Below are 115,343 nucleotides of genomic sequence, written 5' to 3'. Positions count from 1 at the left end.
CGTCATCCTCGAGTGGGGGCGGCGGGTCCAGCGGTGGCGGTGGTGGCGGAGGCGGCGGCGGAGGAGGAGGTGGCTCGTGGTGACCTATCTGTTGGTTCTGGTACTGGTGCTCTTGGTACTGATCCTGATCGGCTTCGTGCTGGGCTACAACAAGATTCGCACGGCCGACGTCCGGGTGTCTGAGGCGCTTTCCGGTATCGACGTGGAACTGACCCGTCGCGCCTCGCTCATCCCGAGCCTGGTGCACACAGTTGCGAACTTCGCCGGACACGAGAAGGGCATCCTTGATCACGTCACGAACGCGCGAGCGGCGTTGACGTCGGCCACCGGCGGGAAGTCCGTCGCGGAGCGCAGCGTCGCCGCGAAGGATCTCGACACGGCCGTGGGGCAGGTGCTCGCGTTGGGGCAGAGCTATCCGCAGCTGAACTCCTCGAACAACTTCCTCAACCTTCAGGACAACCTCGCCGACACCGAGAACAAGCTGGCGTTCGCCCGGCAGTACTACAACGACGCGGTCGCCACGCTCAACCGCCTCGTCAGCACCATTCCGTGGATGTTCGTCGCGCCGCTGGCCAGGGTGCCGGAGCGCGAGTACTACCAGATTCCAGGCTGAGGTCTATTTCGTGCGCATTGTCTTCGCAGGCACCCCCGAGCCGGCACTGCCGTCCCTGCAGCGGCTGATCGACTCGCCCCACCATGACGTGGTGGCCGTACTGACCCGGCCCGACGCCGCGTCGGGCCGGCGCGGCAAGCCGGCGCCGTCACCGGTCGCCTCGCTGGCCCTCGAGCAGGGCATCCCCGTGCTGAGGCCCGCCAAGCCCAACGATGACGAATTCATCGCGGAGCTGGCCGAACTCGCGCCCGACTGCGCTGCGGTGGTGGCCTACGGCGCACTGCTGCGTGACGGCCTGCTCGCAGTTCCCCGCCTCGGCTGGATCAACCTGCACTTCTCGCTACTGCCCGCATGGCGTGGCGCTGCGCCGGTACAGGCGGCCATCGCCGCCGGCGACACCGTCACCGGCGCGACGACGTTCCAGATCGAGCCCAGTCTCGACTCCGGCCCCGTGTTCGGTGTCGTCACCGAGACGATCCGCCCGACCGACACCGCAGGCGATCTGCTCGGGCGGCTGTCGATATCGGGCGCCATGCTGCTTGAGACCACACTCGACGGGGTGGCCGACGGCTCGCTGACTGCCGTGCCGCAGCCGACCGAGGGTGTGACGCTGGCCCCGAAGATCACCGTCGAGGAGGCGCGGGTGCGGTGGGACCTTCCCGCGCACGTCGTCGACCGGCGAATCCGCGCGGTCACACCCAACCCCGGCGCCTGGACGATGGTCGGCGACCTGCGGGTCAAGCTCGGTCCCGTCACCGTCACGGATTCGGAACCGTTGCCCCCCGGCAGTATTCGCGCCGGACGTGACGGCGTGCTCGTCGGCACGGCGTCCACACCGGTGGCCCTGACCCTCATCCAACCGCCCGGGAAGAAGGCGATGGCGGCGACGGACTGGGCTCGCGGAGCCCGCCTCGACGAGACGGCGGTGGCATCGTGAATCGACCGCAGAATCGACCCCAGAATCGGCGTGCACCGCGCCGCAAACCCCTCGACCCGGCCCGGCGCGCGGCATTCGACGTGCTCCGCGCGGTCTCCGAGCGCGACGCCTACGCCAACCTCGCGCTGCCCGCGTTGCTGCGGGAGCGCGGCATCACGGGACGCGACGCCGCGTTCGCGACCGAGCTGACCTACGGTGCGTGCCGCAGCCAGGGCCTGCTCGACGCGGTGATCAGCAGCGCGGCCGGCCGGCCCACCGACCAGATCGACCCCGTCCTGCTGGATCTGTTGCGACTCGGCGTCTACCAACTGCTGCGCACCCGCGTCGAGCCGCATGCCGCAGTGGACACCACCGTCGAGCAGGCGGCTATCGAATTCGACTCGGCGCGAGCGGGTTTCGTCAACGGCGTGCTGCGCAACATCGGCGCACGTGATGAGGCGTCCTGGGTTGCCGAGCTGGCGCCGTCTGCCGCGAGCGATCCGGTGGGGCATCTGGCATTCACTCATTCGCATCCGCGCTGGATCGCCCAGTCCTTCGCCGATGCGCTCGGCGCGGACGCCGGCGAACTGGGAGCGCTGCTGGCCAGCGACGACGAACGACCACAGGTGCACCTGGCCGCACGGCCCGGGGTGTTGACCGCGGCCGAGTTGGCCGCGCAGGTGGACGGCACCCTCGGTCGCTACTCGCCGTACGCGGTTTACCTGTCCGGCGGTGACCCCGGCCAACTGGCATCGATACGCGACGGCTCCGCGCAGGTGCAGGACGAGGGCAGCCAGCTGGTCGCGCGAGCGCTGACACTGGCGCCCGTCGACGGTGACGGGGGCCGCTGGCTTGACCTGTGCGCTGGTCCGGGCGGCAAGACATCGCTGCTGGCCGCCATCGCCGCCGACACCGGTGCCCGGGTCACGGCGATCGAGCCCGCACCGCACCGCGCGGATCTGGTCGAGCAGAACGTCCGAGGGCTCGACGTCGAGGTGTTGCGCGTCGACGGCCGCGAGAGCGGGCTGCCCGCCGCGTCCTTCGACCGTGTGCTGGTCGATGCACCGTGCACCGGGCTCGGAGCACTGCGACGTCGACCCGAGGCGCGGTGGCGCAGACAGCCCGGCGATGTGCCCGCGCTGGCGAAGCTGCAGCGCGAACTGCTGGCCGCGGCGATCGCACTGGTGCGGCCGGGCGGGGTGGTGCTGTACGCGACGTGCTCGCCGCACCTGGCCGAGACAGTCGGGGTGGTCACCGACGCGGTGCGCCGTCATCGCGTTGAGCCGATCGACACCCGGCCGCTGTTCGACCCCGGCCTCGACACCGTGCCTGATCTCGGGCCCGGACCGCATGTGCAGCTGTGGCCCCACCGGCACGGGACGGATGCAATGTTCGCCGCGGCCCTGCAAGTAGTCTGACGGCCATGGCTGGACCGATGATTGCACCGTCGATACTGGCTGCCGACTTCGCTCGGCTGGCTGAGGAGACCGCAGCGGTGAAGGGCGCCGACTGGTTACACGTCGACGTCATGGACAACCACTTCGTACCCAATCTGACCCTCGGCATGCCGGTGGTCGAGAGCCTGCTGCGGGTCACCGACATTCCGATGGACTGCCATCTGATGATCGAGGACCCCGCCCGATGGGCACCGCCGTACGCCGAGGCGGGCGCATACAACGTGACATTTCACGCCGAGGCGACTGACGATCCGCGCGCCGTGGCCCGCGACATCCGAGCTGCGGGCGCGAAGGCGGGTCTGGCCGTCAAACCAGGTACGCCGATCGACCCCTACCTGGAGATCCTGCGTGACTTCGACACGCTTCTGGTGATGTCGGTCGAACCCGGTTTCGGTGGACAGAAGTTCATCCCCGAGGTGCTGCCCAAGGTGAGCATCGTTCGGCGGCTCGTCGACGCCGGTGAACTGAGGATCCTGGTGGAGATCGACGGCGGTATTAACGCCGACACGATCGAGGCGGCTGCGGAAGCCGGGGTGGACTGCTTCGTCGCGGGCTCGGCGGTCTACAGCGCGTCAGACCCGGCCGCGGCAGTGGAGGCGCTGAGGCGGCAGGCTGCCGCGGTGTCCCCGCACCTGTCGTGATCACGCCCGAGGCCGCCATGCGGTTGGCCATCGAGCTGTCCGATCAGGTCAAGGGCACCACCTATCCGAACCCGCCCGTCGGCGCGGTCATCCTGGACCGCCACGGTGACGTCGCAGGCGTTGGAGCGACGGCGCCGCAGGGTGGCCCGCACGCCGAGGTACTCGCGTTGCGGCGGGCGGGGGAGCGGGCCGCGGGCGGCACCGCGGTCGTGACGCTGGAGCCGTGCAATCATCACGGTCGTACCCCGCCGTGCGTGGATGCCCTTCTCGCCGCCGGTGTCTCGGCCGTCGTGTACGCCGTGGCCGATCCGAACCCGCTGGCCGCCGGCGGTTCTGCGAGGCTGACCGGCAGCGGTGTCGACACCATGTCGGGCGTGCTGGCCGACGATGTGATCGGCGGCCCGCTGCGCGAGTGGTTGCACAAGCAGCGGACCGGCCGCCCCCACGTCACGTGGAAGTACGCGACGAGCGTGGACGGGCGCAGTGCCGCGGCAGATGGCAGCAGCCAGTGGATCACCAGCGAGGCCGCACGCGCTGACGTACACCGGCGGCGAGCGGTGGTCGATGCCATCGTCGTCGGCACGGGCACCGTGCTGTTCGACGACCCCACGTTGACGGCGCGACTTCCCGACGGCAGCCTGGCCGAACGTCAGCCGCTCCGCGTTGTCGTCGGTGAACGCGAAATATCCTCGGATGCAAGAGTTTTGAACGATGACTCGCGGACGATGGTGATCCGCACCCGTGACCCACACGAGGTGATTCGGGCGCTGTCGGACCGCACCGATGTGCTGCTCGAGGGTGGCCCGACCTTGGCAGGCGGATTTCTGCGGGCCGGCGTGATCGACAGGATCCTGGCCTATGTCGCGCCCATCCTGCTGGGTGGACCGATCGTCGCCGTCGATGACATCGGGGTGCCGAGCATCACCCACGCCCAGCGGTGGCGCTTCGACGGGACCGAACGGATAGGCCCCGACCTTCGCCTCAGCCTGGTGCCCGGCTGATCCGCTTGGGTGAGATCTAGAATTCCTCTCCGCGTGAATGTGACTGGCATCACTCATATTCAGCGTCCGTTGGGTGACTCGTTACCGGTTCGAGACGTCGAGCGCGGGATGGAGGCCGGTCTGGGCGGGCGGGCGCCCGTAGAATCGAAGACATGTTCGGGCCGTTGGAGCCCGTCACGCGTATCGCGCCTTACCAACGATGTTCGCGCGCAGGTAAGCACGAACAAAGGACAGGAACATGACTGCCCTGCAGGACTGGCTCGGTATTCGCCCAGTCGATCAGAGCACCATCAAGGAAATGGTCTGCCGGCCGCTGCGCGCGGTGCTGAGTAGCCCGAGCACCGCCAAGCGCAACGAGTTCAGATTGCAAACACCCGGTATCGAGCGCTGCTGAGAAGGCCGACCGGGCCTACCGGTTGGCCTCGATGACCTCGGCTGGATCGGGATCGGCGTCGGGAGCATCTGCGACCTCGTGCCTGCCGCTGATGAACAGCCCCAACAGCGCGCCCACGATGCACACGATCGCCGTGATGCCGAAGATCTCACCGTACTGAAGTGCGTACGCCTCGACGGATGCCTTCGCAACGCGCGTGACTCCGGCAACCAACTGGCCGCCAGGTGTGTCGGCCGACGGCGCAGGCTGCGCTGCCAGTCGCTCCGCCAGGTGCTGATTGAACCGATAGATCCCCCACGCGGACAGTGCTGCCACACCGACCAGCATTCCCGTCATGCGAGCGACCACCACTGCCGACGACGCGATGCCGTGCTGTATCGACGGAACCACGCGCAGTGCCGCCGAGGTGAGTGGGCCGATCACCAGGCCGAGACCGATGCCGGCCAGGGCGAGATCGGTGTCCATCGCGGGCAGCGTGAAGAAGCCGAGATCGTGACGCGCGGCCAGGAGATCGACGGGCCAGTGTGAGATGAGCCAGTACGCGTACGCCGCGATGAGTAGTCCGACGAACGCGACGATGCGGTCACCGACCCTGGTGGCGACCCATCCGCCTACAAGGGCGCCGATGGGCAGTGCGACCAAAAAGCGCATCAGCAGGAAGGCGGCCTGGTTCTGGTCGAGTCCGAGCACCGCCTGGCCGAAGAGCTCGACGTTGACGAGCGTCACCATCAGTGCGGCGCCTGCGGCGAATGAGGCGCCGAGGGCGCACAGGAACGGCCGGAAGTGCACGCCCGCCGGGTCGATGAGCTTGGTCTTGGCGAACTTCTCCCACGTGAAGAACGCGACTGTGGCAACCGCCGCCCCGCACAGCAGTATCCAACCGCCCTCGGGAAGCACGTGTTCGCCGTCCGGGGCGGGGTTGTAGAGACCGAACACGACGAGCACCAGGACCAGCGCCAGCAGAAGTCCGCCGACGACGTCGACCTTCTCGGCCGGGCCCTCGCGCTTCTGCCGCGACGGGATGCTGAAGTGGATCATCACCATGGCGACGATGGCCATGGGGACGTTGATCCAGAAGACGTCGCGCCAACTGTTGAGCGCCCACACCACTGCGATGCCGTACAGCGGGCCGAGCACGCTGCCGAGTTCCTGCGCGGCACCGATACCGCCGAGGACGGCGGCGCGTTTGCGCTCCGACCACAGGTCGGCCGCCAGCGCGAGCGTGACGGGCAGCAGCGCACCGCTGGCGATGCCCTGCACGATGCGGCCGATCACCAGGACCGTCAGATCGCCCGACATCGCGGTGATGATGGATCCGACGGCGAAGCCGACGAGGCTCACCTGCAGCAGTAGTTTTCGTCCGAACCTGTCCGACGCACGTCCCAGAAGTGGCATCGCCGCGATGTAGCCCACCAGATAGCCGGTGATGATCGGCGCGACCTGCTGGATCTGGTTTATCGGGATCTGAATGTCGATCATGATGTCGCGGATGATCGTGATCACGACATAGGTGTCGAGTGCGCCGAGCAGCACGGCGAGGCCGCCCGCACTGATTGCGATCCGACGGCTGTTGGCCGAACCTGTTGAGGTCTGCGACATCTGGTGTGTCCTTACACCGCGGGCTTGGTGACGGTGACGGGCTTACCCCAGTCGGACATCGTCATCTGGACGGTGTTGCCGGGGGTCGGCTCCAGTTTGGCCTGGATGAGCTGATGGTCACCCTCCTCCTCGATCCAGGCGGTGGCGGGCGCGGGGCCGGTGGCGCCGATCTGCGGAGCGATCTTGTTGACGGCGTCGGCACTGACGGTTCCGGTGACCTTCACGGTGTCCACGCCATTGACGTTCTCCCGTCCGTCGGCCTTGGGGTCGGAGAAGTTGGCGACGATGTTGGCCAGCCCGGTGTCGGGCTTAAGGATCGCCGCCACGTCGTAGATGTCGACGGCGGGACCGAAGTCCTGCCAGCTGCCCGGCGTGATGGCGCCCCACAGCGTGTCGTCAAGCACGACGAACTCGACACCCTCGAGCTTCTGGCCGAGGAAGATGATGTCGGCCTTGCCGGAGGCCGCGACCGCCGGAGTCAGGGTCAGATCACCGGTCAGCGAGGCGATGGGCAGTGCCTTGATCTCGCCATCGACCGACAGCTGCAAGTGGACACTCTTCTGGGCCAGTGTGGTCTTCGTCGAGTCCGCCACCAGTGTTGCCGCGTCGGGCAGTGGTTCGGTGGACTCCTTGCTGGACGAGGAGCATCCGGCGACCAGCACGGTGGCGGTCAGGATTGCTGTGAAGGCTGATACGAGGACGGCAAGCCGGGGGCGCGTCTGCATGATTTGCATCGTAGAGGGTGCCGCGGGGTACACCGCGGGTCCGGTGTACCGGAATCGGTCGACTCATGGTTTCTGACCTTGACATTCCCGCGCAAAAGGTTCATCGGGGTGCCGCCGTTTCGCTGGCCACGGCTGCGGGCGGCCTGACCGCGGGCGCGCTCGGACGGCGGCGTGGACGGCGTCGTAGCCTTGTTCGGTGTTCACCGGAATTGTTGAAGAGCTTGGTGAGATCGTCGGCAAGGAGGATCTCGTGGATGCCGCGCGATTCGTCATCCGCGGTCCACTCGTCACCACGGACGCCGGCCACGGTGACTCGATTGCCGTGAACGGCGTGTGTCTCACCGTGGTGGACGTCCTGTCCGACGGTGCGTTCACCGCCGACGTGATGGCCGAGACCCTCAACCGGTCCAGCCTGCGCGGCGTTGACGTGGGTAGCCGGGTCAACCTGGAACGCGCCGCGGCGGTCAACAGCCGACTCGGCGGACACATCGTCCAGGGCCACGTCGATGGCACCGGCCACGTGATCGCCCGCACACCGTCACAGAACTGGGAGGTGGTGCGCGTCGCATTGCCCCAGGAACTGGCTCGCTACGTCGTCGAGAAGGGGTCGATCACGGTCGACGGTGTGTCGCTCACGGTGTCCGCGCTTGGCGTTGACAATTCCGGGGACGACGCATCGGGGGACTGGTTCGAGGTGTCGCTCATCCCGACCACTCTGGAGTTGACGACCCTGGGCCGCGCCGCCGTCGGCACCCCGGTCAACCTCGAGGTGGACGTGATCGCCAAGTACGTCGAGCGGCTGCTCGGTCAACGATAGCGGCTCTACCAGCGGGTATGCCCCATCGTCCCACTGTCCACTGGGTAGCCGCTAGGGACGCGTACCTCCCTGCGGCTGTCCGGGAATCCACACCAGAAGATCCTGAACACCATCGTTGTAGACGACGCTGTTCGGCACAGGGCCGACGACGTCGAAGAAGATCGTGCCGGGCACCGAGCCGCCGATGACGCGGTAGATCGCCCCGTCCTCCGCGCGGGCGTTGAAGAACGGCATGAACGGATTCCCGCCACCCTCGACGGTCACATTTGCTTCATACAACTGGCCGTTGTGCGGTACCGGGGCGGAACTCGGATTCAGCCCGTGAACGGTGTAGGTGACCTGCGGAGCACCGTTGGGACCGATCAGTGTCTCCGGCTGACCGAACGGTTTGATGTTGCTGGCCGCCGACGCAGGACCAAGCGTGCTGGCAGCGACGCCGACCGCGACTGCGACGATGCCAATCGATGCCGCTAGTTTGTTGAGCTTCACCTTGACTCCCCTCATGTGACAGCGCTGTGTACAGAGCGAAATTCCCCTCCGAATCGCTGGTGAAACGCGAAATCGCAGCACCGCAACCCGCGCTGTTGCCGGAGCTGTTCTTGTACCCCTGTAGGGCAGGGTTCGCGCCAATCGACGTTGTTCTTGTCCCCCTGCCCAACCCCGGCACCGACAAGATCCCGCACAGCGGCCGTGCCATGGACGACCATGGCCGTCACCCGGTTTCATCCGCGGGTTGAACACCGCGGCGGTTACACATATTTGCGAACCGCCTGCCCCGCTGGTCGGGAGCGGGCAATAACGCGCGCTTCAGCGTGGTTCATACTGAAGTCGATTGATTGGTCCTAGGCGAGTTCGAGCGCTGACCCGCGATACACGTGGTCGTGCGCCCCGAAATCGCCTACCTGGAGTAGGTGGCAAACAGATGACGAGGCTTGATTCCGTCGAGCGGGCGATAGCCGATATCGCCGCGGGTAAGGCCGTCGTCGTCATCGACGACGAAGACCGCGAGAACGAGGGCGACCTCATCTTCGCCGCCGAGAAGGCCACGCCCGAGTTGGTGGCGTTCATGGTGCGCTACACCTCGGGCTACCTGTGCGTACCGCTGGATGGCGATGTCTGCGACCGGCTGGGCCTGCTGCCGATGTATGCGATCAACCAGGACAAGCACGGCACCGCCTACACCGTCACGGTCGACGCGAAGGCAGGCGTGGGAACCGGCATCTCGGCGTCCGACCGCGCCACGACGATGCGTCTGCTTGCCGATCCCACGGCCGTCGCCGGCGACTTCACCAAGCCCGGCCACGTCGTGCCGCTGCGCGCCAAGGACGGAGGCGTGCTGCGCAGGCCCGGTCACACCGAGGCCGCCGTCGACCTGGCGCGACTGGCCGGTCTGCAGCCTGCGGGCGCGATCTGCGAGATCGTCAGCCAGAAGGACGAGGGCTCGATGGCCCAGACCGACGAGCTGCGCGTCTTCGCCGACGACCACGACCTCGCACTGATCTCCATCGCCGATCTCATCGAGTGGCGACGCAAGCACGAACGTCACATCGAGCGGATCGCCGAGGCGCGCATCCCCACCCGGTACGGCGAGTTTCGTGCCGTCGGCTACACCAGCATCTACGACGATGTCGAACACGTCGCGCTGGTCCGCGGCGATCTCTCCGGCACCGAGGCCGACGGACACGACGTGTTGGTCCGGGTGCACTCCGAGTGCCTCACCGGCGATGTGTTCGGTTCGCGCCGCTGTGACTGCGGGCCCCAGCTGGACGCCGCGATGGCCATGGTCGCGCGTGAGGGCCGCGGCGTTGTGCTCTACATGCGGGGGCACGAGGGCCGGGGGATCGGCCTGATGCACAAGCTGCAGGCCTACCAGCTGCAGGACGCTGGCGATGACACCGTCGATGCGAACCTCAAGCTTGGCCTGCCCGCCGATGCGCGCGACTACGGCATCGGTGCGCAGATCCTGGCCGACCTCGGCGTCAAGTCGATGCGCCTGCTCACCAACAACCCGGCCAAGCGGGTCGGGCTGGACGGTTATGGGCTGCACATCATCGAGCGGGTGCCGTTGCCCGTGCGCGCGAACTCCGAGAACATCCGCTACCTGATGACCAAGCGCGATCGGATGGGTCACGACCTGGCCGGGCTGGATGACTACGAAGAGGCGGTCAAGATGGACGGCTACGACGAGGCTGTCTATCTGCTGGGTGATCGGCTTCCGCCGACCGCCGACGAGCCCGGTGGCGCGTCGTGAGTGGCGCGGGCGTTCCGGACTTCCCTGTCATCGACGCCTCGGGTATCCGCCTCGCGATCGTGGCGAGCACGTGGCACGACCGCATCTGCGACGCGCTGCTCGACGGTGCGCTGCGCACCGCGAAGGACTGCGGCGTCGACTCGCCCACCGTGGTCCGCGTGCTCGGGGCAATCGAGATTCCGGTGGTGGCACAGGCATTGGCTGCGCAGTACGACGCCGTGGTGGCGTTGGGCGTGGTGATTCGCGGCGGGACCCCACACTTCGACTACGTGTGCGACGCCGTCACCCAGGGTCTCACCAGGGTGTCGCTGGATGAGTCCACCCCGGTGGCCAACGGCGTGCTGACGGTCAACGACGAACAGCAGGCTCTCGACCGCGCCGGCCTGCCGGGGTCTGCGGAGGACAAGGGCGCGCAGGCCGCCGCGGCCGCCCTGGCAACGGCGCTGACGCTGCGCGATATCGCGCGCTCATGACCACATCGGCGGAGTGGGATCTGGAGGTTCGGCCACACCTCACGCCGTACTTCGCCTACGGCGCGGCGTTTCTCATCGCGGCCGCCCACATCGCGGTCGGCTTCCTGCTCAAGGTCGGGTCCAGCGGCGTGATCTTCCAGACCTCCGACCAGGTGGGCATCGGCACCCTTGGCGTGATCATCGCCTGCGTTGTGCTGCTGTTCGCGCGCCCGCGGCTTCGGGTCGGACCATCGGGGATCGCGGTGCGAAACCTATTGGCATACCGCCTGATCCCGTGGTCCGACGTCGTCGACGTGTCGTTCTCCGACGGCGCCCGGTGGGCCCGGGTTGACCTACCCGATGACGAGTACATACCCGCCATGGCCATTCAGGCGGTCGACAAGCAACGCGCCGTCGACTCGATGGACCGGGTCCGCGAACTCATGCTGCGCTATCGCAGCGACGTCAGCTGACGACCAGACGCATCGTGACCTCGCCGTCACGCCTGCGGGCGGCGGCGGGATCCACAACGAACCCGAGGCTCTCATAGACGCTGCGGGCGGCATTGTTGCCGGTGTTGACGCGCAGCGTGACGGCGTTCACCCGCTCGTCGCGGGCCCACGTCACCGCCGCCTCCAACAGTTGGTGTGCCAGACCGCGGTGTCGCACGGCGGGCTCGAGCCACAGCGAGTACAGATACACCGAATCCAGCGTCTCGCGCTGAGCGCCGATCAACCCCACCATCCGGTCGTCGACAAGCAGCGCAAACTGGGCGTGCTCGCGCAGCCTGCGTCGCCATTGCGCGGCCGTGAACGTGACTTCGTGCCGGTACTGGGAATCGTCGCCGCCCAGCGTGTCCTCGAGCGCGCGCAACCGCAGTATCGCGAACGCGCGCCACTGCGATTCGCCCACCCTGACGACCTTCGGTGCGCTCATGCGGTACCTGATTGCTCCTCGCGCAAGCGCTCGTCGGTGTTGGAATGCTCCTCGCGCAAGCGCTCGTCGGTGTTGGAATGCTCCTCGCGCAAGCGCTCGTCGGTGATTACCGGGTCCATTCGTCGCGTGCGATAGAATGCCCTGATAGTGACCGATTTTCGCATGGCAGCGCCGTCGCCGACGTTGGACGTTTCGCCCACGGACGATGTGCCCACGCCGACACACGGATTACAGGGAATCGATACTCCGCTTCTCCCTGTGACGCAAGTCATCACACGCCCCGGGGGCAACCCGACAATCACCCTGCCCATCCGCACCGGTGTCGCGCCCGACGTCGAGGACCTCTGGCACTACCTGGCCGAACCCGCGGAGTTCTTCGGCATCCAGATGCCCGACCGGTCAGACCTTCGCGATGCGGTGGCCGATTTCCAGGGCGCGATGTCTGCCGCGGCGCCACACGCCGTCGCCGCGGTCGCGGTCACGGTTCTCGAGGTCGACGATCGGACCCGCGTCGTCGTGACCGGCGACGTGATCCGACCGGTGCACCCCGAGGCCGTCCGCATAGCGGGCACCGACGCGCCCCTGCCGACAGCCCGGCCCGGCGACCCGCACTGGCGGCGGATGGCGGCCCGCACCACCAGCAAGGGCGAGGCCGACCAGGTCCAGCGGTGGCTCGCCGGCCAGGGCTATGCCGACACTGTCGCGATCCGAACGGGTTGCCGAGGGGTTCCGTTCCTCGGTGCGCTGGTGTTCGAGACCGCCGGTGGACTCCGGGGTGCCGACAATCCCGAACCCGTCTCCATACTCGATCAGATGGTGGCGTGCGGGCTGATCAACGCCGTTGAGCGGGTGGATGAGTGTCCCGCCGGCGCCGCCCGCGCGTGGTGGATCTCACCGCACTTCGAGACGCACCCGGTGCGCGGCATCGACGGAACCGACTACCCGGTGGACACTTCGGTGAACCCGCCGTTCACGAGGCAGCCATGACCGAGCCCTTCGCACCCGAGCAGTACCGGGTCTTCAGCATCGACGGATATGAACTCGTCGACGGCCGATTCGCCGCGCACTACGCGCTGCGCGGCACGGATCCCGCCGCCGATGTGACCTTCACCGAGACCGTCGACTTCGGGTCGGACCTGGCGCGTGTGCCCGACGACCGCCTGTTGCGTCTGCTGGCCCTGACCTGCTCGCCGAGCTACTACAAGGCCGCCGCGCCACCGCGCATCGAGATCGCCTTCCCGACATTCGATTTCGAGAAGGACTACCTGCGCGAGCTGATCGCCGGCGGTCTCGGCGAGTTCGCGTACCGTGCCGCACTGCCCGCCGCCCTGACCCCCGAGGTGACGGGCCCGACGGCGGCTCTCGACGGTGCAGCCGTACCCGAGGAGTTCGACGAGAACCGTCCACCACTGGTACCGGTGGGTGGCGGTAAGGACTCGGTGGTGACCATCGAGGCGCTCAAGCGCCACGGATTCGATCCAGTGCTGTTCAGCGTCAACAAGTTCGACCCCATCGATCGGTGCATCGCGATCAGCGGCCTTACGAGCACGCGGGTCAGTCGATCGATTGACCGCGGCCTGATCGAGGTCAACGCGAGGGGCGCGCACAACGGCCACGTGCCGGTGACCGCGATCAACAGCGTCATCGGGCTGATCGTCGCCGATGCCCGCGGCCTGGGACCGGTGGTCTTCTCCAACGAGCGGTCGTCCAACGTCGGCAACGTGTCGTGGATGGGCCGCGACGTCAACCACCAGTGGTCCAAGAGCATCACCTACGAGACCCTGCTGCGGAACACGTTGGCGCAGCACGGCATGAACCCCGGTCGATACTTCTCGCTGCTGCGCGGTCTCTCGGAGTCCGAGATCGCCGACCGGTTCCGCGCGTGTCCCGAGTACTTCGACGCGTTCATCAGTTGCAACCGGCCGTTCGCGATCGACGCGGGACGCCGGGGCGCGACGTGGTGCGGGCACTGCCCGAAGTGTCTCTTCGTGTTCCTGCTCATGGCGCCGAGGCTCGGGCGTAGCCGCCTCGAGGGGATCTTCGGCCAGAACCTGTTCGCGGTCGGCGACAATCAGCCGGGCATCGAGGACATCGTCGGGTTGGGTGTGCACAAGCCCTTCGAGTGCGTCGGTGAGTACTACGAGGCGGCGGAGGCGCTGCTCGCGGTCCTCGACGACAGGGAATGGCACGGTCTTCTGATCGTCGAGTCGCTGCGTGCGCGCCGCGACGAGCTGGTGACGGTCGCGGCCACAGACGATCAGACCGGCCCCGCGATCCACTACGTGCCCGCACGGTACGCGGTGAGCCTGGAGGAGCTGGATGGCCTGGATAGCCGGGATGACCGTGCCCCAGCCTGATCTCGCGGGTCGGGTCGTCGGCATCTGGGGATTCGGCCGCGAGGGTATCTCCATGGCGCGCACCGCCGCTGCAGCCGGTGCCGCGCGCATCGACGCGGTCGACGATGTCGGTCGCCGACCGTTCGAGACACCTGACGGCATCGAGGGCCTCACGGTGTTCCGTGGCCCGGAGCACCTCGGCCGACTGAGCGAATGCGACATCGTCTTCGTCAGCCCCGGGGTGCCGTGGCACCAACCCTTCTTCGCCGAACTCAGGCAGTCCGGTATCCGGATCTCCAGTGCGGCAGACTGGTTCGTGTCCCGGTGGGGTGCGCAGACGATCGGCGTGACGGGCACCAAGGGTAAGTCGACCACCGCGTCGTTCATCGGTCACCTCCTCGGCTCGATGGGCGTCAAGGCCGTGGTGGCGGGCAACATCGGCACCCCGCTGTCAGATCTGTCACCTGATGACGGTGTGGTGGTGGTCGCCGAGCTGTCGAGCCAGCAGGCGGCGCTGCTCACCGCATCGCCCGCGGTGGCGGTCATCACCAACCTGTACGAGGACCACCTGGACTGGCACGGAAGTACCGATTCGTACTACGCGGCGAAGGCCAATGTCTTTCGGTTCGGGTCTCGTTCGCTGGTGTGCACCCCAGAGGTGGTGACGAGGCTGGCGGGCATCGGCATCACCGACCTGCCGCCGTCGCTGCGGCTGATCGACCCCGCGACCGTGGCCTCGGGAGCGTCGGGGTCGGTGATGGGCTTCGCGCACAACGCCGTCAACGGCGCGCTGGCTGCGGCTGCGATCACGGAGATGACGGGTGCGCCTGTGCCGCAGGCCGATTTCGACGCCGCGGCGGGTACCTTCGGCGGCCTGCCGCACCGACTGCAGACGGTTCGCTCCACCGGCGCGATCTCGTGGATCGACGACACCCTGGCGACCACAGGCGAGAGCGTGGTCGCGGCACTGCGGGCCATGCGGCCAGAGGCCAACGTCGCGCTGATCGTCGGCGGCATGGACCGGCAACTCGACTACGACCAGGTCGATGACTACCTGTGCAGTGGTGCGCGCCGGGTGACGCTGATCCAGGCGCCCACCAACGGCGTCGCGATCGGCCGCGGGTTCGCCCAGGCACATCCGGGCCTGACCCGTGTCGTCGGCGACCTCGAGGAGGCGGTGCGCACGGCGGCCGCAGTGCCCGACGTCGATGTCGTCCTGCTGTCGCCGGGTGCCGCGAGCTACGACCTGTACGCCAACTACGAGGCCAAGGCCGCGGCGTACTGCGGTTTCATCGACGCTCTGGCCGGCCCGACCACTAGCCCTTCGGGCGAGACCACTAGCCCTTCGGGCGACGTCGCCCCGTCGAACTAACCTGGAACCCGTGCCTGATCCATCGACGTACCGGCCCGCGCCCGGGTCCATCCCGGTCCAACCGGGCGTCTACCGGTTCCGGGACACGCACGGCCGGGTGATCTATGTCGGCAAGGCCAAGAGCCTGCGCAGCCGGCTGACGTCCTACTTCGCCGACATCTCCGGCCTCGCTCCCCGCACCAGGCAGATGGTGACCACCGCGGGCAGCGTCGAGTGGACCGTCGTCAGCACCGAGGTCGAGGCGCTTCAGCTCGAGTACAACTGGATCAAGGAGTTCGACCCGCGGTTCAACATCCGATACCGCGACGACAAGACCTACCCGGTGCTGGCCGTGACCCTCAACGAGGAGTATCCGCGGCTGTTCGTCTACCGCGGACCGCGCCGCAAGGGTGTCCGGTACTTCGGGCCCTACTCACACGCCTGGGCCATCAGGGAGACCCTCGACCTTCTCACCCGGGTGTTCCCGGCACGCACCTGTTCGGCCGGAGTGTTTAAGCGGCACAACCAGATCGGCAGGCCCTGCCTGCTGGGCTACATCGACAAGTGCTCGGCGCCCTGCGTCGGGCGGGTAAGCGCCGAGCAGCATCGGGCCATCGTCACCGACTTCTGCGATTTCCTGTCGGGCAAGACTGACCGGTTGGTTCGTGACTTGGAGCGGCAGATGAGTGCCGCCGCCGAGGAACTGGACTTCGAGCGAGCCGCCAGGCTGCGCGACAACATCGGAGCCCTTCGGCGCGCGCTGGAGAAGCAGACCGTCGTGTTCGGGGACGGTACCGACGCCGACGTGGTCGCCTTCGCCGACGACGACCTGGAGGCCGCGGTGCAGGTCTTCCACGTCCGCGGCGGACGGGTCAGGGGCCAGCGTGGCTGGGTCGTCGAGAAGTCCGGTGAGCCGGATGAATCCGGTCCGGAGAAGCTGGTTGAACAGTTCCTCACGCAGTTCTACGGCGATCAGGCCGAACTCGGTGGCGCGGCCGACGAGGCCACCAACCCGGTTCCACGCGAGGTCCTCGTGCCCGTGCTGCCCGACAACGCCGAGGAACTGGGCACCTGGTTGAGCGGTCTGCGCGGGTCGCGGGTCTCGCTGCGGGTGCCGTACCGCGGTGACAAGCGGGCACTGGCCGAGACCGTGCAGCGCAATGCCCAGGACGCTCTCGCTCAGCACAAGCTCAAGCGCGCGGGTGATTTCAACGCGAGATCGGCTGCACTGCAGAGCATCCAGGACTTTCTCGGGCTGGCCGATGCTCCGTTGCGCATCGAGTGCGTTGACATCAGCCATGTGCAGGGCACTGACGTGGTGGCCTCCCTTGTGGTCTTCGAGGACGCGTTGCCGAAGAAGTCGGACTACCGGCACTACGCGATCCGCGAGGCGGCGGGAGACGGCCGCTCCGATGACGTGGCGTCCATCGCAGAGGTCACACGCCGCCGCTTCGCGAGGCACGTCGCGGACTCCGAGCGGCCGCTTGTCGCCGAGGGCAGGTCGCGACGGTTCGCCTACCCGCCGAACCTGTTCGTGGTCGACGGCGGTGCCCCGCAGGTCAACGCCGCAGCCGCGGTACTCGAGGAACTCGGCGTGACCGACGTCGCGGTCATCGGGTTGGCGAAGCGTCTCGAGGAGGTCTGGGTGCCCGCCGAACCGGATCCCGTCGTGATGCCGCGCAACAGCGAAGGTCTCTACCTTCTGCAGCGGGTACGCGACGAGGCACACCGGTTCGCGATCAGTTACCACCGGAGCAAGAGATCCAAGCGGATGACGGCGTCCGCACTGGACTCGGTGCGAGGCCTTGGCGAACACCGGCGCAAGGCGCTCGTCACCCACTTCGGTTCGGTGGCGCGTCTCAAGGAGGCCAGTGTCGAGGAGATCACCGCGGTGCCCGGGATCGGCGTCGCGACCGCGAAATCGGTGCTCGAAGCCCTCAGTGCGCCCGCCGTGCTCGCCGAAGCCGACGCGGTCGAGGCCGTGATCGGCGATGATCGGGGCGGGGTTTCGGAATGACGGGTCAGGAGATGGGCGAGAACGTGCGGGACGGCGGTGTCAGTGAGCAGGGGGCGGCCGAACATTCCGAGGGTGGCATCGACGTCGTCCTCGTCACCGGGTTGTCCGGAGCAGGCCGCGGAACCGCCGCGAAGGTGCTCGAGGACCTCGGCTGGTACGTGGCCGACAACCTCCCGCCCGAACTCATCGCGCAGATGGTCGAGCTGGGCTTGGCAGCGGGCTCGCGGATCACGCGTCTCGCGGTGGTGATGGACGTTCGGTCTCGAGGCTTCACCGGCGACTTGGACTGGGTCCGCAACGAACTCGCCACGCGCAGCATCACCCCGCGGGTGCTGTTCCTCGAGGCCTCCGACGACATCCTGGTGCGCCGGTATGAGCAGAACCGGCGCAGCCACCCGCTGCAGGGCGCACATACGCTGGCCGAGGGCATCAGCGCCGAGCGAACGATGCTCGAACCGATACGCGCGGCGGCGGACCTGATCATCGACACGTCGAAACTGTCGGTACATGATCTGCGCGCCAGCGTTGAACGCGCCTTCGGCGGCGAGGCCATCGCGGACACCAGCGTCACGGTCGAGTCGTTCGGCTACAAGTACGGCCTGCCGATGGACGCCGACACGGTGATGGACGTTCGCTTCCTGCCCAATCCGCACTGGGTCGACAACCTGCGGCCGCACACCGGGCAGCACCCGGCCGTGCGGGACTACGTCCTGGGTCAACCGGGAGCGGGTGAGTTCCTCGACACCTACCATCGGCTGCTGGAGGTCGTGATCGACGGCTATCGCCGGGAGGGGAAGCGGTACATGACGGTCGCCATCGGATGCACTGGTGGCAAGCACCGCAGTGTGGCCATCGCGGAGGCCCTCGCTGCGCGTCTGGAGCGTGGCGACCACGTCACCGCGCGAGTGCTGCACCGAGATCTGGGGCGCGAATGAGTTCACGCATCGTTGCCCTCGGGGGTGGGCACGGGCTGTACGCCACGCTGTCTGCGGCGCGGCGCCTCACCCCACACGTCACAGCGGTGGTCACGGTGGCAGACGACGGTGGATCCTCGGGGCGGCTTCGCAGCGAACTCGACGTGATACCACCGGGCGATCTGCGAATGGCACTGGCGGCGTTGGCATCCGACAGCCCGCACGGTCAGCTGTGGGCGACCATCCTGCAACACCGCTTCGGCGGCAGCGGCGCGTTGGCGGGCCACCCGATCGGCAATCTGATCCTGGCCGGACTCAACGAGGTGCTGGCCGACCCGGTGGCCGCTCTCGACGAACTCGGCCGGGTCCTGGGCCTCAAGGGCCGGGTCCTGCCGATGTGTCCCATCGCACTGCAGATCGAGGCTGACGTTGCCGGGCTGGACGCGGACCCGCGGATGAGCCGGGTGATCCGCGGGCAGGTCGCCGTGGCCACCACCGTCGGCAAGGTGCGGCGCGTCCGGTTGCACCCGGGCAATCCGCCGGCAACCCGGCAGGCCGTCGACGCGATCATGGCCGCCGACCTCGTGGTGCTGGGCCCGGGTTCGTGGTTCACCAGCGTCATACCGCACGTGCTGGTGCCGCAGCTCGTCGCCGCGTTGCAGGCCACCACGGCACGGCGCGCCCTGGTGCTCAATCTGGTGTCGGAACCGGGGGAGACCGCCGGCTTCTCCGCCGAGCGCCACCTGCACGTATTGGCCCAGCATGCGCCCGGTTTCACCGTGCACGACATCGTGGTCGACGCCGCGAGCGTGCCCAGCGAGCGGGAGCGCGAACAGCTCAGGCGAACTGCCGCGATACTAGACGCCGCAGTCGAGTTTGCCGAGGTGTCCCGACCTGGTACACCATTACATGACCCTGCGAGACTGGCAGCGGCTCTGGAGCGGGTGAGACTACGGGGGAGCGAGTCCATCCGCACACAGCAGGATCAAACGATTCCTACACCCGCCGCCTGGCCGGTCGACGAGAGGTGACATTTTCGTGGCGATGACTGCCGAGGTCAAGGACGAACTGAGTCGGCTGGTGATCACTTCGGTGACCGCGCGACGCGCCGAGGTGGCGTCGCTACTGCGCTTCGCCGGGGGATTGCACATCGTCGCCGGCCGTGTGGTGGTGGAGGCCGAGGTCGATCTCGGCATCATCGCCCGTCGGCTGCGCAAGGACATCCACGACCTGTACGGGTACAACGCCGTCGTGCACGTGCTGTCGGCCTCGGGCCTCCGCAAGAGCACGCGCTACGTCGTGCGCGTGGCGCAGGACGGTGAGGCCCTGGCCCGCCAGACGGGCCTGCTGGATCTGCGCGGGCGCCCCGTTCGCGGACTACCCGCTCAGGTGGTGGGTGGCAGCGTCGGTGACGCCGAAGCCGCCTGGCGTGGTGCGTTTTTGGCGCATGGGTCCCTCACCGAGCCGGGCCGTTCGTCGGCGCTGGAGATCAGCTGCCCGGGGCCGGAGGCGGCGTTGGCGCTTGTCGGTGCGGCGCGGCGTCTGGGTGTGGGCGCAAAGGCGCGTGAGGTACGCGGAGCCGACCGAGTGGTGGTGCGCGACGGTGAGGCGATCGGAGCGCTGCTGACCCGGATGGGTGCCCAGGACACGCGGTTGACCTGGGAGGAGCGCCGGATGCGGCGCGAGGTTCGGGCCACGGCCAACCGACTCGCCAACTTCGACGACGCCAACCTGCGGCGCTCTGCGCGTGCGGCGGTGGCTGCCGCCGCACGGGTCGAGCGGGCACTGCACATCCTTGGCGACACCGTGCCGGATCATCTGTCTGCCGCCGGCAGGCTGCGCGTTGAGCATCGCCAGGCCTCGCTGGAGGAGCTGGGCCGACTGGCCGAACCGCCGATGACGAAAGACGCTGTGGCCGGTCGGATTCGACGACTGTTGTCGATGGCCGACCGCAAGGCCAAACAGGATGGGATTCCCGACACGGAGTCCGCGGTCACCGCGGATCTGCTCGACGACGCCTGACCGTTCGGCGCCTGAACTGACCAGCCTGCACGGACTCATCCGTTCGCTACTAGGCTGTTCGCGGGCAGTTCATCACCGACTAAGGAGACATGCGTGACCATCCGCGTAGGCGTTAACGGCTTCGGTCGCATTGGACGGAACTTCTTCCGGGCACTCGACGCGCAGAAGGCCGCGGGTGCCAACACCGACATCGAGATCATCGCGGTCAACGACCTCACCGACAACGCGACGCTCGCTCACCTGCTGAAGTTCGACTCGATCCTGGGCCGGCTGCCGTACGACGTCAGCCTCGAGGGCGAGGACACCATCGTCGTCGGCGACACCAAGATCAAGGCACTCGAGGTCAGGGAAGGCCCGGCGGCGCTGCCCTGGGGCGACCTCGGCGTCGACGTCGTCATCGAGTCCACCGGCATCTTCACCAAGCGCGACAAGGCCCAGGGTCACCTGGACGCGGGCGCCAAGAAGGTCATCATCTCCGCGCCTGCGAGCGATGAGGACATCACGATCGTTCTCGGCGTGAACGACGACAAGTACGACGGCAGCCAGAACATCATCTCCAACGCGTCGTGCACCACGAACTGCCTCGGCCCGCTGGCCAAGGTGCTCAACGACGAGTTCGGCATCGTCAAGGGCCTCATGACCACGATCCACGCCTACACCCAGGATCAGAACCTGCAGGACGGTCCGCACAGCGACCTGCGCCGTGCGCGCGCCGCCGCGCTGAACATCGTGCCGACCTCCACGGGCGCCGCCAAGGCCATCGGCCTGGTGCTCCCGGAGCTGAAGGGCAAGCTCGACGGCTACGCGCTGCGGGTGCCGATCCCCACGGGTTCGGTCACCGACCTGACCGCCGAACTCGCGAAGTCGGCCAGCGCCGCGGACATCAACGCCGCGATGAAGGCCGCCGCCGAGGGCAAGCTCAAGGGCATCCTGAAGTACTACGACGCGCCGATCGTCTCGAGCGATATCGTCACCGACCCGCACAGCTCGATCTTCGACTCGGGCCTGACCAAGGTGATCGACAACCAGGCGAAGGTCGTGTCCTGGTACGACAACGAGTGGGGCTACTCCAACCGTCTCGTCGATCTGGTCGCGCTGGTCGGCAAGTCGCTCTAGGACGAGCGAAGCAACGGGAGGACAGGCACTCGAATGGCCGTCAAGACGCTTGACGATTTGCTGGCCGAGGGCGTCGAGGGTCGGGGCGTGCTGGTGCGCTCCGACCTCAACGTCCCGCTCGACGACACTGGCGCCATCACGGATCCGGGGCGGATCATCGCCTCGGCGCCGACGCTGAAGGCACTCGCCGACGCCGGCGCCAAGGTCGTGGTCACCGCCCACCTCGGTCGTCCGAAGGGCGGGCCGGATCCGAAGTTCTCGCTGGCCCCGGTCGCGGCGGCGCTCGGCGAACACCTGGGCAGGCACGTGCAGCTGGCCGGTGATGTGGTCGGCACCGACGCGCTGGCCCGGGCCGAGGGGCTGACCGACGGTGACGTCCTCCTGCTGGAGAACATCCGCTTCGACCCGCGGGAGACCAGCAAGGACGACGCTGAGCGACTCGCGCTGGCCAAGGCGCTCGTCGAACTCGTCGGTGATGACGGTGCCTTCGTCTCCGACGGCTTCGGTGTGGTGCACCGCAAGCAGGCGTCGGTGTATGACGTCGCGACGCTGCTGCCGCACTACGCGGGCACGCTGGTGGCCACCGAGGTGAAGGTGCTCGAGCAGCTGACCAGTTCGACGGAACGTCCCTATGCCGTGGTGCTGGGTGGCTCGAAGGTGTCCGACAAGCTGGCCGTCATCGAGAACCTGGCCACCAAGGCCGACAGCATCGTCATCGGCGGCGGAATGTGCTTCACATTCCTTGCGGCACAGGGTGTCTCGGTGGGGACCTCGCTGCTGCAGGAGGAGATGATCGACACCTGTCGCAAGCTCCTCGAGGAGTACGGCGATGTCATTCACCTGCCGGTGGACATCGTCGTCGCCGAGCGCTTCGCCGCCGATTCACCGGCGGAGACGGTCGCCGCCGATCAGATCCCCGAGGGCAGGATGGGACTGGACATCGGCCCGGAGTCCGTAAAGCGATTCACCGCGCTGCTGTCGAATGCCAGGACGGTGTTCTGGAACGGGCCGATGGGTGTGTTCGAGTTCCCGGCCTTCGCCGCCGGCACCAAGGGTGTCGCGGAGGCCATTATCACCGCCACCGGCAAGGGCGCGTTCAGCGTCGTCGGCGGTGGCGACTCAGCCGCCGCGGTGCGCCAACTCGGTCTTCCCGAGGACGGCTTCTCGCACATCTCGACCGGTGGCGGCGCATCCCTGGAATACCTTGAGGGCAAGGACCTGCCCGGTATCGACGTCCTTCAGTAAGGCAGACGTCCTTCAGTAGCACCGACGTCCTTCAGTAGTACAGACCAACGAGGAGTCACACGTGAGCCGCAAGCCGCTGATCGCCGGCAACTGGAAGATGAACCTCAATCATTTCGAGGCCATCGCACTGGTACAGAAGATCGCATTCTCGTTGCCGGACAAGTACTTCGACAAGGTCGATGTCACCGTCATTCCGCCGTTCACCGATCTGCGCAGCGTTCAGACGCTGGTTGACGGCGACAAGCTGCGGCTCACCTACGGTGCGCAGGACGTGTCGCAGCACGACTCCGGCGCATACACCGGCGAGATCAGCGGTGCGTTCCTGGCCAAGCTCGGGTGCACCTTCGCCGTCGTCGGGCACTCCGAGCGTCGGACGTATCACAACGAGGACGACGCGCTGGTGGCCGCCAAGGCCGCCGCGGCGCTCAAGCACGGTTTGACCCCGATCGTCTGCATCGGGGAGGGCCTGGAGATCCGCGAGGCCGGTGACCACGTTGCCTACAACGTGCGCCAGCTCAAGGGCTCGCTGGCGGGCCTGTCGGCCCAGCAGATCGCCTCGGTGGTCATCGCCTACGAGCCGGTGTGGGCGATTGGCACCGGCCGGGTGGCCAGTGCAGCCGACGCGCAGGAGGTGTGTGCGGCGATCCGGACCGAACTCGCTGAACTGGCCTCGGCCGATATCGCGGCAACGGTGCGGGTCCTGTACGGCGGGTCAGTCAGCGCCAAGAACGTGGGCGAGATCGTCGCCCAGGGTGACGTCGACGGTGCCCTGGTCGGCGGGGCGTCACTCGACGGCGAGCAGTTCGCGATCCTGTCCGCGATCGCCGCGGGCGGACCTCTGCCCTGACCTGCGGCTGCCGCCTCGGACTCGGTCCTGCGGTAGGCGAGGCGGTTTCCGGCTGACGGCGCCAGGACTGTACTCTGGTCGCCATGTTCCTGGCTCTGCAGATCACCCTCGTCGTCACCAGCCTGTTGGTGGTGTTGCTGGTGTTACTGCACCGTGCCAAGGGTGGCGGCCTGTCGACCCTGTTCGGTGGCGGCGTGCAGTCCAGCCTCTCGGGCTCGACCGTTGTCGAGAAGAACCTGGACCGGTTGACCTACTTCGTCACCGGCATCTGGCTGGTGTCGATCATCGGCGTCGGACTGCAGATCAAGTACGGCGTCTAGCTGTACTGACCGCGGCCGCTGGTGCACCCTCTTTCGGTGGGTGGAAGCCGCCGATGCTCTGTTCGAGTAGTTCGGCCAGCCGCAGTGGGGTGCGGTCCTCGAACATCGGGCCGATGAGCTGAACTCCCACCGGTAGGCCCTCGGGTGAGCGTCCCGCTGGTATGGCGGTGGCGGGCAGGCCGGGCATAGTCGCCAGACCGGCCCAGACGAATTGGTCGGCGAATGGGTACTCGACGCCGTCGATGTCGATGTGCCGTTCCGCCAGGTTGTGTTCGTGGTCGTGGGGGAACGCGGGAGTGGGCGTTATGGGGCACACCACGGCATCGAACTGGGCGAAGAGCTGGCGCCAGCGGTGGCGGTGGAGTTCGCGACGGTTGTTCGCCTCGATCCAGTCGCGGTGGCTGAACACCGGGCCGCGCAACCACGCCGTGTCGAATCCCCGTTCGTCCGTGTCCAGTCCAGCGGCGTCGGTCCGCAGCTGTTCGTACTTCTCCACGGGATAACTCGCGGCGGCATACGACGTCAGTAGCTCGATGTAGAGCGTGGCGGCTTCGACCAGGTCAGGTAGCAGCGAACTGTGCCGTTCGACCGTCGCGCCGCCGTCGACAAGCGCGTCGGCGACCCGATTCACCGCCACCCGCACAGCGGACCCGGTCGCGATGAGCGGATGCTCGTCGAGCACCAGGACACGGAAGTCGCAGAGCCGTGCGTGGCGCGCCGGCGGCAGAGCCACGTCGAACGCAACACCCAGTGTCAGCGGGTCGGGTCCAGCCATCACATCCAACAGCAGCGCGAGGTCGCGGGCGGTGCGTGCCATCGGACCGACGACGGCGAGGTCGCCGACGGCGGGCAATGCCGGTGCGGGCGGCGGGACCATGCCGCGGTCGGCTACCAGCCCGAGTGTGGGCTTGTGTGCGTAGATGCCGCAGAAATGCGCGGGGGTGCGCAGTGAACCGGCCATGTCCGAGCCGATGGATAGCGCGCCGAACCCGGACGCCAGGGCAGCCGCTGATCCACCGGATGATCCGCCGGCCGTGCGATCGTGATCCCACGGGTTGTTGGTGGTGCCGTAGATGGCATTGAAGCTCTGCAGGTCTTGCAGCATGAACGGCACGTTGGTCTTACCGAGCACCACCGCGCCAGTAGCCTTGAGCCGCGCCACCTGTACTGCGTCCTCGGCTGGCATGTAGTCCCTGTGCAGCGGCATGCCCCAGGTCGTGGGCAGCCCGGCGATGTTGTAGGACTCCTTGACCGTCACCGGGATACCGAGCAGCGGCCGATCCTCGCCGCGGGCGCGCGCCTGGTCGGCGCCGCGTGCGGCGACCCGCGCACGATCAAAGTCCGGCACGCAGATCGCGTTGATCGCGTTGTCGTTCCGCTCGATGCGGGCGATCGCCTCATCGGTCAGTTCCACCGATGTCACCTCACCGGCACGCAATGCCGCCGCGAGATCTTCGGCCGACTGAAAACTTCGCTCCATGCATCCGACGCTATCGGGCCGCCGCAGAGGCCATAAAACCTCGCTTCGCGCAACAGAATTCGGTGTCGGGCCCGTGCGGCCCCGTCACACCCCTGCGGTGACGGGAGTGGCGTCCTTGTCCGGATCGGAGTCCCGGTCCGGATCGGTGACCTTGGGCCACCCGCGGTGCAGGCGGGTCCTGACGATCTGCGGCCACCAGAACCAGCGCCCCATTAGCGACGCGATGGCCGGGGTCATGAACGATCGCACGATAAGCGTGTCGAACAGCAGTCCCAGCGCAATGGTGGTGCCGACCTGAGCCATGACCTTCAGATCGCTGAAGGCGAAGGTGGCCATCGTGGCTGCGAAGACGAGGCCAGCCGAGGTGACGACCGAGCCGGTGCCCTCCATCGCGCGGATGATGCCGGTCTTCAGGCCACCGGGCAACTCCTCCTTGAGCCGCGAGACAAGCAACAGGTTGTAGTCGGAACCCACCGCCAGAAGCAGGATGACTGACATCGGCAGCACCATCCAGTGCAGTTCCAGGCCGATGAGGTGCTGCCAGAGGAGCACTGACAGGCCGAACGACGCGCCGAGGGACAGCAGCACCGTGCCGACGATCGTGGCCGATGCGACCACACTGCGCGTGATGACCAGCATGATGATGAAGATCAGTGTCACCGCAGCGATTCCGGCGATCAGCAGGTCGTAGTGCGCGCCGTCCCGCATGTCCTTGTAGGTGGCGGCGGTGCCGGCCAGATAGATCGTGGAGCCCTCCAGTGGGGTGCCCTTGATGGCCTCCTTGGCCGCGGTCCTGATCTTGTCGACGTGCGAGATTCCCTCGGAGGTCGCAGGGTCGCCCTCGTGGCTGATGATGAACCGGACCGACTTGCCGTCAGGTGAGATGAAGTTCTTGATGCCGCGCTTGAAGTCCTCGTTGTCGAAGATCTCCGGCGGTAGGTAGAACGAGTCGTCGTTGCGGGCGTGATCGAAGGCGTCGCCCATCGCGGTCGAGTTCTCCGAGGCCTCCTGCTGCCGAAGCTGCTGGCCCTGCTGCGTGGCGTACTGCCGCAGCATCATGTCCTTCATCGACCTCATGGTCTCGATCTGCTGGGGCAGCAGCGTGACCAGTTGAGGCATCAGCGAATCGAGGCGTTCCAGTTCGGGCAGCAACTGCTGAATGTCATCGGTCAGGGTGTTGATGCCGTCGAGGGTGTCGAAGACCGATCGGATGGCCCAGCAGCCGGGGATGTCGTAGCAGTGCGCTTCCCAGTAGAAGTAGTTGCGGATCGGCCGGAAGAAGTCGTCGAGATTGGAGATGCTGTCGCGCATTTCGGCGACGTCGATCGTCATGTTCTTGGTCTGAACCACCATCTGGTGTGTGACGTCGGCCATCTGGGTCATCAGGCTCGACATCTTCTCCATGGTGTCGACGTTTCGCTGCATCTCGTCGGCTTGAACCAGCATGTCGGCGTTGCGGTCCTGGGTGTACTTGTCGTTCAGCGTCTGTGTGGTGCCCTGCATGCTCAGCATGAACGGGATCGTGGTGTGCTCGATCGGCTTACCCTCGGGCCGGGTGATGGTCTGGACCCGCGCGATGCCCTGAGTCTTGAAGATCGTCTTGGCGATCTTGTCGATGACGAGGAAGTCGGTGGAGTTCCGCAGATCGTGATCGCTCTGGACCATCAGCAGTTCCGGATTCATCCGGGCGGTGTCGAAGTGCCGGTCCGCGACGGCGTAGCCGAGGTTGGCCGGCATGTCAGCGGGCACGTAGACGCGGTTGTCATAGTTGGTCGCGTAGCCGGGGAGCGTGAGCAGGCCGACCAGAGCCAGGGCGATGGTCCCGACCAGAATTGGGCCGGGCCACCGCACGACGACGGTGCCCACCCGGCGCCAGCCGCGCGATCGGATGCTGCGCTTGGGTTCGAAGAGGCCGAAGCGTCCGCCCAGCAGGATCACCGCGGGCCCCAGGGTCAGCGCGGCGATGACGGCGACGAACGTGCCCACCGCGCACGGCACGCCCATGGTCTGGAAGTACGGCAGTCGGGTGAAGGACAGGCACAGCATGGCGCCGGCGATGGTCAGGCCTGACCCCAGTACGACGTGAGCGGTGCCGCCGAACATGGTGTAGAAGGCGGACTCTCGGTCCTCACCCGCGCCGCGCGCCTCCTGATATCGGCCGATGGCGAAGATGGCGTAGTCGGTTCCCGCCGCGATGACCATGAGTGTCAACAGGCTTGTCGCGAACGTCGAGAGCCCAATGATCTCGTAGTAGCTGAGGAACGCGACGATGCCACGGGCGGCCCCGAGCTCGACGAACACCATCAGCAGCACCAGGATCATGGTGGCGAAGGATCGGTAGACGACAAGGAGCATGCCGGCGATCACGACGAGGGTGATGACGGTGACCTTGATCATGCTCTTGTCACCGGCATGGTGTTGATCCGCTGTCAGCGCCGCGCCTCCGGTGACGTACGCCTTGATGCCAGGCGGCGCAGGTGTCTCGTCAACGATGGCGCGGACGGCGTCGACCGATTCGTTGGACAGTGTCTCGCCCATGTTGCCGCGCAGGTAGATCTGGACGTACGCGGACTTTGAGTCATTGCTCTGCGAGCCCGATGCCGTCAGCGGATCACTCCAGAAGTCCGCGACGTGCTCCACGTGAACCGTGTCGTCCTGGAGCTTCTTGATCAGCTCGTCGTAGAAGCGATGGGCATCGGCCCCCAGCGGCTGTTCGCCCTCCAGGATGATCATCGCGCTGCTGTCGGAGTCGAACTCCTCGAAGTTGCTGCCGATCTGCTTCATCGACACCATCGACGGTGCGTCCTTGGCGTTCATGGACACCGTGTGCGCCTGGCCGACCTCCTCAAGGGAAGGTACGGCGACGTTGGTGAAGACCGTCAGTGCCAGCCAGCCGAGCACGATGGGGACTGCCAGGAGGTGAATGGCCCGCGCGATCCTCGGTCGCTCGGGCTTCGAATGCGCTGCCTTCGAATGCCCTGGACTCGACTCGACGTCCACTCGCTTGCCCCCTTGATCAGGCCGTCCTCCGTGGGCCGGAGGAGGCCGACGCGTCACACACGGTGCGCCGTCGCGCGTCATCTATCTAGCCTGTCAAAGTGTCTGCTGTCAATCGGGCGCGACCGCCGGGCGTGACTGCTCATCGTCGCAGCTCACAGCACATTCACAGGTAACTGCCAGGCGCCGTGGACCCTCGCCCTGCGACGGGTTCCGCGCACACCGATACTGGACGCATGGCAGACGGCGCGGACATCAGTCTCGAACCCATCGGCTCGGTACGTCGCACCCAGGTCGGTCGTGAGGCCACCGAGCCGATGCGGGAGGACATTCGGCTACTGGGCACGATCCTGGGCGACACCGTCCGCGACCAGAGTGGCGAAGCCGTGTTCGACCTCATCGAGCGCGCCCGGGTGGAGTCGTTCCGGGTTCGCCGGTCCGAGATCGACCGCAGCGAACTGGCGGGTCTGTTCGACGACATCGACATCCACCAGGCCATCCCCGTCATCCGTGCCTTCACGCACTTCGCCCTGCTCGCCAACGTCGCCGAGGACATCCACCGCGAACGTCGGCGGGCGGTCCACGTCGCGGCGGGCGAACCGCCGCAGAACAGCAGCCTGGCGGCGACGTATCTGAAGCTGGAGTCGGCCGAGCTGGATGCCGCTACCGTCGCCGACGCGCTCACCGGTGCACTGGTGTCACCCGTGATCACCGCGCATCCCACCGAGACGCGCCGCCGCACCGTTTTCGACACCCAGCACCGCGTCACCGAGCTGATGCGTCTGCACGCCAAGGGCCACACCCATACCGACGACGGTCGCAGCATCGAACTCGAGCTTCGCCGCAACATTCTGGTGTTGTGGCAGACGGCGCTGATCCGGTTGTCGCGTCTGAAGATCCAGGATGAGATCGAGACGGGCCTGCGGTACTACCCGGCAGCCTTCTTCGAGGTCATCCCTGCGGTCAACGCCGAGGTGCGCGCCGCGCTGCAGGCGCGCTGGCCCGATGCGCACATCCTGGACGAGCCGATCCTGAGGCCGGGGTCCTGGATCGGCGGTGACCGCGACGGCAATCCGAACGTCACCGCCGAGGTGGTGCGACTGGCCACCAGCAGCGCGGCCCACACGGCGCTGGCGCACTACTTCGACGAGCTCACCTCGCTGGAGGAGGAGCTGTCGATGTCGGTGCGGCTGGTGTCGATCAGCGACGAACTGGCTGCCCTGGCCGACGCGTGCGCCGAACCGGCGCGGGCCGACGAGCCCTACCGGCGAGCCCTCCGGGTGATCCATGGCCGGCTCACCGCGACGGCCGCGGAGATCCTCGACCGCCAACCGGAGCGTCTCCTGGCTCTCGACGTGCCGCGATACGAGACGCCGGGGGAGTTCCTGGCCGATCTCGACGTCGTGGACAGCTCACTGCGGTCCAACGGCAGCGTGCTGCTGGCCGACGATCGGCTGGCCCGGCTGCGGGAGGCCGTGCGGGTCTTCGGCTTTCACCTGTCCGGCCTCGACATGCGGCAGAACTCCGACGTGCACGAGGAGGTCGTCGCCGAACTGCTGGCCTGGGCGGGGGTGCACGCCGACTACGGGTCGCTGCCCGAGCAGCAGCGCATCGAGGTGCTGGTCGACGAACTCGCCACCCGCAGACCGCTCGTCGGCGCAGGCGCTGAGCTCTCGGAGCTCGCCCGCAAGGAACTCGACATCGTGGCGGCCGCGAGCCGGGCGGTGCGGGTGTTCGGGCCCAAGGCGGTGCCGAACTACATCATCTCGATGTGTCAGTCGGTGTCGGACATGCTCGAGGCGGCGATCCTGTTGAAGGAGGCAGGCCTGCTCGACGCGTCGGGCGAGAGCCCGTACAGCCCCGTCGGCATCGTGCCGCTGTTCGAGACCATCGACGATCTGCAGCGCGGCTCGTCGATACTCGAAGCCGCCCTCGACCTCCCGCTCTATCGCGCGCTGGTGCACGCCCGCGGGGAGCACCAGGAGGTGATGCTCGGCTACTCCGACTCGAACAAGGACGGCGGCTACCTCGCGGCGAACTGGGCGCTCTACCGCGCCGAGCTGGATCTGGTGGAGTCGGCCCGCAAGACCGGGATTCGGTTGCGGCTCTTCCACGGCCGCGGCGGAACCGTGGGTCGCGGAGGTGGTCCCAGCTACGACGCGATCCTCGCGCAGCCGCCCGGAGCGGTGCAGGGTTCGCTGAGGATCACCGAGCAGGGCGAGGTCATCGCGGCCAAGTACGCCGAGCCGCGCGCCGCGCACCGCAACCTCGAGACGCTTCTGGCTGCGACACTCGAATCGACACTGCTCGACGTCGAGGGCCTCGGAGACGAGGCCGAACCCGCGTATGAGGTGCTCGACGATCTGGCCGCTCGAGCACAGCGGGCCTACTCCGAACTGGTCCACGAGACACCGGGTTTCGTCGAGTACTTCAAGGAGTCCACGCCGGTCAGTGAGATCGGTGCGCTCAACATCGGGAGCAGACCCGCCTCCCGCAAGCCCACCACGGCGATCTCCGACCTGCGTGCCATCCCTTGGGTGCTGGCCTGGAGCCAGTCGCGGGTGATGCTGCCTGGCTGGTACGGCACGGGTACCGCGTTCGAGGAGTGGATCGCCGCTGGTGACGGTCGCCTCGAGGTGCTTCAGAGCCTGTACGCACGCTGGCCGTTCTTCCGCACCGTGCTGTCCAACATGGCCCAGGTGATGGCCAAGGCCGATATGGGTCTGGCGGCGCGCTACTCCGAACTGGTTGACGATGAGGCGTTGCGGCACAGGGTCTTCGACAAGATCGTCGACGAGTACCGCCGCACCCTGCGCATGCACCAGCTGATCACCGGCCACGACGACTTGCTCGCCGACAACCCGGCGCTCGCGCGCTCAGTGTTCAACCGGTTCCCCTACCTGGAACCACTCAATCACCTGCAGGTCGAACTGTTGCGCCGCTTCCGCGCGGGCGACGCCGAGGAATTGGTGCAGCGCGGCATCCTGCTCACCATGAGCGGGTTGGCGACCGCGCTGCGGAACAGCGGATAGCCTCAGCCACGCTTCGCAGTGGCCAGCTGCCGCTGACGGGATGTTGGGCCGCTGGGTTATGTGGGACCAGAATTTGTCGTACCTCGCTGTGACAATGGTGTTATGTCTTCAGCCGCAGCCTCTTTGGCCGCTGAGGTGCGTCCCGATGAGCGTGTCGAGGTGTTGTTCGAGGAGTTGGCCGAACTGTCCGGTCAGCGCAACGCCATCGACAGTCGTGTGGTGGAGATCGTGGCGGAGTTGGACCGTGACGGGTTGTGCGGGTCCACCGGTGCGAAGTCGATTCCGGCGCTGGTCGACCGGAGAACGCGCCGATTGGTGGTGGTACCAACCCTTCCAACCACAACCCCCACCACCAACGAACTAACCCCGCGCGTCTTGATCGCCGTGGGACGCGGGACTCCACCTGCCGCACGACACCAGTCGGTCGATCGCGCTCTGCAGCGCCTGAACGAATGCCGGTGAACCGGTGTGCCCGGAGTCCTCGACGATCTGCAGGTTCGCGGCCGGCCACGCCCGAGCCAGTCGCCAGGCGGTGTCGGGCGGGCAGCTCAGATCGTGGCGACCATGGACGAGTTCGGCGGGGATGTGGGCGATTCGGTGTGCCTCGTCGATCAGCTGATCGGGCCGCAGCCACGCCCGGTTGCCGAAGTAGTGCGCGCACAATCGCACGAACGCAATGCGGTCCGGCCCCATTCGTTGCCCGTAGCTGCCTGGCCGCCCATCGGATTCGTGGGCGATGAGGGAGTCCTCCCACGCACACCAGTCGCGTGCCGCGCGTTCGCGCACCGCTTCCTCGGGGCTGCTCACCAGGTCGAGATAGGCGGTGATGAGGTCGTAGATGTCGGGTTCGGCAGCAGTGATGCCCGATCCGCGGCGGAACGCGTCCCACTCGGCGGGCCGGAACCGCGCCGCGCCACCGTAGAGCCACTCGATCTCGGCCGGGGACGACGTCGTCACAGCGACCAGAAGGATGCCGAGGACGCGCTCGGGGTAACGCTGCGCGTAGGCGAGGGCCAGTGTGGCTCCCCAGGATCCGCCGTACACCATCCATCGGTCGACACCGATGTGTTCGCGTAGCCGCTCCATATCCTCGACGAGGTGCCACGTGGAGTTCTCGGCCAGGCTCACCGAGGGATCGGCGGCGTTCGGCAGGCTCTCGCCGCATCCGCGCTGGTCAAATATCACCGGACGGAACACCAAGGGGTCAAACAGTTTCCGGCTGCCGCGACTTCCGCCACCGCCCGGTCCGCCGTGCACACACACCACCGGTATGCCGTCCGGGTTGTCGCCGACCTCCCAGTAGATCTGCTGGCCGTCACCGACGTCGAGCATGCCCATGCGCTCAGGCCAGCTCATAGTCGACAGGGCACGCGTCGGCCGCGCGGGCCACACCACCGATCTGCGCCGGCACGGGACGCGGGTGTGTCCGCCAGCCCGGCACGAACCGGTACCGGCCGAGTAGATGGATCATGGCGGCGCTCATCGCGGACAGCGAGAACGGCTGCGCGGGGCAGGTGTGCCTACCGTGGCCGAAGGCGGTCACGAGCATGGGCGAGGCAAGCGCGGTGGTGTCGGCCAGACGGTGACGATGCCAATGGTCGGGGTCCCACGAGTCCAGCCCCGGCGCGGCCGAGGTGTTCAGCAGTGGCAGCAGTGTCGCGATCGTCCACCCCGCGGGCACCTCCACGACGCCGTCGCCGGTGTCGAACGTCACGGGAGCCACTGTGGCACGCGACATTATCGAACGCTGCGCCATCCGGGTGCTCTCCAGCGCGCAGCGCTGGGCCAGCTCACGGTCGCCCGCGATGACCTCGCACAGGCTGTCGGGGTGCTCGATGAGATCGACGATCGCCCAGCCGAGGGCGGCCATCAGATTCGACATCGACGCGATGTGAATCAACGCGACATCCATCGCAATACCGCGGTGTCGCACGTCGTGCGACTCATCGGACCAGGCCTGCACGATCCGGTCGAACAGCGCGCCGTCGGACCCGGAATCGCTGTGGTCCAGTGCCGTTGCGATCACATCGGCGATATCGTCGAGTGCCGCGCGTTCAGCGGACATCTGCGATGCCGCGACCTCGGCCATCGCATCCGGGTGGACGAACGCGTCTGACCCGTCGAGTGTGTCGAAGGCGCAGACCAGGCGTTCAAACGCGTCGCCGTCCGCGCAGCCCGGCGCACCCCACGACGCCAAACCCACCCGGTGCCCGAGTCTGCGGGTGAGAGCGAACAGATCCACCGACCCGCGATCGCCCAACTCGGCATCGGTCGCGGCCAGTGCGTGCTCGAGATTGGTCAGATAGGACGTCACGTCATCACGCCGGAACAGCGATCCGGGCAGTGTGCGGCGGCCGGCGAAGATCTCGTCGGGCAGCTTGCGCCGCAGCATGAGGTAGTCGGCCACGCCCTTGCTGGCTGTCTCCTCGAGCAGTGCGTAGAACGATTCGACACCGGTCGGGGAGAAGGTGAACAGGATGTGATTGCCGCCGCTCACCACGACGAAGGAGTCGCCGTGGCGGGCACGGGCCTCGGCGATCGCGGCGACGGCATCGACGACGGCGACATCCCACGGGAGGCCGACGCCCACGGCAGTGGGCAGAGTGTCCTGCGGCGCAGGCACCGGCTAGAGGCCGGTGCTCTTGCGCACCGCGTTCACCGCGCCGCGCACCGCATTCTCGGTCGCGGCCCACGGGGCCATCACTGACTCGCCGAGCCCGACGATGCGTTCGACGCGATCGACGATGGCCTCCAAACGCTCCACCACACCGATCAGACGCGGCGCCAGTTCATCGATGCGCGTGATGGTTTCGTTGAACCGGGCCAGGGTGGCGTCGAGGGCAACCGTCGAGTTGCCCAGGTCTGACAGGGCGTCGCCAAGGTCCCCGAGAACCGTGTCTACCTGTTCCACGGTGACATCGGCGTTGAGCGCGGCCTGGGTCAGTGTCTTGATGCGTTCGCGTCCGGTGCGGGGGCGCGGTGTGCGACCAGAGGTGTCAGCCATGGTGTTCAGTATGCGTGGGCGAGAGTTTGGCCGCTGCGGCTTCGTCGAGGAGCCATACCGTCAAATCCCGTCCGACACCGCCCGCGCCCGGGATGTCCACGGGTGCCGCACCATTCACCGCGGCGGCGACGGCATCGGCCTTTTCGGCGCCCGCCACCACCAGCCACACCTGCCGTGACCGCGCAACCGCGGGCAGCGTCAGGGTGATCCGCCGGGGCGGCGGTTTGGGGGAGTCGGTCACGCCGACGACCAGGCGGGTGGTCTCGCGGACGGCGGCGGAGTGCGGGAACAACGAGTTGATGTGTCCCTCACCGCCCATGCCGAGCAGGTGCACGTCAAAACTCGGTGTCGGTCCGCCGTCCGGTGCATTGGCGGCCAGCACCTGCTCGTAGGCCAGTGCCGCTGCGTCGATGTCATCGCCGAACTCACCGTCGCTGGCGGGCATCGCATGCACGTTGGACGCCGGAATGTCGATGTGGTCGAGCAGTGCCTCGCGCGCCTGCTTGTCGTTGCGGTCGTCATCGGCTGCGGGCACGTAGCGTTCGTCACCCCAGAACAGGTGCACCTTGGACCAGTCGATGTCATCGTCGTTGTTGCCGACGTGCTTGAGCAGTTTGACGCCGGTGCCGCCTCCGGTCAGGACCACGTAGGCCGCGCCGCGTGCCTCGATCGCCGACGTGATCGCCCCCACCAGGCGGTCACCCGCGGCGGTGACCAAAGCGTCGGCGTCGGCGTACTTCTCGATGACGATCTCAGACATATTGAACCTTGTCGATGCCTTGAAGTGCGGCGTAGTAGGTCTCGTCGGCGTCGAGGCGGCGCATATCCTCGGCCAGGCAGTCGCGAGTCTCCCTGCGCGCCAACGGGACCAGTGCGTCGGGCTTTCCCGTACGGGTCAGCGACGCGGTGACGTCCTCCTGTGGACGACTCAGCGTGATGGTCTCGTTGGACCTGCGTAGTTCAACCTTCAGATCACCGACGGCGCGTGTCACGGGGCAGTCGAGCCGGCTGGCCAGCCAGCCTGCCAGGATGTCCAGCGCAGGTTCATCCTTGAGCCCAGACACCACAACTGATGTCACGGGTTCGAACGGTCCCTGATCCAGGGTTGAGGCGAGAAGCGCGCGCCAGTAGGTGACTCTGCTCCAGGACAGATCGGTGTCACCGGCGGTGTAACCCTTCGCCCTGCCCTTGATCGCTCGTAACGGATCGGCACCATTGGTGGCATCGGTGATCCGACGAATGGCCAGCTTGCCCAACGGGTCCTGAGCGGGGACCTTCGGCGCGATATCCGGCCACCAGGTGACCACTGGGGTGTCGGGCAGCAGGAACGGCGTCACCACGCTGCTGGAATGACCGGCCAGGGGACCGGAGAGTCGAAGCACCACGACCTCGTTGGCGCCGGCGTCACGTCCGACACGCAGCTGCGCGTCCAGGCGGGCATCGGAGGCGAGCCGGTCACCCGGGACGACGACGATGACCCGGCAGGGGTGTTCGCGGCTGGCGGCGTTCGCGGCCTCGATCGATTCCTCCAGCAGCGCTTCGGTATCGGGGGCAATCACCAGAGTCAGAACGCGGCCGAGGGTTATCGCGCCGCCTTCCTCGCGCAGTGCGACGATCTTCTTGTTGATGACATCGGTGCTGGTGTCCGGCAGATCGACGATCATAGTTGTCGGCTCCTCGCGCGAGCGCTCGTCACGGCCGCCTCCATTCGCGGCCACTGCGTCGCAGCATCTCGAACGCGGACTCCGGTCCCCAGGTTCCCGACTCGTACGAGTCGGGTTTGCCGTGTGAGGCCCAGTAGTCCAACGCGGGATCCAGTATCTTCCAGGCCAGCTCGACCTCCGCGTTGACCGGGAACAGCGATGGCTCGCCGAGCAGAACGTCGAGGATCAGCCGCTCGTAGGCCTCGGGCGACTCCTCGGCGAAGGCCGAACCGTAGGAGAAGTCCATGCTCACGTCGCGGACCTCCATGGTGTTGCCCGGCACCTTGGAGCCGAAGCGCAATGTGATGCCCTCATCCGGCTGAACCCTGATCACCAGGGCGTTCTTGCCGAGTTCCTCGGTCATGGTCGCGTCGAAGGGCAGATGGGGTGCCCGCTTGAACACCAGAGCGATCTCGGTCACCCTACGGCCCAGCCGTTTTCCGGTGCGTAGGTAGAACGGCACCCCGGCCCAGCGTCGAGTGTCCACGTCGAGAGTGATCGCGGCGAATGTCTCGGTCGTGGAGGTCTTTGAGAACCCCTCCTCGTCGAGAAGTCCGACCACCTTCTGGCCGCCCTGCCAGCCCGCCGCGTACTGCCCGCGCGACGTCGTCTCGTCGAGCGGTTCGGCGAGCCGGGTGGCGGAGAGGACCTTGATCTTCTCGGCCTGCAACTCGGCAGGGGAGAAACTGACCGGTTCTTCCATGGCAGTGAGTGCCAGCAGCTGGATCAGATGGTTCTGGATGACGTCGCGGGCGGCGCCGATTCCGTCGTAATAGCCTCCGCGACCACCCAATCCGATGTCCTCGGCCATGGTGATCTGGACGTGGTCGACGTAGTGCGCGTTCCAGATCGGCTCGAACAGCTCGTTGGCGAACCGCAGCGCCAGGATGTTCTGGACGGTCTCCTTGCCGAGGTAGTGGTCGATGCGGAACACCGACGACTCCGGGAACACGCTGTTGACCACCCCGTTGAGCGCCTCGGCGCTCTTGAGGTCGTGCCCGAACGGCTTCTCGATGACCACCCGGCTCCAGCAGCCCTCGGGCTTGTTGGCCAGCCCGGACTTCGACAGCTGCTCGCACACCACCGGGAACGCGTTGGGTGGGATCGACAGGTAGAAGGCGTGATTGCCGCCGGTGCCGCGTTCGACGTCGAGCTTGTTCAACGTGTCCGACAGCCGCGCGAAGGCGGCGTCGTCATCGAACGTGCCCTGGACGAAGCGGAATCCCTCTGCCAGCCGATCCCACACCTCCTGACGGAACGGGGTGCGCGCGTGCTGCTTTACGGCGTCGTAGACCACCTTGCCGAAGTCCTCGTCGGCCCAGTCCCGCCGGGCGAACCCGATCAGGGCGAACGACGGCGGCAGCAGCCCGCGGTTGGCCAGGTCGTAGATCGCCGGCATCAGCTTCTTACGGGCGAGGTCGCCCGTAACGCCGAAGATGACCACCGCGCAGGGGCCGGCGATATGCGGCATCCGCTTGTCGCGTTTGTCGCGCAGCGGGTTCACCCAGTCGGTCGGCTGGGTGCTGCAGTCGCTCATGTGCGTCCCCAGCTGTTCCGCGAGCCCTAGGACTTCTTCTCGTCCAATTGCGCCTGCGTCGCCTCTAGTAGCTCGTTCCATGACTTCTCGAACTTGTCCACGCCCTCGTCCTCGAGAACCTTGAACACGTCGACGAGGTCGATGCCGATGGCCTCGAGCTTGTCGAACACACCCTGTGCGGCGTCCGCGGTGCCCTTGATCGTGTCGCCCTTGACCTCGCCGTGGTCGGCGACGGCCTCGAGTGTCTTCTCCGGCATGGTGTTAACGGTGTTCGGGGCCACCAACTCTGTGACGTAGAGGGTGTCCGAGTAGTCCGGGTTCTTCACGCCCGTCGACGCCCACAGCGGGCGCTGAACGCGGGCGCCGTCGGCCGCCAGTGCCTCGAAGCGGTCACCGCCGACGAAAACCTTCTCGTAAGCGGCGTAGGCGAGTCGGGCGTTGGCCACACCGGCCTGGCCGCGAAGCGCCAGGGCGTCATCGGAGCCGATCTTCTCCAGCCGGGCATCGATCTCGGTGTCGACACGGGAGACGAAGAACGATGCGACGGAATGGATCTTGGACAGATCGTGACCCGCACCCTTGGCCTTCTCCAGACCGGCCAGGTACGCGTCGATGACCGCCTTGTGGCGCTCGACCGAGAAGATCAGCGTGACGTTGACCGAGATGCCCTCGGCGATCACCGCGGTGATCGCCGGCAGGCCCGCCAGCGTCGCGGGAATCTTGATCAGCAGGTTGGGCCGGTCGACGATCTTCCAGAGTTCGATCGCCTGAAGGACGGTCTTGTCGGTGTCGTGGGCCAGCCGCGGATCCACCTCGATGGACACCCGGCCGTCGACGCCGTCGCTCGCCTCGTAGGCCTTCGCGAGCACGTCACACGCATTGCGGACGTCGTCGGTGGTCACGGTGCGGATGGTGTCGTCCACGTCGGCGCCGCGCTCGGCGAGTTCCTTGACCTGCGCGTCGTAGGCGGTGCCCTTCGACAGCGCCGCCTGGAAGATCGACGGGTTGGTGGTCACGCCGACGATGCTGCGGGTGTCGATGAGGTTCTGCAGGTTGCCGGTCTGAAGGCGCTCACGCGACAGATCGTCGAGCCATACGGAAACGCCCGCGGCACTGAGCGCCGCGAGATTCGGGTTCTGAGTCATCCCATGCTCCTTAGTGCTTGATCAGTTCGCTTGGTGCTTGTCAGTTGTCCACGCGCGGGTCGCGCTAGTTATCCATCGAGCGTTCCGCGGCGGCCACAACTGCCTCCGCGGTGAAGCCGAACTCACGGAACAACGTCTTGTCGTCGGCGGACTCGCCATAGTGCTCGATCGAGATGATCTCACCGGTGTCGCCGACGAGCTTGTGCCAACTCTGTGCGATGCCCGCCTCGACGGCCACGCGCGCGGAGACCTCGGGCGGCAGCACGCTGTCGCGGTACTCCTTGGGCTGGCTCTCGAACCACTCGACACACGGCATTGACACCACGTAGGCGACAACGTCCTTCTCGGCCAACTGCTTCCGGGCCTCGACGGCGAGCTGAAGTTCGGAGCCGGTGGCGATGATGATGACGTCGGCGTCATCGGCCGGATTGCCGCCGCCGAGGACATAACCACCCTTGGCCACACCGTCGGAATCGGTTCCCTCGAGGACCGGAATGCCCTGGCGGGTCAGGATGAAGCCAACCGGACCACTGCTCGCGCCGCGCGCGATGATGTTCCGCCAGGCGTAGGCCGTCTCGTTCGGGTCACCGGGCCGCACGACGGACAGGTTCGGGATGGCCCGCAGCGCCGCGAGGTGCTCGATCGGCTGGTGCGTCGGACCGTCCTCACCGAGACCGATCGAGTCGTGCGTCCAGATGTAGATGGTGTCGATGTCCATCAGCGACGCGAGGCGCACCGCGGGCCTCATGTAGTCGGAGAACTGCAGGAACGTACCGCCGAAGGCGCGCGTCGGTCCGTGCAGGACGATGCCCGACAGGATCGAGCCCATCGCGTGTTCGCGGATGCCGAAGTGCAGCACCCGGCCGTACCAGTCGGCGGTGAAGTCTGACGTCGAGATCGACGGCGGGCCGAACGACTTCACGCCCTTGATGGTGGTGTTGTTGCTGCCGGCGAGATCGGCTGAGCCACCCCACAGTTCGGGCAACTTGGGCGCGACGTCGTTGAGCACCTGGCCGAAGGCGGCGCGGGTGGCCACAGCCTTGGAGCCCGGCTCCCAGTAGGTCAGATCGGCGTCCCAGCCCTCAGGCAGTTCCTGGGCCAGCAGCCGGTCCAGAAGCGCCTTGCGCTCGGGCTCGCGTTCCGCCCAGGCATCGAAACCGGTCTGCCACTTCTCATGGGCCTCGCGGCCCCGATCGACCAGCTTGCGGGTGTGCTCAATGACCTCGTCGCGGACCTCGAAGTTCTTCTCGGGATCGAACCCGAGGATCTTCTTGGTGGCGGCGACCTCCTCGTCACCGAGCGCCGAGCCGTGCACGCCGCCGGTGTTCATCTTGGTGGGGGCGGGGTAGCCGATGATGGTGCGGACGGCAATGAAGGACGGCTTGTCGGTGACCTTCCTGGCCTCCTCGACAGCCGCCTCGATATCGGTGACGTTCTCGCCGCCCTCGACCTCCTGGACGTGCCAGCCGTATGCCCGGTAGCGCGCGACGACGTCCTCGGACAGCGCGATGTCGGTGTCGTGCTCGATCGAGATCTGGTTCTTGTCGTAGAACACGATGAGGTTGCCGAGCTGCTGCGTGCCCGCGAGCGACGACGCCTCGCTGGTGACGCCCTCTTCGATGTCTCCATCGGAGGCGATCACGTAGATGAAGTGGTCGAACGGGCTGTCGCCCGGCGCCGCGTCCGGATCGAAGAGCCCGCGCTCGTACCGCGCGGCCATCGCCATGCCCACCGCCGACGCCAGACCCTGGCCCAGGGGGCCCGTCGTGATCTCCACGCCTCTGGTGTGGCGGAACTCGGGGTGGCCCGGGGTCTTGGACTTCCAGGTCCGCAATGACTCGATATCGGTCAGCTCGAGGCCGAATCCGCCGAGGTACAGCTGGATGTACAGCGTCAGGCTGCTGTGCCCGCAGGACAGCACGAAGCGGTCACGCCCCAGCCAGTGCACGTCACTGGGGTCGTGGCGCATCTGACGCTGAAAAAGCGTGTAGGCCAGCGGGGCCAGGCTCATCGCCGTCCCGGGGTGGCCGTTGCCAACCTTCTGTACCGCGTCGGCGGCCAGCACACGGACCGTGTCGACAGCGACTGAGTCGAGTTCGGTCCAGTCGTCGGGATGGTTGGGCTGGGTGAGTGCGGAAATTTCTTCCACAGTGGTCACGAACTCACTCCTCGGGTAGGCAAGCCGGTCATCAATACCCTAGTGCCGAAGGTGGCGGCGTCGCAGGCGGCGTCTACAGGCGACCGTCTCGGCGCCTGAACCGACCCTGCGGTGCTCGGCTCACAGGGTCGCGGTCTACCATCGTGTGTAGTAGAAGCTGCGCGCTGCCGCGAACCATGAGGAGTCAACTGCGTGAGCATTCGCGAGCGCCGTCTCTCCGGCGGAGCGGTTGGTCGGATCCGAACGACGTTATTGGCGTACCTGGCGCTGACTAAGCCCCGCGTCATCGAATTGCTGCTTGTCACCACGATTCCAGCGATGCTGCTGGCCGATCGTGGCACCGTCGATCCGCTGCTGATTCTGAACACTCTGGTCGGCGGGCTGCTCGCCGCCGCAGGCGCCAACACCCTGAACTGTGTCGTCGATGCCGACATCGACAAGGTGATGAAGCGCACCGCGCTGCGGCCGCTGGCGCGGGCGACCGTTCCCACCAGACACGCGCTGATCTTTGGACTGGCGCTGTCGGTCGGGTCGTTCTTCTGGCTGTGGTTGGCCACCAACCTGCTCTCGGGTGTGCTCGCCGTGGCCACCATCGCGTTCTACGTTTTCGTGTACACCCTGCTGCTCAAGCGCCGCACGTCGCAGAACGTGGTGTGGGGCGGGGCGGCGGGCTGCATGCCCGTCATGATCGGCTGGTCCGCGGTCACCGGCACGATTCAGTGGCCCGCGCTGGTCATGTTCGCCATCATCTTCTTCTGGACGCCGCCGCACACATGGGCGTTGGCGATGCGCTACAAGGATGACTACAAGGCGGCCGGCGTGCCGATGTTGCCGGCCGTGGCCACCGAGCGCGAGGTCACCAGGCAGATCCTGATCTACACCTGGTTGACGGTCGTGGCGACGCTGGCGCTCGCGTTGGCCACCGGCTGGCTGTACACCGCCGTCGCCCTGTTGGCTGGTGCGTGGTTCCTGACGATGGCTCACCAGCTGTACAACGGGGTGAAACGGGGCGAAACGGTCAAGCCGCTGCGCCTGTTCCTGCAGTCCAACAACTACCTGGCCGTCGTGTTCTGTGCGCTGGCTGTCGACTCGGCCCTGGCGTTGCCGACGCTGTTCGGCTAGGTCGCGTCCCAACTTCCGCGACGTCCCTGCTTGGTTGCGCCCCGTCGCTTCTTCTCGGCTATCCGGCGTTCCTTGGAGCCTCTGGTGGGCTTGGTCGGTCGACGTATCGGAGCGGGTGCGGCCGCCGCGGCCCGCAGCAGAGCGGCCATGCGCTCACGGGCCGCCGCGCGGTTCTGCAGTTGCGCACGATGCTCACTGGCGGTGACCGTGAGCACGCCGTCGGTGAGGCGCCCGCGCAGCCGACACAGCATGCGGTATCGCACGTGTTCGGGCACCGATGACGAGCGGGCCACGTCGAAGGACAGCTCGACGCGGCTGTCGGTGGTGTTGACGCCCTGCCCGCCCGGGCCGGAGGACCTGGAGAACCGTTCGCTCAGATCGCGCGCGGGTACCACAAGGGTCCGCGTCACGACCAGGTCCTCTGCCACGCCGATAAGGGTAGGCGCCGATCAGGGCACCAGCACCACGGATCCGACCGTCCTGCGGCTCTGTAGATCGTCGTGCGCCCTGGCCGCCTCGGCCAGGGGATAGCGTTCGCTGACCGTGACGGACAGAGTTCCCGTGGCGATGGCGTCGAGCAATTCGCCCGCACGCCAGGAGAACTCGTCGGCGGTGTGGGTGTAGTGCGCCAACGTCGGTCGGGTCAGGAACAGTGAGCCCGCGCTGTTGAGCCGCTGCGGGTCGAACGGCGGAACCGGGCCGCTGGCCGCACCGAACAACGCGAGTGTGCCGCGCAGGGCGAGGCTCGCCAGGCTCGCCTCGAACGTCGAAGCACCCACCCCGTCGTACACCGCGGCCACACCGACACCGCCGGTGAGATCGCGGATCTTGGCGCCGAACTCCGCGGGGTCATCGGGATACTCGAGCACCTCAATGGCACCCGCCTGCCGCGACAGCTCCGCCTTGGCCGGCGTCGACACCGTCGTGATGACCCGTACCGCCATGCTGGTGGCCCACTGGGTGAGGATCAGGCCCACCCCGCCCGCCCCGGCGTGCACGAGCACGACGTCACCCTGGGCGGCCGGATAGACCGACTTGATCAGGTAGTGCGCGGTCATGCCCTTGAGCAAGGCGGACGCGGCCACCTCCGCAGACACCGCATCGGGGACGTAGGCCACGAAGTCAGCCGGGGCGACGCAGTACTCGGCGTATGCGCCGTCGGCCTGTGCGGTGACCACCCGGTCGCCGACGGCCAGTGCCGCGACGTCCTCGCCCACGGCGGCGACGGTGCCGCACACCTCGGTGCCGACGACGAACGGCACCTCGCGGGGGTACTGCCCGGAACGGAAGTAGGTGTCGATGAAGTTCACACCGATCGCGTCGGCCTTGATCAGCACCTGACCCGGACCGGGGGAGGGCTGCGGCTTCTCGACGTGTGCAAGGACTTCGGGCCCGCCGGTCTCGGCGACTTCGATGGCGTACATGACACCTATCATTCCAACGTGAAGCTCGCACGGCCCAACGTTGGGCATCCCCGCATCGTCTTCGCAGGTTGTCAGGCCTTGATCGAGGGGGACGGCGACGATGCCGGACTCGTGGCGGCGCTGCGGGCGCGCGGCCTGCACGCCCGCTGGCTGGCGTGGGACGACCCGGCCACCGAGCGGGCCGATCTGGTGATCCTGCGGGCCACGTGGGACTACACCGAGCGTCTCGACGAGTTCCTCGCGTGGACACGACGTGTGCCCAACCTGCTCAACGCGCCCGACGTCGTGGCCTGGAACAGCGACAAGCGCTACATGGCCGACCTCGCCGAGGCAGGTGTGCCGATCGTGCCGAGTCGGTTCTTCGCGCCGGGGCAGCCGGTTCGGATCCCGTCGGGCGAGGTGGTGGTCAAACCTGCCGTCGGCGCGGGATCGGTTGGCGCGCAACGCTTCGTCAGTGCCGCCGCCGCGCGCGCCCATGCCGGTGAGTTGCAGTCCGCGGGTCGTACCGTGCTGGTGCAGCCGTATGACCCGAGGATTGAGGTTGGCGAGACCGCTCTGGTGTTCCTCGCCGGTGAGCAGTCTCACGCATTCACCAAGGGGCCGCTGCTGCCACCGCCGGGCAGCAGCGCGGAGATGGACGAGTCGGGAACCTACGCCGAGGAGTCGCTGCAACCGGCCGACCCGGACTTCGAGCTGTGGGACATCGGCTACCTGGCATTGCGTGCGGCGGCCGAGCGGCTGGGCATCTCCGCGGCGGACTTCCTCTACGCGCGGGTCGACGTCATCGGCGGCCGCGACGATCCGCACGTGCTGGAACTGGAACTCGTCGAACCGTCGCTGGGCTGGCGCCAGCTCGACGACGATGCGCGCAGCCTGGCTCAGCGCACGTTCGCGCTGGGCGTCGAGTCAGCGCTCGACAGGCTCGGGCTCGGCCCGCTGTCGCATCGAGGCCCACAGAGCTGAGGTGGCCGCGGTGCACGCGGCCGCACCGGCGACGTGCACGGCGACCAGTGCCGCGGGGACGCCGGTGAAGAACTGCACCGCGCCAACCACGCCCTGGGCGAGCACGAGCGCGAGCAGGACGCCGAGTCGGATCATCACGGCCCGGGGCGCCCGCACGGCGAGCAACGCGAATCCGAGTGCGGCCACCAGCGACAGGTAGGCCACCAGGAGCGACGAGTGCAGGTGCACCAGCGTGGTGATCTCGATCATGAGCCGCGGGATGGGCCGGTCGATGCTCTTATCGCCGGCGTGTGGCCCGGCGGCGGTGACCAGCGTGCCGGTGACGAGTACCGCGGCCAGCGCCACGGCGGTGAGCGCTGTCAACCAGCGCAGCGGCGGCGGTACGACGAGCACGGGCGCACCGGTGTCGGGTTCGCCGATCTTGACGAACAGCAGCACCGACAACCACACCATCGTCATCGACGCCAGCAGGTGAATCGCGACGGTCCACCACAGCAGCCCGGTGAGCACGGTGATACCACCGATCACGGCCTGCACCACGGTGGACGCAGGCATCAGCCACGCATAGACCAGCACCTCACGGCGGCGGCGGGCACGTGTCACGGCCAGCACCGCCAGCGCCGCCGTCAGCACCACCAGGAACGTGATCAGCCGGTTGCCGAACTCGACCGCCTGATGGATGCCCGCCACCTCGGGGTGCGGAATCGGGGTGAAACTACCGGGGAAGCACTGCGGCCAGGTGGGGCAGCCGAGGCCCGACGCGGTGACCCGCACGATCGCGCCGGTGACGGCAATGCCGCCCTGGGTCAAAATCACTGCGATGGCGATGAGTCGCTGCGTCCGGGTGCTGGGTAGAGGCAGCACATCGACGCACCTCAGAAACAAGCGTCCGACGGGCACGAACCGATCGTAGAGCAGGGTTAACTACAAGTCGTAGTAGGGCCTCAGGTGAAGCGGAACCAGCGCAGCGCGCACAGCGCAGCCAGCACGCCCCACGCCGCGAGCACCGCGAGACCGAACCAGTCCACCGACAGCGACATCGCCTGGGTGAGGGCTTCGGCCAGAGCACCCGACGGCGTCAACCGAGCGATGGTCCGCAGGGCACCGGAGGCCAACCCGCCCTCGAGCGTCAACGCCACGAGCCCGGCGAAGACGAACCACAGCAGGTTCGCCACCGCCAGCACGATCTCGGCCCGAAGGGTGCCGCCAAGGAGGAGTCCGAGTGCGGCGAAGCAGGCCGTGCCGAGCGCGATGATCACCGCGCCCAACGCCAGACCCGCGATCGCGGGACGCCAGCCGAGCGCGAACCCTATGGCGCCCAACAGGATCGACTGCAGGAACACCACGGTCACCACCGCGAGGGACTTGCCCGCGATGATGCCCCACACCGGTAGTGCCGTGGCGCCAAGACGTTTGAGTGCGCCGTAGCGGCGGTCAAAGGCCACCGCAATGGCCTGGCCGGTGAAGGCCGTGGAGATGAGGGCCAGCGCCATGATCGGTGGCACGAACGTGGCCGCGCGGTTCGATCCGAACGACCCCAGGGGCAGCAACGTCAGTCCGACCAGCAGGGTGATCGGGATGAACATCGTCAGCAGGAGCTGCTCACCGTTGCGGAGCAGCAGGCGCAGTTCGAGGCCGAACTGCGCGGCCAACATCTTCGGGATGGCTGCGGGCCGCGGATCGGGGGTGAAGGTGCCCGGCGCAAAACGATTCGTCACGACCTGAGTTCCCGTCCGGTCAGATCGAGGAAGACGTCCTCGAGGCTGCGCTGTTCGACCCGCATGCCAGTGGCCAGGACGTTAAGCCGTGCGCACCAGGCGGTGACGGTGGCGAGCACCTGTGGATCGATCGGCCCCTCGACGAGGTATTCACCGGGACCGACCTCAGTGGCCCGATACGTCTCGGGCAGCGCGGACACCAGCAGCGACAGATCGAGTTTCGGCGGGGCCGTGAAGCGCAGCTGATTCTCCGCGCCCCGCTGCATGAGTTCAGCGGGAGTCCCGGTGGCGACCGAAGCGCCATGGTCGATGATCACGATCTGGTCGGCGAGTTGCTCGGCCTCGGTGAGCTGGTGGGTCGTCAGCACGACGGTGACGCCGTCACGGCGCAGCCCGTCAATCAAGTCCCACACCACGATTCGGGCGTGCGCGTCCATGCCCGCTGTCGGCTCGTCGAGGAACACCAACTCTGGGCGGCCGACGACGGCGCACGCGAGAGCGAGGCGCTGCTGTTGTCCACCGGAGAGCCGGCGGTAGGTGGTCCTGGCCGAATCGGTGAGGCCGAGCACGTCCATCAGCCATGCGGGATCCAGGGGGTTCGCCGAGTAGGCCGCCACCAGGTTCAGCATCTCGCCGGCGCGTGCGGCCGGGTAGCCGCCGCCGCCCTGCAGCATGACTCCGACCCGCTCGCGCAGCCGGTCGTTGTCGGTCAGGGGATCGAGTCCCAGGATCCTGATGGTGCCCGCGTCCGGGCGCAGGAAGCCCTCACACATCTCGACGGTCGTGGTCTTGCCGGCGCCGTTGGGCCCGAGCAGCGCTAGCACCTGGGCGCGCTGCACCTCGAGATCGAGACCGTCGACGGCAGTCGTCGATCCATAGCGCTTGGTGACCCCTCGCAACAACACGGGGACACCATCAGAACCGGAGGTCACGGGGATTCAGCGTAGGCGTCGGGTCTGGACGTCGGTGGCGCTGGTGGCCCAGAGCCGGGTTCGGTCGGAGGTTCGGCGCTCGGCGGGGCACCGTTCGTGTCGGGCAGCGGGCGCCACGGCAGGCGCCGATAGGTGATCGCGATGAGCAGCAGCACGATCAGTGCGCTCGCCAGCGTGGCGTCCACGATCTGGAACAGGGCGAACCGGTCCCCGTTGGCCGTCGGTCCGAATATGCCCACGACCAGTGACAACGCTATCGCGGTACCGCGGAATCCCGGGCGCGTGGCCCACGCCGCCAGCGGGATGATGGCCCACAGCAGGTACCAGGGCTGAACGACGGGGAATAGCAGAACCGTCGCGCCGAGCGCGACACCGAGGCCACCCACCGGGTTGAGCCGGCCGCGCAACACCGCGAGCAGTAACCACGTCACCAGAATTGCGATGATCATCACACCGATGGCGCGGGTGAGGCCCAGGATCGCGGTCGTGTGGTCGCCGAGGCCGAGCAGAATGCCCACCTGACCGGTGCCCAGTGCAATCAGCGTCGGCGGCGACATCCAGGACCGCACGACATTGGCGGTGCCAAGGGTGAACAGCCAGCCGAAGCCCAGGCCGCTGGCCCAGCCGACCACAGCCATCACCGCCACCGACACCGCGGCCAGCGAGCCGCCCGCGATGAAGAAGGCCTTGACGGTTCCGCCCCACCGGCACGCGAGCGCCATGGCGACGAATCCGATCGCCAGCAACGATGGCAGCTTCACCTGGGAGGACAGGGCGATCAGCACGGTGCCGACGAGCAGCATCGCCAGCGGCGTCCACCTCTGCCACTCCTCCCGGCTCTGTGGCATCCGCAGCGGGCGTGGCAGCAGTGGCCCTGCCGCATCGACGCCCCGCAGCGCGAACTCGGTGCCGGCCAGCATCAGGCCGAGCATCAGGGCCTCGTTGTGGATGCCCGCGACGAGGTGCATGAACAACAGCGGGTTGCACGGCCCCAGCCACAACGCGCTGACCTCGGCGACACCGCAGCGCCGCGCCAGGCGCGGTGTGGCCCAGACGATGAGGCCGACCCCGACCAGCACCACCAAGCGGTGCATCAGCACCGCGGCCACGATGTTGTCGCCGGTGACCTCCGATATGCCGCGGCCGATCCACAGGAACAGCGGACCGTACGGTGCGGGCGTATCGCGCCACAGGCTCGGGACCGACAGCGTGAACACGTGGTCGAGACCCAGGCCGGGGGCGGGTCCCACGGTGTAGGGGTCCAGTCCGAGGCGGGCGATCTGACTCTGCGCCAGATAGGAGTAGACGTCCTTGCTGTACATCGGGGGAGCGATGAGCAGGGGCAGCGCCCACAGCAGCAATGTGCGATCCAGGTCGCTGCGGGACATGCGACGGGGCCCAAGCGCGAACCGGCCGAGCATGAGCCACGCCAGCGCCATGATCACTGCGCCGGTGGTGGTCATGGTCAGTGACACCGTCGCGATACGCGACGGAAGGTTCAGTAGGCGGACGCCGAACGTCGGATCCTGCATCACCGGCCGCGCGCCCGCGCCGAGCGCGCCGATCGCCATGAGGACCGTGCCAGTCGCCCCGAACACTCGGGTACGCCGAAGTGAGGCCACCTCGGCGCCGGTCAGTGGTGAGGCAACGGTGACCTCGTCGGCGTGCCATCGGGCGACCGCCGAGCTGAGGGACTGCAGGCGGGCTGCCATCAGAGCAGAGTAACGGCCGACATATGGGGGATCGTCCACCTAAGGGTCACCTTGCTAGACCGCTCTGTCGAATTCCGTCACAATGGTGTTGTGAAAATCCGATCGGAGGCTCCTGTGACGGTTCCGGCCGTCGCAGCGCCTGGCGGCGTGCTGCCGTCCTCTGACGGACACACTAGGAGCGCCATCGTCCAGCTGTTGCTCGAGGGCCCGACGACGGCGGGTCAGATCGGTGACCGGCTGGGCATCTCCGCGGCCGGAGTCCGGCGCCACCTCGACGCGTTGATCGACGCCGGGGACGCCGAGGCCAACGCCGCGGCCACCTGGCAGCACAACGGTCGGGGCCGGCCCGCCAAGCGGTACCAGCTGACGGCCGCGGGCCGCGGCAAGCTCGGCCACACCTACGACGATCTGGCCGCCGCCGCGATGCGACAGCTGCGCGAGATCGGTGGCGATGAGGCCATCCGGACGTTCGCCCGCCGCCGGATCGACACGATCCTGTCCGGCGTGGAGAACGCCGCAGGCGGTGACGTGCAGAGCGCCGCCGAGGACGTGTCGGCCGCACTGACCGACGCCGGATACGCCACCACCACGACACGTGTGGCCGGTCCGATCGACGGCGTGCAGATCTGTCAGCATCACTGTCCGGTATCCCATGTCGCCTCGGAGTTCCCGGAGTTGTGTGAGGCCGAACAGCAGGCCTTCGCCGAGATCCTGGGAACTCACGTCCAGAGATTGGCGACCATTGTCAACGGCGACTGTGCCTGCACCACGCACGTACCACTTGTTCCTGATCCGATTCATGAAGTGCGTCAACCCGTTCGGCTCACTGCCCGCGCCGAATCCACTACCAGTCAAGGAGCGTCGACATGACGACCACACCCGAGCAGCTCACCCAGGAGGAGACAATTGCCTCCCTGGGTACCTACGGCTACGGATGGTCTGATTCCGACGTCGCGGGCGCGAGCGCGCAGCGCGGTCTCTCTGAGGCCGTTGTGCGCGACATCTCGGCCAAGAAGAGCGAGGCCGAGTGGATGCTCGAGATGCGCCTGAAGGCGCTGCGCACGTTCGAGAAGAAGCCGATGCCGAACTGGGGATCCGACCTCGATGGCATCTTCTTCGACAACATCAAGTACTTCGTGCGCTCGAGCGAGAAGCAGGCCGCCACGTGGGATGACCTGCCCGCCGACATCAAGAACACCTACGACAAGCTCGGCATCCCCGAGGCGGAGAAGCAGCGCCTGGTCTCCGGCGTCGCCGCGCAGTACGAGTCCGAGGTGGTCTACCACTCGATCCGTGAGGATCTCGAGGCTCAGGGCGTCATCTTCCTGGACACCGACACCGCGCTGAAGCAGCACCCGGAGCTGTTCAAGCAGTACTTCGGCACCGTGATCCCGGCGGGTGACAACAAGTTCTCCGCGCTGAACACCGCGGTGTGGTCAGGCGGGTCGTTCATCTACGTGCCCAAGGGTGTGCACGTCGACATCCCGCTGCAGGCCTACTTCCGGATCAACACCGAGAACATGGGTCAGTTCGAGCGGACGCTGATCATCGTCGACGAGGACGCCTACGTGCATTACGTCGAGGGCTGCACGGCGCCGATCTACAAGAGTGACTCGCTGCACTCGGCAGTCGTCGAGATCATCGTGAAGCCGGGCGGTCGTTGCCGGTACACGACCATTCAGAACTGGTCGAACAACGTCTACAACCTGGTCACCAAGCGCGCGCGGGCCGAGGCGGGCGCCACGATGGAGTGGGTCGACGGCAACATCGGCTCCAAGGTCACCATGAAGTACCCGGCGGTCTGGATGACCGGTGAGCACGCCAAGGGCGAGGTGCTCTCGGTGGCGTTCGCCGGCCCGGGTCAGCACCAGGACACCGGCGCCAAGATGCTGCACCTGGCGCCCAACACGTCGTCCAACATCGTGTCCAAGTCGGTGGCGCGCGGCGGTGGCCGTGCCTCCTACCGCGGCCTCGTCCAGATCAACAAGGGCGCGCACGGTTCGCGTTCCAGCGTGAAATGCGATGCGCTGCTGGTCGACACGATCAGTCGCAGCGACACCTACCCCTACGTCGACATCCGTGAGGATGACGTCACGATGGGCCACGAGGCCACGGTGTCGAAGGTCAGCGAGGACCAGCTGTTCTACCTGATGAGCCGTGGCATGACCGAGGACGAGGCAATGGCCATGGTCGTGCGTGGCTTCGTCGAGCCCATCGCCAAGGAACTCCCGATGGAGTACGCCCTTGAACTCAACCGGCTCATCGAGCTGCAAATGGAAGGTGCGGTCGGCTAGTGGGAGCGAGCGAAGCGACGGGATCTCACGTGGGAGCGAATCTGACCGAAGCGGCCGAGGGGATCATCAAGAACAAGGGCGAGCTGTTCTCGTCGTTCGATGTCGATGCCTTCGAGGTACCGGGCGGTCGCGACGAGCTGTGGCGTTTCACACCGCTCAAGCGACTGCGCGGGCTGCACGACGGTTCTGCGGTCGCCACGGGAAGCGCGCTCGTCGAGGTGACCGAACGGCCCGGTGTCACGGTCGAAACGGTCCGACGTGGTGACGAGCGACTCGGTCAGGGTGGTGTGCCCACCGATCGTGTTGCCGCTCAGGCATTCTCATCGTTCAACTCCGCGACGGTGGTGACCATCGCTCGCGACACTGAGGTGGCCGAACCCATCGAGGTCGTCGTCACCGGTCCCGGTGAGGGCGCGGTGGCCTATGGGCACTTGCAGATCCGGGTCGAGGAACTGTCCCGCGCCATCGTCGTCGTCGATCTGCGTGGCAGCGGAACCTATGCCGACAACATCGAGATCATCGTCGGTGACTCGGCGGGCCTCGGCGTGATCTGGATCGCCGACTGGGCCGATGACATGGTGCACGTGAGCGCCCACCACGCCCGCCTGGGCAAGGACGCCGTGCTCGGGCATGTCAACGTCACGCTCGGCGGAGAGGTCGTCCGTACCACGGCGACCGTGCGCTTCGACGGCCCCGGTGGCGATGCCAAGCTGCTCGGCACCTACTTCGCCGACGACGGCCAGTTCTTCGAGTCGCGTCTGCTGGTCGACCACGCACAGCCCAACTGCAAGTCCGATGTGCTGTACAAGGGTGCGCTGCAGGGTGATCCGGACTCCAAGAAGCCTGACGCACACACCGTGTGGATCGGCGATGTGTTGATCCGCGCGGAGGCCACCGGGACCGACACCTACGAGGCGAACCGCAACCTGATCCTCACCGACGGCGCGCGCGCCGACTCGGTGCCCAACCTCGAGATCGAGACCGGCGAGATCGTCGGCGCCGGACACGCAAGTGCCACCGGGCGTTTCGACGACGAGCAGCTGTTCTACCTCCGCGCCCGCGGCATCCCCGAAGCTCAGGCCCGCCGCCTCGTGGTGCGCGGCTTCTTCGGCGAGATCATCGCCAAGATCGCCGTCCCCGAGGTGCGTGAGCGCCTCACCGAAGCCATCGAACGAGAACTGGCCATCACCGAATCGAGAAATGCCTAAACATGACCACTCTGGAAATCAAAGACCTGCACGTCTCCGTCATCTCCGCTGAGGACGGGACCGACATCCCGATCCTCAAGGGCGTCAACCTGACCGTGAAGTCGGGCGAGACCCACGCGGTGATGGGGCCCAACGGATCCGGCAAGTCGACCCTGTCCTATGCCATCGCCGGACACCCCAAGTACACCGTGACATCCGGGTCGATCACGCTGGACGGCCAGGACGTGTTGGCGATGAGCATCGACGAACGCGCCCGCGCGGGTCTGTTCCTCGCCATGCAGTACCCGATCGAGGTGCCCGGCGTCTCGATGTCGAACTTCCTGCGGACTGCGGCCACCGCGGTGCGCGGTGAGGCGCCGAAGTTGCGGCACTGGGTCAAGGAGGTCAAGTCAGCGATGACCGATCTCGACATCGACCCGGCCTTCAGCGAGCGCAGCGTGAACGAGGGCTTCTCGGGCGGCGAGAAGAAGCGCCACGAGATCCTGCAGCTCTCGCTGCTCAAGCCGAAGATCGCGATCCTCGACGAGACCGACTCCGGTCTGGACGTCGACGCACTGCGCGTGGTCAGCGAGGGCGTCAACCGCTACGCCGAGACCGAGCACGGCGGCCTGCTGCTGATCACCCACTACACCCGCATCCTGCGCTACATCCAGCCGCAGTTCGTGCACGTCTTCTTCGGCGGCCGGATCATCCAGTCCGGTGGTCCGGAGCTGGCCGACGAGCTCGAGGAAAACGGTTACGAGCGCTTCACGCAGGCGGTTGAGGCCTGACATGACAGCGGCGTCGAGGACGCTCGATCTGGCCAGAATCAGGTCTGACTTCCCGATCCTGGACCGGGAGATGCGCGGTGGAAACCGCTTGGCCTACCTCGACTCCGGTGCGACGTCGCAGAAGCCGCTGCAGGTGCTCGACGCCGAGCGCAACTTCCTGGTGACGTCCAACGGGGCGGTGCACCGCGGTGCACACCAGCTGATGGAGGAGTCGACCGACGCCTACGAGCATGGGCGTGAGGACATCGCCGCATTCGTGGGAGCCGACTCCGACGAGTTGGTGTTCACCAAGAACGCGACCGAGGCCATCAACCTGGTGTCCTATGCGCTGGGCGACAACCGGTTCGATCGCGCGGTCGGTCCCGGTGACGTCATCGTCACCACCGAACTCGAGCACCACGCGAACCTGATCCCATGGCAGGAGTTGGCGCGACGAACCGGTGCCACGCTGCGCTGGTACTCGGTCACGACCGACGGACCCGATGCCGGCCGCATCGATCTGGACTCGTTGGAACTCGACGAGCGCGTGAAGATCGTTGCGTTCAGTCACCACTCGAACGTCACGGGCGCCGTTGCGCCGGTCGCCGAGCTCGTAACGCGGGCCAAGGCGGTCGGCGCGCTGACGGTGCTCGACGCCTGCCAGTCGGTACCGCATCAACCGGTCGACTTCCACGCGCTCGACGTCGACTTCGGCGCGTTCTCCGGCCACAAGATGCTCGGCCCCACGGGAATCGGCGTGCTCTACGGACGGCGCGAACTGCTGAACGCCATGCCGCCCTTCCTCACCGGCGGGTCGATGATCGAGACCGTCACCATGGAGGCCACCACTTACGCGCCCGCGCCGCAGCGATTCGAGGCCGGCACGCCGATGACATCCCAAGTGGTCGGATTGGCCGCGGCCGCACGCTATCTCGGTGCGATCGGGATGACCGAGGTGGAGGAGCACGAGAACGAGTTGGTGGCCGCCGCGCTGGCCGGCCTCTCGGCGGTCGAGGGCGTCCGGATCGTCGGGCCCACCTCGATGGAGCACCGCGGTTCCCCCGTCTCCTTCGTCGTCGACGGGGTTCACGCCCACGATGTCGGCCAGGTACTCGACGACGACGGTGTCGCGGTGCGCGTCGGACATCACTGCGCGTGGCCGCTGCACCGCCGGTTCGGCATCGCCGCCACGGCCCGCGCGTCGTTCGCGGTGTACAACACGCTCGATGAGGTCGACCGTCTGGTCGCAGGTGTCTCGCGGGCCATCGACTTCTTCGGGCGGGACTGAGGTCTGCTGTGCGAATGGAGCAGATGTATCAGGAAGTGATCCTCGATCACTACAAGCACCCGCATCATCGCGGACTGCGCGAACCGTTCGCCGCCGAGGTGCAGCACGTCAACCCGACCTGTGGTGACGAGGTGACGCTGCGGGTCTCGCTTTCCGAGGACGGCGAGACGGTCACCGATGTGTCCTACGACGGGCAGGGATGCTCGATCAGCCAGGCCGCGACGTCGGTGCTGACCGATCAGGTGATCGGCGAGAGCGTCGGCGATGCACTCAAGATGGTGGCCGCGTTCACCGAGATGATCTCGTCGCGCGGCAATATCGAGGGCGATGAAGACGTGATTGGCGACGGCGTGGCATTCGCCGGCGTCGCCAAGTACCCGGCACGCGTCAAGTGCGCGCTGTTGGGTTGGATGGCGTTCAAGGCCGCCTTGGCGGAGGCCAAGCCATTGAACACTGCGTTGGCGGAGGCCAAGCCATCGAACACCGCCTTGGCGGAGGCCAAGCCATTGAATACAGCCTTGGCCGAGGCCAAGCCTTCAGACCACGAGGAGTGACGATGAGCGACACAGCACCGACCGAACCCGACGAGGAGTTCATCGCAGACCTGGAGGAGGCGATGCGCGATGTCGTCGACCCCGAACTCGGGATCAACGTCGTGGACCTCGGCCTCGTCTACGGCCTGTCCACCGAGGAGGGTGACACCGGCAAGGTTGCACTCATCGACATGACGCTGACGTCGGCGGCCTGCCCGCTGACCGATGTGATCGAAGACCAGTCGCGTACCGCCCTCGTCGGCGCGGGCCTGGTCAAGGAGATTAAGATCAACTGGGTGTGGAACCCGCCGTGGGGACCTGACAAGATCACCGAGGACGGCCGCGAGCAGCTGCGGGCGCTCGGCTTCACCGTCTAGGCGACCACGGTCGGCCTAGGGCTGTTGGCTCAGGTAGCCACCGCGGGCGAACACCTCGCTGCCGGAACGCTCGGTTCCGTCGGCTCCCCGCACTCGCGTGATCACGAGAGCACGGTTGGTGCCCCGATGTGCGTTCGGGCCGCACACGACGGCTCCGCCGCCCTCCTGCACGATGACGCGGCCCACGGTGCCGCCGTAGCGCACCTCGGACACGTGCGCAGCGAGAACCTCGATCCGCTCTCCGCGGTAGAAGCTGAACGCCGACGGATACGGGTCGGACAGTGCACGGACGAACCTCTCCAGTTCCTCCGCCGGCAGAGCCCAGTCGAGCAGACTGTCGTGCTCGGACCGCTTGTGGAAGTACGTTCGCTCGGCCTTGTTCTGCGGTCGCCACACGGCGTTCCCGGACTCGAGTGCCTCGAGTGCCTCGCGTAGTACGTCGGGGATCAGGTCCATGGTTCGGAGCACCAGGTCCGTGCCCGTGTCCTTCGGGCCGATCGGCATGGATCGTTGAACGAGGATGTCTCCGGTGTCGAGGCTTTCGTCCATTCGGTGGACGGTCAGTCCGGTGTGGCTCTCGCCGCTGATCAGTGACCACAGCACGGGGGAGAACCCGGTGAGCTTGGGCAGCATCGAGTCGTGGAAGTTCAACGTGCCGTGTGGCGGCAGGTCGTACAGCTCGACTGGCCACTTGGTGTACCAGCTGTTGACGACGTTGACCTCGGGCTCGGATCGCTTGACCAAATCGATGGTCTCGGCGTCGATCCGGTCGGTGAGGTGAACCGGGATGCCTTGCTCACGCGCGAGTTCCTCGACCGAGTCCGAGAAGATGGCCTTGTAGGACTGCGTGCTGGCGGGATGCGTGACCACGAGCGGCACATCGTGGCCTAGGTCGAGCAAGGCCTGCAGGGTCTTACGCCCCCAAGTCTGGAAGCCGAAGAAGACGATGCGCATTGCCAGATCCCTTCAAGAAAGTCGAAGCCGAGCGGCGGCGTTCCCGACACTCGAGAAACGTTGCTACCACGACAGGTGGTTATGTTAGCCTCTGCTAAGTTCGTTGGCCATTTGGGTCGCCACAATCGCACCAGCCTTCGGTCGTACCGCGCTCGATCAGGTACGTCCGTTACGTAGCGCCCACAGAACTGTCAGCGTTTGGTACTACCTACGGCATGAAGGTGATGGCGGAACCGTGGTGAACCAGTTGCTCAAATCGCAGATCTTGGTTGCGCTCATTGATCGCGGAGACGGACAGGGGAGTCTGGTGCAGTCGGTCAAGGCGTCCATGCGCGCGGTCGAGCGGGCGGTGCACTGGGTGACGGTGCGCGTGATACCCCTGCGGCTGATGCGCCACGTCCTCTACCTGTGGATGATCCGCAAGCCCGGCAATTTCCGTCGGCCGCGCACCTTCAACGAGAAGGCCAACTGGCGGATTTTTCACGACCGGCGGGACCGGATCGCCGCCGCCTGCGACAAGATGCGCATGAAGGAGATGGCACGGGCGGCGTACCCGGGGCCACAGCTGCGCATCCCCCAGACCTACTGGTTCGGCACCGATCTGCGCGACGCTCCGGACCTGGCACTTCTGCCGCCATGGGTGCTGAAGCCGAACCACAGCAGTGGACATGTGCTCTTCGGGCCCGATCCGCAGACCGATATGGCGGCGCTGCTGAAGCAGACGCAGGGCTGGGGCAACAAGGGCCCGTTGGCGCTGGGCGAGTGGGGTTACAGCGAGGCGCAGCCGGGACTGCTGATCGAGGAGCGCATCCCGACCCCCGACGGCACGGCGCCGACCGACTACAAGTTCTTCGTCTTCGACGGTCGGGTGGAACTCATTCAGGTGAACCGGGATCGGTTCTCATCCCAGACCGCCACGTTCCTCGACACAGACTGGAACCGACTGGACGTGTGCTGGCGGATCATGCCTGTGGCCGACGAACCACGGCCGCCGGAGCTGGAGACGATGCTGGAGATCGCCAGCACTCTCGGGTCGGGCTGGGACTTCATCAGGATCGATCTGTACGCGGTCGACGGCGACGTCTGGTTCGGGGAGTACACCCCGTACCCAGGCAGTGGGCTGCTTCGGTACCGGCCGATGACGTTCGACGTCGAGCAGGGCAGGCACTGGCAGTTGCCCACTCCGGAGCAGGTGCGGCTCGGTCAACCGTGACAGGAGAACACCCTCGATAGACTCGCCGAGGAAGTCCGGCAGCGCCCCAGCTGGGAATACTGCCCGGGACAGCGACGTTAGGAGAGGCGTGAGCACGCAAGACATCACTGCTGCAGAGTTCGGCGCAACCATCGCCGACAACGAGATCGTGTTGGTCGACTTCTGGGCCGACTGGTGCGGCCCGTGTAAGGCGTTCGCGCCCACCTTCAAGGCGTCGTCCGAGAAGCATCCCGACGTCGTGCACGCCAAGGTGGACACCGACGCCGAGCAGGCGCTGGCACGTGAGGCCGAGATCCAGGGCATCCCCACCATCATGGGGTTCAAGAAGGGCGTTTTGGTGTACCGGCAGTCCGGTGCGCTTCCCCCCAAAGCCCTCGAGGACATCATCGTCCAGCTCAAGGAACTTGACGTGGAGGCTGCGTTGGCAGCGCAGAAGGCAGCCGACGGGCAGTAAATCCTGGCGGCCGCATCGCGCGCGATAGCGTGCACCGTGTGAGCGAGCAGAACAACGAGGCCACGGCGTCACCCCTGGTGCTTGTCGACCGTCCGAAGCCGCACGTGGCAGTGGTCACGTTGAACCGGCCCGAGCGGATGAACTCCATGGCATTCGATGTCATGGTCCCGCTGAAGAAGGCGCTCGACGAGATCACCCACGACAACGCCGTGCGCGCGGTCGTACTGACGGGCGCCGGTCGCGGCTTCTCCTCGGGTGCCGATCAGAAGTCGGCGGGTTCGGTACCGCATGTCGACGGGTTGACCCGGCCCACCTTCGCGTTGCGGTCGATGGAGCTGCTCGATGATGTGATTCTGGCCATACGCAAGCTGCATCAGCCGGTCATCGCCGCGGTCAACGGGGCGGCGATCGGAGGCGGATTATGTCTGTCGTTGGCGTGCGATATCCGTGTCGCCGCGCAGGGCGCGTACTTCCGGGCGGCGGGTATCAATAACGGTCTGACGGCGAGTGAACTGGGCCTGTCCTACCTGCTCCCGCGGGCAATTGGCACGTCACGGGCGTTCGAGCTGATGCTGACCGGCCGCGACATCGACGCGCAGGAGGCCGAGCGCATCGGGCTGGTGTCACGCACCGTGCCCGATGAGGAACTCCTCGACACGTGTCTCCAGATGGCGGACCGCATCGCGGGGTTCTCGCGACCGGGAATCGAGTTGACCAAGCGCACGCTCTGGAGTGGACTGGACGCCGGTAGCCTGGAGGGTCATATGCAGGCCGAGGGCTTGGGTCAGCTGTTCGTGCGTCTACTCACCGCCAACTTTGAGGAAGCGGTCGCTGCGCGCGCCGAAAACCGACCCGCGACCTTCACCGACGACAAGTAACACCCACACACTGAGGAGAACAGCGTGATCACCGCAACGGACCTCGAGGTCCGCGCCGGCGCGCGCACGCTGCTGTCCATTGAGGGCGCCGCCCTGCGGATTCAGCCCGGCGACCGCATCGGCCTCGTCGGGCGCAACGGCGCGGGCAAGACCACCACCATGCGGATCCTTGCGGGCGAGGGGGAGCCTTACGCGGGCTCCATCGAGCGCACCGGCGAGATCGGCTACCTGCCACAGGATCCCCGAGAGGGTGACCTGGACATGCTGGCGCGGGACCGGGTGCTCTCGGCGCGTGGGCTCGACACACTGCTCGCCGACCTGGAGAAGCAGCAGGCGATCATGGCCGAGGTGGCCGACGACGCCGCCCGGGACAAGGCCGTCCGCCGTTACGGTGAACTCGAGGAGCGGTTCTCCGCTCTCGGTGGGTACGCCGCCGAGAGCGAGGCAGGCCGGATCTGTGCGAGTCTTGGTCTGCCCGAACGTATTCTGACGCAGGCCTTGAGGACGCTCTCGGGCGGCCAGCGACGCCGCGTCGAACTCAGCCGCATCCTGTTCGCTGCCTCCGACACCGGCTCGGGATCGGACACCACGCTGCTGCTGGACGAGCCGACCAACCACCTCGATGCGGACTCCATCGGCTGGCTGCGCACGTTCCTGCAGAATCACACCGGCGGCCTGGTGGTCATCAGCCACAACGTGGAGTTGCTCGCCGACGTGGTGAACCGGGTCTGGTTCCTCGACGCCGTGCGTGGTGAGGCCGATGTGTACAACATGGGCTGGCAGAAGTACCTCGACGCCCGTGCCACCGACGAACAGCGTCGTCGCCGCGAACGCGCCAACGCCGAGAAGAAGGCCTCCGCGCTGCGCACCCAGGCCGCGAAGATGGGCGCGAAGGCCACCAAGGCGGTTGCGGCACAGAACATGCTGCGGCGCGCCGAGCGGATGATCAGCGAGCTGGATGACGAGAGGGTGGCCGACAGGGTCGCCAAGATCAGGTTCCCCACGCCCGCCGTGTGCGGTCGCACACCTCTGGTGGGCAAGGGGCTGACCAAGACCTACGGTTCGCTGGAGATCTTCACCGGCGTCGACCTGGCGATCGACAAGGGCTCACGCGTCGTGATCCTCGGCCTCAACGGCGCGGGTAAGACCACCCTGCTGCGCATCCTCGCGGGAGCCGAGGCTGCGGACGCGGGTGCGATCGAGCCCGGACACGGTCTCAAGCTCGGATACTTCGCGCAGGAGCACGACACCATCGACGGTCTCGCGTCGGTGTGGGAGAACATCCGTTTCGCCGCACCCGACACCGGGGAACAGGATCTGCGCAGCCTGCTCGGCGCCTTCATGTTCACCGGCGCGCAGCTCGATCAGCCCGCGGGCACGTTGTCCGGCGGCGAGAAGACCCGTCTCGCGCTGGCGGGACTCGTCGCGTCCACCGCGAACGTGCTCCTGCTCGACGAACCCACCAACAACCTCGACCCCGCATCGCGTGAGCAGGTGCTCGACGCTCTGCGTAGCTATCAGGGAGCGGTCGTGCTGGTCACCCACGATCCGGGCGCCGCAGAGGCGCTGGATCCGCAGCGCGTCGTATTGCTTCCCGACGGAACAGAGGACTACTGGTCCGACGAGTACCGGGATCTCATCGAATTGGCTTGAGTGCGACCGTAAAACGCTGCACACGGCATCGAACGCGGCATCGGGGGCGGTTCAGGTTGAACCCGCAGCAATGCGGGTAACCGTCCACGATGAACGCTGGGAGGTGTCGATGAACTACGGAGACAAGTCGCGCGATCAGTTACTCGATGAGCTGCGCCGTGCCTACGAGCAGGGAGCCAGCATCCGCACGCTGGCGGCGGATACGGGCCGGTCCTACGGGTCGATTCACGCCATGCTGCGGGAGTCTGGGACGCCCATGCGTAGTCGTGGCGGACCCAATCACCGCACCCGCAGCTAGATAGCACCGCACGCGCAAGCCGGACTCACCTCTGTCGAACCGACTCCTCGACGAGGTCGAGTACCGCGCTGAGACTCTCCGGATCGTCGCCTGCGGCCAGGCGGGCGATCAGGCCGTCGAGAACAAGATCCAGATAGATCTGGAGCACGCCGCTCGGCACATCGTCGCGAAGCCGTCCCGCGAGCTTCTGGCGACGGAGCCGTTCGGTGGTCGCCGTCGACAGTTCGGCTGAGCGTTCCGCCCAGCCGGCGTGGAACGCGGGGTCATTGCGCAGCTTGCGGGATATCTCCAACCGCGTCGCCAACCAGTCGAACTGGTCGGGGGCGGCCAACATGTCACGCATGACCTGGATCAAACCCTCGCGTGCCGCGACGTCGGCCATCCGCTCGGCGTCCTCTCGCGCGAGTTCGAAGAACAGTGTGTCCTTGTCCCGAAAGTGATGAAAGATTGCGCCGCGCGACAGCCCGACTGTCTGTTCGAGCCGTCGCACGGTCGCACTCTCATAGCCGTACTGAGCAAAACACCTGCGGGCGCCGTCAAGGATCTGGCGACGGCGCGCCGCAAGGTGGTCGTCGGTTACCCGGGGCAACGAGATGCCCTTCTCTTCTGCGGTTCCGGCTCTTATCGATTCCGGTTAGGACTTGAGCATGTTACGCAGCACGTACTGCAGGATGCCGCCGTTGCGGTAGTAATCCGCCTCGCCGGGCGTGTCAATACGCACGATCGCGTCGAACTCGACCTTTGTGCCGTCCTCCTTGGTGGCGGTGACGTGCACGGTCTTGGGCGTCTTGCCCTCGTTGAGGTCCGTGATGCCCGAGATGTCGAACACCTCGGTGCCGTCGAGCTTCAACGACGCCGCCGACTCGCCTGCGGGGAACTGCAGCGGGATGACGCCCATGCCGATCAGGTTCGACCGGTGAATGCGCTCGAATGACTCGGTGATGACCGCGCGCACGCCAAGCAGGCTGGTGCCCTTGGCCGCCCAGTCCCGCGACGAACCGGAGCCGTACTCCTTGCCGCCCAGCACGACCAGCGGGATGCCCGCCTTCTGGTAGTTCTCCGAGGCGTCGTAGATGAACGCCTGCGGGCCACCATCCTGCGTGAAGTCGCGGGTGTAGCCGCCGGACACATCGTCGAGCAGCTGGTTCTTCAGCCGGATGTTGGCGAAGGTGCCGCGGATCATCACCTCGTGGTTGCCACGGCGTGAGCCCAGCGAGTTGTAATCCTTGCGCTCCACGCCGTGGGCGTCCAGATACTGCGCCGCCGGGGTGCCCGGCTTGATGGCACCGGCCGGACTGATGTGGTCGGTGGTCACCGAATCGCCCAGCAGAGCAAGAACTCTCGCTCCGGTGATGTCCTTGACCGGCTCCGGTTCGGCGGGCATGCCGTCGAAGTACGGAGGCTTGCGGACATAGGTGGAGTTGTCGTCCCACTCGAAGGTGTTGCCCTCCGGTGTCGGCAGCGAACGCCAGCGCTCGTCACCCTTGAAGACATCGGCGTAGGAATCGGTGAACATCTCGCGGTTGATCGATGAGGTGATGGTCTCCTCGATCTCGGCCCCCGTCGGCCAGATGTCCTTGAGGAACACGTCATTGCCGTCGTGATCGGTGCCGAGCGGGTCCGACTCGAAGTCGAAGTCCATCGTGCCCGCGATGCCGTAGGCGATCACCAGCGGCGGTGAGGCCAGGTAGTTCATCTTGACGTCGGGGGAGATGCGGCCCTCGAAGTTGCGGTTGCCTGACAGCACCGCGGTCACCGAGAGGTCGTTGTCGTTGATGGCCGCCGAGATCTCATCCGCCAGGGGCCCGGTGTTACCGATACAGGTGGTGCAGCCGTAGCCGCCCAGGTAGTAGCCGAGCTTCTCCAGGTACGGCCACAGCCCGGCCTTGTTGTAGTAGTCGGTGACCACCTGTGAGCCCGGTGCCATGTTGGTCTTCACCCACGGCTTGGAGGTCAGGCCCTTCTCGACGGCCTTCTTGGCCAGCAGCGCCGCACCGATCATCACCGTCGGGTTCGAGGTGTTGGTGCAGGATGTGATGCCCGCGACGACGACGGCGCCGTGATCGAGCACGAAGTCGCCGCGATCCGCGGAGCGCACCTTGACCGGCTTGGACGGACGCCCCTCGCTGCCATTGGCGGCGGACGGATGAGCGTCGACAGCACCGTCATCGGCGAACGAGAGCGAGACGGAATCGCTGGCCGGGAAGGACTCGTCGACGGCCTCGTCCAGCTTGGTCTCCGGCGTCGGGTGGTTCTCCTCGACGTAGTTGTGGATGTCCTTGCGGAACGCGTTCTTGGCATCGGTGAGTTCGATACGGTCCTGCGGGCGCTTGGGGCCCGAGATCGAGGGCACCACGGTGGACAGGTCCAGCTCGATGTACTCGGAGAAGACGGGTTCCTTGTCCGGGTTGTGCCACATGCCCTGCGCCTTGGCGTAGGCCTCGACGAGAGCCAGCTGCTCATCGGACCGGCCGGTCAGCCGCAGGTACTTGATCGTCTCTTCGTCGATCGGGAAAATCGCTGCCGTGGAACCGAATTCGGGGCTCATGTTGCCCAGGGTTGCGCGGTTGGCGAGCGGGACCTCAGCCACGCCCTTGCCGTAGAACTCGACGAACTTGCCGACCACGCCGTGCTTGCGCAGCATGTCGGTGGCCGTCAGCACCACATCGGTGGCGGTCACGCCGGGCTTGATCTCGCCGGTCAGCTTGAAGCCGACGACGCGGGGGATGAGCATCGAGACGGGCTGGCCCAGCATCGCGGCCTCGGCCTCGATACCGCCGACGCCCCAGCCCAGCACACCCAGGCCGTTGACCATGGTGGTGTGGCTGTCGGTGCCCACGCAGGTGTCCGGGTAGGCCTTACCGTTGCGGACCATCACGGTGGGGGCCAGGTACTCGATGTTGACCTGGTGCACGATGCCGGTGCCGGGCGGGACGACCTTGAAGTCGTCGAAGGCGCCCTGGCCCCAGCGCAGGAACTGGTAGCGCTCGCCATTGCGTTCGTACTCGAGTTCGACATTGCGCTCGAAGGCGCCGGCATTGCCGAAGACGTCGAGGATCACCGAGTGGTCGATGACCAGCTCGGCGGGGGAGAGCGGGTTCACCTTGTCCGGGTCGCCGCCGAGCGCGGCGACGGCCTCGCGCATGGTGGCCAGGTCGACGACGCACGGCACGCCGGTGAAGTCCTGCATGATCACCCGGGCCGGGGTGAACTGGATCTCGATGCTCGGTTCGGCGGCGGGGTCCCAGCCGGCGATGGCCTCGATGTGCTCCTTGGTGATGTTCGCGCCGTCCTCGGTGCGAAGCAGATTCTCGGCGAGGACCTTCAGGCTGTAGGGCAACTTCTCGGTGCCGGGCACCGCGTCCAGGCGGTAGATCTCGTAGCTCTGGTCCCCGACCTTCAGTGTGTCGCGGGCTCCGAACGAATTAACGGAATCCTTACTGCTCACATCAACTCCCGTTTAGTCATCGCCGCGACGGGCTGTGTCGGCGGCGCCCTCAATCCTAGCAGTACGCTTGTCCTGTAAGACCCTGAGGGTTCGGGTCCCAGTCTTGTCCTGATGAGCGCGTGCTGCCAATCGTTTCCGCACCTATCGCGTAGCCTGCCCGTGTGACAGGTCCGCACGTCATCCCGTCGCTGCCGGCGTACATCCCGGCCGACGTCGACATCAACGCAGTGATCGCCGCCGTTGCCGCCGATGGGGTCAGCGCGCCCGCCGACGATGTGCCAGCGCTCAAGCAGGTGGTCACCGACGCTCGTGCGGACGGCATCGACCTCAAGATCGTCGTGATACCCACAAATCCGCCGATAGACACTCCGCTGCGGGATATCGCCACCGAGGTCGGTGCGGCCAACCCGGGGTCGACGGTGCTGGCGATCAGTCCCTCATTCGCAGGTACCTACAGCGAACAATTCGACCGGGTGACCCTCGAGGCCGGCCAGGATCTGGCAAAGGTTCCGGGTGATCCCGTGCAGTCGGCGAAGAATTTTGCGGGCGAGTTGACCGAGACGCACTTTCCGTGGACGGCTTTGTCGATAGTGCTCATCATCGGGGTCGCCGCCGCCGCGGCGGTCACGCGAATGCTGCAGGTCCGGGCCCGACGGTCCGTCGCAACGCCCGCGCCGGAAGCGCCTGCGCCTCCGGCGAACTGACGCGAATTCTGCGTTCTTCGAATTCGAAGATCACCATTCGATAACGCCCGTTTCAATTACAAGTTTGTAATTCGTTACGAACGTTTCTTTGGCGCTTCATGTGACGTACGGTGCAGATGGTGCTTGATGTTGCAGGAGTGTCTTTTGTGGCCTCTGTGACCAAGAACTCGACGGACGTGCCGGGGCGTTCGCGTTGGATCCGAGGAGACAGTGAGTCCGATGAGACGCAACATTCGCGCCTCTGCCTACCGTCTGTGCTGCAGGGTCGGCGCGGCTTCGCTCGCGGTCGGCATCGTCGTCACGTCGGTGGTCAGCCACGGCACGGGGATCGCCGTGGCTGACCCCGGCAGTCCTTCCGGAATCGCCGGTCTCGTCGCCGACGTCGCCAACGCCAATCAGCGCCTGCAGGAACTCGGCGCGAACATCCAGAGCGAGCAGGAGGGCGTCAATCAGGCGATCCTCGGTGTGCAGACCGCACGCGACAATGCCGCTGCGGCGCAACGCGACGTCGAGGCCAGCCAGGTCGGTCTCAAGGACGCCAATGCGGCCATCACCGCCGCACAAAAGCGGTTCGACGCCTTCGCGGCATCGACCTACATGAACGGGCCCGCGGCGTCGTACGTCACAGCCACCGACCCCGCGGACATCATCGACACCGCCACGGCCGGACAGACTCTGATGATCTCGTCGCAGCAGGTGATGGCCGATCTCCAGAAGGCCAGGACCGAGCAGGTCAACCAGGAGTCCGCCGCACGACTGGCCAAGCAGAAGGCCGACCAGGCAGTCGCCGACGCCCAGAGCAGCCAGGACTCCGCCGTCGACGCCCTAACGCAGGCGCAGAAGACGTTCGGCGACCAGCAGGTGCAGTTGGACAGGCTGACCGCCGAAAGATCCGCTGCGCAAGCCAAACTGGCCGCCGCACGTCAGCAGGCGGCACCCGCCGCCGCGGCGCAACCGCAAGCCGCTGCGGTTCCCGGGGCCAGCCCCGCTCCGGCGGCGAATCCGGCTCCGGGGGCCAACGCCTCGCCGGACTGGGACCGCGCCCCGGGTGCGCAGCCGCAGGCCGGCCAGGCCTCCGAGTGGGACACGACGCTGCCAGCCATCCCGAGCGCGTTCGTCAGCGGCGACCCGATCGCGATCATCAACACGATCCTCGGGATCGCGCAGTCCTCCTTTCAGGTCACCCAGGACCTGGGTCGCGGATTCCTGCAGAAGCTCGGGATCCTCCCCACGCCAACGGGAATCACCAACGGTGCGATACCCCGCGTCTACGGTCGTCAGGCCTCCGAGCACGTCATCCAGCGGATGCAGTCGCAGATGGGCGTGCCCTACTCGTGGGGCGGCGGTAACGCGGCTGGTGCCAGTCGGGGTATCGACTCCGGTGCGGGCACAGTCGGTTTCGACTGCTCCGGGCTGATGCTGTACGGGTTCGCCGGTGTCGGCATCAAGCTCGACCACTACACGGGCTCGCAGTACAACGCAGGCCGCAAGATCCCGTCGTCGCAGATGCGCCGCGGCGACATGATCTTCTACGGACCCAACGCCAGTCAGCACGTCGCGATGTACCTGGGCAACGGCCAGATGCTCGAGGCGCCGTACACCGGGTCACACGTCAAGGTCTCGCCGGTGCGGACCAGCGGTATGACGCCCTATGTGACTCGAATGATCGAATACTGATGGGATTGCCTTGCGTTTGACTTCTGTTCGTCCTCTCCAGGCGCTGGCCACGGTGGTCTGTGCGCTGGCACTCGCCATCGGCCTCGCCGTGCCCGCCGCGGCCGAGCCCGATGGTGGTCAGTGGGATCCGACGCTGCCCAAGATCGTCAGCTCCGGGGCTCCCGGTGATCCGGTCGCCGCCGCGAATGCGGCGTTCTCGGTCAGTCAGCTCGCGCTGGAGACCACCCAGAACCTCGGCAGCAAGTTCCTGCAGACCATCGGGCTGGCTCCCACACCGTCAGCCGGCCTGCCCGCGGGTGCGCGGGTGCGCGGTCCGCAGGCGATCGAGTACGTCATCCGGCGCGGCGGTTCGCAGTTGGGCGTGCCGTACTCCTGGGGTGGCGGCGCGCTGAATGGGCCCAGCGCTGGCGTGGACTATGACGCGGGCAAGATCGGCTACGACTGCTCGGGCTTCACTCGCTATGCCTTCGCCGGCGTCGGCGTGCAGATCCCCAAGTACTCGGGCGACCAGTACAACGCGGGCCGCAAGGTGCCGCAGTCGCAGGCCAAGCGCGGTGACCTGTTGTTCTGGGGTCCCGGCGGCAGCCAGCACGTCGCCATCTTCCTGGGCGGCGGAAAGATGCTCGAGGCAGCGGGCAGCGCGGAGAAGGTCACGGTCAGCCCGGTGCGGACGGCCGGCCTACAGCCCTATCTGGTTCGCATCATCGAGTCCTGATCGGACCGGCCGTCGGGACTCGCCGGTGACCGGCGACGTCGACGGATTCCGAACAGCCTGGAATAGTTGACGGCGAGCGCCTGCAGATCATGTGCGGGCGGTGTAAAGCGCGGCGAGTTCGGCGCGAACGAATGTGGGAGGAACCTGAATGACGTCACCGAGTGGGCCGCCGCAGGGCGCCGGAGGTTTCCCCGGCCAGAGCCCGGGCCAGGGCTACTCCGGAGGACCGCAGCAGGGGGCTTCCACCAACGGCGGCCTGCAGGGCGAGGTGCACACCCTCGAGCGCGCGATCTTCGAGGTCAAGCGCATCATCGTCGGCCAGGACCGGCTCATCGAGCGGATGCTTGTCGGCCTGCTCGCGAAGGGCCACGTGCTCCTCGAGGGTGTCCCCGGTGTCGCGAAGACACTCGCGGTCGAGACCTTCGCCAAGGTGGTTGGCGGCACGTTCGCGCGCATCCAGTTCACCCCCGACCTGGTGCCCACCGATATCGTCGGTACCCGCATCTACCGGGTCGGCAAGGAGGAGTTCGACACCGAGATCGGTCCGGTGATGGTGAACTTCCTGCTCGCCGACGAGATCAACCGCGCGCCCGCCAAGGTGCAGTCCGCCCTGCTCGAGGTCATGGCCGAGCGCAAGGTGTCGATCGGCGGCAAGACCTTCCCGCTGCCCAGCCCCTTCCTGGTCATGGCGACACAGAACCCCATCGAGCAGGAGGGCGTCTACGCCCTGCCGGAGGCGCAGCGCGACCGCTTCCTGTTCAAGCTGAACATCGACTACCCGACGCCCGAGGAAGAGCGCGAGATCATCTACCGGATGGGCGTCACCCCGCCCACGCCGAAGCAGATCCTCGACACCGGCGATCTCCTGCGTCTCCAGGAGGTGGCCGCAGGCGTTTTCGTGCACCACGCACTGGTCGACTATGTGGTGCGCATCGTCACCGCGACGCGTGAGCCCGAGAAGTTCGGTATGCCCGACGCCAAGGCGTGGATCGCCTACGGCGCCTCACCGCGTGCCTCGCTCGGCATCATCGCGGCGTCCCGCGCGCTGGCGCTGATCCGCGGACGCGACTACGTCATCCCGCAGGACGTCGTCGAGGTGATCCCGGACGTGCTGCGGCACCGCCTGGTGTTGACGTACGACGCGCTTGCCGACGAGGTCTCGGCCGAGACGGTGGTCAACCGCATTCTGCAGACCGTCGGACTGCCTCAGGTCAATGCGATTCCTCAGCAGGGCCATTCGGTGGCGCCTGCAATGCCCGCCGCGGCGGCGGCCAGCGGTCGGTGACCCCGACCCAGGGCCGCACGGTCGACCTACCGTCACTGCAACGGGGGCAGATCCGCGACCCCGAGCTCTCGGCGGCGCTGCGCAAGCTCGAGCTGACGGTGCGCCGCAAGCTCGACGGTGTCTTGCACGGTGACCATCAGGGTCTGATCCCCGGCCCGGGGTCCGAGCCGGGGGAGTCCCGGATCTACCAGCCCGGCGACGATGTGCGCCGCATGGACTGGTCGGTCACCGCACGGACCACGACTCCGCACGTGCGGCAGATGATCGCCGACCGTGAGTTGGAGACGTGGCTGGTGATCGACGTGTCCGCCAGCCTGGACTTCGGCACGGCCGGATGCGAGAAGCGTGATCTCGCGGTCGCCGCCGCAGCCGCCGTCGCCTTCCTCAACAGCGGAGGCGGCAATCGCCTGGGCGCGGTGATCACCAACGGTGAGAGCACCAGACGCGTGCCAGCGCTGTCCGGCCGGATGCACGAGCAGGAACTGCTGCGCGCCGTCGCCACCATGCCCAAGGCGCCAGTCGGCGTGCGCGGCGACCTGGCCTCGGCCATCGACGCGCTGCGCAGGCCTGAGCGTCGGCGGGGCATGGCCGTGATCATCAGCGACTTCCTGGGGCCGATCACCTGGATGAAGCCGCTGCGTGCCATCGCCGGACGTCACGAGGTACTCGGCATCGAGATCGTCGACCCGCGTGACGTCGAGCTTCCCGATGTCGGCGAGGTGATCCTGCAGGACACCGAGTCCGGTGTGACCCGTGAGTTCACCATCGACGCCCAGCTGCGCGAGGACTTCGCCAAGGCGGCCGAGGCCCACCGCGCCGAGGTGGCGCGCACGCTGCGACGGTGCAACGCACCGCTGATGACACTGCGCACCGATCGGGACTGGATCGCCGACGTGGTGCGGTTCGTGGCGCACCGCCGCCTGGCCGGCCGGTAGCGGTCAACGACCAGAGTGCACCCACAACACTGAAATGATAAGTCGTACATGACATTACCGCTGCTCGGACCGATGACGCTGTCGGGCTTCGAACACGTCTGGTACCTGCTGTTCCTGCTCGTGGTGCTCGTGGTGATCGGGCTCTACATCGTGATGCAGATGGCGCGTCAGAAGCGGATGCTGCGCTTCGCCAACATGGAACTGCTGGAGAGCATCGCGCCCAAGCGCTCGTCGCGCTGGCGGCATCTGCCGGCGATCCTGCTGGTGCTGTCAATGCTGCTGTTCACCGTCGCGATGGCCGGGCCCACCAACGACATCCGGATCCCGCGCAACCGCGCCGTGGTCATGCTGGTGATCGACGTGTCGCAGTCGATGCGCGCCACCGACGTGGCGCCGAGTCGCCTGGTCGCCGCGCAAGAGGCGGCCAAGCAGTTCGCCGACGAACTGACCCCCGGCATCAACCTCGGCCTGATCGCCTACGCGGGCACGGCCACGGTGCTGGTGGCACCGACCACCAATCGCGATTCCACCAAGGCCGCGATCGACAAGCTGCAACTGGCCGACCGCACCGCCACGGGTGAGGGCATCTTCACCGCGCTGCAGGCCATCGCCACCGTCGGCGCGGTGATCGGCGGCGGCGACGAACCGCCGCCGGCACGCATCGTGCTGATGTCCGACGGCAAGGAGACGGTGCCGTCGAACCCCGACAACCCCAAGGGCGCGTACACGGCGGCACGCACCGCCAAGGACCAGGGAGTGCCCATCTCGACGGTGTCGTTCGGCACTGCCTACGGCTACGTCGAGATCAATGACCAGCGTCAGCCGGTTCCCGTCGACGACGAGATGCTCGGACGGATCGCGGAGTTGTCCGGGGGTGAGGCGTTCACCGCGTCCAGCCTGGAACAGCTCAAACAGGTGTTCTCATCGCTGCAGCAGCAGATCGGCTACGAGACGATCAAGGGCGACGCCAGCGTCGGATGGCTCCGTCTCGGTGCGCTGGTGCTTGCGTTGTCCGCGCTGGCGGCACTGCTGCTCAACCGCCGCTTGCCCGGGTAGTGCGCGTGATCGCGGTCGCAGTGGCCGATTTCGAGCAGGCCGGACCGAGACGATAGGTTGACGCACATGCCGGAATTCGTCTCGCGCTCCGTTCTCGTCACTGGTGGCAACCGTGGCATTGGCCTAGCGATCGCCCAGCGGCTTGCCGCCGACGGCCACAAGGTCGCCGTCACGCACCGAGGCTCCGGCGCCCCGGAGGGGTTGTTCGGCGTGCAGTGCGACGTCACCGACTCCGAGGCCGTCGATAGGGCATTCACCGAGGTCGAGGAGCATCAGGGCCCCGTCGAGGTGCTGGTGTCCAACGCAGGCATCTCCCAGGACGCATTCCTCATCCGAATGACCGAGGAACGGTTCGAGAACGTCATCAATGCGAACCTCACCGGCGCGTTTCGGGTGGCCCAGCGGGCCTCGCGCAGCATGCAGCGCAAGCGTTTCGGCCGGATCATCTTCATCGGCTCGGTCTCGGGTATGTGGGGTATCGGCAACCAGGCCAACTACGCGGCCGCCAAGGCCGGTCTCATCGGCATGGCCCGCTCGATCTCTCGTGAGCTGTCCAAGGCCGGCGTCACCGCGAACGTCGTCGCCCCCGGCTACATCGACACCGAGATGACCCGCGCGCTCGATGAGCGGATCCAGGCGGGTGCCCTGGAGTTCATCCCCGCTAAGCGGGTCGGCACCGCCGAGGATGTCGCCGGGGCCGTCAGCTTCCTGGCGTCGGAGGATGCTGGCTACATCGCCGGTGCGGTGATCCCGGTGGATGGCGGCATGGGCATGGGTCACTAACCAGAATTTCTCGCTCCCAGAACTCTTCCCCTGAAAAGGAGTCAGCACCATGGCAGGCATTCTCGAGGGCAAGCGGATCCTCGTCACAGGCATCATCACCGACTCGTCGATCGCGTTCCACATCGCCAAGGTCGCCCAGGAGGCGGGCGCGGAGTTGGTGTTGACCGGTTTCAACCGGATGAAGCTGATTCAGCGGATCGCCGACCGGCTGCCGAACCCGGCGCCGCTTCTCGAGCTCGACGTGCAGAACGAGGAGCACCTCGCCACGCTCGCCGATCGGGTCACCGAGGTGATCGGTGACGGCAACAGGCTCGACGGCGTCGTGCACTCGATCGGCTTCATGCCGCAGACCGGCATGGGCATCAACCCGTTCTTCGACGCGCCCTACGAGGACGTCGCCAAGGGCATCCACATCTCGGCGTACTCGTACGCCTCGCTGGCCAAGGCCGTGCTGCCGATCATGAATCCTGGCGGCGGCATCGTCGGCATGGACTTCGACCCCACCCGCGCGATGCCGGCCTACAACTGGATGACGGTCGCCAAGAGTGCGCTGGAGTCGGTCAACCGGTTCGTCGCCCGTGAGGCCGGCCAGTTCGGCGTGCGGTCGAATCTCGTTGCCGCAGGCCCGATCCGCACGCTCGCGATGAGTGCCATCGTGGGTGGTGCGCTGGGAGCCGAGGCAGGCGATCAGATGAAGCTTCTCGAAGAGGGCTGGGATCAGCGTGCTCCCATCGGCTGGAACATGAAGGACCCCACACCGGTCGCCAAGACGGTGTGCGCCCTGATTTCCGATTGGTTGCCCGCGACCACCGGATCTATCGTCTACGCCGACGGCGGCGCGCACACGCAGCTGCTCTGAGCCGTCGCGCTGTGGAATTCGATGCCGTTCTGGTGCTCTCCTTCGGAGGGCCGGAGGGGCCCGAGCAGGTGCGGCCGTTCCTGGAGAACGTGACGCGCGGACGCAACATCCCGCCCGAGCGTCTCGACGGGGTCGCCGAGCACTACCTGCACTTCGGTGGCGTCTCGCCGATCAACGGCATCAACCGCGAGCTCATCGCGCTGCTGCGCAGTGAGCTGGAGCGCCGCGGCACACCGCTGCCCGTCTACTTCGGCAACCGCAACTGGGAGCCGTTCGTCGAGGACACCGTGGCGGCCATGCGCGATGACGGCGTTCGCCGTGCAGCCGTGTTCGCCACGTCGGCTTGGGGCGGTTACTCGAGTTGCACGCAGTACGTCGAGGACATCGCCAGGGGACTGGCAGCCGCGGGTGCGGGTGCCCCGCAGTTGGTCAAGCTGCGGCACTACTTCGACCATCCGCTGTTCGTCGAGATGTTCGCCGACGGTATCGCGGCCGCGGCGGCGACGCTGCCCGACGGTATGGCCGACGACGCCCGGCTGGTGTTCACCGCCCATTCGATACCCATTGCGGCCGACGAGCGATACGGCCCGCACCTGTACAGCCGACAGGTGGCCTATGCGTCGCGGTTGGTGGCAGCGGCGGCCGGTTACGCCGAGTACGACCAGGTGTGGCAGTCACGTTCTGGTCCACCGCAGGTGCCGTGGCTGGAACCCGATGTGGGCGACCATCTCTCGGCGCTCGCCGCGGCCGGCACCAGGGCCGTCATCGTGTGTCCGATCGGCTTCGTCGCCGACCACATCGAGGTCGTGTGGGACCTCGACAACGAACTGGCGGAGCAGGCCGAGCGGCTGGGGATCGCCTTCGCCCGTGCGGGCACGCCCAACGTCGACCCCCGGTTCGCCGGTCTGGCCGCAGATCTCATCGACGAACTCCGTGCCGATCGTCAACCCGCGCGCCTCGATGGGCCCGACCCCGTGCCCGGCTGCGGCTACAACCTCGACGGTCAACCCTGCGCGGAGTCGCCGCGTTGTGTCCGCGAGATCGCGAAGGAGAACGGCCCGGCGGTCAGGCCTGCCAGGCCGAGTGCAGGATCTCGATGACCGCGGCCATCCGTGCCGTCCGAACCACACCCGTCAGCGGCTGCAGCGCATCGTTGGCTATCTGCATCTCCGATGAGGTCTGCAAGCCGATCGGCATCAGCCCGGAACTCACCGTGATGATCGCGTCGACGTGCGCGGCGTTCTCGAGCACGCGCAGCGCGCGTGTAGGCGCGTGGTCGGGCGCGTGGTGCAGCCGGCCGGATTCCAGGATCTGCTCGACGAGTCCGCGCGGGTCAGCCACGTCGGGGTCTGTCGCTCCGGCCCGCAGCATGCCGAGCGCGTCGGCGGCCGACCGCACCGCCGAACGCAGGTCATACTCGGCCTGACCGAGGTCGCCGTACGCCGGTACGGGCACCGTGGGCAGCGAGTAGACGGTCCACGACAGTGAGCTTGGCTCGCCGTACTCGGCCTCGTCGTCGAACTCCGGATCGACGTCGGGGTAGGCGAACTCCGGCACCAGGCCCACCGCGTCGACCCCCGCACGGGAGACGACAATGGCCTCCCCGACGGCGATCGCGTCGAGTTGGAACTGGGTGCCCGCGGCCAGCCCGCGCACGTCGCCGGGTACCGGCAGGGCGATCGACATGGCAGGTTCGCCGGTCGTGGGGCCGGCTGCGGTGCGCAGTGTCTGCAGCATCGACACCGCGCCGGCATCGGTCAAGTCGGGCCACGGCAGACCCGTTCGCGTGGCGGCGACGGAGTCATAGGCGGTGACTAAATGTCTTGGCGCCCAGAGTGATAAGGCGTCCAGGACGTCATCGGGCGCAGCCTTGCCCGCGAGCCAGGCGTTGGCCCACACCGCCAGCGAAACACTTGGACACCACATGATCACCGGAGTGTAGTTGTTGCCGACCGAGTGAGCCGGGACACGTTAGGCTGGTTGCATGCCCGTTTGGTTGCTCTGGCTGGTCGCCGCTGTTGCGTTGGCCGGCGCGGAGGCGCTGACGGGTGATCTGTTCCTGCTGATGCTCAGCGGCGGTGCGCTGGCCGCGGTCGGGTCCAGCCTTCTCATCGACAACTTCGTGATCGACGGCGTGGTCTTCGCTGTTGTGTCGATCCTGCTGCTGGTCCTCGTCCGTCCTGCGCTGCGGCGTCGGTTCGCGGCGGGCACGGGCCTGCCGGAACCGATGAAGGCGCTCGAGGGCAGGAACGCGCTGGTGCTCGACCGGGTGACGCGCCACGAGGGCCAGGTGAAACTCGACGGTGAGGTCTGGACGGCGCGGCCACTGAGCGATGGCGATATCTATGAGCCTGGCGACCATGTCACCGTCATGCGAATCGACGGCGCGACCGCCGTCGTCTTCAAGAGCGTCTGAGATTGGGAGGGATCTGCAATGGAGGGTGCTGTCGCCGGATTAGTTCTGGTTGCCGTCCTGGTGATCTTCGCGGTCATCGTTGTGGCCAAGTCGGTCAAGGTGATTCCGCAGGCTGAGGCCGCGGTCATCGAGCGGCTCGGTCGCTACAGCAAGACCGTCTCGGGTCAGCTCACGCTGCTGCTGCCATTCATCGACAAGATCCGTGCCCGCGTCGATCTCCGCGAGCGTGTGGTGAGCTTCCCGCCTCAGCCCGTGATCACCGAGGACAACCTGACGGTAAACATCGACACCGTCGTCTATTTCCAGGTGACCAACCCACAGGCCGCGGTCTACCAGATCAGCAACTACATCGTCGGCGTCGAGCAGCTGACCACCACGACACTGCGCAACGTCGTCGGCGGTATGACCCTGGAACAGACCCTGACGTCCCGCGACCAGATCAACGGTCAGCTTCGTGGCGTGCTCGACGAGGCCACCGGCCGCTGGGGCCTGCGTGTCGCACGTGTCGAGTTGCGCAGCATCGACCCGCCACCGTCGATCCAGGACTCGATGGAGAAGCAGATGCGCGCCGACCGCGAGAAGCGCGCCATGATCCTGACCGCCGAGGGCAACCGTGAGGCGTCGATCAAGCAGGCCGAGGGGCAGAAGCAGGCCCAGATCCTGTCGGCCGAGGGTGCCAAGCAGGCGGCCATCCTGGCCGCCGAGGCCGACCGGCAGTCCCGGATGCTGCGCGCCCAGGGTGAACGTGCCGCGTCCTATCTGCAGGCACAGGGTCAGGCCAAGGCGATCGAGAAGACGTTCGCGGCCATCAAGGCCGGTCGCCCGACGCCCGAGATGCTGGCCTACCAGTACCTGCAGACACTGCCGCTGATGGCCAAGGGTGAGGCGAACAAGGTCTGGCTGGTGCCCAGCGATTTCGGCACGGCGCTCCAGGGCTTCACCAAGATGCTGGGCGCGCCCGGCCAGGACGGCGTCTTCCGGTATGAGCCCTCGCCGGTGGAGGAGGACCTGCCCAAGCCCGAGGACGATTCCGCCGAGGTGGCGGAGTGGTTCAACACGAAGACAGATCCGGAGATCGCGCAGGCCGTCGCCCAGGCGGTGGCCGAGGCCCGCACCCCGGTGTCCTCCATCGACGCGCCGACGCAGTACCCGCCGCTGTCTCAGCAGGTGCAGCCGCCGGTGACCGACTACGGGCAGCAGGCGCCGGCACAGGCGCCCGCCCCGCGGCACGGCTCGCCCGAACAATGAGCGTCCTGACCGACAATCGGACGTACGCAATGCTGGCCGCGGGTCAGGCCGGCGACGCCGTGATCTGCGCCATCCCTATCCGGACAATCACCGAATGCCTCGACGACGTTGGATTCCCCAAGCAGAATCGATGGATCTTCGCGGTGATCAAGGCCGCGTCCGCGGTCGGGTTGGTGTCGGTGTGGCGGTATCCGGCGCTTGCCCGGCTGACCACCTTCATGCTGACCGTCTACTTCGTGCTTGCGGTGGGCGCCCATGTCCGGGCGCGGGATTTCGGCCGAAATGCCGCGGCAGCGACCACTTTGCTCGCCATCTACGGAGCGTTGACGGTGAAGGGGCCATCGCGCACGTGAGGAGCAGTTGGGTAGCACGCACGTGAGGAGCAGTTGGGTAGCACGCACGTGAGGAGCAGTTGGGTAGCGCGCACGTGAGGAGCAGTTGGGTGGCGCGCACGTGAGGAGCAGTGGGGTAGACGTCAGGGAGCGATAACCGGTTCACTGACCGGCTCAGGGTCCGACTCGGGCTCGCGATTGTGGCTTCTGCGGTGCGTTCGGAACTCGTAGAACAGTCCGGCGATGCCGAGACTGGCTGTGCACACCGACACCAGAAACAGCAGCGGGCTGACATTGCCGGTCAGTGCGTCTCCCAGAATGACGACCGCCGCGGTGCCCGGGAGCAGCCCGGCGAACGTCGCCAGCGTGTAAGGCACCACCCGCACCGCAGACGAGCCCGCGGCGTAGTTGAGCACTGAGAACGGCACCGCCGGGATCATCCGCATCGATAGCACGGTCGGCCAGCCACGTTCGGCGAGCCGAGCGTTGAGGGTGTCCACCCTCGGATGCTTGACAAGCCGGTCGAGGTGCCATCCGGCCGCGCGCACCAGCAGCAGGGCGATGACCGCACTGACCGCACTTGCGACCACGGCGATCGTCACGCCCACGATCGGACCGAACAGCAGGCCGGCCGCCAGCGTGAACGCCGTTCGCGGAAAGGGGAGCACGGTGATGACGATGTGTGCGGCCAGGAATGCCAGGGGGAACCACGGGCCGACCGAGGTGGCCCAGTCGCGAAGCTGTACCGCAGTGGGCAACGGCACCAGAAGCGCGACTGCGACAAGAATCACAATTGCGACCGCGATGGTGATTGCCCGGCGGCGCGGGACCTGAGCCGCCGTCGCGACGATCGCGGCGCGTACCGCGCGCAACGTTCTGACGACGGGCTTCACGTCTGCCAAGGGTACGTGGCGTGGCGCTCGTGCTCGCGTCGACGCGGCCACCGAAGGACTGAGACTCGCCCGCCCGGCGGTCATGACCGTGATGGTCATCATTTAGCCTGATGGCCGGGTGACGAGTCACAAGCTGCGACGACAGGGAGGTGCCGGTGTCCGTACAGGGATCTGGTTCCAGCTCCAGCACCATCGAGTCCGATCTCGCGGCCTGGCGCGCGGGTGTGGCGGGTGTGCTGGCGAAGAGCAGCCGAAAGGACCCAGCCGACCTCGGCGATGAGCCCGAGCGACTCCTTGACTCGCCCACTTACGACGGCTTCGGGGTCCGCCCCCTCTACACCGCGCTGGATTCGCTGCCTGAGCAGCCGCTGCCCGGTCAGTGGCCCTTTGTACGAGGCGGCGACGCGCTGCGCGACGTGAAGTCCGGATGGAAGGTCGCCGAGGCGTTCCCGGCCGCCGGGCAGGTCTCGGTCACCGACGGTAACGGCGCCGTGCTGGCCGCGCTGACCGAGGGTGTCAGCGCGCTGGTGCTGAAGGTCGGTGCCGACGGTGTCGGCGTCGACGAGTTGGACCGGATGCTCGAGGGCGTCTTCCTCGAACTGGTCCCCGTGATGCTCGACGTCGGTGGCGGCGGAAGCGAGTACACCGCGGCAGCCGAGTCGCTGCTCTCGCTGGTGACTGCTCTGCCTGCGGAGCGCCGCGCGCTGCTGTCGGTGGATCTCGGCGCGGATCCCCTGACCGCGTCGCTGGCCGGTCGATCGACCCCAACCATCGCGGAGGTCGCCGGCGTCGCCGCCAAGGCTGCGGAGTTCGAAGGCGGCGCGCGCGCCATCACTGTCGACGGTCCGTCGTTCCACAATCTCGGGGCGAGTGCGTCCTGGGAACTTGCCGGTGCCGTTGCCGCAGGTGTGAGCTACCTGCGAATGTTGGGCGAGCACGGCCTGGCGACCGACGATGCGTTGCGCCAGATCGCATTCCGATTTGCCGCCGACGACGACCAGTTCATGACAATCGCCAAGTTGCGGGCGGCACGCCAGCTGTGGGCGCGTGTCGCCGAGGTGGTTGGCGCTCCCGACGCGGGCGCCCCGAAGGTCCATGCCGTCACGTCGATGCCGATGATGGCCCAGCGTGACCCGTGGGTGAACATGTTGCGCACCACGCTGGCCGCGTTCGCCGCAGGCGTCGGGGGAGCGGACACGGTGTGGGTGCGCACGTTCGACAGCGCGATCGATGACGGATTGCCCGGCGTCGCTCCGAGTTTCGCGCGCCGTATGGCCCGCAACACCCAGCTGCTGCTGCTCGAGGAATCGCACATTGGTCGCGTGCTCGACCCGGCCGGCGGGTCCTGGTTCGTCGAGGACCTCACCTCCGAACTCGCCGAGGCGGCGTGGAAGCACTTCCAGGACATCGAGGCGCGGGGCGGTTTCGCCGATGCCCGCGACTTCGTCGTCGACCAGATCGAGCAGGTGCGGGACCGTCGGGCCGATGACATCGCGCACCGCCGCGCCGCGCTCACGGGTGTCAACGAATATCCCAACCTCGCCGAGGCCCCACTGCCCCAACAGGATTCGGAATCGGTGGTGTCGCGTTACGCGGCGGGCTTCGAAGCCTTGCGGGACCGCTCGGACGCGTACCTGGCAGCCAACGGTGCCCGTCCTCAGGCACTTCTGCTGCCGGTCGGCCCGCTTGCCGAGCACAACATCCGCACGACATTCGCCGCGAACCTGCTGGCCGCCGGCGGTATCGAGACGGTCAATCCCGGCACTGTCGAGGCATCTGATGTGGCACAGGCTCTGGCGGATGCGGGTAGCCCGGCTGCCGTGGTCATCTGCGGTACCGACGCGCGGTACGGCACCGACGCGGCCGACATCGTCGACGCCGCTCGAGCTGCGGGCGTCTCGCACGTCTATCTAGCCGGCCCTCAGAAGGCAACCGCCGACGCCGCCGAGGGATCGAGACCCGACGAACACCTGACCGCCAGGATTGATGCGATCGCGGTGTTGTCCACCCTGCTCACCAGATTGGGGGCCTGATATGACTGCGGTGACACCCGACAACGGGATCGCGAGCTTCGCCGAGGTTCCGTTGCGAGGCGATAAGAAGGGCGCTCCCGCCACCGAGGCCACCGTCGGCGAGCACGTCGTCGCCGCAGCGGCCGCGCACGGTTACACCGCTGACCAACTCAGCTGGGTCACGCCGGAGGGGATCGACGTCAAGCCGGTCTACATCGCCGCCGATCGTGACGCCGTGGTCGACGCCGGTTATCCGCTGGACAGTTTTCCCGGCGCACCGCCCTTCGTGCGCGGGCCGTACCCGACGATGTACGTCAACCAGCCGTGGACCATCCGGCAGTACGCCGGCTTCTCCACCGCGGCCGAGTCCAACGCGTTCTACCGACGCAACCTGGCGGCCGGGCAGAAGGGCCTGTCGGTGGCATTCGATCTGGCCACCCACCGCGGGTATGACTCCGATCATCCGCGTGTGCAGGGTGACGTCGGAATGGCCGGTGTGGCCATCGATTCCATCCTCGACATGCGGCAGCTCTTCGACGGTATCGATCTGTCGGCGGTGTCGGTGTCCATGACCATGAACGGCGCCGTGCTGCCGATTCTGGCGCTCTATGTCGCCGCGGCCGAGGAGCAGGGGGTGCCGCCGGAGAAGCTGGCGGGCACCATCCAGAACGACATCCTCAAAGAGTTCATGGTCCGCAACACCTACATCTATCCGCCCGAGCCGTCGATGCGCGTGATCTCCGACATCTTCGGCTACACGAGCGTCAAGATGCCCAAGTACAACTCGATATCGATCTCCGGCTATCACATCCAGGAAGCCGGTGCGACAGCCGATCTCGAGCTGGGCTACACCCTGGCCGACGGTGTCGAGTACATCAAGGCGGGACTGGCTGCCGGCCTGGACATCGACAAGTTCGCACCGCGGCTGTCGTTCTTCTGGGGTATCGGCATGAACTTCTTCATGGAGGTCGCCAAGCTTCGCGCGGGCCGGCTGCTGTGGAGCGAGCTCGTCGCCCAGTTCGATCCCAAGAGTGACAAGTCGCTGTCGTTGCGTACCCACTCGCAGACATCGGGTTGGTCGCTGACCGCGCAGGACCCGTTCAACAACGTCGCCCGCACCTGCATCGAGGCGATGGCGGCCACCCAGGGCCACACGCAGTCGTTGCACACCAACGCACTCGACGAGGCGCTGGCGCTGCCCACCGACTTCTCCGCACGCATCGCGCGCAACACCCAGCTGCTGCTGCAGCAGGAGTCCGGCACCACCCGGCCGATCGACCCGTGGGGCGGTTCGTACTACGTCGAGTGGCTGACCCACCAGCTCGCCGAGAAGGCGCGTGCCCACATCGCCGAGGTGGCAGAGCATGGCGGTATGGCGCAGGCGATCCGTGAGGGCATCCCGAAGCTGCGCATCGAGGAAGCCGCCGCACGCACTCAGGCGCGCATCGACTCGGGCGCCCAGACGGTGATCGGGATCAACAAGTACCAGGTCGACGAGGACCAGGAGGTCGAGGTCCTCAAGGTCGAGAACAGCCGGGTGCGCGCCGAGCAGATCGCCAAACTCCAGCAGCTGCGGGCCGAGCGCGACGAGGCCGCGACCCAGGCTGCACTGGCTGAATTGACCCGTGCCGCAGGCGCATCCGGACCGGCGGGGGAGGACGGGCTGGGCAACAACCTGCTCGCCCTCGCTATCGACGCTGCGCGCGCCAAGGCCACGGTCGGCGAGATCTCTGACGCGCTGGAGAAGGTCTACGGTCGGCATCAGGCCGAGATCCGCACCATCGCGGGCGTCTACCGAGACGAGGTGGGCAAGGTTAGCAACGTCAGTGCTGCAACGGAGCTGGTGGAGAAGTTCGCCGAGGCTGACGGCCGCAGGCCCCGCATCCTGGTCGCCAAGATGGGACAGGACGGCCACGACCGCGGCCAGAAGGTGATCGCGACGGCCTTCGCCGATATCGGTTTCGACGTCGACGTGGGCTCCTTGTTCTCCACGCCGGATGAGGTCGCCCGGCAGGCCGCCGACAATGACGTGCACGTGGTCGGGGTGTCGTCGCTGGCCGCGGGGCACCTGACGCTGGTGCCCGCCCTGCGTGACGCTCTCGCGGGAGTCGGCAGGCCCGACATCATGGTCGTGGTGGGCGGTGTCATTCCACCCGGCGACTTCGACGAGTTGTACGCGGCGGGAGCCGCAGCCATCTTCCCGCCGGGCACGGTGATCGCCGACGCTGCGATCGGTCTGCTGCAGAAGCTGGCCGAGCGGCTGGGCTACGACATCGGCTGACGGCGCAATGCCCCAATCGTCAGTCGATGAACTCGCGGCAGCAGTCCGTGGCGGCGACCGCGCCGCTCTGGCCCGTGCCATCACGTTGGTGGAGTCAACCCGCGCCGACCACCGCGACCAGGCTCAGCAGTTGCTGCTCGAGCTGATGCCCGAAGCGGGTAGCGCCCAGCACATCGGCATCACCGGCGTACCCGGGGTCGGGAAGTCGACGACCATCGAGGCGCTAGGCATGCATCTCATCGAGCGGGGCCATCGGGTGGCCGTGCTCGCCGTCGATCCATCGTCGACCAGGACCGGCGGCTCCATCCTGGGCGATAAGACCCGGATGGCTCGGTTGGCGGTTCACCCCGATGCCTACATCCGACCGTCTCCGACGTCGGGCACACTCGGCGGAGTCGCCCGAGCCACCCGCGAGACGATTGTTTTGCTGGAGGCGGCCGGATATGACGTCATCCTGGTCGAGACGGTGGGCGTCGGACAGTCCGAGGTGACCGTTGCCAACATGGTCGACACCTTCGTCTTCCTGACCCTTGCCCGTACCGGTGATCAGCTCCAGGGCATCAAGAAGGGCGTGCTTGAGCTGGCCGATGTGGTGGTGGTCAATAAGGCTGATGGCGCTCACGAGGTGGAGGCGAAGGCCGCCGCCCGCGAACTGGCGGGTGCGATTCGCCTCATCTATCCCCGCGAAACACTCTGGCGTCCACCAGTTCTCACGATGAGTGCGCTGCACGGGGCTGGCTTGGATGAGCTGTGGGAAACAGTGTGCAAGCATCGGCAGGTTCTGAGCGACGCTGGCGAGTTCGAGGCGAGGCGACGGACCCAGCAGGTCGATTGGACCTGGTCGATGGTGCGCGACACGGTGCTGGACCGGATTCTGCACCACCCGGGGGTCAAGGCGATCCGGGCAGATATCGAGCGCAGCGTCCGCGATGGCGAGCTGACGCCGGCGCTTGCTGCGCAACGGATACTCGACGCCGCGGAAGCCGACTGACTAACGGATCGATAACCTTTTTTCTAGTTAGCCGGGGCTGCGAGTACATTTCGAAATTGTGGCCCCTGTAACAGGTGGGATGCGCAGCGCGGCGCTTCCGCACGGTGTCGATGATGGCGTGTTCCCGCGCGATGCCCATGGCGCGCTCTCGTACGGTGCCCACAGCGAGCTTCCGCGCGGTGTCCACGGAGCCGCAGACTCGAACTTCGCGCGCGCGGTGCGTGCGTTCTCCCAGCTGTTCCCTCATCCGCGCCTCGGCGGGGGAGCCCTGGCGATCTATCTCGACGGTGAACCCGTTGTCGACGTCTGGACCGGATGGTCGGACCGCCGCGGCAAGACACGCTGGGACGCCGACACCGGGACGATGGTCTTCTCGGCGACCAAGGGGATGGCCTCGACGGTCGTGCACCGCCTGGCGGACCGGGGGCTTATCGACTACGACGCGCCGGTGGCCGAGTACTGGTCGGCGTTCGGTGCCAACGGCAAGTCACGGATCACCGTTCGTGAGCTCATGCGGCACCGGGCAGGATTGTCACAGCTGAACCGGGCCACGATGGTTGATCTGATGGACCACGTGCTCATGGAGGAACGGATGGCGGCGGCGCCGATGGGCCTGCTCCGGGGTCGTCCGGCCTACCATGCCATCACCTACGGCTGGCTGCTGTCGGGTCTGGCCCGGGCTGTGACGGGTTCGGGCATGCGCGACCTGTTCCGCACCGAATTGGCCGAACCGCTGAACTCCGATGGCTTCCATCTGGGCCGCCCGCCGGTTGACGCCGCGACGCAGCCCGCACAGATCATCGGTCCGCAGCGGCATCTGCAGAACCCGGTCTTCAACTTCGTCGCGCCCCATCTGGCCGCTCTACCGTTCTCCGGTGGGTTCGGCTCGCTGTACTTCCGAGGCATGAAATCGGTGGTACAGGGCGACACTCCGATGCTGGACACCGAGATGCCCGCAGCCAACGGCGTTGCGACCGCTAGGGCGTTGGCCAGGATGTATGCCCCGATCGCCAATGGTGGCATGGTCGGTGGCAGGCGGTTTCTGTCCGCAGAACTCGCGGCCGGCCTCGTCGGACCACGCAGCTTGCACCTCGATGGCAGCATCCTCATGCCGATGTCATTTCACCTCGGCTATCACGGTCTGCCGGTGGGTGGCATCATGCCGGGCCTTGGCCACGTCGGCCTGGGTGGATCACTGGGTTGGGCCGACCCGGAGAGTGGCCTCTCCTTTGGATTCGTCCACAACCGGCTACTGACTCCGCTGGTCGTTGCGGACCAGGCTGGCTTCGTGGCGACCGCTGCACTGATCCGGTATGGGGTTGCGCAGGCGCGCAAACATGGCTTCACCCCGATCTCGACGTTCGGTGCACCGTTCGCTGGCAGCAACTCCGCCGCCGTCTGAGCCGACGCCGTGCCCACGGGGTGGCGACGCTCGATCTTCGCCCAGAGGCGCCCACTGCAGACAACGTGCGTTGCCAGCGCTAACCACTGGTGGCGCAAGTGTTTTCGTCGTGTTGGTCAAATTCTGGCTACATCGTCGAATTCGGCGAATGCGACACCTGTCGCGGTTTTGCCCGAGCCGAATCGCGAGCACCCTGCCGTAACCGAGGCGATAGTTGCTAGAGCTGGCGAGGTCCAGGTGCTGCTGGGTCAGATGGTTACTGTGTGACTCGAGTCACGGCTAATGAATACCAATGCTCAAATTACACTTAACATGCACTTCTCATTCTCTCAGGAGATTTTCAGCAAACGCTTAGATCGCCTTGACGCATGCGTAAATTATGTGCTACATACCACGCCCCGAGCGATCCTGTCAGTTGTCCTCAAATAGTTTGCTGGTCATTGTCTCGGCAAAAAACCGACCAATCGTACTGAATATCGCCAGAATTGATAACAACCGTTAATTTCTTGCGTTCATGCACGTCAACCGAACAGAATCGGTAGACAGGACGAAATGACGGGTATCGGTGTAATCTTCCGGCCTGAGATTGGTGGTGTCTAATGCGCTTGTGTACATTTGCCGGGCAACCCGCAACGTTGCGGCTCGTGACCATCGCACTCCGTCCCCGTTGCTTGAACGCCGGCGAGAAGTAAGGGGTAGTGGAGCCAAGATGCGGCAAACACGCGCTTGACGTCGACGCACCCCTGCTGGGGAGCCTTCCCACTCATGTACGCAGAAGAGGTTGAATTTAGTGGTTGAGAGAGTGGCGGGTACGACGGTCACACCGATCGCCGTGGTCGGCATGGGATGCCGACTGCCTGGCGGCGTGGACTCGCCTGCTGGACTGTGGGGAGCGCTGCTGCGCGGCGAGGACACCGTGACCACGGTTCCGCTGGACCGCTGGGACGCCGAGGAGTACTTCGACCCCGAACCCGGCGTTCCGGGACGTTCGGTCTCCAAGTGGGGCGCATTCCTCGATGACGTCGCCGGGTTCGACGCCGACTTCTTCGGGATCAGCGAGCGCGAGGCCACGGCACTCGACCCGCAGCACCGGCTTCTGCTCGAGACCTCGTGGGAGGCCATCGAGCACGCTGGAATCGACCCCGCCGCTGTCGCCAACACCCTCACCGGCGTGTTCGTGGGCTTGACCGGCGCCGACTACCAGCTGTTGGCGGCCGACGCCAATGCAGTCGAGGGCCCGTACGGCTTCACCGGTAGCAATTTCAGCCTGGCCTCGGGTCGCATCGCCTATCACCTCGGCGCACACGGTCCTGCCTACACGGTGGACTCGGCGTGCTCGTCAGCGCGGCACGCAGCCGCGCCGAGGAACTGATCCAGCAATTCGACATGGCCCATGCTGCCGACCGGCAAGTCAGCGGGTACTCGGGCGGCATGCGGCGGCGCATCGACATTGCGGTGTCCCTCGTGGTGCCGCCAAAGGTGCTGTTCCTCGATGAGCCCACCACCGGACTTGATCCCCGCAGCCGGCGCGACGTCTGGAATCTGGTGTCCTCCATGGCGGCTCAGGACATCACGGTCCTGTTGACGACCCAGTATCTGGAGGAGGCCGATATCCTCAGCGACTCCATCGTCATCCTCAACCACGGCCAGATCGTGGCGAGCGGCACCGCCGATGAACTAAAGCGCCAGACCGGCAGCAGCTACTGCCAGATGACCGCGCTGAATTCCGAGGATCTACCGCGAATCGCGGCCGCGCTGGCCGACTTCCACGAGGTCGAGGTGGACGCCGACACGAGCTCCGTCTCGGTACCCGCTCCGCAAGGTGTCGCGACGCTTTCCGAGGTGTTCCGGCGGATGGATGAACTCGGCGTCGAACTCCTCGACATATCGCTGCGCCGCCCATCGCTCGATGAGGTGTTTCTGCATCTCACCACCCCGGTCACCTCGCAGTGACGGCATTTGCGCTCCTGACTGCCCGCACGGTGCAGCGCGGTCGGCTGGATCTCATCTTCGCCGTGGTGGTGCCGATTATCGGGCTCGTCGGTCTGACGTTCCTGCTGCGTGACGTCATCGCCACCGGCGAGATGAGTTACGCACAGTACGTCCTGCCCGCCATGGTCGTTCAGGCGATGTTGTTCGGTGCACTCACCACCACCGATCGGGCGGCCTGGGACAAGATCAGCGGACTCAGCTATCGGATGCGCACGTTGCCCATCTCGCCCTACACACCGCTGATGGCCCGCATGGCCTACTGCCTGATCCGCGGCGTGTTGGCGGTGGCCGCGTCGGTCCTGGGCGCGTATCTGTTCGGGTTTCGGGTGACCAGCGGATTCGCTTATGCCGCAGCCTTTGTCCTGATGGCGCTGACGCTGACCTTGGCACTGTCACTGGGCGCGGACGCGACCGGTAACAAGGCCGGGCGGACCGAGGTGGCCAGCCAGCTGCTATTGGTCCCGCAGTTGCTCCTCGTCGTGTTGTCGACCGGGCTCGCACCTGTCGATGCATTTCCGGAGTGGCTGCATGGTTTCGTGCGCCACCAGCCGATCTCGCAGATCACCGAGACGCTGCGCGGATTCACCGTCGGCCACGTTGAGACGGGCAATGTCCTCACCAGCCTCGCGTGGTGTATCGGACTGCTGCTGCTGTTCGGCACAATCGCCGTTCGTCTTCAGGGACGGCCATCATGAAGTCAACGTCACAGCAGCAACATTCGCTCATCGCAGAAAGCTGGATCTTCGCAGGCCGGCTCTTCATTCAGTGGCGTCGATACCCGATGGTTCCACTGCAGGCATTGATGTTTCCCGCCGGGCTGCTCATCATCTACGGCCTGCTGGTCGGCAAGTCGATGGTCCGCGTCACCGGGAACAGCGGATTGGATCAGTTGATCCCGGTGTGCCTGCTGGCATCAACGTCGACAGGATGTTGACGGTGGTGGTTTTGCCGGCCCCGTTGTGTCCCAGCAACGCACACACCGAGCCGGTGGGAACCGAGAAGCTCACGTCGCGCAGCGCGGGAACACTCTGGCCGAATGTCTTGGCGACGTTGATGAGCTCGATCACGGAGTCACACGATACAGAGAGTTGGACGACATTTACTCGGCACGTGATGGCATGCGAGCAAAGTCTGGTGATCGGGGCTTGGACGACTCACGCCGTCACGCGTCCATCCGGACGAACCCGCCCTGCCGGTACTGCTCCACGCATGCCTGACGGCGGATCTTGCCGCTCGTGGTGATCGGAATCGATCCTCGCGCGACCAACACGAGGTCGGCCGCGGTGATCCCGTGGGCCTGTGAGATCGCGGATGTGATCTCACTCCGCACGGTGGTCAACCGCTCCTGTGTCTCCTCCGGAGTCGCGCGGGGCTTCATCTCGACGATCGCCACCAGTTGTTCGGTGGTGTCGTCCTCAACCGAGATGGCGGCCACCCGGCCACCGGAGACGGCGCCCACGGTCGCCTCGATGTCGTCGGGGTAGTGGTTGCGGCCGCGCACGATCAGCAGATCCTTGATTCGACCGATGATGAACAGCTCACCGTCGTCAATGAATCCCAAATCGCCTGTGCGCAACCACTTCACCGTGTCGTCGGTGGCATCGGCGAGGACGCCGCCAAACGTGTGGGCGGTCTCATCGGGCTTGTTCCAGTACCCGGCGCACACGTTGTCGCCGAGCACCCAGATCTCGCCGATAGTCGACGCGGGTGTCTCGAGCCGGGTGTCCGGGTCGACGATCAGCACCTGCGGTGACTGCGGTGCGCCATAGCTGATCAGCGAGGTCCCAGTGGTGCTGCGCTTGGCCATTCCGGCGGTGAGCTTCTCGGTGTCGAAGGTCACCACGGTGGGCGGCTCGCCCGCTTCGTGCGTCGCGACGTAAAGCGTCGCCTCGGCGAGGCCGAAGGAGGGGCGGATGACCTTGCCGGCGAAGTTGAACTTCGCGAACCGCTGCATGAACCGCTTCACCGTGACGGGCTGTACGCGTTCCGCTCCCGACATGATCGCCAAGATCCCACTGAGGTCGAGGCCGGCCATGTCGTCGTCGGTGGTGCGGGCCGAGGCGAGGTCGAGGGCGAAGTTCGGCGCGGCGGTCAGGGTGTGCGAACGCTTGGCTAGCTGCTGCATCCATCGGGCCGGCCGCTGCAGGAAGGCGATGGGGCTCATGACCACCGAATGCCAGCCACCCAGGATGGGTGCGCAGATGCCGAGCATCAGTCCCATGTCGTGATAGAAGGGCAGCCACGACACCGTGGTGGTTCCGGGCGGACCCACCTTGCCGTGTTCGCTCAGCAGCGCCGAGACCTCTTGTTCGAAGTTCGCGAACAGGTTGCGCTGCGACACCATCACACCGGCGGGCGTGCGGGTCGATCCTGAGGTGTACTGCAGATAGGCAGTGGCAGGCGGGGTTTCGCGCCGTGACGTCGACCGCTTGCGCACGGTGAGGTCCAGACGGTCGATCTCGAGCACAGTGGGGGCGGACTGACCGTCCTGAGCCGTCGCGTACGGGGCCACCGCCGCGGCGGTATCCGCCGTCGTGAGGATCACGGTGGGGCGGGCGTCGCGCACCACGGCTGCGGCCCGTTCGTCGTGCGCGCCCAGGGTCGGGGTCGACAGTGGCACGGCGATGACATTGGCCTCGAACGAGGCGAGGAATCCAAGGATGTAGGACATGTTCTGCGGCGCGAGGATGACGACTCGGTCGCCGATCTGCGCGTGCTCGCGGATCTCGGCCGCCAGGGCAACCACCCGCTGCTGGAGCTGGGCCCAGGTCAGCTGCTCCTCGACACCTTCCCATTCCTGCTCATAGTCGATGAACGTGAATGCGATGTCGTTCGGCTGCAGGCTGGCTCGCTCGCGAAGAATCGCGGGAATCGACGAGTCGAGCATGGACTTGCCCCCTCTACGGCGGGTACTAAAGCGTTGGATCGAGCTTAAGAAATGAAAGCACGCGATGCGCATCATAGCGAAACCGACTAAGAGGCAGGGTGTTAGCTGTGGCGTTTTCAGCGAAACGATTGACGCGTGTTTCGATGGGGTGCGCCGGGGCGTCGTCATTCACCAAAACCCGATACCTTTGGAACGAAATGCGCTTCTTCCAACGTTGATCACCGCCATGAACTGGCCTTCGGTGCATTCCTCGCTGCCGCGGCGTGGGTCAGGTGAAACTCCGCGAAATTAGCCAGAGCTGGCCGTGGGGGATCGAGGTGTCAGAATTGCTCGGCCGGGTGTGACGAACCTCAACAACGGAGGTGTGCTGCGCGCCTAGTCGATGCCGATCGCGTCACCGTGGGGTCTGGCAGCGCCCTGTGCCGCGAAGTCGAGTTTGACTGCGACGATCGCGCTGTCGGGCCAGACGGTCCGCGTACGGAGTCGGCGGGCCTTCACGCGCAGTGGGAGGGCATCGTCAGAACTCTTGACGCCGGGGACCTTGATCAGTGGCATCAGATTGTATTGCCACCCGTAGCGTCGATGGAGGGCGCGGTTGGCTGCTTCGGCGTCCTCGCCGGTCAGGATCGATGCCTCGCCGGTGACGGTGATGGGCTTCGGCGCGTAGCGGCCACGGTAGTCGCACGGCCAGATCTCGACGCGGGGATTCGCGGCGATGCGACGCGTCTTGGGGCCCACCTTGGTACGGAACATGAGGGTGTCGCCGTCGAGTTGGAACCAGATCGGGGTGTCGACCGGATCGCCGTTGCGGCGGTAGGTCCGCAACTGTGCGTACCGGACTGTCTCGAGGGCGGTGCGGAGTTTGTGAAGGGTCATGTTCCCATTCAATGACTTCGAGTTGACTCGAGGTCAAGCTGCATTGAGGATGTCGAGATGAGCATGTCCATCGGTGAGGTCGCCCGGCGCTCCGGTGTGGCCGCCACGACACTGCGGTTCTACGAGGACGAGGGACTGCTGCGCGCCCCGGACCGCGTCGGCGGTCGGCGGCGTTATGCGGAATCCGTCCTGACCCGCCTCGAGGTGATCGGGCTGTGCAAGGCCGCTGGCTTCAGCCTCGACGAGATCGGGGTACTCCTGGCCGACGACGTGCCCGGCCGGCCAGCCAGCCATTCGTTGGCCGAGACCAAGTTGATCGACATCGACCGTCAGATGGCGACGTTGCAGCGGGCCAGGGAGATCATCGAGTGGGCGATGACGTGTGAGTGTGTCTCGGTCGACGCGTGTGACTGTGGCACCCACGTGTTCAGTGATCAGCCTTCTTGAACCACTTGGTCTTGGTGCGCCAGGAGTACGCCGACGTCAGCGCGAAGCCCGCACCACACATGCATGCGAAGAACCACACCAGGGTGCCGTTCTCGATGGGTTGCAGCGAGGGGATCAATGCGGTGGTGATTCGCACGACGCACGCCGCGATACCGCTGAACGACGCGACCAGGTAGATGTTGGCGATCGTTCGCGACCGCGGATCCTTGCGGAGGATGAGAAGGGCGCGTGAGCCGTAGCCGAGTAGGTAGATCAGCGTGGTGCAGAGGATCAGCCAGTACATGGTGAGCCAGAAGTCGGTGTGCAGCTGGAAGAAGTCCGCCGCGTAGATGTGTGCGCCGTTGCCCATTGTGAACGTGGCCAGGAGCAACGGGATGCACAGTGTGGCGGGCCGCTCGACGTACTGCTTGAAGGCGAGTTGCATGGCGTGGTCGTCCTGGAGACGACCCAACGCGTTATAGACGATGGCCGAGGCGGCCACGACGTACAGATCGTGGCCGATGTAGTCCTCGAGGTTCCACTTGCCGGTCAGGGCATGTAGCCAGACGCCGATTGTCTCGGATGCGAAGGGCGACATCAGTAGCACCGTGGCGCCCTGCAGGGCGATGTTCAGCGTTGCGGCAACTTCCCATCGGCACGACCAAGTGACACGACGAATCCACAAGCTCCACGCGATGCAGACAAGCGTGATCACGATGAGCACTGCCAGCGCCATGGCCGTTGCCTCCGAGTTAAAGATTCGTCAGCAAATGGTACTGCCTAGAGCGGCGGAGCGTCTTCACGTGGCGCCATTTCCGATAACTTGGCGCGACGAATGGTTCGCAGTTCGGTAGCGGGGTCGGTGGCCGTTGCGACGGATACGGGGGAGGACTCGAGGTAGCTCCAGACCTCTTCGCGGCTCATCAGCCCGAATCGAACCTGCAGGTCGGGGTAACTGAGGTCGAATCGGTCGCAGACGTGACGCAGTTCCTCGGCGTTCGGGTAGTCCGATTCCTTGATTCGTCGGTAATAGGTGCTGCTTGAGGTCCCAAGCGCGTCGTAGATCGCCTTGGCGTCGACATCGCCGTCGAGGAGGTAATCGAGCAGGGCTTTGAGCTGTCTACCGTTCTCGTCAGTCCGCGGCATCGATCCACCATAGCGGGCTTCTCGGTATTGGGCAGTGCGTACCGGAAACTGGATTGGTTGCTCGTTATTGACAGTGGCGTCACAGTTTTGAATGACGTCTCCCATTTCTGGGACTCCCCGTGTAACTTGATTCACATGATGTGCGCAAACTTGCAGCTGACCGACTACATTGCCGACGGTCGGCCGGAACGCGACGACGTTGTTGTCGTGTCTGCGCCCCTGTCCGAGGTGTTGACCGGGGAGTTCGATGGCGCGGCTGCCGCGATCGGGCTAACTGCCGAGGAGATCCTCCTCGCGGCGCTGGGCCGCACCATCGTGCGGACAATTGGCGACGGTGTCGTCCTGGTCGATTTGCCGGGGGACACCGAGCGGACTGCGTCCGTCTATCCAGTCGAGCTGCTGTGCACTGGGCCTGCTGTCACATCGGCGTCGGAGATGCTCGCCGCCGTCCACCGCTCGGTCTCCGCGCTGACTCTGCGCCGGATGGTTCCCGAGGACGCGCACGCCCAGCCGTCGGCCGACGTGCTGCTGGTCGTCGACGGCGACGGGGAACTGCCCGCCGAGCCCGCGGCGCTGGGCCATGCTCTGGAGCTTCGTGTCCACCGCCGCGGCAGAGTCCTGGTCCTCGACTGGTGGTATGACTCCCGCACGTTCGAGGCCTACACGGTCGAGGAAATGTCCGAGCAGTTCGCGTACGGCCTCATCGAGCTGACGTCGGAGGCCTCGGCGCCCGTCATCGCCGGCACCGAGCTGGCCGCCGCGCATTAGCGTCGGGAAACCTCGACACTCTAGAATCGACTAACGGCATCGATCCGGCCATCACCGGGGAGTCTTCGGAAGAACCGTCGTGGTTGGGTAGCGGCGCAGTAGAACCGAACGGTTGGGCCCGTCATCGTCCATTACGAGCGGCGCACTTTCCCGGGGCGAGCGAAAGCGACGGGGACTAGATTCAGTGCGCAAGCGGGGTGGTACCGCGGCGCTCGCGCAGACGCGCGACGTCGTCCCCGTGCCTGAACGAACCTGGGCTCTCCGGAGCGCCAGCGACATTTGGCACAGGAGACGACGAACTGGTGAACGCCTACCCCAAGCCAGCAGGTGGTGCACCGGCATTTCCCGAGCTGGAGACCGAGGTCCTCGACTTCTGGGATCGTGACGGAACGTTCCGCGCGAGCATCGAGCGGCGAGAAAACGCGCAGGAGTACGTCTTCTACGACGGGCCTCCCTTCGCCAACGGCCTGCCGCACTACGGGCACCTGCTGACCGGCTACGTCAAGGACATCGTGCCCCGGTACCGCACGATGCGCGGCTACAAGGTGGAGCGACGCTTCGGCTGGGACACGCACGGGCTGCCCGCCGAGCTCGAGGTGCAGCGCCAACTGGGTATCACCGACAAGGCGCAGATCGAAGAGCTCGGCATCGACAAGTTCAACGACGCCTGCCGTGCCTCGGTCATGAAGTACTCCGACGAATGGCAGGCGTACGTCACCCGTCAGGCGCGTTGGGTCGACTTCGACAACGACTACAAGACGCTGGACCCGACCTTCATGGAGTCGGTGATGTGGGCGTTCAAACAACTGTGGGACAAGGGCCTTGCCTACGAGGGCAACCGGGTGCTGCCGTACTGCTGGAACGACGAGACGCCGCTCTCGGCCCACGAGTTGCGGATGGACGACGACGTCTATCAGAGCCGTCAGGACCCGGCGATCACTGTCGGCTTCGCGATTGCCGACGGTCCGTTGCGCGACAGCTACTTTCTGGTGTGGACGACCACGCCGTGGACGCTGCCGTCCAATCAGGCCGTCGCGGTCAATCCTGAGGTGGCATACGTCCAGGTGCAGGTGGACGGCAAGCGCTACGTGCTCGCCGAGGCGCGACTGGCGTCGTACGCCCGCGAGTTCGGCGACGAGCCCGAAGTGCTGGGCACATATCAGGGCTCGGAGTTGATCGGGATGACCTATCTTCCGCCGTTCCCGTATTTCCTGGACTCGCCCAACGCTTTTCAGGTGCTGCGCGGTGACTTCGTCACCACCGAGGACGGCACCGGCATTGTTCACCTGGCGCCCGCGTACGGCGAGGACGATAAGGCGACAACCGACACCGTCGGGATCGTGCCCGCCACACCGGTGGACTCCAAGGGCAGGTTCGATGCGACCGTTGCCGACTACCGGGGTCAGCACGTGTTCGACGCCAACCCGCAGATCATCCGCGATCTCAAGAACGGCAGCGGCCCGGCCGCGGCCAACGGCCCCGTGCTGGTCAGGCATGAGACCTACGAGCACTCCTACCCACACTGCTGGCGCTGCCGCAATCCGCTGATCTACCGGGCAGTGTCGTCGTGGTTCATCAAGGTCACCGAGTTCCGGGACCGCATGGTCGAACTCAACCAACAGATCACGTGGTATCCCGAGCACGTCAAGGACGGTCAGTTCGGCAAGTGGCTGGCGGGCGCGAGGGACTGGTCGATCTCGCGAAACCGATACTGGGGCAGCCCCATCCCGGTGTGGAAGTCCGACGACCCCGAGTACCCGCGGATCGACGTCTACGGCAGCCTCGATGAGCTCGAGCGGGACTTCGGTGTTCGCCCGACCGACCTGCACCGGCCGTTCATCGATGAGCTGACTCGTCCCAATCCCGATGACCCGACCGGGAAGTCGACCATGCGTCGCATCGAGGACGTCCTCGACGTCTGGTTCGACTCGGGGTCGATGCCGTTCGCGCAGGTGCACTATCCGTTCGGCAACGTGGAGTGGTTCGACGGTGTCGTCGGCGCCGACCCTGACAATCTGGTCGACGCGCACTTCCCCGGCGACTTCATCGTCGAGTACATCGGGCAGACCCGTGGCTGGTTCTACACGCTGCATGTTCTGGCCACTGCGCTGTTCGACCGGCCGGCGTTCAAGTCCTGTGTCTCACACGGCATCGTGCTGGGCAACGACGGTCAGAAGATGAGCAAGTCGCTGCGCAACTATCCGGATGTCAACGAGGTGTTCGACCGCGACGGATCCGATGCGATGCGCTGGTTCCTGATGGCCTCGCCGATCCTGCGCGGCGGCAACCTGATCGTCACGGAACAGGGCATCCGCGAGGGTGTGCGGCAGGTCCTGCTGCCGTTCTGGAACGCGTATTCGTTCCTGACTCTCTATGCGCCGAAGAAGGGCACCTGGCGCACGGACTCGACCAACGTGCTGGACCGGTACATCCTGGCCAAGCTGGCCGCGCTGCGCGATGACCTGACTGTGGCGCTGGACGAATGCGATATCTCCGGCGCGTGCGATCAGCTGCGGCAGTTCACCGAGGCCTTGACGAATTGGTATGTGCGTCGGTCGCGTTCGAGGTTCTGGGACGAGGATCCTGACGCCATCGACACCCTGCACACAGTGCTGGAGGTGACCGCGAGGCTGGCGGCGCCGCTGCTTCCCCTGATCACCGAGGTGATCTGGCGTGGTCTCACGGGTGAGCGATCTGTACACCTCACCGACTGGCCGGAGGCCGGCGTCCTGCCTGCCGATCCGGATCTCGTCGCCGCGATGGACCAGGTGCGCGACGTGTGCTCGGTAGGGTCGTCGTTGCGCAAGGCCAAGAAGCTACGCGTACGCCTGCCGTTGCCGAAACTGACTGTCGCTGTGGAGAGCCCGGAGCTGCTGCGGCCATTCGCCGACCTGATCGCCGACGAGCTGAATGTCAAGGCCGTGGAGCTGACCGACGATATCGCCGCCTACGGTCGTTTCGAGTTGACGGTCAACGCCAAGGTCGCGGGTCCACGGATCGGCAAGGACGTGCAGGCCGCCATCAAGGCGGTGAAGGCCGGTGAGGGAGTGGTTAACGCTGACGGCACGTTGACGGCGGGTCCGGCCACCCTGCTGCCCGAGGAGTACAGCTCGAAACTGGTTGCCGCCGAACCTGACTTCACTGGTGCGCTGCCAGGTGGTGCGGGTCTGGTGGTGCTGGACGGCACGGTCACCCCCGAGTTGGAGGCTGAGGGCTGGGCCAAGGACCGGATCCGCGAGCTCCAGGATCTGCGCAAGTCGACCGGGCTCGAGGTGTCGGACCGAATCAGCGTCGTGATGTCGGTGCCGCCGGCACGGCAGGAGTGGGCGCGTACGCACGCCGGACTCATTGCCGGCGAGATCCTGGCGACCAGTTTCGAGTTCGGGGAGCCAGTCGATGGCGCGGACATCGGTGACGGCGTGACGGTGGCGATCGCCAGGGTGTGACGGCCGGGCCGACTACTCGACGATCCCCGACAGTTCCATGTCGGCGAGTGCCTGGCGAACCGAATCGCGAAGGGCCTCCCGGGTGTTCGCCGCGCCGACGACCCAGCTCGCGACGGTGAGGAAGACCCGACCGTTCGCGCGTCCGGTCACCAGGAACAGCAGGCCACCCATGCGGTCGAGAACCGCCGTGGTGACCTTCGGCTCGAGCATCCGGATCGTGAGGTAGTCGGCATCGCTGCCATCGGGGCGGTTGATCTCCGATTCGAGTTCGCCGATGTTCGAGCAGCCGACGGGGCTGCCGACCTGCTGAACCATTCCCTCGAGGCGGCGGACCAGAAACCCCGGTGTCAACGGCACCAGGGCCAGGGGCCCCAGCAGTTCGTTGGGCGCCTCGCTCAGCGCGGTCAGCGCGGCCTTGACGTCGCGGCGGATGTCGCTGAGGTCAGTGGTGACCTTCGACGGGTCGGCGAGGACTGAGGCCTCGGTCAAGGCGTTGGCGCGGACATCGTCGGCGCCGCGTTCGCTGACCGGCAGGGACAGCCGCACCCGCCCGTCCTCGTCGGTGCGGCCCAGGATGTGGCCCAGCCGGGCGCCGAGCGCAGCGAATAGTGAGTTACTGGTACCGCCAAGGCTTCTCGCGCGTTCGTCCCAGTGCTCGGCGTCGAAGAACACGGCGGCGTTGGGGGCCACCACCTCGCTGGTCGCCGCTCGTGACCGCTGCCGTCCACCGGACTTGACCGATGTCGACAGGCCTTCGCTCTCCGAGCGGGCCACCTTCACCGCCGAGACGACGGCCTTGGCCAAGTCGGGGACATTGCGCAGCGTCTGCCGGGCGTCCTCGCGCAGTGCCTGTCCGGGAGTCCGGGAACCGGGCGGTGGATAACCCAGGTCGCGCCGAAAGCCCTGTACGGCATCGGTGATCGCGATGTTGATCGCCTTGGCGTCACCGACGGAGTGCGACACGACGAGGCTCACCGCGGTCCCGCCATCGGTCAGCGGCGCGACACCCAGGTGCCACGACGGCCCCGCCTGGGGATCGATCGGCAAGCGCACGCGTTCGTCGGCCCACAGCCACACCTCGCTGCGCGGGCGGTCCTGCGTGGAGATCTCGATGTCGGCGGGTCCCGGAGAGGCGACCCAGCGATCGCGGCCGAACGGCAGAGCCGACCTCTCGATGCGTCGACCGAGCAGTCCGTATCCGAGATTGGTGTGGAATCGGCGTAGGCCGTCGATGTCGACGGGGCGCTCGTAGATCCACGTGAACTGGATGAGCGGCCCCCGGCCGAGCGCCCGCAAAGCGAGGAACGAACCCTGGTCGATGTACTCGAGCGTGTTGTCCACGCGCATATGTTAAGCGTCAGGCCTTGATCGCCCGCCAACGCTGCTGGCCGCCGCGTCGAACTGCAGCACAGCCGATGCAACATATTCATAGCCATGCATATGACGGTAGGCGATGAGCGAGCGGTCTAGGGGAGTACGTCGGAGACCACGCCGGAGAAGTCGCGAAACAAGCTGCGTGCGAATGTCGTCCGCCGAAGTCCGAGCGCCCGCAACAGCCGCCCGCGATCGAGACCCGGCCACCCGATCATGCCTGGGTGACTCGAGCCGATGTCTCGCCGATTGACACCGTGTCCCCGGGGCGCAGTTGACGTCCGCGCCGCAACTCCACGTCACCGTTGACCGCGACGAGTCCCTCGGCGATCGCCGCCTTGGCGTCCGAACCGCTGTCGATCAGCGACGACAGTTTGAGGAACTGGCCCAGACGGATCGAGTCGTCGGTTATCGGTATGTCGTGAGCCATGGTCGTCAGGCTAGTCCCCGATTGGCCTCGTCTCCTCGTTGATCGGTCGGGCCCTAGGCTCGTTGGAATGGATGGGCGCTGGGTCCTGCACTTCGACATGGATGCCTTCTTCGCATCCGTCGAGCAGTTGACGCGTCCGACCCTTCGTGGCCGCCCAGTGCTCGTTGGCGGGCTCGGCGGTCGCGGTGTGGTCGCCGGAGCCAGCTATGAGGCTCGGGTGTTCGGAGCCAGATCGGCTATGCCCATGCATCAGGCGCGCCGGCTGGTCGGCGCTACCGCTGTCGTGCTGCCCCCTCGCGGGGCGGTGTACGGCGTGGCCAGCGCCAGGGTGCTCGACACCGTGCGGTCGATGGTCCCGGTTCTCGAACAGCTGTCGTTCGATGAGGCATTCGGCGAGCCAGTGGAACTGGCCGGGGCCGGGGCCGCTGAGGTCTCGCGGTTCTGCGAGGCGCTGAGGGCTCGGATCCGGAAGGAGACCGGTCTGGTGGCCTCGGTCGGCGCGGGATCGGGGAAGCAGATCGCCAAGATCGCATCGGACCTGGCCAAACCGGACGGCATCCGTGTCGTCGACCGCACCGAGGAAGAGGCGCTCCTGGCCGGACTGCCGGTCCGTCGGCTCTGGGGAATCGGACCCGTCGCCGAGGAACGTCTGCTCCGACTGGGCATCGGTACCGTCGGCGCCTTGGCGGCTCTCAAGGAGGCCGAGGTCGCCGACATCCTCGGCGGCACGGTCGGGCCTGCCCTGCACAGGTTGGCCCGGGGTGTCGACGACCGTCTGGTCGCCGAGCGAGCCAGCTCCAAGCAGATCAGCGCGGAGTCGACGTTCGCACAGGACCTGACGACGCTTGATCAGATGCGTGAGGCCGCGGGCCCGATCGGCCAGCACGCCCACGCCCGGCTCGAGCGCGACGGACGCGGCGCGAGGACGGTGGTCGTCAAGATGAAGAAGTCGGACATGAGCACGCTGACCCGGTCGGCGACCCTGCCGTACGCCACCGCCGACGAGGCCACACTGATCGGCACGGCCAGGCGGCTGTTGCTCGATCCGATGGAGATCGGGCCGATTCGGCTTCTGGGCGTTGGCTTCTCGGGTCTGTCTGACGTGCAGCAGGAGTCCTTGTTCCCCGACCTGGAGCAAACGCTGGAGGCTGCGGTCGGCGTACCGCCTGCGCGGGAGACGCCGAGTTCGGCAGAGGCCGAGCCATGGCGGATTGGTGATGACGTCGTGCACAGCTCGTACGGTCACGGCTGGGTTCAGGGCGCGGGCCACGGTGTCATGACTGTGCGTTTCGAGACGCGCGGCACCGGAGCGGGGTCGGCGCGAACGCTCGCCGTGGACTCGCCCGATATCAGCCGGGCCAATCCTGTGGACAGTCTGGACTGGCCCGACTACGTCGACGGCCTCGCAGGCGACGAGTAGCAGAGCACGGCGTCATCCGCCGGATCGAGTCGGGGATGGCCGTCAGCCCCACCGAGCGAACACCTCGCGGGCCGGCGTCGAGGTGGCCAGTGCCGCCATCAGCAGAACCCGCGCCTGGGCGGGACGCAGCGTCGGCACCGGAACGGCACCGGCGTCGGCGAGGGCTTGACCGGGGCCATACCGCGTCGAGACCGTCGCGCCGGGCACCCGCGTGGACACGGCGACCGCCACACCGCGGTCACTGGCGCGACGGACGCCGTCTGCGACGGACCGGCCGGCATTGCCCGACCCCATCGCCTCCAGCACGATGCCGCGAGCCCCGGCGGCCACGTACGCGTCGATCGCCACGGCGTCACTGCCTGCGTAGGCGGCGACCACGTCGACGCGAGGAGTGGACCCCGGGCCTGGGGTCAGTGCTGGGCGTCGCTTGCTCCCGTCGAACACGACGCCCCGTGTGGTGACCGAGCCGAGTGCGGTGCCCGTGAATCCAGCGGCGGTCTTGGTCAGACCCAACGGCTGCCACACCGTGCCGGCCAGACTCACCACCACGCCGATACCGCGTGCGGCGGGGTCGGCTGCCACGGCCAGGGCGTCGCGCAGATTGCCCGGCCCATCGGGCTCAGGCGCGTCGGCGCTGTGCATTGCTCCGGTGAACACCACCGGCTGCGGTCCGTCGTGGACGATGTCGCACCACAACGCGGATTCCTCCATTGTGTCGGTGCCGTGCGTCACCACGACGCCGTCCGCACCTGCGTAGAGGGCGGCTGCCACCGCCCCGGAGATCCGGTCCCACTCCGGTGGGCCGACCTCCGAACTGTCCACTGCCATGAGGTCGATGACATCGACGTATGCTCCGGTCGACACGTCCGACACGAGGTCTGAACCGCCGAGGGTCGGGCGCGCGACGCCGTCGGCATCGGTGCTGGTGGCGATGGTGCCACCGGTGGCAATGACGACGACGCGGCTCATGCCGCGATTGTTCACCATGACGACTTTGGAATGATGGGGGAGTGACTGATGAATCAGGGGCCTCGGTGGAGCCAGTGACCGCCGACGACACCGTCGAGCATCGGTCACCACGCCGCCGACTGCGTCTGCTGGTGTCGGTGGCCCTCGTGGTGTTGATTCTCGACGTTGTGACCAAGGTGCTGGCGGTGCGGCTACTCACGCCCGGCCAACCCGTTTCGATCATCGGCGACACCGTCACCTGGACGCTGGTCCGCAACTCCGGGGCGGCGTTCTCCATGGCGACCGGCTACACGTGGGTGCTGACACTGGTTGCCACCGGCGTGGCGATTGGCATCGTCTGGATGGGTCGGCGCCTGGTGTCCCCGTGGTGGGCGGTGGGGCTGGGCATGATCCTCGGCGGTGCCATGGGCAACCTGGTCGACAGGTTCTTCCGGTCGCCGGGGCCGCTGCGCGGGCACGTGGTCGATTTCCTCTCGATCGGTTGGTGGCCGGTCTTCAACGTCGCCGATCCAGCGGTGGTGGGTGGTGCGATCCTGCTGGTCGCGTTGTCGCTGTTCGGGTTCGACTTCGACACCGTCGGCCGACGCAGGCCGGACGACGAGGCCGAGCCCGCACCGGACGAGAAGGCCGAGCCGGTGACCGCCCGTGGCGCAGACGACGAATCCGACCCGACCGGATGACGACGCGCTCAATGACGGTCCCGGACGGGCTGGCGGGCATGCGGGTCGACGCCGGGTTGGCCCGTCTGCTCGGCCTGTCGCGGACTGCCGCCGCGAGCCTGGCAGAGAATGGCGGCGTTGAACTCGACGGTGCTGCCGCAGGCAAGTCCGACCGCCTCACCGCAGGCGCGTGGCTCGAGGTCACGTTGCCCGAACCTCCCGCGCCACTGGATAACCCGCCCGTCGATATCGAGGGCATGACGATCCTGTACTCCGATGACGACATCGTGGCGGTGGACAAGCCCGCCGGCGTCGCCGCGCACGCCTCGGTTGGATGGACGGGTCCCACGGTGCTTGGTGGGCTGGCCGCCGCGGGCTACCGCATCACCACCTCAGGTGTCCACGAGCGTCAGGGCATCGTGCACCGCCTGGACGTCGGCACCTCTGGTGTGATGGTCGTGGCGATCTCGGAACGCGCCTACACCCTGCTCAAACGCGCGTTCAAGGCACGCACCGTCGACAAGCGCTACCACGCACTTGTCCAGGGGCACCCCGACCCGTCGAGCGGCACAATCGATGCGCCGATCGGGCGGCACCGCGGCCACGACTGGAAGTTCACCGTCACCGAGGACGGTAGGCACAGCATCACCCATTACGACACCGTCGAGGCGTTCGTCGCGGCTAGCCTGCTCGATGTTCACCTGGAAACCGGTCGCACACACCAGATTCGGGTGCACTTTGCGGCGCTGCACCACCCGTGTTGCGGTGACCTGACCTACGGTGCCGATCCGACGCTGGCCAAGCGGCTCGGGCTGGAACGCCAGTGGCTGCACGCGCGATCGTTGGCGTTCGCGCATCCGGCCGATGGCCGGCGCATCGAGATCACCAGCCCGTACCCCGCGGACCTGCAACACGCACTCGACGTGCTGCGCCACCACGATTCGTGACTGAGAACGCCGCACCGGCCGGACGTCGGGCCGGCGTTCTGTTCGGTGTCGGCGCCTTCACATGCTGGGGCATGTTCCCCGGATACTTCCCCCTGCTGCTGCCCGCGGGCTCACTCGAGGTGCTTGCGCACCGCATCGTGTGGAGTGCGCTGGTCCTGGTGCTCATCCTGGTCGTCGCACGCAGGCTTTCCGACCTGTGGCGGCTGAGTGCCCGGACCTGGTTGCAACTGGCGATCGCCTCGGCACTGATCGCGATCAACTGGGGGACCTACATCTACGCGGCGACGCACGGTCATGTCGTCGATGCGGCTCTCGGATACTTCATCAACCCGCTGGTCACCGTCGCACTCGGAATCCTGCTGTTCCGCGAGCGCATCAGCAGGTGGCAGGCCGCGGCGCTGGCGCTCGCCGTGGTCGCGGTGGTGGTGCTGACCGTCGAGGCCGGGGATCCCCCCTACATCGCCGTTGCGCTGGCCGTCAGCTTCGCGCTGTATGGCGTTGTCAAGAAGGTGGTTCGGGCCGACCCTCGGGTGAGTGTCGCGGTGGAGGCGCTGCTGGCGCTGCCGTTCGCGGGTGGCTACCTGATCGTCCTTCAGGTGTTGGGGCAGGGACACTTCGCCAACCAGGGCACCTGGCACGCCGTTCTTCTGATGTTGGCCGGCCCCATCACGGCGGTGCCGCTGCTGCTGTTCGCCGCCGCGGCGCAGCGCCTGCCGCTGGTCACCATCGGACTGTTGTTCTACCTCAACCCCGCCCTGCAGATGGCCTGGGGAGTGTTCGTCGGAAACGAGCCGATGCCCGTCGGCCGCTGGATCGGTTTTGGGCTGGTCTGGGCCGCGCTGGCGGTCATGGGAGCGGGGACGTTGTGGGGAAGGCCACCGCGCCCGGCGGTGACGGGCGCCGCCTCGGACACGGCCGAACATTTGCCTGACCGTCCATGTTGACCCGCCCTTAGCTATGCCCTACGGTTTGCTGAGCGAGGCCCCCGATCCTCCTCGCGTGTGAGGTCAGGACATGTCGCAAGCCGATGCCGGGTCGCTGCCGACCGCTCGGCGGCGTGGTCGACCGGTCGGATCCGACTCCGTCGAGACGCGAAACCGCATCCTGAACGCCGCTCGCCGGGTGGTCAACGAGCGCGGCTTCCCCGCGGCCACGTTCCAGGCGATCGCGTTGGAGGCCGGCCTCAGCAGACCCACGCTGCACTACTACTTCGCATCGCGCGAGGAGATCTACGACGTCCTGGCCGACGAGGCCGGCAGTGCCGTCGACAACTGCATTGCGAGGGCGGAATCACATGACACGCTGGTTGGTTCGCTGTCAGCTCTGATCTCGACGATGTGGGACCTGGACTACCGCGATCATTCCCAGATCGCCTTCCTGATCAGTGCGCGGCTGGAGTCCAGCCGCAACCCCAGGCTGGGATACGACCGGTGCGCGGGACTCAGGTCCCACCTCGGTGCACTTGTCGAGCAAGCCGCGGCGCGCGGTGAGTTGCCCCCCGATACGGACGCGGGCCCGATCGCCGACCTGCTCAACGCGGTGTTGTGGGGGGTGGGTCTCTACGCGGGGTTCATCGATCGCGAGACAGACATGGCCTTGATAACTAAGCAACTTGATCAAACTCTGACGCATGGATTGCTGAGCGGTTCGCGCCGCGCGGCGCAGCGCGCCGATGAATCCGGAGACACGACCCACGACACGCCGAGCGCCGTCGGAGGTCGGCCATAGACTGACCACCCTATGGTCGATTCGTCTGCTCACCGCGCATCGTTCGTGCACCTGCACAACCACACCGAATACTCGATGCTGGATGGTGCGGCGAAGGTCAAACACATGTTCGCCGAGGCGAAGCGGCTGGACATGCCCGCGATCGGGATGACCGACCACGGCAACATGTTCGGGGCCAGCGAGTTCTACAACGCGGCCATCGAGGCTGACCTCAAGCCGATCATCGGCGTCGAGGCCTACATCGCACCGGCGTCACGGTTCGACACCAAGCGCGTGCAGTGGGGCGACCGCAGTCAGAAGGGTGACGACGTCTCGGGTAGCGGCGCCTACACCCACATGACGATGGTCGCGGAGAACGCGGTCGGGCTGCGCAACCTGTTCAAGCTGTCGTCACTGGCGTCGTTCGAGGGTCAGCTCGGCAAGTGGTCCCGCATGGACGCCGAGATCATCGCCGAGAACGCCTCCGGCATCATCGCCACGACCGGGTGTCCCTCGGGCGAGGTGCAGACCCGGCTCCGGCTCGGTCAGACTCGCGAGGCGCTGGAGTCGGCGGCCAAGTGGCGCGACATCTTCGGGCCGGAGAACTACTTCTTGGAGTTGATGGACCACGGCATCGAGATCGAGCGCCGAGTCCGTGAGGGTCTGCTGGACGTCGGGCGGCAGCTCGGCATCCCCCCGTTGGCGACCAACGATTGCCACTACGTCACCAAGGAGGCCTCGCGCAATCACGAGGCCCTGCTGTGCGTGCAGACCGGCAAGACCCTGTCCGATCCGACCCGGTTCAAGTTCGATGGAGATGGCTACTTCCTGAAGCCCGCGTCGGAGATGCGGGCGATGTGGGACGCCGAGGTACCCGGCGCCTGTGACTCCACCCTTCTGATCGCCGAGCGCGTGCAGTCCTATGCCGACGTGTGGGCGCCCAAGGACCGGATGCCGGTGTTCCCCGTTCCCGAGGGACACGATCAGGGGACATGGCTGCACCACGAGGTCACCGCAGGACTTCGGCGACGGTTCCGCGACGCCCCCGTGCCGCAGGAGTACACCGACCGGGCCGACTACGAGATCAAGGTCATCTGCGACAAGGGCTTTCCCGCGTACTTCCTGATCGTGGCCGACCTGATCAACTATGCGCGATCGGTCGACATCAGGGTGGGGCCTGGCCGCGGTTCGGCCGCCGGGTCACTGGTGGCCTACTCGATGGGGATCACCAACATCGACCCCATTCCGCACGGTCTGCTGTTCGAGCGCTTCCTCAACCCGGAACGCCCGTCGGCACCCGATATCGATATCGACTTCGACGATCGTCGCCGTGGCGAGATGCTGCGCTACGCCGCGAACAAGTGGGGTAGCGATCGCGTCGCCCAGGTCATCACGTTCGGCACCATTAAGACCAAGGCCGCGCTGAAGGATTCGGCCCGGGTCAACTACGGGCAGCCCGGGTTCGCCATCGCCGATCGGATCACCAAGGCGCTGCCACCGCCGATCATGGCCAAGGACATTCCGCTGTCCGGCATCACCGATCCCGCCCACGAGCGGTACAAGGAGGCGGCCGAGGTTCGGTCTCTGATCGAGACCGATCCCGACGTGCGGACCATCTACGAGACCGCACGTGGCCTCGAGGGTCTGGTCCGCAATGCGGGCGTCCACGCGTGCGCGGTGATCATGAGTTCCGAGCCGCTCATCGACGCGATCCCGTTGTGGAAGCGCCCCCAGGACGGTGCGATCATCACCGGCTGGGACTACCCGTCGTGTGAGGCCATCGGCCTGCTCAAGATGGACTTCCTCGGACTGCGGAACCTGACGATCATCGGTGACGCGATCGACAACATCAAGGCCAACCGGGGTATCGACCTCGACCTCGACGCGTTGTCGCTGGACGACCCCGCTGCCTACGAGCTGCTGGGGCGCGGTGACACCCTTGGTGTGTTCCAGCTCGACGGCGGGCCGATGCGAGATCTGCTGCGGCGCATGCAGCCCACGGAGTTCAACGACATCGTGGCCGTGCTCGCGCTGTATCGGCCCGGGCCAATGGGCATGAACGCCCACAACGACTACGCCGACCGCAAGAACGGTCGCCAGGAAGTCAAACCGATCCACCCGGAGTTGGAGGAACCGCTCAAGGAGATCCTCGCCGAGACGCACGGCCTGATCGTCTACCAAGAGCAGATCATGTTCATCGCGCAGAAGGTCGCCGGCTACTCGATGGGTAAGGCCGATGCGCTGCGCAAGGCCATGGGCAAGAAGAAGCTGGAGGTCCTCGAGGCCGAGTACAAGGGCTTCCTCGAGGGCATGACCACCAACGGGTTCTCCGCGGCGGCGGTGAAGGCGTTGTGGGACACCATTCTTCCGTTCGCCGGATACGCCTTCAACAAATCGCACGCCGCCGGCTACGGATTGGTGTCGTACTGGACCGCCTACCTCAAGGCGAACTACCCGGCCGAGTACATGGCGGGCCTGCTCACCTCGGTCGGCGACGACAAGGACAAGGCCGCGGTGTATCTGGCGGACTGCCGCAGGCTCGGCATCACGGTGCTGCCACCCGATGTCAACGAGTCGGTGCAGAACTTCGCGTCGGTTGGGGAGGACATTCGGTTCGGCCTCGGGGCCGTGCGCAATGTCGGCGCCAATGTCGTTGCGTCTCTGATCAACACACGCACCGAAAAGGGCAAGTTCACCGACATCTCGGATTACCTCAACAAGGTCGATATCGCCGCCTGCAACAAGAAGGTGACGGAGTCGCTGGTGAAGGCGGGCGCGTTCGACTCCCTCGGCCACTCCCGCAAGGGTCTCTTCCTCATCCACACCGATGCGGTGGACTCGGTCCTCGGCACCAAGAAGGCCGAGGCGATGGGGCAGTTCGACCTCTTCGGAGGCGCGGACACCGCCACTGACGCCGTGTTCGCCATCAAGGTGCCCGACGACGAGTGGGAGGACAAGCACAAACTCGCACTCGAGCGCGAGATGCTCGGCCTCTACGTGTCGGGGCATCCGCTCAACGGCATCGCGCATCTGCTGGCGGCGCAGGTGGACACCCAGATCCCGGCGATCCTCAACGGCGATGTCGCGAACGACACGCAGGTGCGCGTCGGCGGCATCCTGGCGTCGGTGAACCGACGTGTCAACAAGAACGGGATGCCCTGGGCTTCAGCGCAACTGGAGGACCTCACCGGTGGTATCGAGGTGATGTTCTTCCCGCACACGTACTCCACGTTCGGCGCGGAGATCGCCGATGACGCCGTCGTGATAATCGGCGGCAAGGTGAACATCCGCGACGACCGCGTCTCCCTGATCGCCAACGAGATGGTGGTGCCGGACTTCTCCAGCGCCCAGGCGAACCGACCGGTTGCGGTGACCCTGCCAACCCGGCAGTGCACCGTCGAGAAGGTTGGTGCACTGAAACAGGTGCTCGCCCGTCATCCAGGAACGGCGCAGGTTCACCTGCGACTGATCAGCGGGGATCGGATCACGACGCTGGAACTCGATCAGGCACTGCGCGTCACGCCGTCGTCTGCGCTGATGGGAGACCTGAAGGCGCTACTGGGCCCTGGTTGCCTGGGCGGTTAGCAGTGGAGATCGCCACCGGCGGGCCGAGCCCGTCACGTCATATCGCGATCTGGGTCGAGGCGGCGCCCGAGGTGGTGTACGCGTTCGCCTCGGATCGGCGCGAGCTACACCGTTGGGCTGCGGGACTGGCCGATCCGGCACTGCGCGACGCCGACGTCCAGTTCACCCCGGTGAACACCCTCGGCGTTCTGGATCACCAGGTCACTCTGCCGTCGGGGGAGTCGGTGTACAACCCGATGCGGGTGATCCCGTCGGGGAGCGATGAGCAGAGGTGCGAGGTGGTGTTCACGCTGCGGCGCAGACCCGGGGTCGCCGATGCGGAGTTCGAGGCTGACGCCGCGGCCGTGGAGGCTGATCTGAGGACGCTGCGCGATCTGATCGAGGGCTGAGCACCGGCCACGCACTGATATGGGTTGGGCCACCACCTATTTCAGGTGCGCTGCGTCGTCATCGAGATCATCGCGGCGCAGACCCATCGGAGTCGCCGCCGGAATGTCGCCGGCAGCCACCACCGCTCTGGTGATGGGCGTGAGCGTGCGGAACAGCAGCTCGAGATCGTCGTCGTCGAGCGCATCGAGGGCTGACAGTGCCAACCGGTCGGTGGTGTCCTCGATATCGCGCTTGAGGTCGGTGCCCGCCGGCGTCAGCGCTCCGGCGTCGTCGAGTACGCCACGGTCGGCGAGCCGTCGTGCGCACTCCCGCCACTCGTCGTCATCGTATTGGCGGCTGCGCGTGATGAATTCGCGGGGGACCCGGTCGGCGACGCTGTGCAGAACGTTGCACTCCCGACCGTTGATCCCCGCTGCGGACAGGACCGCTACGTGGCCGTCGCCGCGCTGCTCCCGAAGCAGCGTGGCGGCATGCCAGAGCCTGGCCACCGGTTCGTCGGGCCACGGCAGCGCGAGATTCGCGGCGAACAGCGGGCGACCGTCCACCGGGGCGCCGGATGCTGCCTTGCCCAACAGGTCTGCGGCGGTGGCCACGTCGTCGCTGTCGATGACGCCACAGCGGTGCAACGCGGCAACGGCGGAACTCTCGCGGGCTGCAAGGGCGTCGGCAGGGGAGGCGAAGGTCCATGCCGAGGGCAGTGCGCGGGCCACATGTGAGGACGCGAAGTTGTAGAACACCGCGGTGATCACGCTCGCGGGCATCTCGCCCAGCGGAGCGGAGCGTGCGGCGAAGTAGCCCATCCAGAAGCCGCGGAAGCCGACCTCGTCGAACGCGGTGCGCGCCTCGGGTGCAAAGTAGGTGATCGCGTGTACCGGCTCGAACCGATCGAACAGTCGGCGGGCAATCAACGGTGATCTGGTCACATGGGGATTCAAGCATCATTGGCCGGAGCGGGTTGTTATGGTCCGGACGGATTTGGGCGGAGGTGGGTCATGCGGATGGTTGCGAGGGCCCTCCCGCTCATCACATCGGTTGTCACGCTGCTCGCCAGCGGGTGCGGTAGCGGCGATGGCATTGGTATTGGCAATGCCGATGGCGGCGCCGAGTCGCTGATTGTCTCCAAGGAGTCATTGCAGGCTGATATCGCCGACCGACTGGTCAAAGCTGGTCAGCCGCCGGGATCGGTCACCTGCCTGCAGGACCTTGTCGGTGAGGTTGGCCGGACCGCCCGTTGCGATGTGGTGATGGGTGAGACCAACAGCTTCCAGCCGGTGGCGACCGTCACCGGCGTGGAGGGGACGATTGTCGACTACGAGTTGGCGCCTGCCCTGTCTCAGGCGCAGTTGGAGCGGGCGGTCGCCCGCCTGGTCATCGAGAACGGCGGTCCGCCGGTCGATTCGGTGGACTGCGAGGGGGGCCTCGATGGAGCGGTTAAGGCGGTCGCGTACTGCGACGTCGAGACGGGCGGCGTGCGGGCTCGTCGTGCCGTTCAGGTGACCGAGGTGTCCGGGCTGACGATGAACTTCACTCTGCGGACGGACTGACGCTGCTGACCGCCTCGTCGATGATGGCGCGCATGGCCCGTTCGGCGCCCGCCTCATCGCGAAGGCGGATGGCTCGCGCGACCTCGTCATGAAGTTCGATCGCGTCGGGATTCGGTCGCTCCGGCATGAAACCGTGGTGGGTGCGACCGGTAAGCACCTCGGCCACGACGCCGTTGAGCGCGCGAAACATCTCGTTACCGCTGGCCTCCAGCAGGGTCTGGTGAAAGACCTTGTCGGCCAGCAGATAGGCCGCGAGATCACCTGACCGGCCGTGCATCACCATGTCCGACACCGCAGCCGCCATGATTCGGCACTGGTGCGGGTCGGCGCGACGGGCCGCCAACGCGGCGGCCGCGGGTTCGAACCCCCGCCGCAACTCCGACAGTGATACCAGCTGTGCGGCACGGTCCCCAGACTCGATTCGCCAGCGAATGACTCTGGGGTCGAACACATTCCAGTGCTCAGCGGATTGAATGGTGATGCCAACGCGCCGCCGCGAGTTCACCATTCCCATGGACTCGAGGACCCGGATCGCCTCGCGGGCTACGCTGCGCGAGACACCGTTCTTGGCGCTGACCCCTTCGAGGGTGATGACCTGGCCGGGGTGCAATTCACCCGACACGATGTCAGCCCCTATCGCCGTCAACACGTTGTCGTGCAGAGCGCTGACGTTTGCCTGGGCCGCCACTCACACATCCTGTCATAGCGCTAGGCCAATGGCATTAACCATATCTTTTAGAATTCTCCTTGCAATAATCAGATCATTGATGCAATCTATGTGACATGGAGCACCAATGGGCGGGTGGTGAGTGATGGGTGGGATCGGATCACCGGTGGTCGTGATGGGAGTGTCCGGCTCGGGGAAGTCCACAGTTGGCGCAGCGCTGGCGCAACGCCTGCGCGTGCCGTTCGCCGACGGCGACGACTTTCACCCGGAGGTCAACATCACCAAGATGACGGCCGGTCACGCCCTCAACGACGATGATCGGCAGCCGTGGCTGGACGCCATCGGCATCTGGTTGGCCGAGCACGCCGACGGCGGGGTGATGAGCTGTTCGGCGCTCAAGCACGCCTATCGCGACCGACTCCGGGCGCACTGTGCGGGCGTCGAGTTCCTGCATCTGGCGGGAACGCCGGAGGTCATTGGCCGTAGGCAGGCCAGCAGGCCTGGCCACTTCATGCCGCACTCGCTGCTGGTCTCCCAGTTCGAGACGCTCGAACCGCTGACGGTGGATGAGAACGGTGTCACCATCAATGTCGATCAGGACATTGATTCGATTGTGCAGGAGTATGTTTCGCTCACGGGGTTGGAGAAGTGATGAATTCCGGACTCATCTACTTGGCAGACGCTGCAGATCTCGCGGAGCCGGTGGCATCCGTACCTCGGCTGGTCCTGTCGTTCTTGGCGGGCATCGCCGTGATCGTTGTCCTGATCACCGTGGTCAAGTTGCATCCGTTCCTCGGTCTGATCTTCGGTGCGCTGACTGTTGGCGTGGTCGCGGGGGAGGGCGTCACCACGGTGCTCAAGTCATTCTCCGACGGCTTCGGGTCCACAGCCGCCGGGGTCGGCATCCTCATCGCGTTGGGCGCGATGTTCGCCAAGTTGCTCGCGGACTCCGGCGGTGCCGACGAGATCGTCGACACCATCATCGGCAGAGCCTCACCGCGCATGCTGCCGTGGGCGATGGCTCTGGTGGGCGCCATTATCGGACTACCGATGTTCTTCGAGATCGGCCTGGTGCTTTTGATGCCGGTCATCTATCTGGTCGCCCGCCGGTCGGGGCTGTCGCTCATCACGGTCGGCATCCCCGCTCTCGCAGGCCTTTCCGCGATGCATGGCTTCGTCCCGCCGCATCCCGGGCCGCTCACCGCCATCGGCTATCTCAACGCAGATCTCGGCGTCACCCTGGCCCTTGGCGTGCTCGTTGCGATCCCGACGATCATCGTCGGTGGTCCGCTGTTCGGCAGGCTCGCGGGCAAGTGGGTCGTCGTGGGCGCACCCGACACGTTCGACGCGGACCGGCCCGAGGACATCGGGGATCGCAGGCCGTCGTTCCGCGCGACTCTGTTCTCGGTGCTGCTGCCCGTCGCGTTGATGCTCGGCAAGGCGCTCGTCGATATCTTCATCGACGACGAGAATCAGTGGTTCCGGCGGATCTTCGACACTCTCGGCACGCCTTTGATCGCCCTGCTGATCGCCGTCATCGTCGGCATCTTCACGCTCGGGCGCGGCGCTGGCATGAGCCGCGACGAGATCACCAAGTGCGTCGAGTCCGGTCTTCCGCCCGTTGCCGGCATCATCCTGATCGTGGCCGCGGGCGGCGGATTCAAACAGGTACTGGTGGACACCGGTATTGGCACCGCGCTCGCGCAGTGGGCCGAGGACGCCAGCATCTCGGTCATCGTGCTCGCCTGGGTGCTCGCCGTGCTCATCCGCCTGGCCACCGGATCGGCGACGGTTGCCACCATCACGGCGTCATCGCTCATCGTCGGCCTGGTCGAGGGCATGAGCACCGGACAGGTCTCGCTGGTGGTGCTCGCGGTCGGCGCCGGGTCGCTGTTCTTCTCGCACGTGAACGACGCCGGATTCTGGTTGGTGAATCAGTACTTCCGGCTCACCGTGGGGCAGACCATCAAGACGTGGTCGATCATGGAGACCATCCTGTCGGTCAGCGGCCTGGTAGTGGTGCTGCTCTTGGACCTGGTGATCTGACGCCGCGTGGCACCGGGATGTCAGCCCTTGACCACCTGAGTTCCGCCAGCCAACTCGTCGTGCTTGCCCTGCTTGGTGGGACTGCCACTAATTGTGACCGCGATGACGATGATCGCGATGACGCCGAGCAGCCCACCGACGAACGGCACGATGGGCAGCAGCGTGAAGGCATTGCGGATCGCGGACTGTTTGGCGTCAGGCTTGGGCTGGCCGCCCGGTCCGTGAACGCTGAGCCCGAGCAACTTCTTGCCCGGCGTCCAACCCTGCGTCACCTCGAAGAGCACGAAGTAGCCGAACGTCAGGAGCCCGGTGAACAGTCCGGTGACGAGGATGTTCGACATGGTGTCGGTGGTGAACGCGATGAGGAGGCCGACGATTCCGACGATGATCCCGTCGATGAGCCGCGCGACGAACCGGACCAGAAGACCACCCGGCTCGCCGTGCGATGGGCCGGAGGCGCCGTATGGAGCAGTGTATGGGTCGTATCCACCTGCAGTCATGCGGTCAATCTACGCCGCAGTGGCTACCTCAGCGTGACTCCCTTTAAAACTCTGGGTGCGCGAATGTCGACCTGCTCGCTCAGCGCTGGCGACGTTGCCTCTTGACCTGCTCGCGCGCGACGTCCGCGAATTCTGCGCCACGCTCGCGGGCAACCTCGGCGATCTCGGCCCCACGCTCGCGGGCAACCTCGGCGAGTTCGGGACCGCGTTCCCGCGCGAGCTCGGCGAGTTCGGCGCTCCGTTTGGAGGCGACGTCGGCCAGGACCGCGCCTCGCTTCTGTGCGACATCGGCTAGGACGGCGCCCCGCTTCTGCGCCACGTCGGCCAGGACCGTGCCCCGCTTCTGTGCGACATCGGCGAGTTCCGCCCCGCGCTCGCGCGCCACGTGCGCCAGTTCGCGGCCCCGCTCCGCGCCGACGTGCAATCCCGACTGCAGGCTGTGGCCAACCCTGTCGACGAGCTCATTGTCGATCAGCGCATCGGATCCACTGCTCGGCAGGACGTTCGAGAAGGTCTCCGAGATGTTCTCCGAGACCTTGTGTGCTGCCCGCCGGCCCCGCCAGCCGAGTGAGGGCCTGCCCTCGGTGTCGACCGACGCGATGATCAATCCACCGATGAGGCTGATGTCCGCGAGGAACGCGCGCCGCTCGGCGGCCTTGCGCTCGACGTCGGTCTCATTCCAGAAGGCATGCCCGCCAAGACTTCCCGGGACCACGCTCAGTGCGAGTGCGGCGGATGCGAAGCGGGGGAGCTTGCCAGTCGCGAGCAGCAGGCCCGCTCCGATCTGCACAGCACCGTTTACGCGGGCCACCGTTTCGGCATTGGTGGGCACGTTGGGGCCGACCGGTTCGGGCAGCCGGCTCAAGCTCTCGAGGGTGGGGCGGGCCGCGTCGGCGGCGGGTTTCGGGCTGCGGAGCGCATCTACGCCGCGGGCGATGAAGGTGGTGGCGAGCATGGGTCGAGCGATGCGTCGGATCAACATGAAGGGGGTGTTCCCTGCTGGCCTGCGCCACAAACCACTCAGTGTCGTCCTGCGGTTGTGGACCGATGGCCAGGTAGCTTCGCGGTAGGCAAAACAGGTATCGATACCGAAGGAGGTCGCCGTGACGCTTGTCGCGGGAGTCGACTCCTCGACCCAGTCCTGCAAGGTCGTGGTGTGTGACGCGGATACGGGCGTGACCGTGCGCTCGGGTTCCGCGCCGCATCCCGGCGGCACCGAAGTGGACCCCGTCGAGTGGTGGCTGGCCTTGGGGCAGGCGGCCGAGGCCGCCGGGGGCTTGGACGACGTCGCGGCAGTGTCGGTGGCGGCGCAGCAGCACGGCATGATCTGTCTCGACGCCGGCGGCCAGGTGGTGCGGAAGGCGCTGCTGTGGAATGACATCCGGTCCAGCGACGCGGCGTCAGACCTCGTCGCCGAACTCGGGGGAGCAGCGGAGTGGGCGGACCGCACCGGGGTCGTGCCTGTCGCTGCCATCACCGTGGCGAAGTTGCGCTGGCTGGCCGACGCCGAGCCGGGGCACGCCGACGCCACCGCCGCGGTGTGTCTGCCGCACGACTGGTTGACCTGGCGGCTGTCGGGATCGGACCGGATCGATGACCTCCACACCGACCGCAGTGATGCGAGCGGCACCGGCTACTTCGTCGCCGAAAGCGGGCGATACGACCTCGAGCTACTCGAACTGGCCCTGCGGGGACGCCGTCCGTCGGTGCCCGCGGTCGTGGCGGCGGGCGGCAGCGCCGGACGGACGAGCACGGGCGCGATCCTTGGCGCCGGCGCCGGTGACAATGCCGCTGCGGCGCTGGGGATAGGTGCCGAACCGGGGGACTGCGTGGTGTCACTGGGCACCTCGGGTGTGGTGAGTGCGATCAGCGACGCCGCGTCGCACGACGCGAGCGGGCTGGTCGCGGGCTTCGCCGATGCCACGGGGCGGCAGCTGCCGCTGGTGTGCACGCTCAACGGTGCGCCGGTTCTCGCCTCGGTCGCGAAGATGCTCGGCGTCGACTTCGACGAACTCGATCGGCTGGCGCTTCTGGCGCCGGCCGGAGCCGAGGGGCTGATTCTGGTGCCGTACTTCGACGGGGAGCGGTCACCGAACCTGCCCGACGCCCACGGCGCCCTGCACGGTGTGACGACCCGCAACCTGGTCCCCGCCAACGTGGCCAGATCGGCGATCGAGGGTCTCCTGAGCTCCATCGCGTTCTGCGTCGAGCGAATCGCGGGTCAGGGCGTCGACGTGCGGCGGGTCATCCTCGTGGGTGGCGGGGCCCGATCGGAGGCAGTCCGTCGTATCGCTCCCGCGATCCTCGGCATGCCCGTTCACGTGCCGACACCCGCCGAATACGTCGCATTGGGCGCCGCCCGACAGGCCGCCTGGGCGTTCTCGGAGTCCGCCGCCCCGCCCGGGTGGTCCTTCGGTGTGACCGCCAGCTATGAGGCTGACCCGACGCCGTGGGTGGTCGAGCGCTACAACGTCGCGCAGCGGTTGACGCTCGGACAGTGACGAGTGGGTGAGCGCACGTCGTCGACCACGGTGTGACCAACTGCCGCCGCAGAATGTGGCGTACGTCATTGCCCTCGCAGCGACCCATAGGTAAGCCTTACCTTTCTTGTAACTGAGCGACCCCTGGGAGTGCCATGGCTGACGTCGATACCGTCGCGGGCGAGTGGTCATATGACCTGACCCTCGACGAGGTTCGCCGACGTCAGGCCGTCCTGGCCGCGATCGGCGAGGACTGGGACCCCGTAGCGGTGCTGGCCCAGGAGGATGAGGCCTACGCCATGCTGTACTCCGGTCTCGATGCCGAGCAGCAGCGGATCTACAACGATCTGGTGATCGCAGGCGTGCTGCCGGAGGGGTTGGGGCGACGTGCTGCCCATTGATCCGACTGCCGATCGCGCCCGCCGTGCCTGGTTGCGATGCCCGAGCTGCAGACATGGCGGTGACTGCGGGCCCTGCGGCGACGATCGAAACTGCGACGACCACTGGCAGTACCTGCTGAGCAATCGGGGCACCCTGCTCAATCTGCAATGCGTCGACTGCGGTCACCTGTGGTCGACCGACACCGGCAGACGAGCACTTCGGCGGACTGACGTCGCGTGACAACCGAACCGGCCTGACGGCACCGGGCGTCTCAGTAGACGAGTTGGGCCAGATGACGCTCTGCGTATAGCCGCACGGCAGCGGCATCCCCGGTGTCGAGAACATGGCTGTTGATCTGAGCCAGGGATGTGGCCAGCCGGATGTGCAATTCGGCCACGGCGAGCAGATCCGGATCGGCCATGGTGGCACCCGCGGCACGCAATGCCTTCGCCATGGTCGCCGAGGCACGCTCGAGGAACTTCTCGGCCGCTTCGCGCATGCCGGGCGACATGGTGGTGTCGCCATCGAGTTGCAGGAATCGGCGCATGGTCGGCTCGGTGGTCAGGATGCGGACGCCCTCGCAGAAGCCGGAGACGGCCGCCTCCCGGGGGCCGGAATCCACGTCGACGGTGGCCAGTCTGGACATGGCGAACGCGACCGTTCGGTGACCGAGTTCGGTTAGCAATGCGTCGCGGCTGGGGAACCTGCGATACAGCGTGCTCCGGCTGACCCCGGCCCGTCGCGCGACCACATTCAGGCTCAACTTTCCGACGCCGACGAGGGCGACCTGCTCCGCGGCGGCCTTCAGGATGGCCGTCTCCTGCTGCCCTGGGGAGGTGCGGGTCCGCACCTGGCGCATCGCGGAGGTCCTCA

Annotated in this window: 108 protein-coding genes and 4 pseudogenes (1 of these 112 only partly in view); 73 read left to right on the top strand and 39 right to left on the bottom strand. The window is 66.6% G+C overall.

All coding sequences use genetic code 11. From position 1 onward, the window contains the following. The 7 genes from ACZY0X_RS14655 to ACZY0X_RS14625 all read left to right on the top strand — a co-directional run. Positions 1-83: the final stretch of a DUF2207 domain-containing protein gene (locus tag ACZY0X_RS14655; RefSeq protein WP_463771377.1), read on the top strand. The gene continues 1,726 nt to the left of window position 1, outside the view; only the last 83 of its 1,809 coding nucleotides appear in the window; its start codon lies off the left edge, out of view; its stop codon occupies positions 81-83. After that, positions 77-613, top strand: a complete 537-nt coding sequence (locus tag ACZY0X_RS14650; RefSeq protein ID WP_463771375.1) for a LemA family protein — start codon at positions 77-79, stop codon at positions 611-613. Before ACZY0X_RS14655 ends, ACZY0X_RS14650 begins: the two co-directional genes overlap by 7 nt. Positions 614-623: 10 nt before the next feature. After that, positions 624-1,550, top strand: a complete 927-nt coding sequence (gene fmt, locus ACZY0X_RS14645) for a methionyl-tRNA formyltransferase (RefSeq protein WP_463771374.1) — start codon at positions 624-626, stop codon at positions 1,548-1,550. Continuing rightward, entirely contained in the window at positions 1,547-2,947 is a 1,401-nt protein-coding gene (locus ACZY0X_RS14640; protein ID WP_463771372.1) for an RsmB/NOP family class I SAM-dependent RNA methyltransferase, read from the top strand. Before fmt ends, ACZY0X_RS14640 begins: the two co-directional genes overlap by 4 nt. 5 nt (positions 2,948-2,952) lie before the next feature. Next, a complete protein-coding gene (rpe, locus tag ACZY0X_RS14635; RefSeq protein WP_463771371.1) occupies positions 2,953-3,627 on the top strand; it encodes a ribulose-phosphate 3-epimerase in 675 nt (224 codons plus the stop codon). Then, positions 3,627-4,628 carry a bifunctional diaminohydroxyphosphoribosylaminopyrimidine deaminase/5-amino-6-(5-phosphoribosylamino)uracil reductase RibD gene (gene ribD / locus ACZY0X_RS14630; RefSeq protein WP_463771602.1) on the top strand — a complete coding sequence of 334 codons (1,002 nt, stop codon included), beginning with the start codon at positions 3,627-3,629 and terminating at the stop codon, positions 4,626-4,628. Before rpe ends, ribD begins: the two co-directional genes overlap by 1 nt. Positions 4,629-4,866: 238 nt before the next feature. Next, positions 4,867-5,022, top strand: a complete 156-nt coding sequence (locus ACZY0X_RS14625; protein ID WP_463771369.1) for a hypothetical protein — start codon at positions 4,867-4,869, stop codon at positions 5,020-5,022. A gap of 15 nt (positions 5,023-5,037) precedes the next feature. Here ACZY0X_RS14625 and ACZY0X_RS14620 read toward each other — a convergent pair whose 3' ends face one another. Next, positions 5,038-6,621: an MFS transporter gene (locus ACZY0X_RS14620; RefSeq protein ID WP_463771368.1), complete on the bottom strand. Its 1,584-nt coding sequence runs from the start codon at positions 6,619-6,621 to the stop codon at positions 5,038-5,040. Between the two features lie 11 nt (positions 6,622-6,632). Continuing rightward, on the bottom strand, positions 6,633-7,346 hold the full coding sequence (locus ACZY0X_RS14615; RefSeq protein ID WP_463771366.1) for an LppX_LprAFG lipoprotein: 714 nt from the start codon (positions 7,344-7,346) through the stop codon (positions 6,633-6,635). 196 nt (positions 7,347-7,542) lie between these two features. Between ACZY0X_RS14615 and ACZY0X_RS14610 the strand changes: the two genes are divergently transcribed. After that, on the top strand, positions 7,543-8,163 hold the full coding sequence (locus ACZY0X_RS14610; protein ID WP_463771365.1) for a riboflavin synthase: 621 nt from the start codon (positions 7,543-7,545) through the stop codon (positions 8,161-8,163). A 51-nt stretch (positions 8,164-8,214) separates the two neighbouring features. On the opposite strand, the gene ACZY0X_RS14605 is transcribed toward ACZY0X_RS14610, so the two are convergent. Beyond that, positions 8,215-8,652: a DUF1942 domain-containing protein gene (locus tag ACZY0X_RS14605; RefSeq protein WP_463771364.1), complete on the bottom strand. Its 438-nt coding sequence runs from the start codon at positions 8,650-8,652 to the stop codon at positions 8,215-8,217. A 433-nt stretch (positions 8,653-9,085) separates the two neighbouring features. On the opposite strand from ACZY0X_RS14605, the gene ACZY0X_RS14600 reads away from it, so the two are divergent. The 3 genes from ACZY0X_RS14600 to ACZY0X_RS14590 are packed head-to-tail and all read left to right on the top strand — an operon-like array spanning position 9,086 to position 11,339. Beyond that, on the top strand, positions 9,086-10,414 hold the full coding sequence (locus ACZY0X_RS14600; RefSeq protein WP_463771362.1) for a bifunctional 3,4-dihydroxy-2-butanone-4-phosphate synthase/GTP cyclohydrolase II: 1,329 nt from the start codon (positions 9,086-9,088) through the stop codon (positions 10,412-10,414). Then, positions 10,411-10,887 (top strand): 6,7-dimethyl-8-ribityllumazine synthase, encoded by a 477-nt coding sequence (gene ribH / locus ACZY0X_RS14595; protein WP_463771361.1) that lies wholly within the window; start codon positions 10,411-10,413, stop codon positions 10,885-10,887. The genes ACZY0X_RS14600 and ribH overlap by 4 nt, the downstream gene beginning before the upstream one ends. Continuing rightward, positions 10,884-11,339 carry a PH domain-containing protein gene (locus tag ACZY0X_RS14590; RefSeq protein WP_463771360.1) on the top strand — a complete coding sequence of 152 codons (456 nt, stop codon included), beginning with the start codon at positions 10,884-10,886 and terminating at the stop codon, positions 11,337-11,339. Before ribH ends, ACZY0X_RS14590 begins: the two co-directional genes overlap by 4 nt. On the opposite strand, the gene ACZY0X_RS14585 is transcribed toward ACZY0X_RS14590, so the two are convergent. Together ACZY0X_RS14585 and ACZY0X_RS14580 are read right to left on the bottom strand one after the other, a co-directional pair. Beyond that, the gene (locus ACZY0X_RS14585) at positions 11,332-11,802 is read right to left on the bottom strand and encodes a GNAT family N-acetyltransferase (RefSeq protein WP_463771359.1); all 471 of its coding nucleotides are present in this window, start codon (positions 11,800-11,802) and stop codon (positions 11,332-11,334) included. The two genes, ACZY0X_RS14590 and ACZY0X_RS14585, sit on opposite strands and share 8 nt — an antisense overlap. Then, on the bottom strand, positions 11,799-12,017 hold the full coding sequence (locus ACZY0X_RS14580; protein WP_463771357.1) for a hypothetical protein: 219 nt from the start codon (positions 12,015-12,017) through the stop codon (positions 11,799-11,801). The genes ACZY0X_RS14585 and ACZY0X_RS14580 overlap by 4 nt, the downstream gene beginning before the upstream one ends. Before the next feature lie 43 nt (positions 12,018-12,060). Here ACZY0X_RS14580 and ACZY0X_RS14575 point away from each other — a divergent pair, with 43 nt between their 5' ends. The 11 genes from ACZY0X_RS14575 to secG all read left to right on the top strand — a co-directional run bounded on the left by ACZY0X_RS14575 (position 12,061) and on the right by secG (position 23,970). After that, positions 12,061-12,789 (top strand): hypothetical protein, encoded by a 729-nt coding sequence (locus tag ACZY0X_RS14575; protein WP_463771356.1) that lies wholly within the window; start codon positions 12,061-12,063, stop codon positions 12,787-12,789. Continuing rightward, on the top strand, positions 12,786-14,159 hold the full coding sequence (locus tag ACZY0X_RS14570; RefSeq protein ID WP_463771354.1) for a hypothetical protein: 1,374 nt from the start codon (positions 12,786-12,788) through the stop codon (positions 14,157-14,159). The genes ACZY0X_RS14575 and ACZY0X_RS14570 overlap by 4 nt, the downstream gene beginning before the upstream one ends. Beyond that, positions 14,140-15,510: a Mur ligase family protein gene (locus ACZY0X_RS14565; RefSeq protein ID WP_463771353.1), complete on the top strand. Its 1,371-nt coding sequence runs from the start codon at positions 14,140-14,142 to the stop codon at positions 15,508-15,510. Before ACZY0X_RS14570 ends, ACZY0X_RS14565 begins: the two co-directional genes overlap by 20 nt. Positions 15,511-15,520: 10 nt before the next feature. Then, complete coding sequence (uvrC, locus tag ACZY0X_RS14560) at positions 15,521-17,506, top strand: excinuclease ABC subunit UvrC (RefSeq protein WP_463771351.1); 1,986 nt, start codon at positions 15,521-15,523, stop codon at positions 17,504-17,506. A gap of 11 nt (positions 17,507-17,517) precedes the next feature. After that, complete coding sequence (gene rapZ, locus ACZY0X_RS14555) at positions 17,518-18,441, top strand: RNase adapter RapZ (protein WP_463771600.1); 924 nt, start codon at positions 17,518-17,520, stop codon at positions 18,439-18,441. After that, positions 18,438-19,451, top strand: coding sequence for a gluconeogenesis factor YvcK family protein (locus tag ACZY0X_RS14550; RefSeq protein ID WP_463771349.1), 1,014 nt, complete (start codon positions 18,438-18,440; stop codon positions 19,449-19,451). The genes rapZ and ACZY0X_RS14550 overlap by 4 nt, the downstream gene beginning before the upstream one ends. 13 nt (positions 19,452-19,464) lie before the next feature. Next, positions 19,465-20,442 carry a DNA-binding protein WhiA gene (whiA, locus tag ACZY0X_RS14545; RefSeq protein WP_241405683.1) on the top strand — a complete coding sequence of 326 codons (978 nt, stop codon included), beginning with the start codon at positions 19,465-19,467 and terminating at the stop codon, positions 20,440-20,442. 93 nt (positions 20,443-20,535) lie between these two features. Next, positions 20,536-21,558, top strand: a complete 1,023-nt coding sequence (gene gap, locus ACZY0X_RS14540; RefSeq protein WP_463771348.1) for a type I glyceraldehyde-3-phosphate dehydrogenase — start codon at positions 20,536-20,538, stop codon at positions 21,556-21,558. 33 nt (positions 21,559-21,591) lie between these two features. Continuing rightward, on the top strand, positions 21,592-22,803 hold the full coding sequence (locus ACZY0X_RS14535) for a phosphoglycerate kinase (RefSeq protein ID WP_463771347.1): 1,212 nt from the start codon (positions 21,592-21,594) through the stop codon (positions 22,801-22,803). Positions 22,804-22,864: 61 nt separating this feature from the next. Next, on the top strand, positions 22,865-23,650 hold the full coding sequence (gene tpiA, locus ACZY0X_RS14530) for a triose-phosphate isomerase (RefSeq protein ID WP_463771346.1): 786 nt from the start codon (positions 22,865-22,867) through the stop codon (positions 23,648-23,650). 83 nt (positions 23,651-23,733) lie between these two features. Continuing rightward, the gene (gene secG, locus ACZY0X_RS14525) at positions 23,734-23,970 is read left to right on the top strand and encodes a preprotein translocase subunit SecG (protein ID WP_241399166.1); all 237 of its coding nucleotides are present in this window, start codon (positions 23,734-23,736) and stop codon (positions 23,968-23,970) included. Here secG and ACZY0X_RS14520 read toward each other — a convergent pair. Together ACZY0X_RS14520 and ACZY0X_RS14515 are read right to left on the bottom strand one after the other, a co-directional pair. After that, complete coding sequence (locus ACZY0X_RS14520) at positions 23,954-25,450, bottom strand: amidase (RefSeq protein ID WP_463771344.1); 1,497 nt, start codon at positions 25,448-25,450, stop codon at positions 23,954-23,956. The two genes, secG and ACZY0X_RS14520, sit on opposite strands and share 17 nt — an antisense overlap. A gap of 84 nt (positions 25,451-25,534) precedes the next feature. Continuing rightward, the gene (locus ACZY0X_RS14515) at positions 25,535-28,450 is read right to left on the bottom strand and encodes an MMPL/RND family transporter (protein ID WP_463771343.1); all 2,916 of its coding nucleotides are present in this window, start codon (positions 28,448-28,450) and stop codon (positions 25,535-25,537) included. 233 nt (positions 28,451-28,683) lie between these two features. Between ACZY0X_RS14515 and ppc the strand changes: the two genes are divergently transcribed. Beyond that, on the top strand, positions 28,684-31,479 hold the full coding sequence (gene ppc, locus ACZY0X_RS14510) for a phosphoenolpyruvate carboxylase (RefSeq protein WP_463771342.1): 2,796 nt from the start codon (positions 28,684-28,686) through the stop codon (positions 31,477-31,479). A 102-nt stretch (positions 31,480-31,581) separates the two neighbouring features. Then, a pseudogene (locus tag ACZY0X_RS14505) lies at positions 31,582-31,773 on the top strand (hypothetical protein); the annotation flags it as partial. Between the two features lie 66 nt (positions 31,774-31,839). Here the strand turns inward: ACZY0X_RS14505 and pip are convergent. The 8 genes from pip to tkt form a co-directional block, all read right to left on the bottom strand. Next, the gene (pip, locus tag ACZY0X_RS14500) at positions 31,840-32,835 is read right to left on the bottom strand and encodes a prolyl aminopeptidase (RefSeq protein WP_463771341.1); all 996 of its coding nucleotides are present in this window, start codon (positions 32,833-32,835) and stop codon (positions 31,840-31,842) included. Next, the gene (locus ACZY0X_RS14495) at positions 32,822-34,102 is read right to left on the bottom strand and encodes a cytochrome P450 (protein WP_463771339.1); all 1,281 of its coding nucleotides are present in this window, start codon (positions 34,100-34,102) and stop codon (positions 32,822-32,824) included. The genes pip and ACZY0X_RS14495 overlap by 14 nt, the downstream gene beginning before the upstream one ends. A 3-nt stretch (positions 34,103-34,105) precedes the next feature. Then, a complete protein-coding gene (locus tag ACZY0X_RS14490) occupies positions 34,106-34,483 on the bottom strand; it encodes an ATPase (RefSeq protein WP_463771337.1) in 378 nt (125 codons plus the stop codon). Next, on the bottom strand, positions 34,476-35,243 hold the full coding sequence (gene pgl, locus ACZY0X_RS14485) for a 6-phosphogluconolactonase (protein WP_463771335.1): 768 nt from the start codon (positions 35,241-35,243) through the stop codon (positions 34,476-34,478). The genes ACZY0X_RS14490 and pgl overlap by 8 nt, the downstream gene beginning before the upstream one ends. Further along, complete coding sequence (gene opcA, locus ACZY0X_RS14480; protein WP_463771333.1) at positions 35,236-36,147, bottom strand: glucose-6-phosphate dehydrogenase assembly protein OpcA; 912 nt, start codon at positions 36,145-36,147, stop codon at positions 35,236-35,238. The genes pgl and opcA overlap by 8 nt, the downstream gene beginning before the upstream one ends. Positions 36,148-36,175: 28 nt before the next feature. Next, positions 36,176-37,723 carry a glucose-6-phosphate dehydrogenase gene (gene zwf / locus ACZY0X_RS14475; protein WP_463771332.1) on the bottom strand — a complete coding sequence of 516 codons (1,548 nt, stop codon included), beginning with the start codon at positions 37,721-37,723 and terminating at the stop codon, positions 36,176-36,178. A gap of 26 nt (positions 37,724-37,749) precedes the next feature. Continuing rightward, positions 37,750-38,868, bottom strand: coding sequence for a transaldolase (gene tal / locus ACZY0X_RS14470; RefSeq protein ID WP_463771331.1), 1,119 nt, complete (start codon positions 38,866-38,868; stop codon positions 37,750-37,752). Positions 38,869-38,932: 64 nt separating this feature from the next. Further along, positions 38,933-41,026: a transketolase gene (tkt, locus tag ACZY0X_RS14465; protein WP_463771329.1), complete on the bottom strand. Its 2,094-nt coding sequence runs from the start codon at positions 41,024-41,026 to the stop codon at positions 38,933-38,935. A gap of 192 nt (positions 41,027-41,218) precedes the next feature. On the opposite strand from tkt, the gene ACZY0X_RS14460 reads away from it, so the two are divergent. After that, positions 41,219-42,148 carry a heme o synthase gene (locus tag ACZY0X_RS14460; RefSeq protein WP_463771328.1) on the top strand — a complete coding sequence of 310 codons (930 nt, stop codon included), beginning with the start codon at positions 41,219-41,221 and terminating at the stop codon, positions 42,146-42,148. Here ACZY0X_RS14460 and arfB read toward each other — a convergent pair. Together arfB and ACZY0X_RS14450 are read right to left on the bottom strand one after the other, a co-directional pair. Beyond that, entirely contained in the window at positions 42,145-42,576 is a 432-nt protein-coding gene (gene arfB / locus ACZY0X_RS14455; protein WP_463771327.1) for an alternative ribosome rescue aminoacyl-tRNA hydrolase ArfB, read from the bottom strand. The genes ACZY0X_RS14460 and arfB overlap by 4 nt on opposite strands. 21 nt (positions 42,577-42,597) lie before the next feature. Continuing rightward, positions 42,598-43,572 (bottom strand): quinone oxidoreductase family protein, encoded by a 975-nt coding sequence (locus ACZY0X_RS14450; protein WP_241399153.1) that lies wholly within the window; start codon positions 43,570-43,572, stop codon positions 42,598-42,600. Positions 43,573-43,590: 18 nt separating this feature from the next. Here ACZY0X_RS14450 and ACZY0X_RS14445 point away from each other — a divergent pair, with 18 nt between their 5' ends. Further along, positions 43,591-44,535, top strand: coding sequence for an ATP-grasp domain-containing protein (locus ACZY0X_RS14445; RefSeq protein ID WP_463771325.1), 945 nt, complete (start codon positions 43,591-43,593; stop codon positions 44,533-44,535). On the opposite strand, the gene ACZY0X_RS14440 is transcribed toward ACZY0X_RS14445, so the two are convergent. From ACZY0X_RS14440 to mptB, 4 genes are all read right to left on the bottom strand, one after another. After that, on the bottom strand, positions 44,479-45,399 hold the full coding sequence (locus ACZY0X_RS14440; RefSeq protein WP_463771598.1) for a COX15/CtaA family protein: 921 nt from the start codon (positions 45,397-45,399) through the stop codon (positions 44,479-44,481). The two genes, ACZY0X_RS14445 and ACZY0X_RS14440, sit on opposite strands and share 57 nt — an antisense overlap. A gap of 80 nt (positions 45,400-45,479) precedes the next feature. Continuing rightward, entirely contained in the window at positions 45,480-46,253 is a 774-nt protein-coding gene (locus ACZY0X_RS14435; RefSeq protein WP_463771324.1) for an ABC transporter permease, read from the bottom strand. Next, the gene (locus tag ACZY0X_RS14430; RefSeq protein ID WP_463771323.1) at positions 46,250-47,185 is read right to left on the bottom strand and encodes an ABC transporter ATP-binding protein; all 936 of its coding nucleotides are present in this window, start codon (positions 47,183-47,185) and stop codon (positions 46,250-46,252) included. The genes ACZY0X_RS14435 and ACZY0X_RS14430 overlap by 4 nt, the downstream gene beginning before the upstream one ends. After that, positions 47,182-48,897: a polyprenol phosphomannose-dependent alpha 1,6 mannosyltransferase MptB gene (gene mptB, locus ACZY0X_RS14425; RefSeq protein WP_463771321.1), complete on the bottom strand. Its 1,716-nt coding sequence runs from the start codon at positions 48,895-48,897 to the stop codon at positions 47,182-47,184. The genes ACZY0X_RS14430 and mptB overlap by 4 nt, the downstream gene beginning before the upstream one ends. Positions 48,898-48,927: 30 nt before the next feature. Between mptB and ACZY0X_RS14420 the strand changes: the two genes are divergently transcribed. From ACZY0X_RS14420 to ACZY0X_RS14390, 7 genes are read left to right on the top strand one after another with little or no spacing between them, the layout of a single operon-like run. Next, complete coding sequence (locus ACZY0X_RS14420) at positions 48,928-49,767, top strand: helix-turn-helix transcriptional regulator (protein ID WP_463771596.1); 840 nt, start codon at positions 48,928-48,930, stop codon at positions 49,765-49,767. Then, positions 49,764-51,191 (top strand): Fe-S cluster assembly protein SufB, encoded by a 1,428-nt coding sequence (gene sufB, locus ACZY0X_RS14415; RefSeq protein ID WP_463771320.1) that lies wholly within the window; start codon positions 49,764-49,766, stop codon positions 51,189-51,191. The genes ACZY0X_RS14420 and sufB overlap by 4 nt, the downstream gene beginning before the upstream one ends. Before the next feature lie 29 nt (positions 51,192-51,220). After that, a complete protein-coding gene (gene sufD, locus ACZY0X_RS14410; protein WP_463771319.1) occupies positions 51,221-52,399 on the top strand; it encodes a Fe-S cluster assembly protein SufD in 1,179 nt (392 codons plus the stop codon). Positions 52,400-52,401: 2 nt separating this feature from the next. Then, positions 52,402-53,169 (top strand): Fe-S cluster assembly ATPase SufC, encoded by a 768-nt coding sequence (gene sufC, locus ACZY0X_RS14405; RefSeq protein ID WP_463771318.1) that lies wholly within the window; start codon positions 52,402-52,404, stop codon positions 53,167-53,169. Position 53,170: 1 nt separating this feature from the next. Next, a complete protein-coding gene (locus tag ACZY0X_RS14400) occupies positions 53,171-54,436 on the top strand; it encodes a cysteine desulfurase (protein ID WP_463771317.1) in 1,266 nt (421 codons plus the stop codon). A gap of 14 nt (positions 54,437-54,450) precedes the next feature. Further along, the gene (gene sufU / locus ACZY0X_RS14395; protein ID WP_463771316.1) at positions 54,451-54,990 is read left to right on the top strand and encodes a Fe-S cluster assembly sulfur transfer protein SufU; all 540 of its coding nucleotides are present in this window, start codon (positions 54,451-54,453) and stop codon (positions 54,988-54,990) included. 2 nt (positions 54,991-54,992) lie between these two features. Then, the gene (locus ACZY0X_RS14390; RefSeq protein ID WP_463771314.1) at positions 54,993-55,346 is read left to right on the top strand and encodes a metal-sulfur cluster assembly factor; all 354 of its coding nucleotides are present in this window, start codon (positions 54,993-54,995) and stop codon (positions 55,344-55,346) included. A gap of 15 nt (positions 55,347-55,361) precedes the next feature. Here ACZY0X_RS14390 and ACZY0X_RS14385 read toward each other — a convergent pair whose 3' ends face one another. Beyond that, positions 55,362-56,300, bottom strand: a complete 939-nt coding sequence (locus ACZY0X_RS14385; protein WP_463771312.1) for a methionyl-tRNA formyltransferase — start codon at positions 56,298-56,300, stop codon at positions 55,362-55,364. Between the two features lie 235 nt (positions 56,301-56,535). Here ACZY0X_RS14385 and ACZY0X_RS14380 point away from each other — a divergent pair, with 235 nt between their 5' ends. From ACZY0X_RS14380 to ACZY0X_RS14360, 5 genes are all read left to right on the top strand, one after another. Next, entirely contained in the window at positions 56,536-57,513 is a 978-nt protein-coding gene (locus tag ACZY0X_RS14380) for an ATP-grasp fold amidoligase family protein (RefSeq protein ID WP_463771311.1), read from the top strand. A gap of 88 nt (positions 57,514-57,601) precedes the next feature. Continuing rightward, on the top strand, positions 57,602-57,967 hold the full coding sequence (gene trxA, locus ACZY0X_RS14375; RefSeq protein ID WP_463771310.1) for a thioredoxin: 366 nt from the start codon (positions 57,602-57,604) through the stop codon (positions 57,965-57,967). 29 nt (positions 57,968-57,996) lie between these two features. Continuing rightward, complete coding sequence (locus ACZY0X_RS14370) at positions 57,997-58,845, top strand: enoyl-CoA hydratase (protein ID WP_463771308.1); 849 nt, start codon at positions 57,997-57,999, stop codon at positions 58,843-58,845. A 24-nt stretch (positions 58,846-58,869) separates the two neighbouring features. After that, positions 58,870-60,498 (top strand): ABC-F family ATP-binding cassette domain-containing protein, encoded by a 1,629-nt coding sequence (locus ACZY0X_RS14365; RefSeq protein WP_463771307.1) that lies wholly within the window; start codon positions 58,870-58,872, stop codon positions 60,496-60,498. Between the two features lie 109 nt (positions 60,499-60,607). Then, entirely contained in the window at positions 60,608-60,796 is a 189-nt protein-coding gene (locus ACZY0X_RS14360) for a helix-turn-helix domain-containing protein (protein ID WP_463771305.1), read from the top strand. Between the two features lie 25 nt (positions 60,797-60,821). Here ACZY0X_RS14360 and ACZY0X_RS14355 read toward each other — a convergent pair whose 3' ends face one another. Further along, positions 60,822-61,385: a TetR/AcrR family transcriptional regulator gene (locus ACZY0X_RS14355; protein WP_463771304.1), complete on the bottom strand. Its 564-nt coding sequence runs from the start codon at positions 61,383-61,385 to the stop codon at positions 60,822-60,824. 45 nt (positions 61,386-61,430) lie between these two features. Next, a complete protein-coding gene (gene acnA, locus ACZY0X_RS14350) occupies positions 61,431-64,244 on the bottom strand; it encodes an aconitate hydratase AcnA (RefSeq protein WP_463771302.1) in 2,814 nt (937 codons plus the stop codon). 161 nt (positions 64,245-64,405) lie between these two features. Between acnA and ACZY0X_RS14345 the strand changes: the two genes are divergently transcribed. From ACZY0X_RS14345 to ACZY0X_RS14305, 9 genes are all read left to right on the top strand, one after another. Next, positions 64,406-64,948 carry an Rv1476 family membrane protein gene (locus ACZY0X_RS14345; RefSeq protein ID WP_463771301.1) on the top strand — a complete coding sequence of 181 codons (543 nt, stop codon included), beginning with the start codon at positions 64,406-64,408 and terminating at the stop codon, positions 64,946-64,948. A 219-nt stretch (positions 64,949-65,167) separates the two neighbouring features. Further along, positions 65,168-66,625 (top strand): NlpC/P60 family peptidoglycan endopeptidase RipA, encoded by a 1,458-nt coding sequence (ripA, locus tag ACZY0X_RS14340; RefSeq protein ID WP_463771299.1) that lies wholly within the window; start codon positions 65,168-65,170, stop codon positions 66,623-66,625. A gap of 10 nt (positions 66,626-66,635) precedes the next feature. After that, complete coding sequence (ripB, locus tag ACZY0X_RS14335) at positions 66,636-67,340, top strand: NlpC/P60 family peptidoglycan endopeptidase RipB (RefSeq protein ID WP_463771298.1); 705 nt, start codon at positions 66,636-66,638, stop codon at positions 67,338-67,340. A 148-nt stretch (positions 67,341-67,488) separates the two neighbouring features. After that, positions 67,489-68,625 carry a chaperone MoxR1 gene (gene moxR1 / locus ACZY0X_RS14330; RefSeq protein ID WP_463771297.1) on the top strand — a complete coding sequence of 379 codons (1,137 nt, stop codon included), beginning with the start codon at positions 67,489-67,491 and terminating at the stop codon, positions 68,623-68,625. Then, positions 68,622-69,560 (top strand): DUF58 domain-containing protein, encoded by a 939-nt coding sequence (locus ACZY0X_RS14325; protein ID WP_463771295.1) that lies wholly within the window; start codon positions 68,622-68,624, stop codon positions 69,558-69,560. The genes moxR1 and ACZY0X_RS14325 overlap by 4 nt, the downstream gene beginning before the upstream one ends. A gap of 48 nt (positions 69,561-69,608) precedes the next feature. Further along, the gene (locus ACZY0X_RS14320; protein WP_463771293.1) at positions 69,609-70,616 is read left to right on the top strand and encodes a VWA domain-containing protein; all 1,008 of its coding nucleotides are present in this window, start codon (positions 69,609-69,611) and stop codon (positions 70,614-70,616) included. 66 nt (positions 70,617-70,682) lie between these two features. Beyond that, positions 70,683-71,399 (top strand): 3-oxoacyl-ACP reductase FabG1, encoded by a 717-nt coding sequence (fabG1, locus tag ACZY0X_RS14315; protein ID WP_241399128.1) that lies wholly within the window; start codon positions 70,683-70,685, stop codon positions 71,397-71,399. A gap of 49 nt (positions 71,400-71,448) precedes the next feature. Further along, positions 71,449-72,258 carry an NADH-dependent enoyl-ACP reductase InhA gene (gene inhA / locus ACZY0X_RS14310; protein WP_463771291.1) on the top strand — a complete coding sequence of 270 codons (810 nt, stop codon included), beginning with the start codon at positions 71,449-71,451 and terminating at the stop codon, positions 72,256-72,258. Positions 72,259-72,269: 11 nt separating this feature from the next. Beyond that, positions 72,270-73,358, top strand: a complete 1,089-nt coding sequence (locus ACZY0X_RS14305) for a ferrochelatase (protein ID WP_463771289.1) — start codon at positions 72,270-72,272, stop codon at positions 73,356-73,358. Here the strand turns inward: ACZY0X_RS14305 and ACZY0X_RS14300 are convergent. Then, positions 73,324-74,184 (bottom strand): hypothetical protein, encoded by an 861-nt coding sequence (locus tag ACZY0X_RS14300; RefSeq protein ID WP_463771287.1) that lies wholly within the window; start codon positions 74,182-74,184, stop codon positions 73,324-73,326. The genes ACZY0X_RS14305 and ACZY0X_RS14300 overlap by 35 nt on opposite strands. Positions 74,185-74,242: 58 nt before the next feature. On the opposite strand from ACZY0X_RS14300, the gene ACZY0X_RS14295 reads away from it, so the two are divergent. Genes ACZY0X_RS14295 through ACZY0X_RS14285 form a run of 3 tightly spaced genes read left to right on the top strand, consistent with a single transcriptional unit; the run spans position 74,243 to position 76,275 of the window. Beyond that, positions 74,243-74,674: an NfeD family protein gene (locus tag ACZY0X_RS14295; protein ID WP_463771286.1), complete on the top strand. Its 432-nt coding sequence runs from the start codon at positions 74,243-74,245 to the stop codon at positions 74,672-74,674. Positions 74,675-74,692: 18 nt separating this feature from the next. Beyond that, positions 74,693-75,922, top strand: coding sequence for an SPFH domain-containing protein (locus ACZY0X_RS14290; protein WP_463771285.1), 1,230 nt, complete (start codon positions 74,693-74,695; stop codon positions 75,920-75,922). Then, positions 75,919-76,275 carry a DoxX family protein gene (locus ACZY0X_RS14285; protein WP_463771283.1) on the top strand — a complete coding sequence of 119 codons (357 nt, stop codon included), beginning with the start codon at positions 75,919-75,921 and terminating at the stop codon, positions 76,273-76,275. The genes ACZY0X_RS14290 and ACZY0X_RS14285 overlap by 4 nt, the downstream gene beginning before the upstream one ends. 122 nt (positions 76,276-76,397) lie before the next feature. On the opposite strand, the gene ACZY0X_RS14280 is transcribed toward ACZY0X_RS14285, so the two are convergent. Next, positions 76,398-77,147 carry a TVP38/TMEM64 family protein gene (locus ACZY0X_RS14280; RefSeq protein WP_463771281.1) on the bottom strand — a complete coding sequence of 250 codons (750 nt, stop codon included), beginning with the start codon at positions 77,145-77,147 and terminating at the stop codon, positions 76,398-76,400. 155 nt (positions 77,148-77,302) lie between these two features. On the opposite strand from ACZY0X_RS14280, the gene mutA reads away from it, so the two are divergent. From mutA to ACZY0X_RS14240, 8 genes and pseudogenes are all read left to right on the top strand, one after another. Beyond that, complete coding sequence (mutA, locus tag ACZY0X_RS14275; protein ID WP_463771280.1) at positions 77,303-79,180, top strand: methylmalonyl-CoA mutase small subunit; 1,878 nt, start codon at positions 77,303-77,305, stop codon at positions 79,178-79,180. Position 79,181: 1 nt separating this feature from the next. Continuing rightward, positions 79,182-81,440 (top strand): methylmalonyl-CoA mutase, encoded by a 2,259-nt coding sequence (scpA, locus tag ACZY0X_RS14270; RefSeq protein WP_463771278.1) that lies wholly within the window; start codon positions 79,182-79,184, stop codon positions 81,438-81,440. A gap of 7 nt (positions 81,441-81,447) precedes the next feature. Next, positions 81,448-82,431, top strand: coding sequence for a methylmalonyl Co-A mutase-associated GTPase MeaB (meaB, locus tag ACZY0X_RS14265; RefSeq protein WP_463771277.1), 984 nt, complete (start codon positions 81,448-81,450; stop codon positions 82,429-82,431). Positions 82,432-82,510: 79 nt separating this feature from the next. Beyond that, positions 82,511-83,833, top strand: coding sequence for an esterase/beta-lactamase LipL (gene lipL / locus ACZY0X_RS14260; RefSeq protein WP_463771595.1), 1,323 nt, complete (start codon positions 82,511-82,513; stop codon positions 83,831-83,833). Positions 83,834-84,674: 841 nt separating this feature from the next. Beyond that, positions 84,675-85,175, top strand: a pseudogene (locus ACZY0X_RS14255) (beta-ketoacyl synthase N-terminal-like domain-containing protein); the annotation flags it as partial. 2 nt (positions 85,176-85,177) lie between these two features. Then, positions 85,178-85,786, top strand: a pseudogene (locus ACZY0X_RS14250) (ATP-binding cassette domain-containing protein); the annotation flags it as partial. Then, positions 85,783-86,520, top strand: a complete 738-nt coding sequence (locus tag ACZY0X_RS14245) for an ABC transporter permease (protein ID WP_463771275.1) — start codon at positions 85,783-85,785, stop codon at positions 86,518-86,520. The pseudogene ACZY0X_RS14250 and the gene ACZY0X_RS14245, both read left to right, overlap by 4 nt. Beyond that, complete coding sequence (locus ACZY0X_RS14240; RefSeq protein ID WP_463771624.1) at positions 86,517-86,759, top strand: hypothetical protein; 243 nt, start codon at positions 86,517-86,519, stop codon at positions 86,757-86,759. The genes ACZY0X_RS14245 and ACZY0X_RS14240 overlap by 4 nt, the downstream gene beginning before the upstream one ends. On the opposite strand, the pseudogene ACZY0X_RS14235 reads toward ACZY0X_RS14240, so the two are convergent. From ACZY0X_RS14235 to ACZY0X_RS14225, 3 genes and pseudogenes are all read right to left on the bottom strand, one after another. Further along, positions 86,737-86,892 (bottom strand): annotated as a pseudogene (locus ACZY0X_RS14235) (ATP-binding cassette domain-containing protein); the annotation flags it as partial. The gene ACZY0X_RS14240 and the pseudogene ACZY0X_RS14235 sit on opposite strands and share 23 nt — an antisense overlap. 95 nt (positions 86,893-86,987) lie before the next feature. Then, positions 86,988-88,712: an AMP-binding protein gene (locus ACZY0X_RS14230; protein WP_463771273.1), complete on the bottom strand. Its 1,725-nt coding sequence runs from the start codon at positions 88,710-88,712 to the stop codon at positions 86,988-86,990. A 375-nt stretch (positions 88,713-89,087) separates the two neighbouring features. Beyond that, entirely contained in the window at positions 89,088-89,588 is a 501-nt protein-coding gene (locus ACZY0X_RS14225; protein WP_463771272.1) for a PPOX class F420-dependent oxidoreductase, read from the bottom strand. Positions 89,589-89,645: 57 nt separating this feature from the next. Between ACZY0X_RS14225 and ACZY0X_RS14220 the strand changes: the two genes are divergently transcribed. Further along, positions 89,646-90,035 (top strand): MerR family transcriptional regulator, encoded by a 390-nt coding sequence (locus ACZY0X_RS14220; protein ID WP_463771271.1) that lies wholly within the window; start codon positions 89,646-89,648, stop codon positions 90,033-90,035. Here ACZY0X_RS14220 and ACZY0X_RS14215 read toward each other — a convergent pair. After that, positions 90,016-90,750 carry a hypothetical protein gene (locus ACZY0X_RS14215; RefSeq protein WP_463771269.1) on the bottom strand — a complete coding sequence of 245 codons (735 nt, stop codon included), beginning with the start codon at positions 90,748-90,750 and terminating at the stop codon, positions 90,016-90,018. The two genes, ACZY0X_RS14220 and ACZY0X_RS14215, sit on opposite strands and share 20 nt — an antisense overlap. Before the next feature lie 44 nt (positions 90,751-90,794). Further along, a complete protein-coding gene (locus tag ACZY0X_RS14210; RefSeq protein WP_463771267.1) occupies positions 90,795-91,160 on the bottom strand; it encodes an XRE family transcriptional regulator in 366 nt (121 codons plus the stop codon). 135 nt (positions 91,161-91,295) lie between these two features. Here ACZY0X_RS14210 and ACZY0X_RS14205 point away from each other — a divergent pair, with 135 nt between their 5' ends. Then, on the top strand, positions 91,296-91,928 hold the full coding sequence (locus ACZY0X_RS14205; protein WP_463771265.1) for a hypothetical protein: 633 nt from the start codon (positions 91,296-91,298) through the stop codon (positions 91,926-91,928). A 302-nt stretch (positions 91,929-92,230) separates the two neighbouring features. Continuing rightward, positions 92,231-95,374 (top strand): isoleucine--tRNA ligase, encoded by a 3,144-nt coding sequence (ileS, locus tag ACZY0X_RS14200; protein WP_463771264.1) that lies wholly within the window; start codon positions 92,231-92,233, stop codon positions 95,372-95,374. Positions 95,375-95,386: 12 nt separating this feature from the next. Here ileS and ACZY0X_RS14195 read toward each other — a convergent pair whose 3' ends face one another. Continuing rightward, on the bottom strand, positions 95,387-96,721 hold the full coding sequence (locus ACZY0X_RS14195) for a hypothetical protein (RefSeq protein ID WP_463771263.1): 1,335 nt from the start codon (positions 96,719-96,721) through the stop codon (positions 95,387-95,389). Positions 96,722-96,959: 238 nt separating this feature from the next. Further along, positions 96,960-97,175, bottom strand: a complete 216-nt coding sequence (locus tag ACZY0X_RS14190) for an RNA-binding S4 domain-containing protein (RefSeq protein WP_463771262.1) — start codon at positions 97,173-97,175, stop codon at positions 96,960-96,962. Positions 97,176-97,242: 67 nt separating this feature from the next. Between ACZY0X_RS14190 and ACZY0X_RS14185 the strand changes: the two genes are divergently transcribed. Then, the gene (locus tag ACZY0X_RS14185; protein WP_463771260.1) at positions 97,243-98,595 is read left to right on the top strand and encodes a DNA polymerase IV; all 1,353 of its coding nucleotides are present in this window, start codon (positions 97,243-97,245) and stop codon (positions 98,593-98,595) included. 42 nt (positions 98,596-98,637) lie between these two features. On the opposite strand, the gene ACZY0X_RS14180 is transcribed toward ACZY0X_RS14185, so the two are convergent. Continuing rightward, entirely contained in the window at positions 98,638-99,564 is a 927-nt protein-coding gene (locus tag ACZY0X_RS14180; protein WP_463771258.1) for an asparaginase, read from the bottom strand. 65 nt (positions 99,565-99,629) lie between these two features. Here ACZY0X_RS14180 and lspA point away from each other — a divergent pair, with 65 nt between their 5' ends. The 6 genes from lspA to ACZY0X_RS14150 all read left to right on the top strand — a co-directional run bounded on the left by lspA (position 99,630) and on the right by ACZY0X_RS14150 (position 106,851). Then, the gene (gene lspA / locus ACZY0X_RS14175) at positions 99,630-100,244 is read left to right on the top strand and encodes a signal peptidase II (protein ID WP_463771593.1); all 615 of its coding nucleotides are present in this window, start codon (positions 99,630-99,632) and stop codon (positions 100,242-100,244) included. Beyond that, positions 100,241-101,170 (top strand): RluA family pseudouridine synthase, encoded by a 930-nt coding sequence (locus tag ACZY0X_RS14170; RefSeq protein WP_241399094.1) that lies wholly within the window; start codon positions 100,241-100,243, stop codon positions 101,168-101,170. Before lspA ends, ACZY0X_RS14170 begins: the two co-directional genes overlap by 4 nt. Then, positions 101,167-102,114: an EamA family transporter RarD gene (gene rarD, locus ACZY0X_RS14165; RefSeq protein WP_463771257.1), complete on the top strand. Its 948-nt coding sequence runs from the start codon at positions 101,167-101,169 to the stop codon at positions 102,112-102,114. The genes ACZY0X_RS14170 and rarD overlap by 4 nt, the downstream gene beginning before the upstream one ends. Positions 102,115-102,184: 70 nt before the next feature. Then, on the top strand, positions 102,185-102,898 hold the full coding sequence (locus ACZY0X_RS14160; protein ID WP_463771256.1) for a TetR/AcrR family transcriptional regulator: 714 nt from the start codon (positions 102,185-102,187) through the stop codon (positions 102,896-102,898). 12 nt (positions 102,899-102,910) lie between these two features. Then, on the top strand, positions 102,911-106,462 hold the full coding sequence (gene dnaE / locus ACZY0X_RS14155; RefSeq protein ID WP_463771254.1) for a DNA polymerase III subunit alpha: 3,552 nt from the start codon (positions 102,911-102,913) through the stop codon (positions 106,460-106,462). A gap of 8 nt (positions 106,463-106,470) precedes the next feature. After that, the gene (locus ACZY0X_RS14150; protein WP_463771592.1) at positions 106,471-106,851 is read left to right on the top strand and encodes an SRPBCC family protein; all 381 of its coding nucleotides are present in this window, start codon (positions 106,471-106,473) and stop codon (positions 106,849-106,851) included. A gap of 36 nt (positions 106,852-106,887) precedes the next feature. Here the strand turns inward: ACZY0X_RS14150 and ACZY0X_RS14145 are convergent, their stop codons facing one another. Continuing rightward, positions 106,888-107,775 (bottom strand): SCO6745 family protein, encoded by an 888-nt coding sequence (locus ACZY0X_RS14145; protein WP_463771253.1) that lies wholly within the window; start codon positions 107,773-107,775, stop codon positions 106,888-106,890. A 75-nt stretch (positions 107,776-107,850) separates the two neighbouring features. On the opposite strand from ACZY0X_RS14145, the gene ACZY0X_RS14140 reads away from it, so the two are divergent. Next, the gene (locus tag ACZY0X_RS14140; protein WP_463771251.1) at positions 107,851-108,396 is read left to right on the top strand and encodes a DUF4333 domain-containing protein; all 546 of its coding nucleotides are present in this window, start codon (positions 107,851-107,853) and stop codon (positions 108,394-108,396) included. Here the strand turns inward: ACZY0X_RS14140 and ACZY0X_RS14135 are convergent. Continuing rightward, complete coding sequence (locus ACZY0X_RS14135; protein ID WP_463771249.1) at positions 108,377-109,084, bottom strand: FadR/GntR family transcriptional regulator; 708 nt, start codon at positions 109,082-109,084, stop codon at positions 108,377-108,379. The genes ACZY0X_RS14140 and ACZY0X_RS14135 overlap by 20 nt on opposite strands. A gap of 133 nt (positions 109,085-109,217) precedes the next feature. On the opposite strand from ACZY0X_RS14135, the gene ACZY0X_RS14130 reads away from it, so the two are divergent. Further along, positions 109,218-109,715 (top strand): gluconokinase, encoded by a 498-nt coding sequence (locus tag ACZY0X_RS14130; protein WP_463771591.1) that lies wholly within the window; start codon positions 109,218-109,220, stop codon positions 109,713-109,715. Further along, complete coding sequence (locus ACZY0X_RS14125) at positions 109,715-111,109, top strand: GntP family permease (RefSeq protein ID WP_463771248.1); 1,395 nt, start codon at positions 109,715-109,717, stop codon at positions 111,107-111,109. The genes ACZY0X_RS14130 and ACZY0X_RS14125 overlap by 1 nt, the downstream gene beginning before the upstream one ends. Positions 111,110-111,129: 20 nt before the next feature. Here the strand turns inward: ACZY0X_RS14125 and ACZY0X_RS14120 are convergent, their stop codons facing one another. Both ACZY0X_RS14120 and ACZY0X_RS14115 read right to left on the bottom strand, forming a co-directional pair. After that, positions 111,130-111,609 (bottom strand): RDD family protein, encoded by a 480-nt coding sequence (locus ACZY0X_RS14120; protein WP_463771246.1) that lies wholly within the window; start codon positions 111,607-111,609, stop codon positions 111,130-111,132. Positions 111,610-111,688: 79 nt separating this feature from the next. Then, positions 111,689-112,591 (bottom strand): DoxX family protein, encoded by a 903-nt coding sequence (locus tag ACZY0X_RS14115; RefSeq protein ID WP_463771244.1) that lies wholly within the window; start codon positions 112,589-112,591, stop codon positions 111,689-111,691. A gap of 121 nt (positions 112,592-112,712) precedes the next feature. Between ACZY0X_RS14115 and ACZY0X_RS14110 the strand changes: the two genes are divergently transcribed. Both ACZY0X_RS14110 and ACZY0X_RS14105 read left to right on the top strand, forming a co-directional pair. Continuing rightward, a complete protein-coding gene (locus ACZY0X_RS14110; protein WP_463771243.1) occupies positions 112,713-114,110 on the top strand; it encodes a xylulokinase in 1,398 nt (465 codons plus the stop codon). A 134-nt stretch (positions 114,111-114,244) separates the two neighbouring features. Further along, on the top strand, positions 114,245-114,490 hold the full coding sequence (locus tag ACZY0X_RS14105; RefSeq protein ID WP_463771242.1) for a DUF6400 family protein: 246 nt from the start codon (positions 114,245-114,247) through the stop codon (positions 114,488-114,490). A 251-nt stretch (positions 114,491-114,741) separates the two neighbouring features. Here ACZY0X_RS14105 and ACZY0X_RS14100 read toward each other — a convergent pair whose 3' ends face one another. Beyond that, positions 114,742-115,329, bottom strand: a complete 588-nt coding sequence (locus tag ACZY0X_RS14100) for a TetR/AcrR family transcriptional regulator (RefSeq protein WP_463771240.1) — start codon at positions 115,327-115,329, stop codon at positions 114,742-114,744. Positions 115,330-115,343: the final 14 nt, after the last annotated feature.

Source organism: Mycobacterium sp. IDUB_39 (genome assembly GCF_055419205.1).
This window is presented reverse-complemented; position numbering and strand designations above follow the sequence as displayed.

Coding starts and splice junctions, on each gene's coding strand:
- ACZY0X_RS14205 (WP_463771265.1), top strand. CDS start 91,296: ATGATGTGCGCAAACTTGCAGCTGACCGACTACATTGCCGACGGTCGG.
- ACZY0X_RS14225 (WP_463771272.1), bottom strand. CDS start 89,588: ATGACCCTTCACAAACTCCGCACCGCCCTCGAGACAGTCCGGTACGCA.
- ACZY0X_RS14390 (WP_463771314.1), top strand. CDS start 54,993: ATGAGCGACACAGCACCGACCGAACCCGACGAGGAGTTCATCGCAGAC.
- ACZY0X_RS14190 (WP_463771262.1), bottom strand. CDS start 97,175: ATGGCTCACGACATACCGATAACCGACGACTCGATCCGTCTGGGCCAG.
- ACZY0X_RS14400 (WP_463771317.1), top strand. CDS start 53,171: ATGACAGCGGCGTCGAGGACGCTCGATCTGGCCAGAATCAGGTCTGAC.
- ACZY0X_RS14625 (WP_463771369.1), top strand. CDS start 4,867: ATGACTGCCCTGCAGGACTGGCTCGGTATTCGCCCAGTCGATCAGAGC.
- ACZY0X_RS14230 (WP_463771273.1), bottom strand. CDS start 88,712: ATGCTCGACTCGTCGATTCCCGCGATTCTTCGCGAGCGAGCCAGCCTG.
- moxR1 (WP_463771297.1), top strand. CDS start 67,489: ATGACGTCACCGAGTGGGCCGCCGCAGGGCGCCGGAGGTTTCCCCGGC.
- ACZY0X_RS14300 (WP_463771287.1), bottom strand. CDS start 74,184: ATGTGGTGTCCAAGTGTTTCGCTGGCGGTGTGGGCCAACGCCTGGCTC.
- ACZY0X_RS14385 (WP_463771312.1), bottom strand. CDS start 56,300: ATGCGCATCGTCTTCTTCGGCTTCCAGACTTGGGGGCGTAAGACCCTG.
- inhA (WP_463771291.1), top strand. CDS start 71,449: ATGGCAGGCATTCTCGAGGGCAAGCGGATCCTCGTCACAGGCATCATC.
- ACZY0X_RS14220 (WP_463771271.1), top strand. CDS start 89,646: ATGAGCATGTCCATCGGTGAGGTCGCCCGGCGCTCCGGTGTGGCCGCC.
- zwf (WP_463771332.1), bottom strand. CDS start 37,723: ATGAGCGACTGCAGCACCCAGCCGACCGACTGGGTGAACCCGCTGCGC.
- ACZY0X_RS14550 (WP_463771349.1), top strand. CDS start 18,438: ATGAGTTCACGCATCGTTGCCCTCGGGGGTGGGCACGGGCTGTACGCC.
- sufB (WP_463771320.1), top strand. CDS start 49,764: ATGACGACCACACCCGAGCAGCTCACCCAGGAGGAGACAATTGCCTCC.
- ACZY0X_RS14210 (WP_463771267.1), bottom strand. CDS start 91,160: ATGCCGCGGACTGACGAGAACGGTAGACAGCTCAAAGCCCTGCTCGAT.
- scpA (WP_463771278.1), top strand. CDS start 79,182: ATGACTGCGGTGACACCCGACAACGGGATCGCGAGCTTCGCCGAGGTT.
- whiA (WP_241405683.1), top strand. CDS start 19,465: ATGACTGCCGAGGTCAAGGACGAACTGAGTCGGCTGGTGATCACTTCG.
- ACZY0X_RS14320 (WP_463771293.1), top strand. CDS start 69,609: ATGACATTACCGCTGCTCGGACCGATGACGCTGTCGGGCTTCGAACAC.
- ACZY0X_RS14125 (WP_463771248.1), top strand. CDS start 109,715: ATGAATTCCGGACTCATCTACTTGGCAGACGCTGCAGATCTCGCGGAG.
- ACZY0X_RS14290 (WP_463771285.1), top strand. CDS start 74,693: ATGGAGGGTGCTGTCGCCGGATTAGTTCTGGTTGCCGTCCTGGTGATC.
- ACZY0X_RS14295 (WP_463771286.1), top strand. CDS start 74,243: ATGCCCGTTTGGTTGCTCTGGCTGGTCGCCGCTGTTGCGTTGGCCGGC.
- ACZY0X_RS14490 (WP_463771337.1), bottom strand. CDS start 34,483: ATGGCTGACACCTCTGGTCGCACACCGCGCCCCCGCACCGGACGCGAA.
- ppc (WP_463771342.1), top strand. CDS start 28,684: ATGGCAGACGGCGCGGACATCAGTCTCGAACCCATCGGCTCGGTACGT.
- ACZY0X_RS14120 (WP_463771246.1), bottom strand. CDS start 111,609: ATGACTGCAGGTGGATACGACCCATACACTGCTCCATACGGCGCCTCC.
- sufC (WP_463771318.1), top strand. CDS start 52,402: ATGACCACTCTGGAAATCAAAGACCTGCACGTCTCCGTCATCTCCGCT.
- ACZY0X_RS14615 (WP_463771366.1), bottom strand. CDS start 7,346: ATGCAGACGCGCCCCCGGCTTGCCGTCCTCGTATCAGCCTTCACAGCA.
- ACZY0X_RS14450 (WP_241399153.1), bottom strand. CDS start 43,572: ATGTACGCCATCGAAGTCGCCGAGACCGGCGGGCCCGAAGTCCTTGCA.
- ACZY0X_RS14140 (WP_463771251.1), top strand. CDS start 107,851: ATGGTTGCGAGGGCCCTCCCGCTCATCACATCGGTTGTCACGCTGCTC.
- ACZY0X_RS14535 (WP_463771347.1), top strand. CDS start 21,592: ATGGCCGTCAAGACGCTTGACGATTTGCTGGCCGAGGGCGTCGAGGGT.
- ACZY0X_RS14565 (WP_463771353.1), top strand. CDS start 14,140: ATGACCGTGCCCCAGCCTGATCTCGCGGGTCGGGTCGTCGGCATCTGG.
- ACZY0X_RS14520 (WP_463771344.1), bottom strand. CDS start 25,450: ATGGAGCGAAGTTTTCAGTCGGCCGAAGATCTCGCGGCGGCATTGCGT.
- ACZY0X_RS14115 (WP_463771244.1), bottom strand. CDS start 112,591: ATGTTGATCCGACGCATCGCTCGACCCATGCTCGCCACCACCTTCATC.
- ACZY0X_RS14170 (WP_241399094.1), top strand. CDS start 100,241: ATGACGACGCGCTCAATGACGGTCCCGGACGGGCTGGCGGGCATGCGG.
- ACZY0X_RS14105 (WP_463771242.1), top strand. CDS start 114,245: ATGGCTGACGTCGATACCGTCGCGGGCGAGTGGTCATATGACCTGACC.
- ACZY0X_RS14360 (WP_463771305.1), top strand. CDS start 60,608: ATGAACTACGGAGACAAGTCGCGCGATCAGTTACTCGATGAGCTGCGC.
- ACZY0X_RS14285 (WP_463771283.1), top strand. CDS start 75,919: ATGAGCGTCCTGACCGACAATCGGACGTACGCAATGCTGGCCGCGGGT.
- ACZY0X_RS14185 (WP_463771260.1), top strand. CDS start 97,243: ATGGATGGGCGCTGGGTCCTGCACTTCGACATGGATGCCTTCTTCGCA.
- ripA (WP_463771299.1), top strand. CDS start 65,168: ATGAGACGCAACATTCGCGCCTCTGCCTACCGTCTGTGCTGCAGGGTC.
- ACZY0X_RS14620 (WP_463771368.1), bottom strand. CDS start 6,621: ATGTCGCAGACCTCAACAGGTTCGGCCAACAGCCGTCGGATCGCAATC.
- rpe (WP_463771371.1), top strand. CDS start 2,953: ATGGCTGGACCGATGATTGCACCGTCGATACTGGCTGCCGACTTCGCT.
- ACZY0X_RS14180 (WP_463771258.1), bottom strand. CDS start 99,564: ATGAGCCGCGTCGTCGTCATTGCCACCGGTGGCACCATCGCCACCAGC.
- ACZY0X_RS14215 (WP_463771269.1), bottom strand. CDS start 90,750: ATGGCGCTGGCAGTGCTCATCGTGATCACGCTTGTCTGCATCGCGTGG.
- ACZY0X_RS14600 (WP_463771362.1), top strand. CDS start 9,086: ATGACGAGGCTTGATTCCGTCGAGCGGGCGATAGCCGATATCGCCGCG.
- pip (WP_463771341.1), bottom strand. CDS start 32,835: ATGAGCTGGCCTGAGCGCATGGGCATGCTCGACGTCGGTGACGGCCAG.
- ACZY0X_RS14240 (WP_463771624.1), top strand. CDS start 86,517: ATGAAGTCAACGTCACAGCAGCAACATTCGCTCATCGCAGAAAGCTGG.
- ACZY0X_RS14570 (WP_463771354.1), top strand. CDS start 12,786: ATGACCGAGCCCTTCGCACCCGAGCAGTACCGGGTCTTCAGCATCGAC.
- tal (WP_463771331.1), bottom strand. CDS start 38,868: ATGACTCAGAACCCGAATCTCGCGGCGCTCAGTGCCGCGGGCGTTTCC.
- meaB (WP_463771277.1), top strand. CDS start 81,448: ATGCCCCAATCGTCAGTCGATGAACTCGCGGCAGCAGTCCGTGGCGGC.
- ACZY0X_RS14100 (WP_463771240.1), bottom strand. CDS start 115,329: ATGCGCCAGGTGCGGACCCGCACCTCCCCAGGGCAGCAGGAGACGGCC.
- sufU (WP_463771316.1), top strand. CDS start 54,451: ATGGAGCAGATGTATCAGGAAGTGATCCTCGATCACTACAAGCACCCG.
- ACZY0X_RS14160 (WP_463771256.1), top strand. CDS start 102,185: ATGTCGCAAGCCGATGCCGGGTCGCTGCCGACCGCTCGGCGGCGTGGT.
- rapZ (WP_463771600.1), top strand. CDS start 17,518: ATGGGCGAGAACGTGCGGGACGGCGGTGTCAGTGAGCAGGGGGCGGCC.
- ACZY0X_RS14195 (WP_463771263.1), bottom strand. CDS start 96,721: ATGCGCGTGGACAACACGCTCGAGTACATCGACCAGGGTTCGTTCCTC.
- fabG1 (WP_241399128.1), top strand. CDS start 70,683: ATGCCGGAATTCGTCTCGCGCTCCGTTCTCGTCACTGGTGGCAACCGT.
- ACZY0X_RS14585 (WP_463771359.1), bottom strand. CDS start 11,802: ATGAGCGCACCGAAGGTCGTCAGGGTGGGCGAATCGCAGTGGCGCGCG.
- mptB (WP_463771321.1), bottom strand. CDS start 48,897: ATGGCAGCCCGCCTGCAGTCCCTCAGCTCGGCGGTCGCCCGATGGCAC.
- lipL (WP_463771595.1), top strand. CDS start 82,511: ATGCGCAGCGCGGCGCTTCCGCACGGTGTCGATGATGGCGTGTTCCCG.
- secG (WP_241399166.1), top strand. CDS start 23,734: ATGTTCCTGGCTCTGCAGATCACCCTCGTCGTCACCAGCCTGTTGGTG.
- pgl (WP_463771335.1), bottom strand. CDS start 35,243: ATGTCTGAGATCGTCATCGAGAAGTACGCCGACGCCGACGCTTTGGTC.
- opcA (WP_463771333.1), bottom strand. CDS start 36,147: ATGATCGTCGATCTGCCGGACACCAGCACCGATGTCATCAACAAGAAG.
- dnaE (WP_463771254.1), top strand. CDS start 102,911: ATGGTCGATTCGTCTGCTCACCGCGCATCGTTCGTGCACCTGCACAAC.
- ACZY0X_RS14590 (WP_463771360.1), top strand. CDS start 10,884: ATGACCACATCGGCGGAGTGGGATCTGGAGGTTCGGCCACACCTCACG.